Source organism: Pseudomonas fluorescens HK44, assembly GCF_000217955.3.
Classification (GTDB): Bacteria; Pseudomonadota; Gammaproteobacteria; order Pseudomonadales; family Pseudomonadaceae; genus Aquipseudomonas; species Aquipseudomonas fluorescens_AQ.
In genome coordinates this window covers 56,352-171,694 of sequence record NZ_AFOY02000023.1, presented here as the reverse complement: position 1 = coordinate 171,694, position 115,343 = coordinate 56,352, and the positions used below count along the sequence as shown (strand labels likewise).

Below are 115,343 nucleotides of genomic sequence, written 5' to 3'. Positions count from 1 at the left end.
GGCATCAGCAAGCGAGGTGATCGCAACCAGCGGCGCCTGCTTGTCCAATGTGCCCGTGTTTACCTGATGCAACTGGACCGACAGAAAGGCTGGCTGGCGGACTGGGTCCGGCAGCTATTGGCCCACCATCACTCCAACCATGTGGTCTGCGCGCTGGCCAACAAGCTGGCAAGGATCGCCTGGGCGATTGCTGGCCCACCACACTGAATTTGATGCAGGGCCAACCGCGATGAACGCCTGACCCTGCTGTCACCCGAGCACCACCCACCTGGTTTTGCGATGCTGGATAACAGATGACGTGAACGGCTAACCGGCCTGACGACAACCCTGAGCTCCCACACGGCTGAAAGGCCGTTCGAATAATTAGGATCGTTAGGCATCGATTCTCATCGAGGCGCGGGGTTGCCACCCCACACAGACGCCGGATAGATGAAAGCAAGCCAAACACGCATCAAAAACAGTATTGCAGAAAAGGGGGTAACCATAGATGTGGGAGCGAGCTTGCTCCGGGCGGCGATCCGACGATGAGGCCATAACATTCAATACCAATGTTGAATGTCAGTCCGCCATCGCGAGCAGGCTCGCTCCCCCATTGAATCGGTGTTTAACCGACTTGCGCGACCTCGCTCAACTCCTCCAGCGTCTTGCCCTGCGTCTCCATTCCGAACAACCAGACCACGCCCGCGGCAATGGCGAAACACATCGCGCCCAAGGCGAATACCCCGCCCTGCCCCGTTATCGGGAACACCAGCCCGGTGACCAATGGCCCGAGCAACGAGCCAACCCGGCCAATCGCCGAGGCAAATCCGGAACCGGTGGCTCGCGCCGAAGTGGGATAGAGCTCCGGGGTATAGGTGTAGAGCACGGCCCACATGCCGAACAGGAAGAACTGCATCAGCAGGCCCGAACTGATCAACAGGCTGACGTTGCCGCCAAACACCGCGCTCTGCCCATACAAAAACGCCATCACTCCACCACCGAGCAAGGTGATGATGCACACCGGCTTGCGCCCCCAACGCTCCACCAGCCAGGCAGCCATGAGAAAGCCGGGAATCCCGCCAAGGGAAATCAGCACGGTGTAATACACCGACTGAGTCACGGCAAACCCTGACTGTTGCAGCAATGCGCTGAGCCAGGACGTCAGGCCATAGAAGCCAAGCAAGGCAAAAAACCAGACGCTCCAGATCATCATTGTGCGTTGGCGATACAAGGGTGACCAGATTTCATTCAAGGCCGAAAGAAAGTGCCCCGGACGACTCTCGACTCTAGGCAAACGAATCGGCTCCGGCAGATCGGCGCGCCCCAGCGAGCCCCGCACCTTGTCTTCAATACGCTGCAAAACCCGGTCCGCTGCCACGTGGTGCCCGGCCTGTGCCAGCCAGCGTGGTGACTCGGGAATGAAGAAGCGGATCGCCAGGACAAACACCGCTGGCACTGCCAGCACCAGGAAGATGTCGCGCCAGCCAACCAGCGGTAACAGGAAGTAGGACACCACGCCCGCCGCGACAAAACCCAGCGGCCAGAAGCCATCCATCAACGCGATGTAGCGCCCGCGCCGTTTGGCCGGGATCAATTCGGACAACATCGATTGGGCAATCGGAAATTCCATGCCCATGCCGATCCCCAGAAGAACCCGAAACAGCGTCAACGTCTCGACGCTTTGCGCCGTAGAACAGAGGTAACTGGCGATGCCCCACAACACGATGCTCCACTGAAACACCGGTTTGCGCCCGAAGCGGTCGGCAAGCATCCCGGACAAAGACGCGCCAAGCACCATACCGAAGAAGCTCGAACTGGCCAGCAATCCGGCCTGCGCCGTGCTCAGAGCGAACTCGGCTTTGATCGACCCCAAGAGGAATGTCATCATCGCCAGGTCCATGGAGTCGAAGAAAAACGCCAGGGCGATGATGATGAAAATGATCCGGTGATAACCGCTGATGGGCAGTCGTTCCAGACGTTCTGCCGCGCTATAGCCTTGCGTTTCCATGCCGTATCCCCCATTCGATAATCCTCGAATCGAGTGTGCGGGATCGCCTGGGGTCACTATTGCTGGATACGACCCGGCCACAGCTCTGAGCGACGTCTGAAACCTCTGGCCACAGACGTCGATTTCAAGGGCTGCTAGAGCGCCATTTCCAACTCGGCCTCTTTGGCGAACTGATCGATTTCACGCTGACCGGCCGCGGTGATCTGCAGAACACGCGTGTCGCCGGGCAGATTCAACCAGCCCGACTGCATGAACAGCTGCAACACCGCCGCCCCCAGTGTGCCGCCCAGGTGCGGTCGACGCTCGCTCCAGTCAGGACAGGCGCAGACTACGCGCGAGGTGCTGTGGGCCAGGGCCTGAATGAACACGCCGTGGGTTGCCAGCCGATTGGCGCCTTTGTGGGTCACGATGACACGCTTGTCCAGCTGTTCGATCCAGCCGGCATCGAGCATTCGCTGATACAGATCGGCTGCCAGGCTTCCCCCCAGATGGTCTTCACAGAGCCTGGCCCGAAGCAATGACGAAGGCGCCGTACGCACTTTCGTCAATGGGCTGGTGCGTTTGAGCAACTCTGGAACCTTGCCTGGCAAACTGGCCAGAGTGGCGCTGGCCAGCGCTTCAACCGCCGCACCGATTTCGGGAGCCGCAAGCCGGAAAAACCGCTTGCGCCCACGCTCCTCGACTTTCAACAGTCCACCGCTGGACAAACGCCCCAGGTGCGCATTGGCCGACGACGGCGACAAGCCTGCCAGCAATGCCAACTCCTCGGATTGCCGTGCAGTACCGTCCATCAAGGCCCACATCATCGCGCTACGCTTCGGGTCTGCCAGCAACGTGGCTATCTGGCTGATGCAAGGTGCATGTTCCATGTATTCACTCCCTGTTGAATCATTTGTCTACTGCTCTGGGACATCTTGACCAGTAATGTGCTGCCGGCCAAGGCGTGAAAACCGCCAAAAGCCGGGCGGTGTAACCAACGGATGCGACGAATCTCTTCGAAAAACCCGACCGGGCTGAATAATGATCGGCACAGCGTCCAACCGCTTGGAGCGAGGCTTCGCAACTTCGCTGACAACGGTGCGACACCAGGCGGACGTTAGTATATGCGCGATGATCTTCGGTTCCTGTCCGCCGGAAGCTTTTGGAGGTGATAGTTCCTGCCAGAATTTTCCCTATTTACGTGCGACTACTCGCCCGCACCGATCATTGCTGGCCATTGAGCCGACAATTGGGCACATCGTGACTTGAGCATTTCACTCAGCAGGTTCACCGGCTTACTCAATTGAGCGCGATGGGCGCACAGCAAATTCAGCGGTGCGCGCTCGCAGTGCAGCGTCGGCATCAGCACCTTCAAGCGCCCGGCCAATACATCGCCGGCTACATCCAGCCAGGACTTGTAGGCAATTCCGGCACCGGCCACCGCCCACAGACGCACTATGTCCGCGTCATCACTGAAGCGATCACCGCTGACGGTCAGGCTCACCTCCCGTTTACCGTCATGAAAACTCCAGTGGTCGTGAACCCGGCTGCCCAGCATGTACAACAGGCAATTGTGCTGGGCCAGTTGCTCCAGCTGGCGCGGTTCGCCATGCCGTGCGAGATAGTTCGGTGCAGCACACAACACGCGACGGTTGTCCGCGGCGATCGGCAGCGCCACCAGGCTTGAGTCTTCCGGCTCCCCGTAGCGCAGGGCAATGTCCACCGGTTGGCGGAACAGATCGGCAATCCGGTCTCCCAACAGCAGGCGCACCGTCAGTTTTGGATGCTCGCGCTGGAATTCATCCAGCCACGGCAGCAGTAAATTGCGACCGAAGTCCGAAGGTGCCGACAGCTGCAATACGCCGCTGACCTGATCCTGTCCGCTGGCCAGCAAACGACGCCCTTCATCCAGATTGCCCAGTGCTGCGCGGGCATATTCAAGGAAGCCTTCGCCCTCTGCGGTCAGACGCAGGCTGCGGGTCGAACGCGCCAGCAACCGCGCGCCCAATTGCTGTTCGATCCGCTTCAACGCAGCACTGGCCACCGCCGCCGACAGGTCCATGACCCGCGCCGCCGCAGACAAGCTGCCCAGATCTGCGGCACGCACAAACAACTGCAAATCGTCGAAACGCAGCATCAACCCACCTGCATTATCAAAAAAATATTGAAAGAGACTGTTCTTTTAGCCGGTTTTATCTTCAAGAGAAATCACCAATCATCCATGCCATCGAATGATCCGTGAGAAATCCCCCATGAAAGCCATTGCCTACTACCGTTCGCTACCTATCAACGATCCAGAATCGCTGCAAGACATCGATCTGCCCGAGCCGGTTCCAGGCAAACGGGATTTGCTGGTTGAAGTCAAAGCCATCTCGGTCAATCCGGTGGACACCAAGATTCGCCAGAATGTCGCGCCTGAAGATGGCGCGGCAAAAGTGCTGGGCTGGGATGTGGCCGGCGTGGTCAAGGCGGTCGGCAGCGACGTCAGTCTGTTCAAGGCCGGTGACAAGGTTTACTACGCGGGCTCCATCGCGCGCGCAGGTGGCAACAGCGAACTGCATGTGGTGGACGAGCGCATTGTCGGCCATATGCCAACGTCCCTGAGTTTCGCCTAAGCCGCCGCGCTACCGCTGACCGCGATCACTGCGTGGGAGTTGCTGTTCGAACGCCTGCAAGTGCGCGAAGGCAAGACCGCTCAAGGCCAAAGCCTGCTGATCGTCGGCGCCGCCGGTGGTGTGGGCTCGATCCTGACTCAACTGGCCAGTCAGCTCACCGCACTGAACGTCATCGGTACTGCCTCTCGCCCGCAGACCCAAAGCTGGGTACGCGAACTGGGCGCAAACCTGGTGATCGATCACAGCCAACCGCTGAGCGAAGAACTCAAGCGCGCAGGCCACCCTCAGGTGACACACGTCGCCAGCCTGACCGAAACCGACCAGCACTTCGAACAACTGGTCGAAGCCCTCGCGCCTCAAGGCAAGCTTGCGCTGATCGATGATCCGAAGGCACTGGATGTCACCAGGCTAAAACGCAAGAGCCTGTCGTTGCACTGGGAATTCATGTACACCCGCTCGCTGTTCGAAACCGCCGACATGCTCGAACAGCACAAGCTACTGAACCGGGTGGCCGGGCTGATCGACGCAGGCACATTGAAAACCACGGTCGGCGAACACTTTGGCACGATCAACGCGGCCAACCTGCGCCGCGCCCATGCACTGCTGGAAAGCGGCACATCCAGGGGCAAGATCGTCCTCGAAGGCTTCCAGGGTTTTAGATGACGGTGTGTTCCGCTTGCTGTTTCAGAAACGACGCACACCGTCAGTCTGAGGAGTTGATCCGCGTCACAAATCCGATTTGATTCAGGTCTACAATCGAGCTTCCCGCAATGCAGTCTTTTAGGTGAGGAAGTCAGCAATGAAGATCCTGATAAAAGAATTGGCAAAATCCCAGTGGCAGGTCCGCCTGGACAACCACGCGGTGAACTTCCGCAGTGAAGCCGAAGCTCGCGCTTTTACCTCGACCCTCGAGGCTCGCTTGCACGCTCCTCATCAACTCCCCGAACGCCAGCAACGAGCAACCGGCTGACTCAAGTCACGGCTTGCGCTGCCCGGGCAACTTGCAGCCGACGGGTGAGCATCGCGACGCTCACCACTAATATTCCGCACAGGCTGATGACCATCGCCATCGGCATCGCTGTGCCGTCGTGCAGTACGCCCACCAACGCCGCCGCTCCAGCGGCAACACTGAACTGCAAGCAACCGAGCATCGCCGAAGCGCTGCCTGCGCGCGCGCCCTGTCCGCTCATGGTGCACGCCGACGCATTGGGAATGATGCAACCCAGGCTTGCGATGCAGATGAACAGCGGGATCAGCAACGGCCACAAATGCTCGGTATGCAGTGAACTGACCGCCAGCAAGGTCAAGCCTGCCGCCAGATAAATCCATACGGTGCGCGCCAGCAAGAAGGCCGGGCCGCGCTTGGAGAGCAACCGGGCATTGACCTGCGCCACCAGAATGAAGCCCGCCGCATTGGTGCCGAACAGCCAGCCAAAGTGCTCGGCCGGGACACCGTAAAGCTTGATGAACACGAAAGGCGAACCGGCGATGTAGGCAAACATCCCGGCAATCGCGATGCCACCGGTCAAGGCATGTCCGAGAAAGATCCTGTCCGACAGCAGCCGACCGTACTGGCGCAGGGCACCCGACAATGGTTGACGTGGCTGGTTGGCCGGCAAGCTTTCCGGCAGGCCCACGGCAACCGCCAGGGCTGACAATGCGCTGAACACCGTCAAGGCGATAAAGATCGATTGCCAGCCATACAGGTTGACCAGCAGACCGCCGAGCATTGGCGCAAGAATCGGGGCCAGGCCCATCACCAGCATCAGCTGGGAAAAGACTTTCGCCGAACCCACCGCGTCGCACTTGTCGCTGACCACCGCGCGGGAAATCACCATCCCGGCGCAGCCGCCCAACGCCTGAACGAAACGGGCCGCGATCAGCCACTCAAGGCTTGGCGCAAACGCACACACCAACGAGGCCAGAGTGAACAGACCGACGCCCACCAGCAATGGAATGCGTCTGCCGAAGCGATCGGCCACCGGGCCATAAGCCAACTGACCAATCGACAAGCCCAGGAAATAGGCTGCCAGGGTCAACTGGACATGTTTTTCATCAGTACCGAAAGCTGCCGCCATGGCCGGGAAGGCTGGCAGATAGAAGTCGATGGCCAGCGGCCCGAAAGCGCTCAAGGCGCCAAGAATCAGAAGGGTGCGGAGGTTCATCAGGCGTCCAGTGATACGTCAGTCGGCAGCCCCACAGTCTAGCCGCGCCTGGACGCCTTGAACATTCAGATAGGTCGCTAACTATTAAAAAGGTTCAGGCCAGCGTCACTTCATAACCTTCTTCTCTGATCAGGTTGATGACTTCTTCAGCAGACAGTTCACCGCTCTCGACGCCAACCTCCTTCGTTGCGAGGTCGACCCGAACACCGGCCGCCGGATCCTTGGCTTGCAGCGCTTGGGTAATGGCCCGCACACAGTGACCGCACGACATTCCTTGAACGTTGAATACTTGCATGAGAGAGCTCCTTTGATGAGGTTGAAGTCAGTCTTGAGCTTGCCACCGTGGCAAGGTCAAGTTCTGCTTTGATCTGCCGGGCTGGCAATCATCGCCGCGCTCGGCCAAGCTTCGCCATCAATGACTCAAAAGCAGGAGATGCAGCCATGCGCTGGTCAGCTTTCAGCCTATTCAGCATGCTCAGTCTTTTCGCCGCTGCGCCCTCGGTCAATGCCGAAGACTACGGTGTGTTGATCATTTCTCGCGAGCGCCTGGAAGTCGCGACCTCGTGCGAGATTGGCGTGTACATCCAGGATCAGTTGTCAGCGCGGTTGTTCCAGGAGCAAAGCACCTCGTTCAATTTGCCGCCGGGTAACTACTCCTTGCGGCTCAAACTGCTGCCCGGCCAGGCGCCAGGTTGCAGTGCCGGGATGCTGGCACCGGGTTCGCAGAACATCACGCTGCGGGCGGGTGACCTGTTGAAATTCCGCATTGCCATGAATCAGCAAGGCATGTACCTCAAGCCCGCCGCGCTGGGGTATTGATCCACCCGTTTTCTGTGGGAGCGTGGCTTGCCCGCGATGCAGGCAACGCGGTGGTTCAGGCCAACCGCATCATCGTTCATCGCGGGCAAGCCTTGCTCCTACATAGCGCTTGACCTTGCCCGCGTGGCAAGGTTGATCCTGTAGGTCATCTCTACAGGGAGTAAGACCGATGTCCGATTCCATCACCTTCGATCTGCCGATATCCGGCATGACCTGCGCCAGTTGCGCCGGACGTGTCGAGCGTGCGTTGAGCAAAGTTGTTGGCGCAAGCAGCGTCAGCGTCAACCTGGCCACCGAGCAAGCGCGCGTCCAGGCCCCCCGCGACAGTTTGCCAGCGCTCATGGAAGCGGTGCAGCAAGCCGGATACAGCGTGCCCGCACACAGCCTCGAATTGAGCATTGGCGGTATGACCTGCGCCTCGTGTGTCGGTCGGGTCGAACGTGCCTTGAATAAAATCGCCGGGGTGAACAGCGTCAGCGTCAACCTGGCCAACGAACGCGCGCACCTCGAGCTCCTCGGTCAGATCGATCCGCAGCTGTTGATTGATGCCGTCAGCAAGGCCGGTTACACCGCCAGCGTCTGGCAAGCCGAGCAAGCCACCGATAACGATCAGGTACAGCGTCTGCGCCGTGAGCGCTGGAGCCTGCTGCTGGCAATCGTGCTGGCCTTGCCGCTGGTGCTGCCAATGCTGGTGCAGCCGTTCGGCCTGCACTGGATGCTTGCGGCCTGGGCACAGTTTGCGTTGGCGACGCCAGTGCAATTCATCTTCGGTGCACGCTTTTATGTCGCCGCGTGGAAGGCCGTTCGCGCGGGCGCCGGCAATATGGACCTGCTGGTGGCCCTGGGTACCAGTGCCGGTTATGGCTTGAGCATTTATCTGTGGGCCACCGCCAGTGCCGGCAGCATGCCGCATCTTTATTTCGAAGCTTCGGCGGTAGTGATCGCGCTGGTGTTGCTCGGCAAATACCTCGAGAGCCGCGCCAAACGCCAGACCGCCAGCGCCATTCGCGCCCTTGAAGCCTTGCGACCGGAGCGAGCGATTCAGCTGATCGACGGCCGTGAACAGGACGTCGCCATCAGCGCGTTGCGCCTAGGCGATCTGGTGCTGGTCAAACCCGGTGAACGTTTCCCGGTGGACGGTGAAGTGATCGAAGGCCAGAGCCATGCCGACGAAGCGCTGATCAGCGGTGAAAGCCTGCCTGTGCCCAAATATCCCGGCGACAAAGTCACTGGCGGTGCGATCAACGGCGAAGGCCGGCTACTGGTTCGGACTCAAGCGCTTGGTGCGGAAACCGTGTTGGCGCGAATCATCCGTCTGGTCGAAGACGCCCAGGCCGGCAAGGCACCGATTCAAAAACTGGTGGATAAAGTCAGCCAGGTGTTCGTACCCGTCGTGCTGCTCTTAGCGCTGGCAACCTTGATCGGCTGGTGGCTGTACGGCGCACCGCTGGAAACGGCGGTGATCAATGCGGTCGCGGTACTGGTGATCGCCTGCCCTTGTGCCCTCGGCCTGGCCACACCGACCGCGATCATGGCCGGCACCGGTGTGGCCGCGCGCCATGGCATTCTGATCAAGGACGCCGAAGCGCTGGAGCGCGCCCACGAAGTCAGCGTGGTGGTGTTCGACAAGACCGGCACACTGACGTCCGGCACGCCGCGCATCGCTCACTTGAGTGCCGTCGACGGCAACGAGGCGACCCTGCTGCAACAGGCCGGCGCCCTGCAACGTGGCAGCGAGCACCCGCTGGCCAAAGCCGTACTGGACGCTTGCGCCGAGCGTGACTTGCCGGTAGCCGATGTCAGCGCCAGCCAATCACTGACCGGTCGCGGCATCGCCGGCACGCTGGAAGGTCGCCAATTGGCGCTGGGTAATCGCCGTCTGCTGGAAGAAAGCGGCTTGAACGCCGGTCCCTTGAGCGAATCCGCCAACGCCTGGGAAGCCGAGGGTCGAACCTTGTCATGGCTGATCGAACAAAGCCCCGCGCCCAAGGTGCTCGGCCTGTTCGCCTTTGGCGACACTCTCAAGCCTGGTGCGCTGCACGCCATCGAAGCGCTCAACGAGCAGCACATTGGCAGTCACCTGCTCACCGGTGACAACCGTGGCAGCGCCCGAGTAGTCGCTGAAGCGCTGGGCATCAGCAATGTTCACGCCGAAGTGCTGCCGGCCGAAAAAGCCTCGACCGTCGCGGAGCTGAAAAAGACCGGCGTCGTGGCGATGGTCGGCGACGGCATCAACGACGCTCCCGCGCTGGCGGCGGCAGATATCGGCATCGCCATGGGCGGCGGCACCGACGTGGCGATGCACGCGGCCGGAATCACCTTGATGCGCGGCGATCCTCGCCTGGTGCCGGCGGCGCTGGAAATCAGCCGCAAAACCTACGCGAAGATCCGCCAGAACCTGTTCTGGGCCTTCGTCTACAACCTGATCGGAATTCCGCTGGCAGCCTTCGGCTTGCTCAACCCGGTGATCGCCGGTGCGGCAATGGCCTTGTCCAGCGTCAGCGTGGTGAGCAATGCTTTACTGCTCAAGACCTGGAAGCCGAAAGACCTGGAGGACGTTGAATGAACATCGGCCAAGCAGCCAGACACAGCGGCCTGAGCGCCAAGATGATTCGCTATTACGAATCGATCGGCCTGCTCAAGGCAGCCCATCGCACCGACAGCGGCTACCGCATCTATGGCGATGACGACCTGCACAGCCTGGCGTTCATCAAGCGTTCGCGCGACCTCGGGTTTTCTCTGGAAGAAGTCGGCAAACTGCTGACGCTGTGGCAGGACCGCCAACGGGCCAGCGCCGACGTCAAGGCACTGGCCCGCCAGCACATCGATGAGCTGAACCAGAAAATCCGCGAGCTCGGCCAGTTACGCGACACCTTGCAGGATCTGGTGGAACATTGTCAGGGCGATCACCGCCCGGACTGCCCGATTCTCAAGGAGCTGGCGTCGGGCTGCTGCACCGAGCCATCGACTGCCTGATCTGACGCTCACAAAAAATCCGGCCGAAGCCGGATTTTTCATTCAACCGATCACTGCATCCACGGTGGAGGCGGTTCTTCGGTTTTACTCGGCGGTGCGTCGTCTGCGGCGCGAACCGCTTGCCGACGCTCCTCGTCAAGGCGCGCGGCCTCGATCTCACGCATGATGCCGCCAACGTCCGCCAACTCTTCCGGCTCGTCGAACTCACCGGTCAGCACGCTGGCCGGGTGCAGGGTGCCGGCCTCATACAGCGCCCACATTTCCTTGGCGTACCTGGTCCGCTTCAATTCCGGCGCAAAGCGCCCGAAGTACGAGGCCATGTTGCCCACGTCGCGCTCCAGCATGCTGAACGCGTGGTTGTTACCGGCAGCGTCGACTGCCTGGGGCAGGTCGATGATCACCGGGCCGGCCGGGGTCAGCAGTACGTTGAACTCGGACAGGTCACCGTGCACCAGACCGGTACACAGCATCAGCACGATCTGCGAAATCAGGAAGGCGTGGTATTCACGCGCCTGATCCGCTTCCAGCACTACGTCGTTGAGACGCGGCGCGGCATCGCCGTACTCGTCCGCCACCAGTTCCATCAGCAGCACGCCTTCCAGGAAGTCGAACGGCTTGGGCACTCGCACCCCGGCACTGGCCAAACGGAACAATGCCGCAACCTCGGCGTTCTGCCAGGCGTCTTCGGTTTCTTTACGACCGAACTTGGAACCCTTGGCCATGGCACGAGCCTGACGGCTATTACGGACCTTGCGTCCTTCCTGGTACTCGGCCGCCTGACGAAAACTTCGTTTATTCGCCTCCTTGTAAACCTTGGCGCAACGTAACTCGTTGCCGCAGCGCACCACATAAACAGCTGCTTCTTTACCACTCATGAGTGGGCGCAGCACCTCGTCAACCAGACCGTCCTCGATCAGCGGTTCAATGCGTTTTGGAGTCTTCATCAGCTTTTATTGTGGGTCCTTTATTACCAAACACGCGAATGTCATTCGTTATACGGCAATCCTCTCCCGTCGGGGAGGGGTTGCCGACCTATGAACGTTGCAGATGCACCCAATGTGCCAGATTAGTCAGGCAAACCCTATTGAACGAAGAAGATCATAGCTGAGAGTCTGCCGCACGTTGGCGACTGGATCAGAAGGCATTTGCGACAGCGTCTGAGATCAGCCAAGCCACTCTTTGTAGGATTTTCACCAATAGTCCTCAATTTCTGCCCCTGGCGGCCGAAGTCATCAAGGAGAAAGGGATTTGTCCGACAATCCGCGAGTCATCAGCACTGCGTGGGCTTAATAAGAAAAAAATCTGGAGCGCGGATGAACATCAAACAAAAATTGACGTGGGCGTTTGCAATCATCGCCTGCTTGCCGGTTGTGCTGGTCGCCACCCTGGTGGTCATGAACCTGCGCAGCGATGCCAAAGATAACTTTGTCGACGGCAGCGGTCGAGAGATCCGCCAGGTCAGCAACGCCATGCAACTATTCTTTGACGGCATCAGCCAGAACGTCAACTACCTGGCCTCCCAGCCGCTGCTCAAAAATACCGACGCCAGCCTCAAGACCTACATGAGCGCCAATGCGACGCAGATTGCGCAAGGCGAGATGGACAAGCAGGTGTTTGCCTTGCTGCAAGACCTGGGCGCCAGTCATCCTTCATACGCGTACGCCATCATCGGCACCAGTGCCGGGGGTTACGTGTCCTGGCCCGATGATCCGAAGCTGGCCAACTACGACCCGCGCCAGCGTCCCTGGTACAAGGCGGCGCAAGCCAAACCGGGCAAACCGTTTCGCACGCAAGCGTATTACTGGGCTCAGGATGACGCGACTTACGTCAGTACCGTGCGCACCCTCGACAACAAGCTCGGCACCAATGGTGGCGTGGTCAGCATCGACGTGACGCTCAAGCAGCTCACCGAGATCGTCAAACAGATCAAGCTCGGTGAAACCGGTTACCTCATGCTGATGGAAAACAACGGCACTGTGCTGGTCGACCCGAAACAGCCAGAGCACAACTTCAAAGCGCTGAGCAGCCTGGGCGACGGTTACGCACAACTGGCCAAGGCCGGCAAAGGCCTGGTCGAAGTCGAGTTGAACGGTGAGCGCTACATGGCCAACGTCTGGCCGTCGGAGCAACTGGGCTGGACTTTCATCGGCCTGATCAAGCAAACCGACGTGATGAGTTCAGCCACTGCGCTGACCTGGCTGATCGCGATCATCGCCACCGTACTGGCTGTACTCTTCGCCGTGGTCGGCGCCAGTTTCGCCAGCCTCATCGTGCGGCCGATCCGCAGCGTTGCCAGCGGTCTGGAAGGCATTGCCCAAGGTGAAGGTGACCTGACCCAGAACCTGCAGATCCGTGGCAGCGACGAAACCGCGCAACTGGCCAACTGGTTCAACCAGTTCCTTGCCGCGATTCGCAGCCTGATCCAGCACATCGGCGGCGCTGCGACCAAAATTCTTGCCAACTCGCAAAGCGCGACCCGGGTCTCCAGCGACATGGCCGACGCGGCCGGGCGCCAACGTGAAGCGGTGGACATGGTGTCCACGGCGTTCCACGAGATGGTCGCCACCGCCAACGAAGTTGCGCGTTCCTGCAGCCAGGCCGCCGAGTCGGCCGACAGCGGTCAGCGCCAGGCCCGCGAAGGTCAGCAACAGATCGATGCCGCCGTGCACAGCGTTGACAAGTTGAGCCAGGAAATCGAGCAATCGGCGCAGTCGATGCAGCAGCTGGAACGCGACAGCAATGACATTCAGTCGATCCTCGGCACCATTCGCTCCATCGCCGAGCAAACCAACCTGCTGGCGCTGAACGCCGCGATCGAAGCCGCCCGCGCTGGCGAGCAAGGTCGTGGCTTTGCGGTGGTGGCCGATGAGGTTCGCGCACTGGCCAAACGCACTGCCGATTCCACCGCGGAAATCGACGGACTGCTCGGCAACCTGGCCAAGCGCACCAGTCAGGTCACCCAGCAAATGCACGCCAGCCTTGAGGTGTCGCAACAGTCAGTCAGCCGGATCGGCGAAGCACGCAACAGTTTTGGGCAAATCCGCGAATCGGTGGACGTGATCCGCGACATGAACACCCAGATCGCCACCGCCGCTGAAGAACAGCATCAGGTCGCTGAAGACATCAACCGCCACATCAGCCAGATCCATGGCGATGCGCAGTTGGTAGCCGAACTGGCCAACTCGGCACGGCTCGACTCCCAGAGTCTGGCGGGGCTGTCGAATGAGCTGGACGGGTTGGTGCGGCGGTTCCGTACTTAATCACCTCGATCGACCCAGCAGACACTACCCCCTGTGGCGAGGGAGCTTGCTCCCGCTGGAGCGCGAAGCGGTCCCCATTCAGTCAACGCGGTCTATCAGGTAGACCGCATTTTCTGGATTACGACTGCTTCGCCCGAGCGCGGACCGGCCGGCGGGAGCAAGCTCCCTCGCCACAATTACTGTTTGAACAGCTCGCCTGGGGTAAACCCGAACAGGCTTTTGAACGCTGCAATAAACGCCGAGGTCGAGTCATAACCGCTCGACAGCGCCGCCGTAGTCACGCTGTTACCGTCTTCCAACAAGCTCAATGACGACAACAGCCGCATACGCTGGCGCCAGCTGCGGAAACTCAATCCGGTTTCACGCTGGAACAGGCGCATCAAGGTTTTCTCCGAAGTCCCCAATCGTTCGGCCCATTCATGCAACGTCACGTTCTGCTCGGGGCTTTCGATCAGCTCGTTGCACAGCGCAAGCAAACGCGGGTGACGTGGCAACGGCAGAGAGAACCCGACTTCCGGCAGGCTCGCCAACTGATCCAGCAGCACCTCGACCAGGCGTGCTTCACGACTGTCGCCCTCCGGATAGTCCACCGGCAGCAGGCAAAAACTCTTGATCAGCTCACGCGCCAGCGGCGTGACTTCCAGCACCCGGCAACGCTCGTCCGCCCAGGCACATGCCTCACGCCGCACATAGAGGCTGCGCATTTCCGCGCGCATCGAGGTCACCACCTGGTGCTCCAGATCAGCCGGAATCCAGATCCCCCACTGCGGCGGCGCAAAGAAACTGCCCTCGGCGGTGTGTACGCCGAGCACGCCGCTGATGGCATAGGAAAACTGCACCCAATCGTGGCGATGAGGTGGCGTCCACGAACCGGCGCTGAGGCTTTCCGCACGGGCATACAGCGGGCGTGGCAACGCCGTCAGGGTCGGGATGGTCCGTTCGAGGGAAACTTGTCCGTTAGCCGGCATTGATTGGCCTTATGTCGCAAGACGGGCGGAAGTCTTGACCTTAGGCTAGGTCATCCCTTCTGACAATGCCTTCGGTGCCCGTTATGCATGCCTTCAAACACCTCAAACGCGTGGTCACCGACTGGTTCCTGTGCGGGATGCTGATCGCCACGCTGCTGTCGTACGTCTTCCCGCGCTTCGGTGCGACGGGTGGCACGATGCATGCCGAGTGGGTAATCAACATCGGCGTGTTCCTGGTGTTCTTCCTGCACGGGGTCAACCTGTCGAGCGAACAGATTCGCCACGGTTTGAAAAACTGGCGCCTGCACCTCATGGTCCAGGGCTTCACCTTTCTGGTGTTCCCGCTGATCTGGCTGGTGAGCGACAAGCTGCTGGGTTCACACATTCCGTCGCTGCTGATGCTCGGGTTCCTCTACCTGTGTGCCCTGCCCTCGACCATTTCCTCTTCCGTGGCCTTGACCGGCAGCGCCGGTGGCAACGTGCCGGCGGCGATTCTCAACGCCAGCCTGTCCAGCGTGCTGGGGATTTTCCTCACGCCGTTGCTGGTGAGTTTCGTGGTGGGCAGCGGTGCCGGCGGTATCGACCTGGGCTCAACCTTGCTCGATCTCTGCGCCATGTTATTACTGCCGCTGGTATTGGGTCAGTTGCTGCGGCCGGTGTTCGGCAAGTTTTTCAGTCGCCACAAGCGCTACACCAACATCGTCGACAAACTGGTGATCCTGCTGCTGGTGTACGCGGCCTTCTGCAACTCGATGGTTTCCGGGATGTGGCAGCAACAGGGCAACACGGTGATTCTCAGTGCATTGGTCGGCAGTGCCGTGCTGCTGGCGATTATTCTGTGGATGACCACTAGCACCGCCCGCGCCCTGAAGTTCAGCCCCGCCGATGAGATCGCCGCAGTGTTCTGCGCCAGCAAAAAATCCCTGGCCGCCGGTGCACCAATGGCCGCGCTGATCTTCGGTGCCAACCCGGGACTGGGCCTGATCCTGTTGCCGATCATGATCTATCACCCGCTGCAACTGGTCGTCTGTTCGGTGATGGCCGAGCGTTATGCCAATCGCAATCGGGTATTGGCCGAGCAACAAAATGCGGCGGCCCTCAGCGCTCAATAATCGCCGTCACACCCTGACCGCCAGCGGCGCATATCGAGATCAACCCGCGGCCCTTCCCGGCGGCGTCCAGCAGCTTGGCAAGGTTGGCGACGATGCGCCCGCCGGTCGCGGCAAACGGATGCCCGGCCGCCAGTGAACTGCCTTTGACGTTGAGCCGGCTGCGGTCGATCGAGCCCAACGGGGCGTCGAGGCCGAGCCGGGTTTTGCAGTAGTCCGAGTCTTCCCAGGCTTTCAAGGTGCAGAGCACTTGCGCGGCGAAGGCTTCGTGGATTTCGTAGTAGTCGAAGTCCTGCAAGGTCAGGCCGTTGCGCGCCAGTAAACGCGGCACCGCGTAGACCGGCGCCATCAGCAATCCTTCGGCACCATTGACGAAATCCACCGCTGCCGCTTCGCCGTCGCGCAAGTAAGCGAGGATCGGCAGGCCGCGCTCTTTCGCCCACTCCTCACTGCCGAGCAGCACCAGCGACGCGCCATCGGTCAGCGGTGTCGAGTTGCCGGCGGTGAGCGTGCCTTTGCCGCTCTTGTCGAAAACCGGTTTCAACGACGCGAGTTTTTCCAGCGTCACGTCCGGGCGCAGGTTGTTGTCGCGGGTCAGGCCGAGGAATGGAGTCATCAGATCGTTCTGCCAGCCTTCGGCGTAGGCCGCGGCCATTTTCTGGTGGCTTTCCAGCGCCAGCTGATCCTGCTCGGCACGGGGAATGTTCCAGGTCTGCGCCATCAACTCGCAATGCTGCCCCATCGATAGCCCCGTACGCGGCTCGCCGTTACGCGGAAACTCGGGGATCAAATGCCGGGGGCGCACTTGCAGGAAAGTCTTGAGCTTGTCGCCGGTGCTCCTGGCGCGGTTGGCTTGCAGCAGAATCTTGCGCAAGCCGTCGCTGACACTGATCGGCGCATCGGACGTGGTGTCGACACCACCGGCAATGCCGCAGTCGATCTGCCCCAGGGCAATCTTGTTCGCCACCAACAACGCCGCTTCCAGCCCGGTGCCGCAAGCCTGCTGAATGTCGTAGGCCGGGGTGGTTGGTGACAACCGCGAGCCGAGCACACATTCGCGGGTCAAGTTGAGGTCCCGGGAAAGCTTGAGCACCGCCCCCGCCACCACTTCGCCCATGCGCAGGCCATGCAGGTTGTAGCGTTCGATCAAGCCTTCGAGCGCCGCTGTCAGCATTGCCTGGTTGCTGGCGGTGGCATACGGCCCGCTGGAACGGGCGAAAGGAATGCGATTACCGCCGATGATCGCGACGCGGCGCAGCTGAGTCATGAAAAGCTCCTATTCTGTGAAAGGCATAACCCACAAGCGTAGGCCTTATCTCGTGGGTCGAACGACTGATCGCGATTCATGGTCCACACCTTGCCCCCCACTGCCGGAGAGCCTTCCATGTCTGACCGCTATATCGACTTCGCCAATTCGGCCCTCGGCCACCGCCTGGTCGGGGCCCTTGGCCTGCCGTCGCCGGTTCGTCTGGAACGCTGGGAGGCAGGCCGCCTGAGGCCCGTCGATGGCGCGCTGTTGATAGGTGGCGGCCCGTTGTCACAGAACATCAGCGCGTTTGCCAACAAACTCACCGAGCAGATTTACAGCTACGGCCCCGAACCCTTGCCGGCCCAGGCGTGGATTCCAGGCCACGGTCCCAAACTCAAAGCCGTGGTGTTCGATGCCAGTGACCTGATGCAGACCGGTCAACTCAAGCAGCTGCGAGAGTTCTTTCAGCCGTTGATGAAAAACCTCGAGCACAGCGCCCATCTGGTGATTCTCGGGCGCGCACCGGAGACCTTGAGTGACCCGTTCGCCGCCAGTGCCCAACGTGCACTCGAAGGCTTCAGTCGCTCGCTGGCCAAGGAACTGCGCAGTGGCGGCACCTTGCAGGTGCTGTACGTCGGGGCCGGGGCTGAAGGCCAACTCGAAGGGGCGCTACGGTTTTTCCTCTCGCCAAAGAGTGCTTATGTCTCAGGACAGGTGGTGCGACTGAACGCTTGCGATACTCAGGTCCAGGACTGGACTCGCCCACTGGCGGGACGCACTGCGCTGGTCACGGGCGCGGCTCGCGGTATCGGCGCGTCGATCGCCGAAACCCTGGCCCGCGATGGTGCGCAGGTGGTGCTGCTGGATGTGCCACCGGCCAAGACCGACCTCGATGCCCTCGCCTCCCGCCTCGGCGGCCACAGCATCACCCTCGATATTTGCGCCGAAGACGCCGCCGCGCAATTGATCGGGCAATTGCCGAACGGCATCGACATTGTGGTCCATAACGCGGGCATCACCCGCGATAAAACCCTGGCCAACATGACGCCGGAATTCTGGGATGCGGTGCTCGCAGTGAACCTGAATGCACCACAAGTGTTGACCAAAGCGCTGCTCGACAGCGGTGCCCTGCACGATAACGGTCGGGTGATTCTGCTGGCGTCGATCAGCGGCATCGCCGGCAATCGCGGGCAAGCCAATTACGCCGCGAGCAAGGCCGGGCTGATCGGTCTGGCGCAGGCCTGGGCGCCACTGTTGGCAGCGCGCGGAATCAGCATCAACGCTGTCGCCCCAGGCTTTATCGAAACCCGAATGACCGCGCAGATTCCATTTACCTTGCGTGAGGCCGGGCGACGCATGAGTTCACTGGGCCAAGGCGGACTGCCGCAAGACGTTGCTGAAGCCGTGGCCTGGCTTGCCCAACCCGGCAGCGGCGCGGTCAGCGGGCAAGCGCTGCGGGTGTGTGGGCAAAGTGTATTGGGGGCCTGAAGATGGCGACGGATTGGCATTCACAAAGCACTACACCGTATTTGCCCGAGTTGTATTGGCGGGCGGCGACGCGGCGCAAGATCACCGGCACCACCCTGCCCGAGGATGGCTTTCGTTGCTGGGTCAACGTTGACCCCAAGCGCTTGGCCGCCTATCGCAAGGTGTGCGGGTATACCGAAAACGGCGTGCTGCCACCGACCTATCCTCATGTGCTGGCGTTCGCCTTGCAGATGCAATTGCTCACTGCCAGGACGTTTCCGTTTCCGCTACTGGGGCTGGTTCACCTGGCCAATCGCATCCGGATTCTGCGCCCCTTGGGCGCAGTTGCTCGAGCGCGGGTGAGCGTGCGGGTGCAGAACCTGCAACCCCACGCCAAGGGTGCGGTGTTTGAGTTGATCACCACGATTGACGACGCACTCGGGCCACTCTGGGAAGCCGAAAGCCAGATGCTCTGCAAAGGCGTGAAGCTTCCCGGCGAAGCGATTGAGCCATTGTCGGATTCGGCTCTGACCATGGACGAGGTCACCCGCTGGTGGGCGCCCAGTGAGATTGGCCGGCGCTACGCCAGGGTTTCCGGTGACTACAACCCGATTCACCTGAGCGCTGTCAGCGCCAGACTCTTCGGCTTCCCTCGGGCCATCGCCCACGGTTTGTGGATCAAGGCGCGCACGCTCGCCGCCCTGAGCGGGCATCTGCCGACGTCGAATATCGAGATTGCCGTGCAATTCAAGAAGCCGGTGCGCCTGCCCAGCGAAGTCACCTTACTGGCCAGCGTTGCCGGTTCAAGCGGTGACTTCAAGGTGATCGGCGCCGGGGATCTGGAACACATGCTCGGCACCTGGCGACCGCTTGCCTGAGGCGGTTCAGTCGCGACAAATCAGCCGCGCCTGATAAAGAACACTCCCGCCATAATCAACACCAGCCCGGCAATTTTGCCGGCGCTGACGGGTGCTTCGCGAAACCCGGCCCAGCCGAAATGATCCAGGGTCATCGCCATCCCCAGTTGCCCCGCCAGCACCAGCGCCATGAACAGCATGGCGCCGATGCGCGGCCCGGCGAAAGCCGCCGTGGTAATAAAAAATGCGCCGAGCAGACCACCGCTCCAGTGCCACCAGGTCAGGCTTTTGAGAGTCTCCAATGCCGGGGTTTCGCGCTGCATCAGGACCAACAGCAATAACGCCACCGTGCCGACAAAAAACGAAATCAGCGCGGCGGCCAGTACGCTCGACACCTGTTTGGCCAACTGGCCATTGATGCCGGCTTGCAGCGGCAAAAACGCACCCGCGACAAAAGGCAGGCAAAGCAACCACCAGACGGGGGCCGGCATGCTGTTCTCCATTGAGTGAATGAGCCGCGCAGTATACGCCGCTCTCACCGTCAGCCGCAGGAGCTGCCGAAGGCTGCGATTTTTCAGGGTTCAGAATAGCCGTCGATTGCGCGGTATTGGGGACGAAGGTACGCAGGTTGGTCGGCGCCGTCGTCAGCGAACGCAGGTGGTGGTCAAGGTGCTGGTGGGGCTGACGATGAACGCATTACGAACCGCGCTTTGAACGGCATAACTGGCCACCGTCGAGCCCGGCAGGCAGGTACCGCCGCGGCTGACCGCTTCCAGCGTGGCGTTGTCCACCACCCGTTGCAACTTGCGCTGCTCCAGATAGAGCCGGCTGCTGTCGACCACCAACAGTGCACACTACAGCGCAAGACCGAAGGTCATTGCCGCGAGCAAATCGCGCCACGTTGCCTGGCAGGGCCGCAAAATTGCAAACGGGGAGACATCGAGCACTCCTTTGCCGGCGTACCGCCGAGCGCTACCTCCGGTGGTGCAGGCAGTGTAGTCAAGGCTCGAGCGCTGCGCCGGCAACTTGCCAGCACCGATGATTCAAGTGCTTTATTTCGGTGGGTAATTGCTCAATATCCGCCCTACCGTCGCGCGAATTGCGGCGCTGCGATCAGCCGGTTGAGGCGACCTGCTGAGCAACTGCTCATCGCTGCCACGCCAGACCAGCTTGCCATCCTTGCCGTCGAGCAGGTCGATCTGAAGCGTGGCGACCTTGTAAGAGACGTTGCGGGTTTCGTTGTACATCGGTGCGCCCCAGTAGCCGTTCCAGGGGCCACCCCAACCACCACCATAGTTGGTGGTGATTTGCTGCTGGCGATCCTCGACGATCAGGTAGGTCCGCACATTGACGTCAGCCTTGGCACCGGTAGCGGCCGGGCGCAGGCCACGCTGGTCAAGTTGATCGGCAACCGCCTGGCGAATGCGTTGTTCGGTGAGGTCGCTCTTGATCCGCGGATCGTCGGGACGGTATTGCACGGCAGGCTCTTTCCAGGCCCAGCTGCGATAGGCGGCGAAGTCGCGGCTGGCATCAAAATCGTGATTGACCTGGGTCGTTTGGCAGGCGCTGAGCAACACGGCGCACACCAGTAATGAGAGATGGCGAGACATGATTTTTCTCCGGGTCCAGGCAGGGAACCTAACTAGGAGGATACGCCGCTACCGCCCTTTCTACAGCTGTTCGTAACGCATCGCCACGCTCTATTTCGTTGCCTTGGAGGCCCGTTTCAGCGCTGGCACTCCAGACCGGTTGCCCGGTGCTGGCGTCGAACAGATCCACCCGAATCACCAGCACTTGCACCTGATAGGTACGAACGACCGGCACCGTGTTGTACATCCCGTAGCCGCCATAACCGTAGTCCTCCTGGACCTGCTTCAGGCGGGTTTCCTGGTGCAGGTCGGCGCTGACCCACAGGTCCGCCGGACGATTGTCGTGCAGCGGGCGTAACCCCCGTTGATCCAGCGCATTGCTGACCGCTTCGGCGATCTGCGCCGAGTCGGCCCAGGCCGAGCCATTGGGCAACCGGCCGTTGAGCCAGGCCCAGCTTTGGTAACGGCTGTAATCACGCGGCGCGGCTGGATAGGCACTGCGATCAAAGGTGTTGGCGACGTGTGGCGGTGCCGGCGGTAACGGATTGGAGCTGGCGACATACGGATTGCTGCCCTGACAGGCACCCAGCCCCAGACACAACATGATCAATCCCAAACGGCGTTTCATGATGCTCTCCACAGAAACCACGGTTCAGACCGGGCGACAGATCCAGTGCAGGTAACGCCCCAGCCCCGCAAAACTCGGGTGACGACGGTGGGCCAGTTCCATTTCCAGCAAGTCGATCAGTTCGGCACGGGCTTGAAACTCCACCGGCATATAGTCATGAAAAACCCGCACTCCACTCTGGGTTTCGACCTGCCACAAGCCTTCCAGTTGCGTCGCCAGTTCGCGCGGATCCAGAGGCATTTGCGGGGTCAGGCTCTGCTTCTCGCCGGCCATGTCATTCTTGCGCATCTTGCGGAAATGGCCCTTGAGCAAGTTGCGGTAAATCAGCGCATCACGGTTATAGAACGCCAGCGACAGCCAGCCGTCTTTCGTCGTCAGTTGATGCAGCACCGGCAAAATCGCGTGAGGTTCGGCCAACCACTCCAGCACTGCGTGGCACAGCACCAAGTCGTAAGGTTCTGTGAGCTGACCGAGCAGCTCTTGCCACGGTGCCTGGATAAATGATGCCGTTTGCCCTGCGTCGGCGAAGCGTTGGCGGGCGCCGTCGAGCATCGGTTCGGCAGGCTCGGCCAGGGTCACCTGATGGCCGCGCTGGGCGAGCCACAATGACATGTGCCCAAGGCCTGCGCCGATATCAAGCACCCGCAACGGTCGATCCGGCAGGGTTTCGGCCAGGTCGGCCTGAAGCACCGCCAGACGGATTGCGCCTTTGGCACCGCCGTAGATTTTTTCGGCGAAACGGGTCGCCAACTGATCGAAATGACGGTCGCTCATCAGCTGAACCGCCGTTCGCTGTCAGCCAACTTGCTGCGTACTACCTGTTCCATGTCCAACCCCAGCTCGCTGCACAGCAGCAGTAGATAGAGCACGATATCGCCGACTTCCTGACCGGCATGGGCGAGTTTGTCCGCCGACAACTGGCGTGACTGGTCTTCGCTCAACCATTGGAAAATTTCCACCAGCTCAGCCATTTCGACACTGGCGGCCATGGCCAGGTTCTTCGGACTGTGAAATTGCTGCCAGTTGTTGCGGTCACGGATGCAGTGTAGGCGTTCGGTCAGTTCAACAAGGTTCATCGGGCTCTCCTGAAGGCGTATAGCTTCGGGCCGATTTTCTCAGGAAGCAAGCTGTCGCTGCGCGACAGATCGCGAGCAGGCTCCCACAGGGGATCTGCGGTGAGCACAGTACCAATGTGGGAGCGAGCCTGCTCGCGATGACGGACTAATCGACAACGTTGAACTCGACCCGTGCCGTCTGTCCACCTTCATCGAGCACGCTCAACTCAACGCGCCCGAGCTGTTCGAACGTGGCGTTGATGCTCTCCTGGTTGGCGCTGTCGCCCAGCGGCGTGCCGTTGACGAACCACCAGCGCCGACCGCTGCCGCCAAGTGCCGAGAGCTTCAGCCGCAGCAGCTCCTGACTGGCCGCCGGCCGGCGCAGTTGATCACCGTCGCGTACGCCTACAATCGACAGTGGCGAAGACGCCGCCAGCACCGGCCCCGGGCAATCCGGGTCATCGGCCGGCAAGCGCGCTTCACGGCGCTCGACGCGAGGCAGCCATGGCTCCAGCGGCGCTGGCCACAACGCGATATCCCGCGCCACGGCGCCCGGGCATTTGGCGTCGACCCGCAGCCCCTTGGCGTTGACCCAGACTTTCTCCAGCAGCCCCACACTCAGCGGTTGGTCCAAGGCCTGCAAGGTCGGTGGCGTAGTGCCGTCCAACGTCCAGGCGAAGCGCTGGCGACGGCAATTCGGATCATTGCGGCTCATCGGTTGACCCAGCGGCCAACAGATCGCCGCCGCCCCGACGTTCGGGGGCACCGGTTGCACCGGCGCGCTGATGCCGCGCTGGCTGTCGCGATTGATCAGCACGTCGTGGACTTGCAACATCAACGGCGCCGCCGAGGCCAGGCCGAATTGTCCCGGCACCGGCGTGCCGTCCGGGCGGCCGATCCAGATGCCGATCAGGTAGCGCGGCCCGACGCCAATCGCCCAGGCATCGCGAAAACCATAGCTGGTGCCGGTTTTCCAGGCCAGCACCGGGCGCTGCACCAGTTCGGCGCGCGGGTCGCGGTCGGGACGTGCCTGACCGCTGAGAATCCGCCGCACGATCCACGCCGCCCCCGGCGACAGCAGCGGCCGCTCACGCAGCTCATCATCGGGCTGCAAACGGAGGTTGGCGCTCTTGCCGCCACGGGCGAACGCGCTGTAACCGCTGACCAGATCCTCCAGCCGACTGCCGGCACCGCCGAGGATCAACGCCAGGCTCGGCTCGGCCAGCGGCGGCAAGGTCAGCGGCATGCCGCCGATGCGCATTTCGGCGGCAAAGCGTTTCGGCCCGTAAGCTTCCAGCAGCTGCACCGCCGGCAGATTCAATGAGGTCGACAGCGCGCTGCTGGCCGGCACCGGGCCGCTGAAGCCCATGGAGAAATTACCCGGCCGATAATCGCCATAACGCCTGGGCACGTCCTGCAGCAGCGATTCGGAATGAATCAGCCCGGCGTCCATCGCCATGCCGTAAAGGAAGGGTTTGAGGGTTGAGCCGGGTGAGCGCATCGCACTGATCATGTCGACATGGCCGAAGCGCCGGTCGTCATTGATATCCACCGAGCCGAGATAGGCGCGCACCGCCATGGTTTCTTCCTCGACCACCAGAATCGCCGCCGAGGTGTACTCCGGCAGGCGCGCGCGCCAGCCCAGCAGCAAGTCTTCGAGACGTCGTGCAGGTTGGCGTCAAGGGTAGTGCGAATCAGCGGCGGGCTGTCCGGGCGGTTCAAGCGCCGCGCCAGTAACGGGGCGAGGCTCGGCTCCAGGCGGGGCGCCAGCAGCAAGGGCTCTTCCAGTGCCTCGTCGACCGCCGACTGTGGCCACACCTGAAACTGTGCCAAGCGCCGCAATACCTTGTCTCGCGCCACCTGTGCACGCGCTGCGTGTCGATCCGGGCGCAAGCGGCTCGGTGCTTGCGGCAATACCGCCAGCAACGCGGCCTCGGCGTGGGTCAGGTGTTGCGGTGACTTGCCCAGATACGCCCAACTCGCCGCTGCCACACCTTGCAGCGTGCCGCCGAACGGCGCGCGATTGAGGTAAAGGTTGAGAATCTGATCCTTGGACAGGTGCCATTCCAACTGCGCGGTACGCCACAGCTGGCGCAGTTTGCCGAACAGCGTTCGCGAGTGTGGATCGAGCAGCCGCGCCACCTGCATCGACAAGGTGCTGCCGCCGGACAACACCCGTCCACCGCTGAGGTTTTGCCACGTCGCCCGCCCCAGCGCCAAGGGGTTAATGCCGGGATGCTGGTAGAACCAGCGGTCTTCGTAGGTCAGCAGCGCATCGAGGTAATAAGGCGAGACCTGCGACGTTTCCACCGGGTAGCGCCACACGCCGTTGGCATCGGCGAACCGCCACAATGGCGTTCCGTCTTCAGCCAGCACTACGCGTGCGAGGTCGTCCTTGGGCAAGGGCAAGGGCCAGATCCGGTCAGCCAGCCACAACAGCGCAACCAGAAGCAGCACGCTACCCAAAACCCAACGCAGAAGCTTGCCCAGTGGGCGCAGACGTTCAGTTACTATTCGCAAATTCAAACCACCCAACCTCTATGCTTCAAGAGCGCTCGCCAGCCCGACAAGGGCCAAAGCGCTCAGCTCTGGCACCCACTCTTTCATCAGGACGTACACATGCAGGTAGATAGCTTTTTCGAATGGCTCGGCCAGGCGCTGGGTTCGGTCATCCGGTTCATCGTCGATACGCTCAGTGGGTTGTTCAATGCCTTGACTCACGCCAGCGGCAATTTTGTCGACGGGCTGTCGCGAGCGCTGGGCATGGAGCCTTCGATCATCAGCATTCTCGTGCTGATCATCGGCTTGATGCTGCTGTACTCGGCAGTCCGCGCCTTCATGCGTGCGTCGATTATCGCAGGGGTTATCTGGCTGGTGCTGGGGTTGTGGGTGTTGAGCTGGGTTGTTCACTAACACCGAGATCCCATGTGGGAGCGAGCCCGCTCGCGATGACGGTTTCAGGCTCGACAAACAGGTTGCCTGTAAGACCGCTATCGCGAGCAGGCTCGCTCCCACAATTCAGCTTACGCTGCAGCTAATGGCCCTGAATCACCATCTCCGGCACGGTTTCGCCGACAGCTTGCCAGTTCGGCCGGTACATCGACTCCACTTGCGGTGGCGGTACGCGGTAGGTGCCGGGGGTCACGGCCCGCGCCAGGTAGAGCAAGTGCGTGGTGCCGTAGCCGTCCAGGTTCAGCGCCGCGACGTAACGGTCATCGCGAAACTCCTGATGCTTGAGGCTGGCGTTCTGCATCGAACCACGCCATTCCTTGACCTTGCTGCTGGCGTTTTCCAGGCTCGCGGCGCTTTGTGCCAGGTTCTGGTTTTCCAATTCAAGACCTGCCGGCAGCAAGTCCACCACTAACGCATCCGGTACCCGCTGCTTGGCGGCGACCGCAATGTGCACCAGCACCAGATCGCCACTGGCCAGGGCCTTGAGGTTCAACGGCTGGCCGTTCATGCCCAGGTATTCACGACGAATGCTCAGGTTCTCGCCACCGGGAACCGGCGCCTGCTGTGGATAACCGGAAATAGTCAGTTGTTGATAAACCGGCTCACTGCCTTCGTTGCGCAGCGAGAGTGGCGAGGCCAGCAATGGTCCTTGCAGCTTGAGCCCCGGCTGGTCATTGCTCAGCTCACGGGTTTCATTGCCAACGCTCAGTTGCGCCGCCCAGTTGGCTCCCGGTTTGCCCAATAAGCCTCTGCCGGCGAGGAACAGCGAGTTGCGCTCCTGGGTCGACAGGTATCGGCTGGCGGCCAGTTGATCGGACAGTTCGAACAAGCGCTCTTCGAGCTTGCCCTTGTCCAGATTGTTCTCTTCCAGCAGGGCCAGAATCAGTGCCTGATCGCGCAATGGGCTGCCGTAATCGGCCAGCCAGTCATTCGCTTTGCGTGAGGCAGCAAGCCCGGCCAGCAAAGCCTGATCGGCACGCGGCTGATCGCCCATTTTCTGCAAGGCTATCGACAGCTGTACCAGCGGCAAACCGGAGCGGGCATCGGTGCGACGTTCGAACAGGCTGCGCAGCGCGCCCAAGGGTGCCTGTTGGCTACGGGCCAACACCAGTCCGGCGTAGGCCTGCACCGCAAAACGCGTGTGCTCGGCGTTTTCGCTGTAGTTCACTTCGATCAGGTTGCGCTCTTGCAGATAGCGCAGCAGTCGTTCACTGGCCTTTTTCAGCGCCTCGGGCGGTACGCCAAAACCCTGGTCGCGAGCACGCAGCAGGAAATCAGTGACATAGGCGGTCAGCCAGAACTCTTCTTCGCCATCGGCGCCCCACAAACCGAAGCTGCCGTTGTAGCGCTGCATGCCCAGCAAGCGTTCGATGCCGAGTTCGATCTTGCGTTTGCGGTCGGCGTCCGGCTCACCTTCCAGCCCCAGGCGTTTCAGGCTCGCTGCATCGGCATAGAGCGACGGATACAGACCGCTGGTGGTTTGTTCCAGGCAGCCGTATGGGTAAGCCTTGAGTGCGCGAATCTGCTCGCCAAGGTTCAGCGGTGGTCGGCTCGACAGGCTGAGCAAGGCCTCACGCCCGGCCGGCTCGAACAGCGACAACTCGCCTTCCGGCAGGCTCCACGGCTGATCCTTGAGCACCGCGCGATAGTGCTTGAGCAGCGCCGGATACGCCGGACGCACGCCCAAGGTCCACTCGCGGGTAAACGGCGGCAGGCTCTCGCCCGGCAGATCAAGACCATTGACCAGCACCTTGACCTTGCCCTGACCGAAACCGCTGAGTGCACGCACCGGAATCCGCAATGTTGTGCGCTGGTCCTGCTTCAGTTGCACGCTTTGCGGCGACTCGTCGACCAGTGCCAATTGGCCTTCGGTGCTGAGTTGCACCTCGAGTTTCTGCGGTTTTCCCGACAGGTTCGAGAGGTCCAGCGCCAACGTCGTCTGGTCGCCACCGGCGAGGAAGCGCGGCGCCGACAGTTCGGCAATCAGCGGCGCGGCGATGACTGTTTTACCTTCGGCCATGCCATAGCGATCATCGGTCCAGGCCTGGGCCATCAAGCGCAGCTCGCCGTTGAAGTCCGGGATGTTGACGCTGACTTCGCCTTCGCCCTGCTCGTTCAAGGTCACCGGTGCGCTTTGCAAAGCAACGATGGTCACGCTGGTGTCCGGGCGTTTGCCGCCCTTGGCCAGCGCCGCGTCACCACCAAAGGCCAGACTGGCCAAACGCCCCTGGCCAGCTTCGATCAACTGCCCGTAAACGTCGAGTTGGTCGGCGCTATAGGCCTTGCGGCCAAACAGGCTGGAGTACGGATCCGGCGTCGGGTACTCGGTGATATTGAGGATGCCGACGTCCACCGCCGCCAGCAGCACATGCACCTGTTTCGGTACGCTGCCATCGGCGTTCTTCGCCTGAATCTTCACGCTCAGCGGTTGTTTCGGGCGCATTTTTTCCGGCGCCGTCAGGCTCAAGCCGAGTTTGCGCTGAGTCCGGTCCAGCGGCAGGTGCAGCACGCCGACCGCACGTTTCGGGGTGACATTGGCTTTGCGCTCGCCGGGACGAATCACCAGCGCACTGACGTACAGATCGTGGCGCGCCCACTTCGGATCAAGCTTCACCGCGAAGCTTTTGCCTTCGGCCGGCACGTCGATTTCCTGCCACCACAACGGCCCGTCGGCCGACTCCACCAGCAAATAGCCCTTGCCCGCCGCCGGCGGGGTCACGGTGATGTTGGCGGTATCGTCATCGCCATAGGCCGGCTTATCCAGCGCCAGCTTGACCTGGTCCGGACGCACCGCACCGCCTTCAGCATTGTCCTGGGCGCGGTAACCGGCCCAGAAACGCACGCTGCTGACGATGCCGGTGTGCGGGTCTTCAACTTCGACGCGATACGGGCCCCACTCCACCGGGAAGCTGATCTTTGCCGTATCGCCGGCCTTGATGCTGACCGTTTCTTCGTCGAGGTTGAGGAATTTTTCATTGAAGTGATAGCTCCAGCCATCGCTCTCAGAGTAGTTCCAGTAGTAATCGCGGCGTTCACGGATCAGCCGGACCTTGAGGTTGTCGGTCGCCAGCTTCTGGCCTGCATTGTTGGCCATCAACAGCTCGAATTCGACCGGGCCATCGCCGTTGGTTTCCTGACCATTGAACAACGCGCGCAGCCCCGGCAAGCGATCCGCCGGCCAGACCGGTTGCACCACGCGCCGAGTAATCGGCCGGCCACCGGACTCGTGCAGGCTGGCCTGGACAATCAACTGCAGCGGCGACTTGGCGGCCGCCCATTTGCTCTCCAGCGAAATCACCGCCTTGCCGTCGGCATCCAGCAGCGCTTCATCCAGTTCCAGGTCCTGGCTCAGTTCTTCTTCGGTGACCGAACCGAACTGATAACCCGGCAAGCCTTTGACCGCTTCACGCAGGGGCCGCACGTAAACCTGGCCACTCAAGCGATTGCCCGACGCCGGCGCGCCGTAGAGGTAGCGACCGTTGACGCTGATTTCAGCGGTATCGGCCGGTTTGATCGGCGTCTCGCTGCCCTTGAGTTCAAGGGCCAGGCGCTCGGGCAGGAAGTCTTCGACCAGAAACTCATAGAGCTGCGGCTTGCCGTCACCCAGGTCGAACACCAGTTGCCAGCGCCCGGTCGGCGCTTCGCCGGCCAGTTGCAGTTGATATTGATAGAGCCCAGAAGCATCGGCGTCCCAGACGAACTTGCGGCTGACCTGCGCATCCGGCCGACGTACTTCGACGCTGACCGGTTGCGGTTTGACCGCATTGCCGTCCTTGTCCCGTAGCAAGGCATTGAGCAGCACGGTTTCACCAGGCCGGTAAAGATCGCGCGGGCCAAACACGAAAAATTGCAGCGGATGGGCTTGTGGCCCGCCGATCTTGAACTCGGCCAAGTCCAGCGCTGCGCTGTTGAGACGCAACATGCTGGTCTGCTCACCCTGATGGGCCAGCAGCACTTCAGCCTTTTTCGGCAGCGGCAATTCGGCGTGGCCGCCCTTCTCGGTTTTGCCCTGACCGACCACGCGGCCATTGGCGTCGAGCAGTTCGAGGCTGACGTCGTCCAGCGCTTTGCCACCTTCCAGTGCCTGGGTGAACACATCCAGACGGTTCTGGTAACGGTGCACCGACAGGCCGATGTCACTGAGGGTGAACAAGGTTGCCGGTTGCGAGTAGCTGTAAGTGCCAGCGGCACGCATCACCGCCAGATAAACCCCCGGTTGCTGCAACGGCTTGAGGCCGGCGATCGGCAGCAGCAGGGTTTCGCGGGTGTTGCGTGCCGGGTTCAGATCGAAACGGCCGCCGTAGACCAGATCGGCCATCGGCAGCAGTTCACGCGATTCATAGCTTTGCAGGCTGCTGTTGCGACCCCATTGGGTGAGGAACGCCGGCAGCGATTCGGGTTTGATCCGGAAGAATTCGACATTGATCTTGTCGACGTTGAGCGCGATTACCGGCAAGCCTTCCGCCAGACGAGTCGGCAATAAGGTGCCACGGCTGGCAAAACCCACCGTCGGATGCAGGTCTCGGGTTTCCAGGCGGCTGACGTAATCGGCAGCCAGTTTGGCGTCGTTGACCCCCAGCAGCCCGGCGTCGACGGTCAGCACCAGTTTGCGCTGCGGCTCAAGGTGACGCAGGCGCAGCTCCATCAGGTTGTCCGAAAGTTCCCAGGCGCCATCGACCTTGCCGGTCTTGCTGTCCACCAGGTGCAGTTTGTCGGCGAATTTCTGCTGCGGGTCCAGCGGCACCGAGACACTCACTGACAGCGTGCTCGCGCCATCGAGCTGGATTTCCGAGACATCCACCACGCTCAATTCGCGACCGGCGTAACGCTGCTTCAGCACAGCGACATCCTGCACGGCCTTGGCCTTTGGCGCCGTGACTGGCGCTGCCGGCACCGGGCTGGCCGGCGCGTTGGTCGATGTCGATGAATCGCAGGCGCTGAGCAGCATCAGCGCACAGGCCAGAAACAATCCTTTGTTCAGCATGGGACACTCGTCGGCAAGAGTCTTGAAGGGGTGAACTATAGCCCAAGCGCTGGCCGGGCAGATCAGATTGACCAACAACGTGGAATTGGAATGCTGATGAGGGTGATGAGCACTCTGTGGCCAGGGAGCTTGCTCCCGCTCGAGGGCGAAGCCCTCGCAAACCCGGTGAATACAGACTGGAAAAATGGGGTGCCTAATGGGGGGCCGCTGCGCGACCCAGCGGGAGCAAGCTCCCTCGCCACAAAAAGCCTGCTTTTCACAAAAGCACTGACGCCTGGATCTGCCGCTACAATGCCCGCTCTCGAAAGGAGCCTGAATGTCTACGTTGATCACCGACTGGCGCGATCGTGCGACCCATCGTCGCGTCTGGGCGCTTGCCGCGCCGATGATTCTTTCGAACATTTCCGTGCCGCTGGTGGCGCTGGTCGACAGCACGGTGGTCGGCCACCTGCCTCACGCGCATCAGCTCGGTGCTGTCGCGGTGGGCGCCAGCCTGTACACCTTTCTGGCCTGGGCCATGGGGTTTCTGCGCATGGGTTCCACCGGGTTTGCGGCGCAGGCGGCCGGGCGCGGTGATGGTGCGGCGCTGCGGCAGATCCTGCTGCAAGGCTTGCTATTGGCGATGGGGCTGGCGCTGCTGCTCGGGATACTGGGCGTACCGCTCAGTGGCGTGGCGTTGCACTTCATGCAGCCATCGGCCGAGCTCGATCAACTGACCCGCGAGTTTTTCCACACGCGGTTGTTTGGCTTACCGGCGGCGCTGGCCAGTTATGCGCTGGTCGGCTGGTTCCTCGGCACCCAGAACGCCCGGGCACCGCTGGCGATTCTGCTGACCACCAACCTGGTGAACATCGCTCTGAACCTGTGGTTCGTCATAGGTCTGCAATGGGGCGTCGTCGGGGCGGCCCGTGCTTCAGTGATCGCCGAATGGACCGGCGCCCTGCTCGGCCTGGCCATGACCCGTCATGCCCTGCGCGCCTACCCCGGGCATATCGCCTGGGCGGCATTGGCACTGTGGCAGAGTTGGCGACCGCTGCTGGCGGTCAACCGCGATATCTTCATTCGCAGTCTGGCGCTGCAATCGGTGTTTTTCATGGTCACCGTGCAAGGCGCGCGGCTCGGCGATGCGACGGTGGCGGCCAATGCATTATTGCTCAATGGTTTGCTGTTGACCGCCCATGCCCTGGATGGCCTGGCCCACGCGGTGGAGGCTCTGTGCGGCCACGCCATCGGTGCCCATGACCGTCAGACCTTGCGTCGGTGCCTGGTGGTCGCCTGCGGCTGGTCATTGATTGCCAGCCTGGGGTTTGCGCTGCTGTTCCTCTGCGCCGGGCATCTGTTCATCGAGATGCAGACCAACATCCAGAGCGTGCGCGACACTGCATTCGTCTATTTGCCGTACCTCGCCGCACTGCCGCTGATCGCCGTCTGGAGCTACTTGCTCGACGGCCTGTTCATCGGCGCGACCCGGGCCCGGGAAATGCGCAACGGCATGCTGCTGACGGTGCTGCTGTTGCTGCCATTTGCCTGGGCACTGCAAGGGTTCGGCAACCATGGACTGTGGCTGACCTTCCTGTTGTTCATGGTGCTGCGCAGCCTGACGCTTGGGGCATTCGCCTGGAACCTGCGCAAGAACGATGGCTGGTTCACATTTCAGCGCTCGTAGCCGTTCTTCGTCGTAATTTATGAATTCAGGAACGATCGCTCTGCCAGCGGTTGCGCAGGCTGTCGAGCCGCTCTTGCTGAGTGCGCCCCGGCAGGTGCTCTTCGGGTATGGCTGACGGGTATTGCAAACGTAATCGCAACCAGCCATCGAGCACCGTGCGTTCGCTGAAACCCTGCTCGAGTCCTTCCTGCACAAAAGACCAGATCGCGCCAAAGTCATGCCCCGTCGAGCGACTCCAGTGCCACGCATGGCGCTCCAGCAGACACGCCTGCAACATGCCCTGCTGGTGAAGGCTAAGGCTGTCTTCGATGGCCAGTTCACTGACGGCCAATCGCGGATTGACCAGATGCAACCACCCCAGACTGCCGATCGCCCGGTCTGCCCAGGTCCCGCCATACCAGTACACCTTATCGATCGGCCCCAGCCAGCGGCTCAACTCGCGGGCATCGCCGGCATCAAAAAAGTAACTGGCGATAAAAGGGTTGTAGTAACTCAGCAGGCCCTTGTAATGAAACCCGAAGGTGACCGTGAGCATACGGCGAAGGTGCCCGAGCAATTGCCCGCAGGGTGCGCAACTGACCAACAGCAACCCCGGCCAGTCCGCCGGCTCGTCGTGGCAACATTGCATCAATGACGATTGCGCCGACAGCTCGATCAACTGCGGCCCCTGGTCGCGCAATGCGTGCAGGTCAGTGTTCTCGAACAATGCGTAACGCGATGCGTCGGCAAACCGGTGCTGCAGGTTCCACCCTGCCTGCGGCGAACCCGGTACATCCAGCAAAAGCCATTGCGCCGACTGGGCAGCGATCATGCCGCACCACTTTGGCCAAGCCCTGCTACCGTGCGGCAGGCACAGATCGCTTGCCGGCAATGCATGAAACTCCCCCCGCCGGGTATCAAACACAGCAACACCAAGGGCTGACTGCCCTGAACCATTGTCAACAAGTCATGGCGACCCTGGGGCGGCAAATCCTCCAGTGCCGGGAGCGCCTCCCCGACCACTGAGGGCGGGGAGGTTTCGGCAGGCAGCACGCTGTCGATGTGCAACGTCGCCCCCCGAAATATGCCGGTGATCAATGGCTGGTCCGGGTCGCCCTCGATAAAGCTCACACAGACCTCAACCCCCGCCGTCAAACCGGCAACCGACTCTGCAGACAGTTGGGGCGAGACCGGCAGCCAGCAATGGCTGGGCCGTGCCCCCTGGCCCTGATAAAGCCAATCGAACTGCACGGCGATCCGTAGCGCAGGGTCACTGCGGATTTCGTCGACCTTGACCACCCAACCACGTTGCACGCTGTTCATCCGTGGCTTCGTGCCCGGACAAAACGCTACGAACGGAGTCTCCCAGGGAATCGCATCAATGCGGTTGTGGTAGTACGGCAGATGCGCCTGGCTACCCGAATGCTCGACCCGGGTCAGCAACCACTGGTGATTCCAGTCAGCAAACGGATGGCCCGACAACGGCATCAGCATGCCGCTACGTATATTCGGCAGGTCCGTTTCACCCTCTGCGACGGATTTGGGCAATCCATCATGACCTGCCACATCGGCATGAGCACGAACCGTGAAACGCCTGACTGCAGGTGCGCAACCCAACGCATCAAAGGGTGCGCTGTCACCTGGACGCACGTTTCGTTGAGAGTCGGCAAAGATCAGGTAATGACCGTGCTTGCGGTGCTGAAAATGGTAGTGAATCCGCTCTTGCTCGCACAGGCGCTGAAGAAACGCCAAATCCGACTCACGGTACTGGGTGCAAAACTCCCGCATGGGGTAGTCGTTCCGGAGCTCGAATCGACAGTTTTTTTCGTCTATGCCGTGCTCCTTCAGTACCTGAACCAGAATCTGCGGGACTGACTGGCCGGTGAACATTCGCTGGTTGCAGCGTTGCGCCAGGCAGGCCAGCTTTGGCCCAAGGCACAGACGCCAGAGCCCCGGCAGCGCGTCGTCATGAAGCGGAGTGAGGTCATGAATCTGTCCGTGGATACCGGTGCCCGCGCCCCCAAACCCCAGGTACGCCGAGCGAAACATCAGACTGGCGATATCCAATCGCTGCTCATCGATCGGTAGATCCAGCTGAAAGGCAAAGGGCTGGCTGATGGACTCGCAACCGGTAAAGGCGACAACGACAAAGGGTTGGGGTTGACCCGCTATCTCCAGACGAAATGACGGCTCGTTGACGGGATCGAACATCGGCGTTTCTCTACAGGAGGGACGGCCGGGGATTCTCGCTGAGAGACATGGCCGAGTAGAGTGCCGAAGTACAACTTAGGAAATGACCTACGCGAAATGAAGACCACACAGCGTTGATAGTGCGCAGGCGTGGCAAATCGCTACAAAAATAAAGAAATGCCGTACCAGGCCCTCCGAAAATTCCGCACTACGCGGAGTTTTTTCTGACAGCCTGGTCACAGCGGTTCGCTACCTCAAGAAGACAGGTAAGACGAGCGAGTCAGCCCCAGGCGCAAGGCATCGAGGTACTGGGTGCGCTCGCTAGCACTGATTCGAGCACTGGCCACCTTGTCGCGGTAGTGCGTCATCAGCTCTTCCGGCGACAAGTGCACGTAACGCAACATGTCTTCAATGGTGTCGTGGGTTTCGATACCGGCGTGGTAAACGCTGCCGTCGGCATTCTGGTAGATGTTCACCGAGTCGGTGTCACCGAACAGGTTGTGCATGTCACCGAGAATTTCCTGGTAAGCGCCCACCAGGAAAATCCCCAACAGGTAGTCTTCGCCATCATTGAGCCCGTGTACCGGCAGGCTGGTTTCAATGCTCTGCTCGTCGACGTACTGCTTGATCTTGCCGTCGGAGTCGCAAGTCAGGTCTTGCAGCACGGCACGGCGCATCGGCTCTTCATCAAGACGGTGCAGCGGCAGGATCGGCAGGACCTGGCCGATGGCCCAGGTGTCCGGCAGGCTCTGGAATACCGAGAAATTGCAGATGTATTTGTCGGCCAGCTTGTCGTTGAGTTCGTCGAGCACCTGACGGTGCGAGCGTTGACGGGCTTTCAACGAGTTGTGCAGGCGACGGCAAACGGCGAAATAGCATTGCTCGGCCAGGGCTTTCTCGGCCAGGGTCAGCTTGCCATCAGCGTACTGGCTGGCCACGTCGCTCATGTAGTGGGTCGCGCGCCAGTAGGTTTCGGTGACCATCTCGATATCGGTCGGGCCGAGCAGGTCGACCAGCCATTGCACGGTTTCCGGCAGCTCATCCTTGTTCTCGATCATTGGCACGTCGTCGTTGTGTTTCTCGACGTCGGTGACCTGTACCACCAGCATGGCGTGGTGAGCCGTCAGCGAACGACCACTCTCGGAGAAGATGTTCGGATGCGGCAGGCTTTGCGCGTCGCAGAATTCCTTGAGCATGCCGACCACGACACCGGCGTAATCGTCCATGTCGTAGTTGATCGAGCTGGCGTTACGCGAGTGAGTACCGTCGTAGTCGACGCCCAGGCCACCACCCACGTCGATGTGATCCACCGGCAGGCCAAGGTTGCGCAGTTCGCCGTAGTAACGGATCGCTTCCTTGAAGCCGTGCTGGTAGTCCGCCAGGTTGGCGATCTGCGAGCCCATGTGAAAGTGCAGCAAACGAATGCCTTGATCCAGACCGGCTGTACGGAAGCGCTCGACTACCGACAGCAACTGGGCAGCAGAAAGCCCGAACTTGGACTTTTCGCCGCCAGTGTCCGCCCATTTGCTCGATGCCAGGGACGACAGGCGAACCCGCAGGCCGACTTGAGGCTTGACCTTCAGCGAGGCAGCCTCTTCGATCACCAGGCCGACTTCGGATTCTTTCTCAATCACGATGAACACGTTGTGGCCCAGCTTCTGGCCCATCAGTGCCAGACGGATGAACTCACGATCCTTGTAACCGTTGCAGACGATGGTGCCGCCCTTTGGCGCCAGGGCCAGCACGGCCAGCAGTTCCGGCTTGGAGCCGGCTTCCAGGCCGATGGACACGTTCTGGGTGGCGATGATGTTCTCGATCACCGCTTCTTGCTGGTTAACCTTGATCGGGTACAGCGCGGTGTACTTGCTCTGGTATTCCAGACGCTCGATGTTCGCGTCGAAGGCCCCGGTCAGCTGACGGACACGGTCCTGCAGGATGTCCGGGAAGCGCACCAGCAGTGGCAAGGACAGGCCGCTTTTGCGCAGCTGTGCAACTTGCTCGAACAGATCGATAGGCGAGCTGCTCGGACCGTTCGGACGAACTTCTACGCGACCGGCGTCACTGATCGCGAAATACCCGGCCCCCCAATGGCGAATCCCGTAAACACTGCGGCTGTCCGCAACTGTCCATTGGCTGCCATCGTCTTTGCGTGTGCGTCGTACGGACATCGAAGTCCCCTATAAAGAAGTCAAAGAGCGCCACCCGGGTTGAGGGCTGGCGCAGTCTAAAGTGAAAAAATGACGATTAGCCTGCAACGAGGGGATAGACCTCAGTTGCAGCGCTGAGTTTAGAAACCGGTCAGAACAGGCTCTGTGAAAACCATGGAGACGACGTTCAACCTGAATCGGATCAGGACTGCATCAAGTCGGGGTGGTTTTCACAGAGGCTGCTAGCCGCCGGATTTCTTCGCTTTGAAACCGTGTTTGATCAGCTCTGCCAAGAGTAGCTCGACATGATCGCCCTGGATTTCGATGATCCCGTCCTTCAACGCGCCACCGGTGCCGCAGCGTTTCTTCAACGCCGTGGCGAGATCCTTGAGCGCGTCTTCGGCCAGCGGCACGCCGCTGATGGTGGTCACCGTCTTGCCGCCCCGGCCCTTGCTTTCGCGGCGCACGCGCGCGATGCCGTCGCCGGCCGGGATAACGGTTTGTTTGCAGATGCAGGCTGCCACCGGCTGGCTACAGTCCGGGCAATGTCGACCTGCGTCGGTGGAAAATACCAGGCCACCAAGGGCGGCGAAGGATGCGGCTTTTTTGGCCACCGGCAATCCTCTTGGGAGGACAAAGACTGGTCGCAGCAACGTTGGCACGTGCTATCGACCGCGAAGCCCCACTCAGGCAGGGGCAGCGCTACTGGACCGGACGCCCTTAAAAATAAGGAGTGCCGGTTCAGCTTGAAAAGGTCGCGCAGTGTAACGGCAAAAAGCGCACTTGCTAAGAGCCAATCGGCGCCATTTTATAGATCTTTTGCGACGCCCTTTACAGCGTCACCTCCACGCGCGCGCAGATAGCGCTTCAACGCCGCCAGAGAGTCCGGGCAGTAAGGCTTCTGCGTGATTTCCTGCATCACCTGTTCGATGGGAATAAAGCGGGCCTGAAGCACTTCTTCCGGCTGCAGGATCAACGGCCCGTCCCAGACCGCCGAAAACGCCGAACACCACAGGCGGTTGCCGGTGTCTTCAAAGAAAAAATGATCATGGGCGGTCAGTTCGACCCCGCTGACGCCCAACTCTTCTTCCAGTTCACGGGCCGCCGATTCGGCGTAGGTTTCGGTCGCCAGCACCATGCCGCCCGCCGCCACATCCCAGAATCCCGGATAAATGGCTTTGCTGAACGTGCGCTGATGCACGCACAATTCACCGGCCGAGTTAAACAACATGATGTAAGTGCCGCGCCCGATCAGCCCGCGCTCACGCAAGTCCGAACGCACCAAAGAGCCGAGCAGGTTGTCCTGCTCGTCGACCCAGGCGATGTGTTCGGCGTCCGAGGCCGCGCGGTGCGCAGCCTCATTCAGGTTATCGACCATGACTCAGCCCTGATTGAGCAATTGACGCAAATCGATAACTGCCGCGTTGGCCCGCGAGATGTAGTTGGCCATGACCAGCGAGTGGTTGGCCAAAACCCCGAAACCGCTGCCGTTGAGGATCATCGGGCTCCAGACGGTTTCCTGGGAGGCCTCCAGTTCACGAATGATCTGACGTACGCTGACCGTCGCGTTCTTCTTCGCCAATACATCGGCGAAGTCGACTTCGATGGCGCGTAGCAAATGCGACAGTGCCCAGGCCTGACCACGCGCTTCATAGAATACGTCGTCGATTTGCAGCCAAGGGGTTTCCACCCGTTCTTCATCCAGCTGCGGCACCTGACCCGGCGCCAGGGTTTCGGTTTTCAGCGCGGTGTTCAGCTTGACCCGGCCAACACTGGCCGACAGCCGTTGCGACAGTGAACCCAAGCGGGTCGCGACATCACCCAGCCAGTTGTTCAGGTTGTCGGCACGCGCATAGAACTGGGCGTTTTTTTGCGTTGGATCGGACAGGCGAGCCTGGTAGCGGCTCAGGGAGTTGATGCCTTCCTGGTATTCCGACTCGCTGGACGGCAGCATCCAACTCTTGTTGTCAAAGTTGAAACGCGGCTCGGCCTTGGCCAGATCGGCGTCTTCAGCCGATTGCGATTGCGAACGGGCAAAGTCTTTACGCAAGGCGCGAGTCAGATCGCGGACTTGCACCAGCACGCCATATTCCCAATTTGGCATGTCGTCCAGCCACAAGCCTGGTGGAAAACGGTCATTGGAAATATAGCCACCCGGCTTGTTCAGCAAGGTACCGGCGACGGTCTTGAGGGTTTCCACCGTGGTGTAGCCAACAACCATCTGCTTGCCTTCTTTCTCGGCAGCCAGTTGTGCGCTCTGCTGAACCGGAAACAGCGCAGGTTCATGGCTCCAATACCAGCCCAGGGCGAGGGCCACCAGCAAATACAGGCTGATCAAGGTGGCCAATGCGCGGCTGAACAGCAGGCCACCTAAATAGCTGCGGGTTGCCGACTTGGGTTCGGCGGCACGTTCAGGCGCGCTGCCTGTGCGGTTCTTCCAGTCCAGCATGGCGATATCCTTTCAATCACTTGAGTTCGTCGGTTCGACCACAACGATACAACAATGTGCCTTTGACCGGCATCTGCCGTTGGGGTAATCCCGAAAAATTACAACCGGACCTGCGGCGACCGTTGCCGCTGAACTCAAACGTCCATGCTTACGCTAAACGCCGATGACCTCCATGGAAATCTGCCGCACCTCGGCTGGTGCAAAAAGATGGGCGATACCTTCGCCGTCAGTCCTTCTCTGGACAGCCTGCCCGTCCACGGTCGCGACGTAACGCTGCTGAGCCAGCGGCTCGGCCGTGACGCTGGCAACGAGGCGGAAAACCCTTGGCGATCGCGAGGCCTGGACAGGCGGGTTTTTCATCAACTCGATAATCGCCTGATCGAAAGCGCGCACCGGCATCACCCAGTCGCCGTAGTCGGCTTCAGCCCTGATTAACCACCACTCGCCACGCTCGAGCTGTTGCAGCACCTCGCTGTCGATATCAATCAGCAGGCTGGCACGCAACTCGTCCAGGCCCTCGACAGATTGCCGATCGAGCAATGCCTGGCGGACGAGATCCAGCGCTTGCTCGCAGGAGTAAGCATGCTGGCGCTCCCACGCGGACAGATAAAGCTCGCTGACCAGTTTCATGCCTGCGGCTCCCCGTTCCACTCGTCGGAGCCCATGGTCCGGCTGATTTCATGTCTCCAGTAGATGCGCCGGTAGCTGAAGTGAACCTTCTCCAACTGGGTAATGTGCGCACTACCGGGGTCCTGGCAATGGGGCATAAGCACTTCTGCGCCGATGATCACCGCGTCTTCCAGTTCCATCGTGTAGAAATGCTCCTGCGTTCCGTGAGCCGAGGTGCGATACCACTCGACACGGCACTTGCTGAGCAACTCCCCGGAACACAAAGCGATGTTGATCAGCGGCGACGACTTGTCGATCGCCTTGGTAATGATCAATGGCTTGTGCATCCGACGCCCCGCCCCCGACCCTTTAGGCACAAAAATGCCATGGCTCAGGGCCTGAATCATGATCTGGTCCTCACGGCCCAACTGATAGATGTTGCCCACTGATGCCTCGGTGAAGGCGCCTTTGCTGATGAGACCTTGTCGTTCGCCGTGGAGGGTCATAAAGGCGGGGGTTGGCATGGTGGAGCTCCTTTTTATTTGGGTTGTGGGGCGGGGAAGTGACGGGGTTCGTCGTACATGTCTTCGATTTCATCGAAGGGCGTCCAGGGTTTGGCGAGTGCGAGGGTGATGAGGTAGCGCTCTTCGGTCGGGTTTCGGTAATCCTCGAAGCGACCCACTACCAGCATGACCTGATACTTATCGTTGGCTTGCCAATAGGTTATCCCTGCGAGAATTCCTTTGCGCAGGTAGGCCCGCCATTCAGGTGTATCGACGATCGTTGGATTGTTTCGCAGTCCCTTCGCCACCCAACCTTTCTCGCGCCATTGGTCTTGCAGGTCGAGAACGACCTTAAGCGCGTCATCAATCAGGAGCGGCTCGATCTGTGGAGACATGCGAATGCCGAAAATGACATTGTCGTCAAAGTCGACAGTGAAAAAGCGCGCCGCAGGCGTGGTAAACCCGAACTGCGGGTCGACGAATCGCAATTTTGCATCGACCTTGGGAATGCCGAACCAGACGTGCCCCCGTATCTCCGAACTAAACGGGGCTGAAGAGCTCCTGCGCAAATCGTCATATGTTCCACCCATTTTCAGGACGATTTCCGGCTCATCCCAGAGAGGTTGCGTTAGCTGATGTATGGCGGCCCAAGCTACAACAGCCAGAAGCAGAAGGCCGGCGCCGCAGCGCCAGCCCAATAACCGTCGGCGCAGATTCATAGCGCGCTGCCGCCCGATGCGATCTCGTTGATCGATTGCTCCAATGCGCTACGGTTGTGATCGCTGAGCATCTGATCAAAGCGTGCCGCCGCTTGGAGCACGAATGGCATTCGTTGCTCGATGTCCGACAAATCCGCCAACGGGTTGTTGCCAAAACCGATGGTCCGTCCGTCCTTGACGCGCTGGCATTGGCTAGTCAGGGTCAACTCGATAGCCTGTGCAACGCCTGAAGGAAACCCTGTGACGTAGGAAGCGTGGTTGCCACGCAGCAAAGCCGCTAATTGGCGGTCCTGGTAAATTGTCGGCTGGAGAATGTTTTTCTGCTCATGCGACGCCAAATACTCCACGCTCTTGGCAATATCCCCTGCCTCTATCGCCTCAAAAGCCGGCAAAACTTCGGGGTATATCAGGCCGAACTGGAGCTTTTTCTGCCCCACAGGCCAAAGCACCGGAAACTTCGGATGTCCATAAATTGCTTCACGCGCTTTCAAACACTGCTTCAACTCCCCCAACCCACGCTTCGCAAAAAACTCATGCAACGGATAAACATCCAGAAACAGCGTGGTATTACCCAACGCCATCATGTCGTGCACATGCTTGAATTGCTGCTGCACCAGCGACAGATCCTCTCCTCGTGAACGGAAATCCACGGAGGGAACAGGATTGCGCGCATCGGCTTCTTTATAGTCGAGCAACGCGTCTGTCTGTTCCGCCATCTTGTCCGGCGTCAGCAATCCGAACTCGCGGCGGCTGTCTCGCAAAACCTGCCTGGTCTGACGCTCATCATTGATGCGTTCAACGCTGTCCGCCGCGTGGAGCAATCCGCAGCCGACCTGCTTTGAAGCAAACGCCGCCAGCCCCGCCCACTGGAACCGCGAGTCATGCAGCCACAATCGGGCGTAGGCAGCGTTGATCGCGCGATTGCGCTCTACCGGGTCGGCAATCAAGACACCCTCCGGTGCGACGATTTTTTCAGCTTCGCGCTGGTAGGTACGCCAGAGGCATGAGCACGTGAGGATCGGTACGTCGGTGACCAAAGTCTTGCTGCCGTAAAGCCGCACCTCTTTGCATTCACAGTCAGCGACAGACGCGCTGTTGTGGTTCAGGTGCTGATCATCGCTACGGTGTTCTTCGAAACACTGGGTCATGATGTGGACGGCTTATAGGGGAATCCCTGAACCCTAACAGCCGAAAAAACCGTCAGCCTCACACCGACGAAAAATCAGAAAACCCTGACAGATGGGCTCCGTAACTCGATCAGCCGTTTCCTTGAAATTACGCAGAAAGCGCCTGAAACACCTGCCGACCGGGCCTTTTCTGTGCAATGACGAGGCAACTCAGACCAGTCGATCAGGAACTGAATAACCTCGCTTTGCAGTTTATTGATGTACGACACTCATGCCATTGGAAAGAGGTGCTAGCATAGGGCCATCAGTCGATCTCAGCATGCACCCTAACTAGTAGCCAGGATATGACCGAGCCAGAAGACCCCAGCCGTGAGCGCCTCAAGCACCACTTTGCCCAGCGGGTAATTCATCAAGCACGTCAGATTCTTGAGATATGGCAGCGCCTGCAACGCTGTGAATGGTCAGGCACTGACCTGGCAGAGCTGAGTGAAGCAAACCTGCGCCTGCTGCGTTTCGCCGAACGCTTCGAACAACCCGAGCACACCCACCTGGCACACAGCATCGGCCAGTCGCTTGCGGCCGTCGATGCCAACCGCGGGCGCCTGAGCAGCGGGCTGATCACCGACCTCAATCGCCTGATGCAGCGCCTGTCGCGCACCGGCCTGCGGCATGGCGACCAACTCGAACAAACCTTTCTACCGCCACTGCGCAAGCCGATCTACGTGATGCTGCAAGATCACGACCGCGCCGAGCGACTGGCCAAGCAACTCGAATTTTTCGGTCTCAGCGCGCAATCGCTGGACAGCGTGGCGGCGTTTCGCTCCTCGATGGTCGAGCGGCTGCCGGCAGCGATTGTCATGGACGTCGACTTCAGCGGCCCCGGCATGGGTTTGCAATTGGCGGCTGAAGCTCAGACCGGTCTTGAGCACAAACTGCCGCTGCTGTTTTTCAGCCTGCTGGAAACCGACACCCCGACCCGCCTCGCGGCCGTACGCGCCGGCGGCCAGGAGTTTCTGACCGGCACCCTCGATGCGTCGAGCCTGCTGGAAAAGATCGAAGTGCTGACCTGCGTCGCCCAGTACGAACCTTATAAAGTGCTGATCATCGACGACTCCCGTGCCCAGGCCCTGCACACCGAGCGCCTGCTCAACAGCGCCGGGATCGTCACCCGCACCTTGATCGAGCCGATTCAGGCGATGGCCGAGCTGGCGGATTTCCAGCCCGACCTGATCATCCTCGACATGTACATGCCGACCTGCACCGGCACCGAACTGGCCAAGGTGATCCGGCACAATGACCGTTACGTCAGCGTGCCGATCATCTACTTGTCGGCCGAAGACGACCTGGACAAGCAGCTCGACGCCATGAGCGAAGGTGGCGACGACTTCCTGACCAAGCCGATCAAGCCGCGGCACCTGATCACCACCGTGCGCAACCGTGCAGCCCGGGCGCGCAACCTCAAGGCGCGAATGGTCCGTGACAGCCTGACCGGCCTCTATAACCACACCCATATTCTGCAATTGCTCGAAGACTGCAGCTTCCGCGCCCGCCGCGAGAACAAGCCATTGAGCTTTGCGATGCTCGACATTGACCACTTCAAACGGGTCAACGACAGCCACGGCCACCCCATGGGCGACCGGGTGATCAAGAGCCTGGCACTGTTTCTCAAGCAACGCCTGCGCAAGACCGACTTCATCGGCCGGTATGGCGGTGAAGAGTTCGCCATCGTGATGCCGGACACCGATATCGAATCGGCCTGTAAAGTGCTCGATGAAATCCGCCAGCGCTTTGCCGAGATCCACTACCCGGCCCAGCCGCAGGACCTCTGGTGCACGTTCAGCGCCGGCGTGGTGGACCTGCACGAAGATTCCGACAGCCTGATGATGGCCAGCCAGGCGGACGAGGCGTTGTATCGCGCCAAGAACGCCGGACGCAATCGCGTTCAAGCGGCGCGGCCATCAAGTCAAAATGCCACTTTTTCACCAAAATCCACTGACTCGGTCATAACCCTGTAACACAAACGCAATAACTTCAGGCACTTGCCATTCTGTCGTTGGTAGAACCGCGATGCGCCTGAAGTTGCTGACCAATCTCAATACCCTGCTTTTAGTTGCGGTGTGCCTCGCACTCGGCGCCACCCTATGGTGGTCGCAAAAAGCCCTGGAGCGTCCTTATCTGTTGATGGAGCGCTACCTGGGCCTGTCGCAGCACTTTGAAAATCAAGTAGCGCGCAACGTCGAAGACTACCTGGCCAACGGCGATGCCCTGCGCCTGAGCAGCGCCAGCCAGGCCATCGAGACCCTGCAAAAAGAACTCGACGAACTGCCGGTCGGCCTGGCCGACAGTGTGCGGCCGAGCCTTGCCAGCCTCGATGACTTCAGCAAGACCGACCTGTTGGCCGCCGGCAAACTGGCGGGTGATCCGCAAGCCTTGCTGCTCCAGGCCGAGCGCGAACTGGGCTCCAGCCTGGAGCAACTCAGCCAATACGCCACCAGCGCCAATACGCCTGCCGCTGCCGCCTATCTTCCACCCTTGCTCATAGCCTCGCAGCACGTGGGCAAACTCTCACTGGCCCGGGACAAACTGGTCAGCAGTGGCCGCAGCGAACTGGCGGCCGATGTCGAGCGCGAAGTCAGCAGCATCCGCACTCAGGCCGAGCTGATCGAAGCGCTGCCGCTGCTTGGCGTGACCGCCAGCCAAGAATCGAATACCGGCGATTTCTCGGCGATGATGGGCCTGGAAAACACTGAAAAAACCGTCGCCGAAGATGCCGGTACCGGTTTCAAACGTGAACTCGCCAGCCTGCTCACCCGCTACCCCGCCGAACTCGGCCGGACCCGCGAACAGATTCAGAAGCGCGCCGACCTCAGCGCCGCCACCCACCTGAAAATTGCCGCCGTGCAGCAGGCCATTGCCGGACTGGAGCCGGCGGTTCGCGCGCAACACGGGCAAATCCAGGGTGAAGTGCGGCTGATGCAGGGCGTGATGATCGGCCTGATCCTGCTGATCGCGCTGCTCATCGACACCTTGCAACGTCGCCTCGCCCGTGTGCTGACCAACCTGGCGCCAGCGCTGTCGACCTGGGCGGAAGGCGACTTCAGTCGGGACATCCAGCTCGGCGCAACCAACCGAGAGCTGCACGATATTCAAGAGTCGCTGAATCGCCTGCGCGCTTATCTGGTGGATCTGGTCGGGACGATCCGCCTGAACGCCGAACAGGTGGCTGGCAGCAGCCGGATATTAGCCGAGCTGAGCAGCAACTTGCACAGCGGCGCCGAACATCAGGCCGGCGACACCGCGCTGATCCGCGATTCGCTTGGCGAGCTGGAAGCCACCATCCAGCAAGTCGCCGACGATGCCAGTCAGGCTGCCGACGCCAGCCGTCACGCCGGTCTTGCGGTCGAGCACGGGCAAAAGGTGATTGGCTTGAGCCTCGCCGGACTGCACGCGCTGGTTGGCGAAGTCCAGGGCAATGCACAAATGATCGAGCATCTGGCCGAAGAGTCGGCCACCATCGGCGGCGTACTGACGGTGATTCGCTCGATTGCCGATCAGACCAACCTCCTCGCCCTGAACGCGGCGATTGAAGCCGCCCGCGCAGGGGAAATGGGTCGCGGTTTTGCGGTGGTCGCCGAGGAGGTTCGTTCGCTGGCGCAACGCACCGCCGGCGCCACCGCAGAAATCCAGACCTTGATTGCCGGCCTGCAACAGGCTGCGCGGCAATCGGTGGAAGGCATGCGCGCTCAGGTCGAACATGCCGAAACCACCGCCAATCAGGCACAAGCGGCTGACGGTGCACTGGATAAAATCGTCGGGGCCATCCAGACCATTGCCGACACTGCCGTGCGCATCGCCGATGTGACGGCGCAACAAAGTGGTGCTGTCAGTGAAATCCGCGATCACAGCGAGCGGATTCATCAGTTGGGTGGGGATAACCTGGTGCGTATTGGCGAAGGCCGCAGTCAGGGCGAGAATCTGCTGGTGCTGGGTGGCCAGCTGCATACCGCCGTTCAAGCCTTCCGCGTCTGACACCAACTCTGAGCGACGCTGATCTCTGTGGCGAGGGAGCTTGCTCCCGCTGGGTTGCGCAGCAACCCTGAAACCTGCCACTCGGCTGTTTCAGGCATACCTTGCTCTATGGCTTTGCGACTGCTATGCAGTCGAGCGGGAGCAAGCTCCCTCGCCACAATGGATCATCGAAACCCCTGGCTCGGCAGTCATCGGCTCCGTCCGCTATCATGCGCTCACTTCCGATACGCGAGATTGTCATGCGCCGTCTGCTCTGCCTGATGCTGTTAGTGCTGGTCCTGCCGGTGAATGCCGCCGGCCTTTTGGACAGTCGCCCCAGTTCGACCCTAGGCTCGATCAACAACAGCGCCGACTTCCTGCCCGTGCGCGAAGCCTTTCAGCTGAGTCTGGTAGAGAGCACGCCGCAATCGATCAAGCTGCGCTTTGTCGCCACTGAGGGTTACTACCTCTACCGGCATCGCTTCCAGTTCCACAGCGAGCCCGCCGACATCGGCCTGGGCGCTGCACAGTTGCCTTCGGGCGAAAAAAAGCACGATGAATACTTCGGTGACGTCGAGGTCTACCACGGGATTCTCGACGTCGACCTGCCACGCAACAGCGCCGATCAGCGGGGTTTCACGCTGGCCGTCACCTACCAGGGCTGCGCCGATAAAGGCCTGTGTTATCCACCGGAAACCGAACGCCTGAAGATCGACGGTGCAGCCATTACCTCCCCGACCAGTGTCGCGGGCTTGCGCTGGCGCGAACTGGCGCTGTTCTTCCTCGCGGGCCTTGGCCTGACGTTTACCCCTTGCGTGCTACCGATGCTGCCGATCCTCTCCGGCGTAGTGTTGCGCGGTCAGGTCGGCGGGCTACGCGGCTTTAATCTGTCGCTGGCCTACGTCCTGCCGATGGCCGCCTGTTTCGCCGTGCTCGGCGCGTTGATGGGGTTGTTCGGCGCCCAACTGAACCTTCAGGCACGCCTGCAATCTGCGTGGGTGCTGGCGCCGTTTGCCTTGTTCTTCGCGGTGTTTGCGTTAGCGATGTTCGGCGTATTCGAACTGAAATTACCCCACGTGATCAGCAGCCGCCTGGACCGCATTGCCGGTCGCACTGAAGGGGGTTCGCTGTGGGGCGCGGCGGTGCTGGGCGTGGTGTCGAGCCTGCTGGTTTCGCCGTGTGTGTCCGCGCCTCTGGCCGGTGCGTTGCTGTATATCAGCGCCAGCGGCGATGCGCTGGGCGGTGCGTTGAAGCTGTTCGTTCTGGGCCTGGGGATGGGCGCGCCATTGTTGCTGGTCGCCACCGGCGGCGCGGCCTGGCTGCCGAAAAGCGGCCCATGGCTGGTCTACGTGAAAAACGCGATTGGCGTATTGCTGCTGGGCTTGGCAATCGGCTTGCTCAGCCGGGTATTGCCCGGCCCCATCACCTTGCTGCTGATCGGCTTGCTGGCAGCCGGGGTTGGCTTGTTCCTCGGGGCGCTGGAACTTGGCTATAAACCGCCGCGAAAACGCCTCGGCCAACTGCTGGGGATGCTCCTGGTGTTTTACGGGTTGGCATGTTGGTACGGCGCCTTCAGCGGCCAGGCCGATCCGTTCAGTCCGATAAGCCAGCCAAAAGTCATTAATGCTCCTGGCATCACCCAAGCGCAAAACCCGAGTGAATGGCAAACCATCAGCACCCCGGCGGAACTCGATCGCGTGCTCGCCGAAGCAAAATCCGCCAACACCCCGCTGCTGCTCGACTGGTACGCCGACTGGTGCATCAGTTGCAAAGTCATCGAACACGAGGTGCTTAACGAGCGCAACGTCGTCGAGCGCCTTAAAGGTTATCGACTGGTTCGCTTCGACATCACCGCCAGTAACGCCGAACAGCGCGCCCTGCTCGACCGTTACAAGCTGTTCGGACCACCGGCGCTGATGTTTTTCGGCAAGGACGGCAATGAACGTGGCGATGTGCGGGTGATTGGCGAGATCAATGCAAGGGACTTCGCCGAACGTGTCGCTAAAGCGAATGACCGGATTTAATCGGTTGGTCACATATTTCGCGCAATCATCGGTCATTGTGCTGGCTATTGCAGAGAACTGGACAGTCACAAAGGCTTTGCGGCATAGTCGCCGGGTTCTGATAACTGCACACAGATAACAAGGAACAGCCAATGGCGACCCTACTGGTACTGCACGGACCCAACCTGAACCTGCTCGGCACCCGCGAACCGGGCGTCTATGGGGCAGTGACCCTGGCCGAGATCAATCAGGATCTGGAACAGCGTGCGCGCAATGCCGGCCACCATTTGCTCTACCTGCAAAGCAACGCCGAGTATGAATTGATCGACCGCATTCACGCCGCTCGCGGCGAGGGTGTGGATTTCATTTTGATCAATCCAGCAGCTTTTACGCATACAAGTGTCGCATTACGTGACGCGCTGCTGGCGGTGAGCATCCCATTCATCGAAGTGCATTTGTCTAACGTGCACAAACGCGAACCTTTCCGCCATCACTCTTACTTCTCCGACGTTGCGGTGGGAGTGATCTGCGGCCTTGGCGCCAGCGGTTATCGACTGGCCCTGGAGGCCGCACTAGAGCAGCTTGAAAGACAGGCAACGGCTTGAACAACAAGCGTTAAACGCCCCTGACCGACCCTTGGGAGTTGATGATTCATGGATATCCGTAAAGTTAAGAAACTGATCGAACTGCTGGAAGAGTCCGGCATCGACGAGCTCGAGATCAAGGAAGGCGAAGAGTCCGTACGCATCAGCCGCCATAGCAAAACCCCGGCCCAGCAGTACTACGCTCCTGCGCCAATGCACGCTCCGGCTCCGGCACCTGTCGCTGCTGCCGCGCCTGCTGCTGCCGCTGCACCGGCCGCTCCCGCTGCGCCAGTACTGAACGGCAACGTTGCCCGTTCGCCAATGGTGGGCACGTTCTATCGCAAATCTTCGCCGTCCTCGCCGTCCTTCGTTGAAGTTGGCCAGAGCGTGAAGAAAGGCGACACCCTGTGCATCGTCGAAGCCATGAAGATGATGAACCACATCGAAGCTGAAAGCAGCGGTGTGATCGAATCCATCCTCGTCGAAGACGGCCAGCCGGTTGAGTACGACCAACCGCTGTTCACCATCGTTTGAACCGCGGAGAGCCAACGATGTTGAAACCTGCGAAGTTGGAAAAAGTTCTGATCGCCAACCGCGGTGAAATCGCCCTGCGGATCCTGCGTGCCTGCAAAGAGATGGGCATCAAGACCGTCGCCGTTTACTCCAAGGCCGACAAGGAGCTGATGCACCTGGGCCTGGCAGACGAATCGGTTTGCATCGGTCCGGCATCGGCCGCGCACTCTTACCTGCACATCCCGGCGATCATTGCCGCTGCCGAAGTGACTGGCGCCACCGCCATTCACCCAGGCTATGGCTTCCTCGCGGAAAACGCCGACTTCGCCGAACAGGTGGAAAACTCCGGCTTCGCCTTCATCGGCCCGAAAGCTGAAACCATCCGCCTGATGGGCGACAAGGTTTCGGCCAAGCACGCCATGATCGCTGCCGGCGTTCCAACCGTTCCAGGTTCCGACGGCCCGCTGCCGGAAGACGAAGAAACCGCTCTGCGCATTGGTCGCGAAGTCGGTTACCCGGTGATCATCAAAGCCGCTGGCGGCGGCGGTGGTCGCGGCATGCGCGTTGTGCACAAAGAAGAAGACCTCATTTCCTCGGCAAAACTGACCCGCTCCGAAGCTGGCGCGGCGTTCGGCAACCCGATGGTCTATCTGGAAAAATTCCTGACCAACCCACGCCACGTGGAAGTTCAGGTACTTTCCGATGGCCAGGGCCACGCCATCCATCTGGGTGACCGCGATTGCTCGCTGCAACGTCGCCACCAGAAGGTTCTCGAAGAAGCGCCGGCACCGGGCATCGACGAGAAGGCTCGCCAGGAAGTCTTCGCCCGCTGCGTCAAGGCGTGCATCGACATCGGTTACCGTGGCGCAGGCACTTTCGAGTTCCTGTACGAAAACGGCAGCTTCTACTTCATCGAGATGAACACTCGTGTCCAGGTAGAGCACCCGGTTTCGGAAATGGTCACCGGCATCGACATCGTCAAGGAGATGCTCAGCATCGCCGCCGGCAACCCACTGTCGTTCACCCAGGATGACGTGGTCATCCGCGGTCACGCGCTGGAATGCCGGATCAACGCCGAAGACCCGAAAACCTTCATGCCAAGCCCAGGCACGGTCAAGCATTTCCATGCCCCGGGCGGTAACGGTGTGCGGGTTGATTCGCACCTGTACAGCGGCTACGCCGTTCCACCGAACTACGATTCGTTGATCGGCAAACTGATCACTTACGGGGCAACCCGTGAAGAAGCCATGGCGCGCATGCGCAATGCGCTGGACGAAATCGTGGTCGACGGGATCAAGACCAACATCCCGCTGCACCGCGACCTGACCCGCGACGAAGGCTTCTGCAAAGGTGGAGTCAACATCCACTACCTGGAACACAAGCTGGCGGCACAACACTAAAGCTTGATCCAGACCAACAAAGCCGCTTTCGAGCGGCTTTGTTGTATCCGGGATTACTGAATGCAGAACCCTTGTGGCGAGGGAGCTTGCTCCCGCTCGGTTGCGAAGCAGCCGCAAACCATCCAACAGTTGTGTCCCAGGTAAAACCGAGGCGCCCATTTTTGGACCGCTTCGCGCTCCAGCGGGAGCAAGCTCCCTCGCCACAGGTATATCCCTGGCAAGCCGGTCGTCTTCTGCGCCGCTCTCGCGTAAACTTGCGCGCTTCTCGCAGCCCGCTAGGCTGCACACTATATTTTTCAAAGGTGCCCGCCATGCCTTGGCTGCAAGTCCGTCTCGCCATCAGCCCAGAACAAGCCGAAACCTACGAAGACGCTTTCCTTGAAGTGGGCGCCGTATCGGTAACGTTCATGGACGCCGAAGATCAGCCGATCTTCGAGCCGGAACTGAACACCACCCCACTGTGGTCGCACACTCACCTGTTGGCCCTGTTCGAGGGCGGCACCGAAGCTGCCAGCGTGCTGGCTCACCTTGAGCTGCTGACCGGCAGCCCATTGCCCGAGCATCACTGCGAAGTCATCGAAGACCAGGACTGGGAACGCAGCTGGATGGACAACTTCCAGCCAATGCGCTTCGGCCAGCGCCTGTGGATCGTCCCGAGCTGGCACGCTGCGCCCGAGCCTGATGCAGTCAACCTGCTGCTCGATCCGGGCCTGGCGTTCGGCACCGGCACCCACCCCACCACCGCCTTGTGCCTGGAATGGCTTGATGGCCAGGACCTGAAGGACTGCCACGTACTGGACTTCGGCTGTGGCTCGGGGATCCTCGCGATTGCCGCCCTGCTGCTGGGCGCCAAGGAAGCGGTCGGCACCGACATTGACGTGCAGGCGCTGGAAGCCTCCCGCGACAACGCCGGGCGCAACAACATTGCCGAAGCGAAATTTCCGCTGTACCTGCCCCAGGATCTGCCGCAGGTGCAGGCTGACGTGCTGGTGGCCAACATTCTCGCCGGACCACTGGTTTCCCTGGCCCCGCAACTGTCCAGCCTGGTCAAGCCCGGCGGTCGCCTGGCACTGTCGGGCATCCTCGCCGAGCAAGGCCCGGAAGTCGCAGAGGCTTATGCCAAGGACTTTGAACTGGACCCGATTGCCAATCGCGATGGCTGGGTGCGCATTACCGGCCGTCGGCGCTAAAATGAGCGCCTGCATACTCCGGATGGCCGCATGACCGATAGCTTCGTCACCCAGTGCCCGCATTGCCAGACCAGTTTCCGCGTCAGCCACGCCCAATTGAGCGTGGCCCGTGGGGTGGTTCGCTGCGGCTCTTGCCTGCAAGTGTTCAATGCCGCACGGCAGTTGCTCGAACAACGCACGGGCAAGGAAGCTATCGCCCTCAAGACCCCGCCTCCGGTTGCCCCCCCCACGCAACGGGCCATCAGCCAGAAGCAGTGGACAGCCACCGAACTGGATCTGGACAGCCTCGACCTCGACGAAGAACTCGCCAAGCTCGAACAACGGGAAATCCAGCCCACCAAAGAGTTCGGCCATGAGCGCAAGCACAAGGAAGACTCGCTGAGCGCCCGCCGGGATACATCCGAAGGCGAAGAGCCGTGGTCCGACAGCCTGTTCAGTGAATCCGCCGCCGAACGCGCGCTGGCCAGCGAGCACACGCACCCACCGACCGAGAGCCACCGATCGGCAGACATCGCCGACGAGCCGGAAAAACCCTCGCGCACCGAACCCTCGCTGTCGCTCGAACTGGTCGATCTGGACGATGAGCCAGAGGCACCGCAGTTGCGCTTCGACCAACCATTCGAAACGTCGGAGTCTCCAGCGAAACACGAACGCCTGTCCGCGACCGATGACGACCTCGACGACGAAGCCCATGAGCCCGAGCCTGCACGCAAGAAGCGCACACGCAACGAATCGGCCATGCATGACGAGGTGTTGCAGGACCTGGTCGACGACCCGCTACAGCTCGACTGGCAAAAACGCCGCTCACCCTGGGGTCGCCGGTTCTTTTGGGGCCTGATGGTCCTGCTAGGCGCAGCAGCGCTTGCCGGCCAGTACATTGCCTATCATTTCGACGAACTGGCCCGTCAGGACCAATACCGCCCCTGGTTCCAGCAAGCGTGCCCGCACATCGGTTGCAGCGTGCCGTCCAAGGTCGACATCGCAAAAATCAAAAGCAGCAACCTGGTGGTGCGCAGTCACCCGGACTTCAGCGGCGCACTGGTGGTCGACGCGATCATCTACAACCGCGCGTCGTTCTCACAGCCGTTCCCGCTGCTGGAGCTACGCTTTGCCGATCTCAATGGCCACCTGATCGCCAGCCGCCGTTTCAAACCGGGCGAATACCTCAATGGCGACCTCGCGGACCTCGCAGAAATGCCACCGCAAACACCGATCCATATTGCCCTGGACATCCTCGATCCGGGCCCCAAAGCCGTGAACTACAGCCTGAGCTTCCACTCGCCCGAGTGAATCGCTTCACTCGGCACCGAGTCTCACACCGCTGACGGCCACTTTCTGACTCCCGGCGCCTCGAACCAAACTGATGGCAATAACGGAATAACTGTTCAGATTTTATCCAATTCAGCCTTTATCCAGTCATCGAGAGCGGGTATCATGCCAACCCTTTTTCGAACTCTCATGATCCGACCCCACAACAGGGAAGTCCTATGTCGGCGGTACGCATCGGCCCATATACATTGCACAATGGCTTGATTCTCGCCCCGATGGCGGGGGTCACTGACCAGCCCTTTCGTCAGCTGTGCAAACGACTGGGCGCAGGGCTTGTAGTCTCGGAAATGGTCACCAGCGACATGAGTTTGTGGAACACCCGCAAATCGCGTCTGCGCATGGTCCACGAAGGTGATCCCGAGCCACGCTCGGTACAGATCGCCGGTGGCGATGCACAGATGCTGGCGGAGGCAGCACGCGCCAACGTCGAACTGGGCGCTCAGATTATCGATATCAACATGGGATGTCCGGCCAAGAAGGTCTGCAACAAGGCCGCCGGCTCCGCGTTACTGAAAGATGAAGAACTGGTGACCGAGATCCTGCACGCCGTCGTGGCGGCGGTTGATGTGCCGGTCACGCTGAAAATCCGCACGGGCTGGGACCGGGCGAACAAGAACGGCCTGACGGTGGCGAAGATCGCCGAGCAGGCAGGCATTACAGCGCTGGCGGTGCATGGCCGGACCCGTGCCGATCTGTACACAGGTGTTGCCGAGTACGACACCATTGCCGCGATCAAGCAGGCGGTGTCGATTCCGGTCTTCGCCAATGGCGATATCGACTCGCCCGAGAAGGCCCGGCACGTGCTTGACGCGACCGGTGCCGATGGCCTGCTGATAGGCCGGGCTGCCCAGGGGCGGCCATGGATTTTTCGTGAGATCGAGCATTATCTGCGTACCGGCGAAAAACTCCCGGCACCGGAATTGATCGAGGTGGAACGTATTCTGCTTGAGCATCTGGCCGCGCTCCATGCTTTCTATGGAGATGTCATGGGCGTACGCATCGCCCGCAAGCATGTCGGCTGGTATCTCGCAACCCTGCCGGGCGCCAGGGAGTTTCGCGCCCACTTCAATCGTTTGGATGGTACGGAAACACAATGCGCCAACGTTCGGGAGTTCTTCGCCGAGCGCTACAAGAGCCTGACAGGGGACGGAGAAGGGGTGGCCGCATGACGATGATGACCGAGACTTTAGTGAGTGGAACAGCACCCGTGAGCGACAACGTAAATTTGAAACAGCACCTCAATACACCGAGCGAAGAAGGCCAGACCCTTCGCGGGAGTGTCGAGAAGGCGCTGCACAATTATTTCGCCCACCTTGAAGGCGCTGCCGTCACGGATGTGTACAACCTGGTGCTCTCCGAAGTCGAGGCTCCCCTGCTCGAAAGCGTGATGAACTACGTCAAGGGCAATCAGACCAAGGCCAGTGAGCTGCTGGGACTGAACCGTGGCACCTTGCGCAAGAAACTCAAGCAGTACGATTTGTTGTAAGCATTCAATCAAACCAGAAAGGCGCCCGCGTAAAACCGGTCGCCTTTTTTGCTGACTTCCTTTGCTTTTGATGGAAATTGAGATGACCGACCAGACCACCCGCCTGCCGATCCGCCGCGCCTTGATCAGCGTTTCCGACAAGACCGGGATCCTCGAATTCGCCAAGGAGCTCGAAGCTCTGGGCGTCGAGATCCTCTCCACCGGTGGGACATTCAAGCTGCTGCAGGACAATGGCGTAGCCGCTGTGGAAGTCGCGGATTACACCGGTTTCGCAGAAATGATGGACGGTCGGGTGAAAACCCTGCACCCGAAAATCCACGGCGGGATCCTCGGTCGTCGCGGTATCGACGACGCCATCATGAACGAGCACGGCATCAAGCCGATCGATCTGGTCGCCGTTAACCTCTACCCGTTCGAAGCCACCATCAACAAACCAGGCTGCGATCTGCCGACCGCGATCGAGAACATCGATATCGGCGGCCCGACCATGGTGCGCTCGGCCGCCAAGAACCACAAAGACGTGGCCATCGTGGTGAACGCCAGCGATTACGCCAGCGTACTGGAAAGCCTCAAGGCCGGTGGCCTGACCTACGCCCAGCGTTTCGACCTGATGCTCAAGGCCTTCGAACACACCGCTGCCTACGACGGCATGATCGCCAACTACATGGGCACCGTGAACCAGGCCGCTGAAACCCTCACCACCGAAGGTCGCAGCGAATTCCCGCGCACCTTCAACAGCCAATTCATCAAGGCTCAGGAAATGCGCTATGGCGAGAACCCGCACCAGAGCGCGGCGTTCTACGTTGAAGCCAAGCCCGCCGAAGTCGGCATCGCTACCGCGACCCAACTGCAAGGCAAAGAACTGTCGTACAACAACGTGGCCGACACCGACGCTGCGCTGGAGTGCGTGAAGAGTTTCGTCAAACCGGCCTGCGTCATCGTCAAGCACGCCAACCCGTGCGGCGTTGCCGTGAGCCCGGACGCCGAAGGCGGTATCCGTCAGGCGTACGAACTGGCTTACGCCACCGACACCGAATCGGCTTTCGGCGGCATCATCGCGTTCAACCGCGAACTGGACGCTGAAACCGCCAAAGCCATCGTCGAGCGTCAGTTCGTCGAAGTGATCATCGCCCCATCGGTCAGCGACGAAGCCCGTGCCATCGTCGCCGCCAAGGCCAACGTTCGCCTGCTGGCCTGCGGCCAATGGTCGGCTGAGCGTGCCGCCGCCTGGGACTACAAGCGCGTCAACGGCGGCTTGCTGGTACAGAGCCGCGACATCGGCATGATCGGCAGCGAAGACCTGAAGGTGGTGACCAAGCGCGCACCGACCGAGCAAGAGATCAACGACCTGATCTTCGCCTGGAAAGTCGCCAAGTACGTCAAATCCAATGCCATCGTCTACGCCAAGAACCGTCAGACCATCGGTGTCGGCGCTGGCCAGATGAGCCGCGTGAACTCTGCGCGCATCGCTGCCATCAAAGCTGAACACGCCGGCCTGCAAGTGCAAGGCGCGGTCATGGCCTCGGACGCGTTCTTCCCGTTCCGCGACGGCATCGACAACGCCGCCAAGGTCGGCATCACTGCGGTGATCCAACCGGGCGGTTCGATGCGTGACAACGAAGTGATTGCGGCCGCTGATGAAGCCGGCATCGCCATGGTATTCACCGGCATGCGCCACTTCCGTCACTAATACGACAACGGTCGCACTGACGCCGGCATCTGCTGCGTTGGAGCCCACCTCGATGATGCTCATTGCCTAGAGGCAACTCCGCTCATCGAGGTGGGCTCCGCCTTGCATCTACCGACGTCATTGCAACCTCCTACGGCGTGAAGCGCTTTAGGTTCTAAAACAGAATTAGCGTCATCCGAGGTTTTGAAATGAATGTTTTGATCATTGGCAGCGGTGGCCGTGAACACGCCCTGGCCTGGAAAGTCGCTCAGGATCCGCGCGTACAGAAAGTCTTCGTTGCCCCGGGCAACGCCGGCACTGCCATTGAAGCCAAATGCGAGAACGTCGCTATCGACGTGCTGGCCCTTGAGCAGTTGGCCGATTTTGCCGAGAAAAACGTCTCCCTGACCATCGTCGGTCCGGAAGTCCCGCTGGTTGCGGGCGTGGTCGATCTGTTCCGCCAACGTGGCCTGGACTGCTTCGGCCCAACTGCGGGCGCTGCACAGCTGGAAGGCTCCAAGGCATTCACCAAGGACTTCCTTGCTCGCCACAAGATCCCGACGGCCGACTACCAGAACTTCACCGAAATCGAGCCAGCCCTGGCTTATCTGCGTGAAAAAGGTGCGCCGATCGTGATCAAGGCCGACGGCCTGGCTGCCGGTAAAGGCGTGATCGTCGCCATGACCCTGACCGAGGCCGAAGACGCCGTACGCGACATGCTCGCCGGCAACGCTTTTGGCGACGCCGGTTCGCGCGTGGTCATCGAAGAGTTCCTCGATGGCGAGGAAGCCAGCTTCATCGTCATGGTCGACGGCAAGAACGTACTGCCGATGGCCACCAGCCAGGACCACAAACGTGTTGGCGATGCCGACACCGGCCCGAACACGGGCGGCATGGGTGCCTACTCCCCTGCCCCGGTGGTCACCAGCGAAGTTCACCAACGCGTCATGGACCTGGTGATCTGGCCAACCGTGCGTGGCATGGCCGAAGAAGGCAACGTCTACACCGGCTTCCTCTATGCTGGCTTGATGATCGACAAGGCCGGCAACCCGAAAGTCATCGAGTTCAACTGCCGTTTCGGCGACCCCGAGACCCAACCGGTGATGCTGCGCCTGCAGTCGAGCCTGGTATTGCTGGTCGAAGCGGCGCTGGCACAGGCACTGGACAAAGTCGAAGCTCAATGGGATCCACGTCCAAGCGTCGGCATCGTACTGGCTGCCGGCGGCTACCCGGGCGATTACGCCAAGGGCGCGGCCATCGAAGGTCTGGATGCCGCTGCTGCACTGGAAGGCAAAGTCTTCCACGCCGGTACCGCACTCAAGGACGGTAAGGTGGTGACCGCCGGCGGTCGGGTACTTTGCGCCACCGCCATGGGCGCAAGCGTCGATGCCGCGCAGCAGCAGGCCTATAAACTGGCCGCACAAATCAACTGGGAAGGCTGTTTCTACCGCAAGGACATTGGCTACCGCGCCATTGCCCGTGAGCGTGGCGAAAATCAGGAATAAGCTATCCATTCGGCTAGGCAGGGGCCTATGGCCCTTGCCGTACTATTCCGGCGCCGCGCATAGTTATAATCTGGCATCAATCTACGAAGGGATTTCGCCGTGCGCTGGCTCAGGATTGCCATAGGCTTCACCGTCATTCTGCTGACCCTGCTCTGCATGCTCCCGGCCCAGGCCGCGCAAGGCAGTGGCTGGGCGGTATTGCTCGACGAACAGGCAGACCTGCAACTGAGCGATATCCGCTCGGCTCGCCACACCAACCAATTCAGCCCGATCGAACTCGACCAGATCACCGCCGCCGAACCCAGTGGCGCGTTGTGGCTGCGTTTCAAGCTCAGCCCTGGCAAACACGAACAACTGCTGCGCATCTTCGCCCCCGATTTGTTGCACCTGAACCTCTACGTTCTGGATGGCGATACGCTGATCGAGCAATTGACCAGCGGCAACGAGCAACCGCAGAGCGAGCGACCGCTCCCCAGCAGCGACTTCATGTTGCCGCTGCCTCAAAGCGACAAGCCCCTCGACGTTTATCTGCGTCTGGTTTCCGAACACGAGTTGCGGCCCTATATCACCCTGCAATCGGCGGTGATGGTGGCGGCGCACCAGAACCAGACGTTGATCTACGGCCTGTTTTTTGGCTGCATCGCGATGCTGATCCTGTATAACCTCACGCGCTACGGCTATAGCCGCTCGCGAAGCAGTCTCTGGCTGGCCGCGTGCGAGGGGTTGCTGTTGCTGAGCCTGGTGCTGCTGCTGAACCTGGCGGGTCCATGGCTTCCCGACTGGCATGCCGTGCAAACACCCGGCGCCTACCTGGCGCTACTGCTGACGGCCCCTTGCGGCCTGATGTTCGCCTACCGCTTCTTTGCCCCGCTGGGCCCGCATCCATTGAACAGATTGCTGCTGGGGGACATCCTGTTCATTGTCCTGTGCAGTCTGCTGTTGCTGTTCGTCGACACCCTGCCGCTGAACATCATCACCTATGCCCTGGTGGCCCTGGCGGGCCTGAGCATGCTCTTTGTCAGCGCCTATCACTGGCAAAAGGGTTACCGGCCGGCACGCCTGTTCGTCGCCGCGATGGTGGTGTTCAACGTCGGCACGCTGATCATCCTGCCGGCGCTGCTGGGGCTGACCCTGGTTGCACCGCAAGGCCTGATCATGACCTTGATGGCCTTCATCTGCATCAGCGGCGTGCTGATGAGCATCGCCCTGAGCGAACGCCAGCGCAGCATCACCGAAGACCGCTTCAGCGTCAGCCGCGAACTGGCTGCAAGTAATGCCGAGATCAATGCCAAAGCCGAGTTCCTGGCAAAAATCAGCCACGAAATCCGCACCCCGATGAATGGCGTACTGGGCATGACCGAGCTACTGCTGGGCACCCCGCTGTCGGTTAAACAACGCGACTACGTGCAAACCATCCACAGCGCCGGCAATGAACTGCTGACGTTGATCAATGAAATCCTAGACATCTCCAAGCTCGAGTCCGGACAAATCGAACTCGACGACGTGCAGTTCGACCTCAACGCACTGATCGAAGATTGCCTGAGCATCTTCCGCGCCAAGGCCGAACAACAGAACGTCGAGCTGATCAGTTTCATCCAGCCACAGGTCCCTCGCGTGATCAGCGGTGACCCGACGCGTCTGCGCCAAACGCTGCTGAGCCTGCTGGAAAACGCTCTGAAGAAAACCGACGAAGGCGAAATCCTGATCGTCGTTGCCCTCGACGAACGCAGTCACAAACCGCGCTTGCGCATTGCCGTGCAAGACAGCGGGCAACCGATGGATGCCGAAGAACGGGAAGCCCTGCTGCATGCCGAACTGCACAGCAAGAACTTCCTTTCCGCCACACGTCTGGGTGGTAACCTGGGGCTGGTGATCGCTCGCCAATTGATTCTGCTGATGCAGGGTGAATTCGGCATCAAGAGCGGCAGCAATCAGGGCAGCACACTGTGGCTGACCTTGCCGCTGGACCCCGAGCGCCTCGAACACCCGACCTCCGATCTCGATGGCCCGCTGCAAGGCGCCCGGGTGCTGGTGGTGGACGACAATGACACCTGCCGCAAAGTCCTGGTGCAGCAATGCAGCGCCTGGGGGCTGAACGTCAGCGCCGTACCTTCCGGGAAGGAAGCCCTCGCCCTGCTGCGCACCAAGGCGCACCTGCGTGACTACTTCGACGTGGTCCTGCTCGACCAGAACATGCCCGGCATGACCGGCATGCAGCTGGCGGCGAAGATCAAGGAAGACCCGAGCCTGAATCACGACATTCTGCTGATCATGCTCACTGGCATCAGCAACGCGCCGAGCAAGGTCATCGCGCGCAATGCCGGGATCAAGCGCATCCTCGCCAAACCCGTGGCCGGCTACACCCTCAAGACCACGCTGGCGGACGAACTGAGCCAACGCAGCAAAGGCCTGGCCGTCTCGCAGCAACTGCCAAGCGGCGTGCCTGCCGCGATCATGGTGCCGAGCGATTTCCGCATTCTGGTGGCCGAAGACAACAGCATTTCAACCAAAGTGATTCGCGGCATGCTCGGCAAGCTCAACCTTCAGCCGGACACCGCCTGCAATGGTGAGGAAGCCTTGAAAGCGATGAAGGCCCAGCGCTACGACCTGGTGTTGATGGACTGCGAAATGCCAATCCTCGATGGTTTCTCCGCCACCCAGCAATTGCGTGCCTGGGAGGTCGGCAACCAGCGAACTCGCACACCGGTAGTAGCGCTGACCGCACACATCCTGGCCGAACACAAAGAACGCGCACGCCAGTCCGGCATGGATGGCCACATGGCCAAGCCCGTCGAGCTTTCACAACTGCGTGAACTGATCGAGCATTGGGTCGCACAACGTGATCAGCAGAATAATCAGTCAACGGCTCAGACGTCCTGAGCCGACAGACCCCCACAGCGCCTGATAGACTCCTCCTCGACTTCCCTCGCCAGTGAGCTTGCCCCATGCTCCCCGTGTTATTCAGCGTTTACCTGAAGATGCTGGTGCTCTATAGCCCCTTCTTCGTGTTGTCCTGCTTCATCAGCCTGACCCGCGGTTATTCGCGCAAGGAACAACGTCGACTAGCCTGGAATGTCGCCCTCGCGACCCTGGTCTCCAGCGTCCTCTTGTATTTGTTCGGGCGAGTGATTTTCAGCGTGTTCGGCATTACCGTAGACGCCTTCCGCATTGGCGCCGGCAGCGTGCTGTTCATATCCGCTTTGGGCATGGCTCAGGGCAAGTCTGCGGTCCAGACCGACAACGTGCAGCAGGACGTGACCATCGTCCCGCTGACCATTCCCCTCACTGTCGGCCCCGGCACCATCGGGGCCTTGCTGGTGATGGGCGTCAGCCAGCCGCACTGGGACGACAAACTCACCGCCATCCTCAGTATTGCCATGGCCAGCCTGACTGTCGGCGTGGTGCTGTACCTGTCCAACCGCATCGAGCGGATTCTCGGTGACCAGGGTTTGCAGATTGTCAGCCGGTTGATGGGGTTGTTTGTGTGTGCGTTGGCGGCGCAGATTATCTTTACCGGGGTCAAAGGGTATCTGGTGCCTTAGTTCGTCGTTCATCACGAGATTGCCCATCGAAAAACAAGGCCTTGTCGTTAAAGCACAAGGCCTTGCCAATGTTGATCAAACCAAACGACTCAGAGCTTCAGTTTCCTCACCAGGATCTTGTCTGAGTAAGCGCCGATTTTCTCGTGAACCCGTCCACGGTAGTTTTCAAACACCTCCCGATTGAAAGCAAAAACGCCGCCATCCGGGATGATGACCACCTCTTTGCCGAATTCACTCCAGAAAAAGAAGCCATCCTCAATCACGGTGGTGCTATAGCGCAGTCCGTACAGGCAGACGACCACGTCGCCGGAATCAAGACGTTCGCAAGGTGCACATTTGAGAATACCCGAGCCACTGTTCGCGACGTTGCCGCGAAAGAAGTTCCAGGCAAACTCGTCCAGCCTCAACGCCGCGTAAGTTTCCTCAACAAGCTGACCTAAACGTTCCACCCCCAAGCGACCGATGATGGTATGGCTGACGCTCAGCAGTTGATTGACATTCGACACCCTCAACGGCTCGGAGGGGATGATAGCTTTGAGTGTGAAACCAGCCTTCAACAACCGCCCCTGGTAATAATCGAACCAGACTTTTTTTGATACTTGCCCTGGGTATTTATCATTCGCTGCCAGTTCCGCATACAGCAAACAGTCCTGTATATCCTGTTGGTCCTGCGGGCAAACTTCGGACACAAAGGATAATAAGCAGCTACCCACCACTACAGCATCAGCAAGCACTGACATATTGAACACCCTGTTCATCTACGCTAAATAAACCAACCCTCTATTGAAAGCCTCTTTCGACTTTACTAGCCTGCAATCTTTTTAAACAGATCATCACCGAACTGGTTAATGTAGCTATAAACCTGCTGACGCTTTCGATCAAACGCACGTTTATTAAACTTTCTAATGCCTGCCGCTTGAAAAAGGTGAAGCCCCTCTGTCTTGAAAGTAAAAAACAGAAATTCGCCATCGTAGTCTTTACTGAACACATCCAGGCCGCCCATGACCATTGCCATACCACCACCAGGGGCAACGATACAAGGAACTGCTTTGAAGCTGACAACCGAACTTTCCTTGCTTCCGGCGTCCACGATTTTCAGCGCTGCCTTATCGCCCTTGAGCTTGTCAAAGCCCGACGCTACCAGGCTCAATACATTTCCAGAGCCCGCACTGATGACGGTCTCAAGCACTTGCAGCAATGCTTCGTTCATGGTCAGCGTCAGCTTTTGGGAGTCATACTTCTTATACGTGTAGCTTTCTGTGACCCAGCCAATCGCCGACAAGGCTTCGTTATAAGCCATGTATCGCTGTTCTTGCGAGGTTTCGACAGGCAGTTTTCTGACGACGGCTTCGGCAAAAGCCTGGCTATCCAATGCATCCTGCTTATCATCTTCGCTAAGCCGCTCCTCAAATACCACAAGGGATGGACCGACGACCGACGCATCAATTCCCTGCGCAGCACCATTCAGCGAAAAACTGCCGCTCTTGGCAAACATCCTGAGTCGGGGACGCGCGGAAACTTCAGCTAACTGAGCCTCGATTTGCTCAAAGTATTTATCCTGCACCGCCTCAGAGAAAGGGGCATTCGCAACATTAATTATTTCGCTTTCCATATAAATATCCTTAGTAAATATTCGCCGCTCCATGCGACAAAAACAAAACTAAGGCACTCGACTTCAATCGTCAAACGCATTCACAGAAGCAACTTATTCCAATAGTTACCAACCCCATACAGCTCCAACAGCAAGCCATAGCCAGAGCACATGAAAGTGCGCTATTTATTAGCGGCGTTAGTTGTGAAAACCACTGTTAAAACGCAAGCGACCTCGGCGTGAGGTCGCAGTTATTCAGGAGACCGGCTTGGTTGAATACCAGCGTGGCGTATAAACCCACTCACCACCTTCAGCGCGCGGGAACACGCAGGTGGTGGATGAACCGATCAGCACCATGGTCCGCATATCCACCTGATCAGGCGTTAATGCACCGAGGGTCGTGACCCGCAGCGTCTGGCCCGGACGACCGATATCCCGCCCCAGCACCACGGGCGTTTCGGGCGTGCGATGCTGGGCGACGATTTCCAGCGCACGGCCCAATTGCCATGGCCGCGAACGCGAGATCGGGTTGTAGAAGGCCAGGGCCAGGTCAGCCTCTGCCGCGAGGTCCAGACGCTTCTCGATGATCGTCCAGGGTTTCAGGTTGTCCGACAGCGACATCACGCAGAAGTCATGCCCCAAGGGTGCGCCCGCTTGAGCGGCGGTCGCCAATGAAGCCGAGACACCCGGCAGGATTTCCAGATCGACGCTGTGCCAGCTCGTATCGGTAGATTCGTGCAGCGCTTCGAGCACCGCCGCTGCCATGGCAAATACGCCTGGGTCGCCGGATGAGACGACCACCACTGAACGCCCTTGCGCGGCCAGTTCGAATGCGTGACGCGCGCGCTGCATCTCCTCGCGGTTGTCGGTGCAGTGCAACACTTGATCGGCGCGGAACGGCCCGGCCATGCGCACGTAGGTTTCATAGCCGAGCACGTCGTTGGCACGCGTCAGTTGCGCCTTGACTGCCGGCACCATCAGTTCCGCAGCGCCAGGGCCCAGACCGATCACGGCCAAGCGGCCACGAGGACGACCAATCTGCAACGGGTCAAGCGGTTGCTCAGCCATTGCAATGGTGATTCCGTTAACGTCACAGACGCTGACCGGCTCTGCGAGCGCATTGCGCGCCAGTTCACCGAGACTCCCGGCAGCCGCCGTAAAGCGCAGTGGCACACCCAGCTCCAGCGCCACTTCACGCAACGCCGGGCTCGCCATCTGCTGATCGCTGGCCAACACGCAGGCGACCGATTGCACAGCCATTTTCGCCTGATGCAAGGCATCGCGTATCGCATTCGATAAATCTGCACTGTCAGCGCTCACCGCGACCAGAACGTTTTGCGGGTAGATCCGCAATTCATTGGCCGCAGGCGCGCGTTCGGCGCTACCAATATGAATCGCCAGATGCGCTTGCGGATCCTGCGGCAACTGCGCTTGATCCAGCCACGGGGCGGCGCCTTCGATACGTACGCTCTCACCGGCCAGCAAATCCGAAACAAAGCGCTTGCCCAGCTCCAGATCACCCAACGCATAGCCACTCGGCGGATTGAGCAAACACGTGCCAAAACGCAACTCACCGCTGGTGGTGATGGCCGCAGCCACGCCCAAACCGTCAGCTATCTCGCGGGCCAGCACGTTCACCCCGCCCAGCCCGCCCAGCAACGGCACGACCGCGCTGCCATCCTCGGCGACGGCCAGCACCGGCGGCTCAGCGCCTTTTTCCAGGAGCAATGGCGCCAGCGTGCGAATGACGATGCCGGCGGCGCACAAGGCAATGATCGGCGTGTCGTGTTGATAGAGCTGACGCAGAGTCGCGCCAAACTCGTGATAAACGCGGTCCGCGCCGTCGACCCGTTCGGCCAGGCCGTGGATCAAGGCGCCGGGGTACAGCTGTTGGATCTTGCGCGCGGTCGCGAGGCTGCCATTGCCAAGAATGACAATCGCCGGAACTGGACGAGTCATCAGCCTTGCCACCTTTCGCCGGGAACGATGATCAACGAAAAATACGGCGAGGACATCGGTTCGACCTGATCCAGCGGCACGATCTTCTGATTGGCCATGGTGGCGCGCTCAACATACAGCGCACGCTCTGCCAGACCGAGTTCTTCCAGCACCTGACGCACCTTGGGAAAGTTACGTCCCAACTTCATCACCACCGCCGCGTCGGCATCGGCCAAACGACGCTTGAGTTCTTCGTGCGGCAGCACCCCGGACAACACCGACAGGCTCTGATTGCGATACACCAGCGGCGCACCGAGCACCGAGGCGCCGCCGAGCATCGAGCAGACGCCCGGCACCACTTCAGCCTCGTAACGTTCGGCCAGACGATCATGCAAATACATGTAAGAGCCGTAGAAGAACGGATCGCCTTCGCAAATCACCGCCACGTCACGCCCGGCATCCAGATGCACGGCGAGCTGTTCGCCGGCCGCATCGTAGAAGTCGCTGATCACTTGCTCATAGGAAAGCGGCGCTGCCAAGGTCTCGGTGGTCACCGGGTAGACCAGCGGCAGCAGCGTCTGGGCGTCCTGCAAATGCGCTTCGATGATGCCGAACGCATTGCCTTTTTTACCCTTGGCGACGAAGTACGCCACCACCGGCGACTCGCGCAACAGGCGCAAGGCTTTGACCGTAATCAGCTCCGGATCACCAGGCCCCACGCCAAGGCCGATCAAACGTCCAGGTTGCTGCATCATTCAATCTCCGTGGCGAGGGCATTGACCGCTGCGGCGGCCATGGCGCTGCCGCCCAACCGACCCTGCATGATCACAAACGGCACGCCACGGCTGTCCGCCGCGAGCATCGCCTTGGACTCGGCGGCACCGACGAAGCCCACCGGGAAGCCGAGAATCAGCGCCGGTTTTGGCGCGCCGGCATCGAGCATTTCCAGCAAGTAGAACAGTGCGGTCGGGGCGTTGCCGATCACCACCACGCTGCCTTCCAGGTGCGGACGCCACAGCTCCAGCGCAGCGGCCGAACGGGTGTTGCCGAGCTCGCGGGCCAGGTCCGGAACACTCTCGTCACGCAAGGTGCAAATCACCGGATTGTTCGCCGGCAAGCGCGCACGGGTCACGCCTTCGCAGACCATCCGCGCATCACACAGGATCGCTGCACCGGCGGCCAACGCATCGCGTCCGGCCTTGCCCGCGCCTTCGGAAAATTGCAGACCGTCGATCGCATCGACCATGCCGCAGGCGTGAATCACCCGCACCGCGAGTTTTTCCAGATCGGCCGGAATCCGGTCAAGGTTGGCCTCGGCGCGAATGATCGCGAAGGAGTTGCGATAGATCTCCTGACCGTCGCGGATGTAATCAAGCATCAAGTGGGCTCCGTGGGCGGGCATCAAGCACTGCGCCGGCCGCTTCAATAGTGAGGTTGCGTGCTTGCAGGGCGCCGAAACCCGGCTGCCCTGCATCGCGAAAATAGAGGTCGTAATGACCGGGGCTGACTGCCAGCAAGGTGACCGGCGCGATGTGCGCGGCGGCGCACGAACGTGGGCAGCCGGACAGGTGAACGTGAACTCGCTCGCCGCGACTTTGCAGCTGTGTGGACAATTGCAGGGCATCACCCTTTGTATCTGCCAGACCTTTGCCGCACCCGGCGGATCCTGTGCAGGCGACCAGATGGGTCAAGGCTTGATCGGCACTCAGCAGAAAACCCAGGGCCTGCATTCCCTCACTGAGCGCTGGGGCATCCTGCCGGCGAATGTTCGGCAGCAGCAGGCTTTGCCAAGGGGTCAACCGCAGGCTGCCATCACCGAACGTCTCGGCCAGACGCGCCGCGCCTTTGAGCATCGAAGCATCCAGCCGTCCCAGAGGCGGGACAGCGCCGACATGGACCCGGCCTTCCTGGCGCTGTGGATAAGTACCGATGTGCAACCCCGGGCGCGACTCGGGACGCTGCCAGTCACTGATCGGGGTCAGCGGCACCCGCTCGGCCAAGGCCTGCACTACCGACGCCAGCGAACGCTCGGCCAGCAGATGCCGCATGCGAGTCTGATCCGACCGCGCCAGATCGAGAAACAGCTCCAGCACCGCCACCACCAAGGCGTGACCATCGTCGCGCAACACTGCCCCTGCCGGTGTATCCGCGGGGCAACCCGCCAGACCGAACGCCAGCCATTGCGCGCCATCGCGTTCAACCGCGCTCAACCAGAGGTCATGAGGATGTTCGAGCATCGCCAACGCCTCGCCACCATCCAGCTGCACGGCAAACTTGGCCGACAGTTGGTAAAAACGTTCGTGACTTTGCAGGGTGGCGAGGATCTGCTCGGCCAGCGGGCGCGTATCGAACAACATCTGTCGATCAATACCGGCAGATGGGCTGAGCATCAGGTTACGCACATCATCGCCAGCCGCCGTCTTGGGGCCCAACCCGGCGGCCAGCAGGCTGTCGATCAATGACCGGTGCTCGCTACCGATCCCGCGAATTTGCAGGTTGGCGCGGTTGGTCGCTTCGATCACCCCACCGGCATAACGCTCGGCAGCCTCGGCCACGGCCACCGCCTGGCCTGCACTGATCGACCCGCCATTCAACTTGATCCGGCAGATGCCACCGTCCGATGCCTGGACGATACGCAGCAACCCCGGACAGGCCGAGGGGCGTAAGGCGGTGTGCAGCTGACGTTCGTTCAAGGGGGCGACCGGCTAAGAGGTAGAAGCACTTCGCGAGCGAAGGCGCGGTATTATGCCTGCTTTGTCTGACGGCATGAAAAGCCTGCCCGTCGGAACATCAGGATTGAGGAATATAAATGGCCCCTTGGCTGACAGTAGTGGGAATCAGTGAAGACGGCTTCAAGGGCCTGGGCAAGAACGCTCGACGCGCACTGCTGAGTGCCTCGCGGATTCTCGGTGGCCAACGACAACTGGATCTGTTGCCCGTGTGCATCCGTGGCGAACGACAGCTCTGGCCGAGTCCGTTTTCCCTTGAGCCAGTGCTGACGCAACGCGGTGAGCCCGTCTGTGTTCTGGCCAGCGGCGATCCGATGCTGTTTGGTGTCGGCGCCAGTCTGGCGCGGCAAGTGCCGAGCGATGAAATGCTGATTCTCCCCGCGCCGTCCTCCTGCTCTCTCGCTGCGGCCCGAATGGGCTGGCCGTTGCAAGACGTTGTCACGCTGTCGGTGGTTGCCCGACCGGTCGCGGCGCTGAACGCTCAGTTGTTCAGCGGCGTTCGTTTGCTGGTATTGAGCAATGACCGACACAGCCCCGCCACAATTGCCACGCTGCTGCGTGAACGCGGTTTCGGGCCGAGCCGGATGACCGTGCTCGAACACCTGGGCGGCGAGAGCGAACGACGCGTTGACGGCATCGCCAGCAACTGGACCGAGCCGGTCGTCGCCGACCTCAACCTGATTGCCATCGAGTGCCTCGCCGCCCCTGATGCGCCGCGTTTGTCGCGCCTGGCCGGCTTGCCGGATGCAGCCTTCAAGCACGACGGCCAACTGACCAAACGCGATGTCCGCGCCATCACCCTCGCCCGTCTGGCGCCAGTGCCCGGTGAACTGTTGTGGGATGTTGGCGCCGGCAGCGGCTCGATCGGCATCGAGTGGATGCGTGCACACCCGAGTTGCCGCACATTGGCCATTGAGGCCGATGCTGGCCGCCAGCAACTGATCGAACACAACCGCGATGCCCTCGGCGTGCCCGGCTTGCAACTGATTCGTGGCAGCGCGCCGCAGGCGTTGGCCGGTCTTGAGCGGCCTGATGCGATCTTCATCGGCGGCGGCGTCACCCGCGACGGCGTGCTCGACACCTGCTGGGCGCAGCTCAAACCCGGCGGTCGGCTGGTTGCCAACGCGGTTACCCTGCAAAGCGAAATGACCTTGATGGCCTGGCGCGAACAACACGGCGGCGAGCTGACGCGCATTCATATCGCTCAGGCGCAGCCGCTGGGAGAGTTCGACACCTGGCGCCAGGCGTTGCCGATCACCTTGCTGGACGTGGTTAAACCCTTCGATGCGTGACGAAACCGCCGAACACCCCGCCCCCCTGCGCAGCGGCCTGACTACCGGCAGCTGCGCCACCGCCACCAGCCTCGCCGCCGCACGCCTGCTGCTCGGCGCGGTGACTAGCGATGCGGTGGAGATTGTGCTGCCCAAAGGCAAAAAGGTGCAGATGCGCCTGGAGTTTTGTCGCCTGACTGCCGACGGTGCCGAAGCCGGAACGATCAAGGATGCCGGCGACGACCCGGACGTGACCCACGGTGCATTGCTTTACAGTCAGGTGCGCTTGATCAGCGAACCCGGCATTCGTTTCAGCGCCGGCAAAGGCGTCGGCACCGTCACGCGTCCGGGGCTGGTACTGAGTGTCGGTGAGCCGGCGATCAATCCGGTGCCACGCAAGATGATCACCGACCACCTGCTACTGCTCGCGCAAGAGTTCAGCTACGGCGGCGGTTTTGAGGTGACGGTCAATGTCGAGAACGGCGAGGCCCTGGCGCTGAAAACCATGAACCCGCGATTGGGCATTCTTGGCGGGTTGTCGATCCTCGGCACCAGCGGCATCGTTCGGCCATTTTCCTGCGCGGCGTACATTGCCTCGATCCATCAGGGCATCGACGTCGCCAAAACCAACGGTTACCTGCACATCGCCGCCTGCACCGGCAACGCCAGCGAAGACACCATGCGCCGGGTCTACGACCTGCCGGAAATCGCCCTGATCGAAATGGGCGACTTCGTCGGTGCAGTGCTCAAACATCTGCGCAAAGTGCCTGTGGATAAACTGAGCATTTGCGGCGGCTTCGGCAAGATCAGCAAACTCGCCGCCGGACATATGGATTTGCACAGTCGCCATTCCAGCATCGACCTGCCGCAACTGGCCGAATGGGCCGCGGACATTGGTGCAGACGCAGCATTGCAGCAAGGCATCCGCGAGGCCAATACCAGCCAGCAAGCCCTGGCGATGGCCAGCGCCGCCGGTATCGCCCTCGGCGATGCGGTGTGTCGGCACGCGCTGGATTTCGCCCGCAGCGTAGTGCCCAGACAGGTTCAGGTCGAAGTGTTTGCCATCGATCGCCAGGGTGGCATCGTCGGTCATGCCGGAGCTTTTCAATGAAACGTCTGTTGCTGCTTGGCGGCGTCACCGAAGCCTTGGCGATTGCCCGAACCCTCGGCCCGCAACATATCTACAGCCTGGCAGGCGTGGGTCGGGTGCCGACCGACCTGAACTGTCAGGTGCGGGTCGGTGGCTATGGCGGCGCTGAAGGCCTGACGCAGTTCATCAAGGATCAGGGCATCGATCTGTTGCTCGACGCCACCCACCCCTACGCCGCGCAAATCAGCCGGAACGCCGCCACCGCCGCGCAACAAAGCGGCATCCCGTGCTGGGCGCTGCGCCGCCCGGCGTGGCAAGCGCAGGCCGGGGATGACTGGCGCGAAGTCAGCGACTGGGCCGAACTGATCGAAGCACTGAAACCGTTCAAGCGTCCACTGTTCACCCTGGGCCGCGAACCGTTGCAGCACCTGGATGAAATCCCGCCCGAGCAGTTCTGGACCTTGCGCGCGCTGGAGGTTTATCCCGGCAACGAGCGCTGTGAAGTGATCGGTGCACGCGGACCGTTTTTCATCGAAGACGAACGCGCGCTGTTCGAACGCCGGCAGATCGATGTGCTGATCAGCAAAAACAGCGGCAGCAGCGCCACCGAACCCAAGCTTGAAGTGGCCCGCGAACGCGGGGTGCCGGTGTTGATCCTCAAGCGGCCGGAGTTGCCGGGGGTTGAGCGGGAGTTCTTGACGCTCGACGAAACACTTGAGGCGTTGGCAGCGTTCACTCGATGAGGCAGGATCACTTGCTTGCATGAACAGTAACCTATTTGTTACCTTCAAGGCCGCCTGTGATCACACTCGAAGAATACCTTCAGGACAATGATACGAGCCCGTTCGGGCGCTGGTTCTCCACCTTGGACGCACAGGCGGCACGCAAGGTGTCCAACGCTCTGGTGCGGCTGGAGATCGGCAATACGTCAAACATCAAATGGTTCGACGGTCTCGGCGAATACCGTATCAATTGGGGCCCGGGATACAGAATCTATTTGGTGCAGGAGGGTAAGCGCCTCATCATCCTGTTTGGAGGAGGCGATAAGTCCACCCAGAAAAAGGATATCAAACAGGCTAAAACACTCGTTGCCGAATTTCGGACCCGGAAAAAAACTGAACGGAACATGAGGTAACGCAATGGCTCTCACCCGAAGTTACAAGCATACGATTGCCGAGCGCGCCCAGCGTGACCCCGAGTTCGCCCAGGCGTTATTGGATGAGGCTGCTACTCTGTTCCTCAATGGAGAACCGGAAATCGCTCGGATCATTCTTCGCGATCTGGTCAACGCCACCGTAGGTTTCGAAGAGCTGGCAAAGGAAACGTCAAAACCCAGCAAAAGCCTGCATCGAATGTTGTCTGCCAAGGGCAACCCAAGCATGGATAACCTGGCGGCAATATTTGCAGTCATTCGAACGACGCTCGGCGTAGATATAAAAGTGCATGCCGTACCTGCTCACTGACAGGAATGAATCGAAAGCCGCTGCGACACCACACCGCACGGCGGTTTTTTACTTATCGTCCCCGATCAGGCTAAATACCCGGCTTGATCATCCACCCAACCGGATATGCCCCATGTCCCGACAACGGCTAGCATTTGCCTGGATCGCCTGCTTCGCAGTGCTGTTCAATATGCTCGCCATGCCGATGTCCGGCGCGATGGCCAAGGCGGCCAGTCAGTCGCCGGCCGAGCAATTGTTGTGGGGCAGTTTCTGCTCGTCCAGCGGGACGAAAATGGTGGCGACTTCTCTGGGCAAACTTGAACAAAAAGCCCCTTCAAACGACGATCATTCAAATATGCAGCATTGCTGGTGCTGCTCTGGCTCGGCGCCTTTGATGGCGTTGCCAGGCCATGTTCCGCAGCTGTATTTCGCGCGTTTCGAGGCCAATCGAAGCCGACCTGCGCCGACCCTTGACCTGCCCACACCACGCCAGCAATGGCCCAGCCTCAATCCCCGAGCCTCTCCTCTGGTCTGATTACCCTCGCAATTGATCTGCGTGTCTAATCGTTCTGGAGAACTGCCATGTTGAAGAAACTCATCGTTCTGGCCGCCCTGCTGCTGCCCGCGTGCTTTGCCAATGCCCACGAATACAAAGCCGGAGAACTGGAAATCGCACACCCTTGGTCGCAAGAGCTACCGCTCAACGCGCCAACGGTTGCTGCCTATTTCGTGATTCACAACAACGGCAAAATCGCCGATCGCCTGCTCAGCGTTGCTTCGCCGATCGCAGGCATTGCCGAGCTGCACGAGCATGTGATGCAAGGTGATTTGATGAAAATGCAGCAAGTGCCGAGCGTCGAGATTCCGGCGGGCGGCGACATCACGTTCGCACCGATGGCCTGGCACGTGATGCTGTTGGAACTCAAAGACCGCAGCCTGCTCCGCGACGGCAAGCGCTTCCCGCTGACCCTGCATTTCGAAAAGTCCGGCGACGTGACCGTTGAGGTCGCCGTACAGAAACAACCACCCGCCGGCACCGAAGAGCACAAGCACGCCCAGTAATCACAGCCTGAAAAACCTGTGAACGCACGGCGCTCGCTCAGCGTCAGGCGATCAGTGCCGCGTAACACCTCGTTGAAGGTTGCACGCGGTAGCTGGATCAGCCTGTTCGCCATGTTGATGATCTTTATCGGCCCACTGATTTCTCAGTCGATGCCGATGGATCAACGCATGCCGATGCCTATGAACATGTCGATGGACATGAGCATGGACATGTCGGCGAACGCCCACCCCGAGCAAAACGCGCAAGCGACTACCGAACACTGCGCACCCAAACCCGATCACCATGCGCTCTGGGAAAAGTGCGGCTATTGCAGCCTGCTCTTCAACTGCCCGGCGCTGCCCGGCAACCTGTCGTTCGCGGCCTTCGACACACCTTCCGCCCACAGCTTCATCAGCCCCTCCCCCCGCCTGGGCCATGCCCGGCAAACCGTCTTCCCCGGCGCCCGCACCCGCGCCCCGCCCATCGTCGCGTAAACACCCCCCTACTCATACGGCCGACTGTAGAGAACGACAGCCGATGGCTGCTGGCCGTGTTGTTGACGACTGATTGACGGAACCTTTATGTCCAGGTTTTCTGCTGACACACGCTTGAGCGCTGCTCAGGCATTTTTCGCCCTGAACGCGCCACGCGCTCGTTTCAAACAGGCCACTGCCGTTCTGTGCGGTGCCCTGTTTTCCCCGCTGGCCTGCGCGGCCGAGCAACCGATAGACCACAGCCAGCACACTGAAGAGCTGAGCCCGACGGTAATCACTGCCATCGCCCCCAGTTCGCCGCTGACTATCGTCACCAACCCCAAAGACCCGCGCCAACCAGTGCCGGCCAGCGACGGTGGTGATTACCTGAAGACCATTCCCGGCTTCGCGCTGGTCCGCAACGGCGGCACCAACGGCGATCCGGTGCTGCGCGGCATGTTCGGCTCAAGGCTGAACATTCTCACCAACGGCGGCATGATCCTCGGTGCCTGCCCTGGCCGGATGGACGCCCCAACCTCCTACATTTCACCGGAAACCTACGACAAGCTGACCGTGATCAAAGGCCCGCAAACCGTACTCTGGGGACCTGGCGCCTCTGCCGGCACCATCCTGTTCGACCGCGAGCCGGAAAGCTTCGGCGAGCTGGGCACCCGGGTGAACGCCAGCCTGCTGGCCGGCTCCAACGGGCGTTTCGACAAACTTGTCGACGCCGCTGCCGGTGGCCCACAGGGTTACATCCGGGTGATCGGCAACACCGCTCACGCCGATGACTACCGCGACGGCAACAACGACACCGTGCCGTCGCGCTACGACAAATGGAACGGCGATGTCGCCCTGGGCTGGACGCCGGATGCCGACACGCTGCTGGAACTGACCGTCGGCAAGGGCGACGGCGAGGCACGTTCCGCCGGCCGTGGCATGGACGGTTCGCAGTTCAAGCGCGAAAGCCTGGGCCTGCGTTTCGAGAAGTCGAACCTTGGCGAGGTGCTGGATAAGCTCGAAGCGCAGGTCTACTACAACTACGCCGACCACGTGATGGACAACTACACCCTGCGCACGCCATCCGGCACCGGGATGATGGCCGGGCCCATGGCCTCCAACGTCGACCGCCGCACCCTCGGTGCACGGATCAAGGCCACCTGGCGCTGGGCCGATGTGCAGTTGATCAGCGGTATCGATGCGCAAACCAACGAACACCGTCAGCGCGCCGCCATGGGCATCGACACCTATAAGGACGTGCCGCGTAACAAGGATGCGGACTTCCATAACTACGGCGTTTTCAGTGAGCTGACCTGGTACGCCGCCGACCGTGATCGTCTGATCAGCGGTGCGCGACTGGACCGTGCTTCGGCCAGGGATTTTCGCCAGACCATTGGCTCCGGGATGATGAGCCGACCCAACCCGACCGCCGACAAGAGCCGTGCCGATACCTTGCCGAGCGGTTTCGTGCGCTATGAACATGACCTGGCGGACAGCCCGACCACGCTCTACGCCGGTCTGGGCCACGCTGAACGCTTTCCGGATTACTGGGAGCTATTCTCGCCAAAATCCGGCCCGGTCGGTTCGCTCAACGCCTTCGATTCGATCAAGCCTGAGAAAACCACTCAGCTCGATGTCGGCCTGCAATACAAAACCCACGACTTCGAAGCCTGGGTCTCGGGTTATGTCGGCGAAGTGCACGACTATATCCTGTTCGATTACACCCCCGGCATGATGGGCATGACCTCACGGGCCGAAAACATCAACGCGCGAATCATGGGCGGCGAACTCGGCGCAGCCTACAACCTCACCTCCCATTGGAAAGCCGATGCGACCCTGGCCTACGCCTGGGGCAAAGACACCACCCACGACACGGCACTGGCGCAAATGCCACCGCTGGATGCACGTTTCGGCCTGACCTACAGCGAAGACAACTGGAGCGCGGGCGCCTTGTGGCGAGTGGTCGCGGCGCAGAACCGCATCGAGCAGAACAAAGGCAACGTGGTCGGCAAGGATTTCGGCACGAGCCCGGGTTTCGGCGTGTTCTCGCTCAACGGCGCCTACCGGATCGACAAGCACTGGAAGGTCAGTACCGGCGTCGACAACCTGTTTGGCAAGGCGTACGCCGAGCACTTGAACCTGGCCGGCAACGCCGGGTTCGGCTACCCGGCCAATGACCCGCAAGCGATCAACGAACCAGGGCGCACGTTCTGGACCAAGGTCGATATGAGCTTCTAAAGGCATCGCGAGCAGGCTCGCACACAGGATCGCTGCAGAATCTGTGGGAGCGAGCCCGCTCGCGATCGGTTGCGCAGCGACCGCAAACAAACAACAAAGATCCACGCCAAGCGGAGCACCTGATGAACCAACCCAAACCGAATTTCTACAACCTGGCCTGGCGCTGGCATTTCTATGCCGGGCTGTTCGTTGCGCCATTCATGGTGATGCTGGCCTTGACTGGCATCGTTTACCTGTTCAAACCGCAACTGGACCCACTGATGTACGGCAGCCTGCTCACTGTGCCGGCCGGCCATCACCCCGTCAGTGCCGACGAGTTGCTGCGCCGTGTCAAAGAGGCTTATCCACAGGGCCAGATCAAGCAGTACCTGCCACCGGTCAATGCCGAGCGCAGTGCGCAGTTTGTCGTTAAAAATGCCGGCAGCGAGCTCAATGTCTTTATCGATCCGTATCACGCCGACGTCCTCGGCGAGCAGGACGCGAAGAAAAACCTGCAAGCCATCGCCCGGGCCATTCACGGCGAGTTGATGATCGGCACTGTCGGTGATCGGCTGGTCGAACTCGCGGCTGGCTGGGGCGTGGTGCTGGTGGTGTCCGGGATGTTCCTGTGGTGGCCACGCGGTAAAACCGGTGCGGGAATCGTGTGGCCACGGTTCAGCAGTCGCGGACGAGTGCTCTGGCGTGACCTGCACGCCGTGAGCGGATTCTGGGGCGCGGCGTTTCTGCTGGCGATGCTGCTCAGCGGCATGACCTGGACCGGTTTCTGGGGCAAGCAATACGCCGAGGTCTGGAACCGCTTCCCGGCGGCCATGTGGGATAACGTGCCCAAATCCGACCAAGAGGCCCGCAGCCTGAACACCGCTACCCGTCAAACCGTGCCCTGGGCCATGGAAAACACGCCGATGCCAATGTCTGGCGACCATGCCGAACACATGAGCCACAACGGTGGCAGCACTGCCCCGGCGGCGCCGACCATCAGCCTGCAAGACGTGCAGGACATCGCCGTTCAACGCAAGGTCGAGCCGGGTTACAGCATCACCTTCCCGACCACCGCCAGCGGCGTGTTTACCATCGCGGTGTTCGCCGACGACCCGCGCAACGACGCCACCCTGCATGTCGACCAGTACCGCGGTGAAGTGCTGGCCGATGTGCGCTGGCAGCATTACGGCAACGTCGCCCGCGCCACGGAAATGGGCGTGATGCTGCACGAAGGCAAGCTGTTCGGGCCGTTCAACCAGATTGCCGTGTTGCTGATCTGCCTGATGATCCTGCTCAGCGCCGTCAGCGGTGTGGTGATCTGGTGGAAGCGCCGTCCACAGGGCAAGCTCGGTGTTCCGCCGTTACGCCATGACCTGCCGACCTGGAAAACCGGGGTGGTGATCATCCTCGCATTGGCGGTGATATTCCCGTTGGTGGGTGCTTCGCTGATCGCGGTGTGGCTGCTGGACCGCGTGCTGTTGTCGCGCTTGAACCGTCAGCCTGAATCAGCCTCATCTTCATCCTGAATACAGCGGGAGACATGAAGAGGCGCCGAAGACTCTACAATGCCGGCCCACGTCGGGTCGTCAGTGAGCGGACACCTGCTGCTCCAAGGTGGCGCATCACAACGCACCAGCGCGCCAGACACGTCCCTTCATGGTGCGCCGCTTACCGGCGCAACCGCTCTAACACGACATTTCCTTGCCTTTCTCCGACCGGGCACAGCCCTTGCTAAAGACCCTTCAGTAGTCCGCATCTGCCAACCAAGAAAACTCATAAGTTCATGGAGATCGCACAATGAAGCGTCGCAGTTTGATCAAGGCTTTCACACTATCGGCATCGATTGCCGCGATGGGCATGACCTGGACTGTCCAGGCCGCCGAGACCATCAAGGTCGGGATTCTGCATTCGTTGTCCGGGACCATGGCGATCTCCGAAACCTCGCTCAAAGACATGGCGCTGATGACCATCGACGAGATCAACGCCAAGGGCGGGGTCAACGGCAAGATGCTCGAACCGGTGGTGGTCGACCCGGCGTCGAACTGGCCGCTGTTCGCGGAAAAGGGCCGGCAGTTGCTGACCCAGGACAAGGTCGCGGTGGTGTTCGGCTGCTGGACCTCGGTGTCGCGTAAATCGGTATTGCCGGTGTTCGAAGAGCTCAACGGCCTGCTGTTCTACCCGGTGCAGTACGAAGGCGAAGAGATGTCGCCGAACGTTTTCTACACCGGCGCCGCGCCGAACCAGCAGGCGATCCCGGCGGTGGAATACCTGATGAGCGAAGAAGGCGGCAGCGCCAAGCGCTACTTCCTGCTCGGCACCGACTACGTCTACCCGCGCACCACCAACAAGATCCTGCGCTCGTTCCTGCACTCCAAAGGCGTGGCTGACAAGGACATCGAAGAGGTCTACACGCCGTTTGGTCACAGCGACTATCAGACCATCGTCGCCAACATCAAAAAATTCTCGGCGGGCGGCAAGACGGCGGTCATTTCCACGGTCAACGGCGACTCCAATGTGCCGTTCTATAAAGAACTGGCCAACCAGGGCCTGAAAGCCACCGACGTTCCGGTCGTGGCCTTCTCGGTGGGCGAAGAAGAACTGCGCGGCATCGACACCAAACCGCTGGTGGGCAACCTCGCCGCGTGGAACTACTTCGAGTCGGTGGAAAACCCGGTGAACCAGAAGTTCGTCGCCGACTGGAAAGCCTACGCCAAAAAACACAACCTGCCGGGCGCCGACAAAGCGGTGACCAATGACCCGATGGAAGCCACCTACGTGGGCATCCACATGTGGGCGCAGGCCGCCGAAAAAGCCAAGTCCACCGATGTCGACAAGGTCCGCGAAGCGTTGGCCGGCCAGACCTTCGCCGCGCCGTCGGGCTACACCCTGACCCTGGACAAGACCAACCACCACCTGCACAAACCGGTGATGATCGGCGAGATCCAGGCCAACGGTCAGTTCAACGTGGTCTGGCAGACCGAAGGCCCGATCCGCGCCCAGCCGTGGAGTCCGTTCATACCGGGTAACGACAAGAAGCCGGAGTATGCGGTGAAGAGCAACTAAGCAGCAGGAACAAGCCTCCTACAAAACCCTGTAGGAGCAAAGCTTGCTCGCGATGGCGGTTCGTCAGACACACCGCCATCGCGAGCAAGCATTGCTCCTACGGGGTCAGCCGTCGCCTTTCAGGACGTAGCCATGTCCCTTTATCGCCTGTTTCTCGCTATCGCTTTTGTACTATCGCCGATGGTCGCCCATGCCGGGGACGCCGAAGACTTCGTCGCGGCCAATCCGGTGCAGCAAGCCAGGCTGTTGGAAACCTGGGCCGCGCAACCCGACCCGGCCCGCATAGAACTGATCAACGCCCTGCAACAAGGCCAGTTGACCGTCGATGGCGAAGCCAAAACCCTGCGCCTGAATAATCGCCTGCGGGGCTTGATCGACACCGCGCTGGCCAGCCACCAACTGCTCGCCGCTGACGCCAAAGTGCGTTTGAGTGCCGCGCAGCAACTGCAAAAAAGCGCCAAACCTGCGCAGCTCGCATTCCTCGACCGGCAACTGGCTGGCGAAAAAGACCCAAGCGTTCACGCCGCCCTGAGCCTGGCCCTGGCCAATCTGCAACTGGTGGACGCCGACCCCGCCGTGCGCCTCGCCGCAGTGCGCCTTCTCGGTGAAACCGGCGACCCGCTGGCCCGCACCCGCCTCGAAGGTTTGCTCGAATCCGGCGTCGAAGACGATGCCTCAGTGCACACGGCTGCCGAAACCAGTCTGGCGCAAGTCAAACGCAAACTGCTGGTCGGCGAATTGCTCGGTCAGGCCTTCAGCGGCATGTCGCTTGGCTCGATCCTGCTGTTGGCGGCCCTCGGTTTGGCGATCACTTTCGGCCTGCTTGGGGTGATCAACATGGCCCACGGCGAGATGCTGATGCTCGGTGCCTACTCCACGTATGGGGTGCAGTTGCTGTTCCAGCGCTTCGCCCCGCAAGCGATCGAGTTCTATCCGCTGATCGCTTTGCCGGTGGCGTTTTTCGTCACCGCTGGCATCGGTATGGCGCTGGAGCGCACGGTGATTCGCCACCTCTACGGGCGGCCACTGGAAACCCTGCTCGCCACTTGGGGCATCAGCCTGATGCTGATTCAGCTGGTGCGTTTGTTGTTCGGCGCACAGAACGTCGAAGTGGCGAACCCGGCCTGGCTCTCGGGCGGGATTCAGGTACTGCCTAATCTGGTGCTGCCATACAACCGCATCGTGATCATCGCGTTCGCGCTGTGTGTGGTGGTGCTGACCTGGCTGCTGCTGAACAAGACCCGCCTCGGCTTGAACGTGCGCGCGGTCACCCAGAACCGCAACATGGCCGCCTGCTGCGGCGTGCCCACCGGGCGTGTCGACATGCTCGCCTTTGGCCTCGGTTCGGGCATTGCCGGCCTTGGCGGCGTGGCCCTGAGTCAGGTCGGCAACGTCGGCCCGGACCTTGGTCAGAGCTACATCATCGACTCGTTTCTGGTGGTGGTGCTCGGCGGCGTTGGCCAACTGGCCGGCAGCGTGCTCGCCGCCTTCGGCCTGGGGATTGCCAACAAGATTCTTGAACCGCAAATCGGCGCCGTACTCGGCAAGATCCTGATCCTCGCGCTGATCATTCTGTTCATTCAGAAACGCCCGCAAGGACTCTTCGCACTCAAAGGACGGGTGATCGACTGATGAACCAGCCCCTGATGCTCACGGCCACGCAAAAGGCCGGCCCCAAAGTCACGATCGCAGTGGGCGCAGTGATTCTCGCACTGCTGCTGGTGCTGCCGCTGCTGTCATTGCTGCCTGCCGACAGTGCGTTTCACGTCTCGGCCTACACACTGACACTGGTGGGCAAAATTCTCTGCTACGCCATCGTCGCCCTGGCCCTGGACCTGGTCTGGGGTTACGCCGGTCTTCTGTCCCTGGGCCATGGCCTGTTCTTCGCCCTCGGCGGCTATGCCATGGGCATGTACCTGATGCGCCAGGCGTCGGGCGATGGCCTGCCGGCGTTCATGACCTTCCTCTCATGGACCGAATTGCCGTGGTACTGGACCGGCACCAGCAGCTTTATCTGGGCCATGTGCCTGGTGGTGCTGGCGCCGGGTTTGCTGGCGCTGGTGTTCGGTTTCTTCGCCTTCCGCTCGCGGATCAAGGGCGTGTACTTCTCGATCATGACCCAGGCCCTGACTTTCGCCGGGATGCTGCTGTTCTTCCGCAATGAGACCGGGTTTGGCGGCAACAACGGTTTCACCAATTTCCGCACGATCCTGGGGTTCGGCATCACTGAACCGGGCACGCGCGCGGTGTTGTTTGTCGCCACCGTGCTATTGCTGGTGGCCAGCCTGTTCATCGGCTGGCGCCTGGCGCAAAGCAAGTTCGGCCGGGTATTGACTGCCCTGCGTGACGCAGAAAACCGCTTGATGTTCTGCGGCTACGACCCACGCGGTTTCAAGCTGTTTGTCTGGGTCTTGAGCGCGGTGCTGTGTGGTCTGGCCGGTGCGCTGTACGTACCGCAAGTGGGGATCATCAACCCCAGTGAAATGTCACCGACCAACTCCATCGAAGCCGCCGTGTGGGTCGCGCTCGGCGGGCGCGGCACGTTGATCGGGCCGCTGCTCGGCGCGGGCGTGGTCAATGGCATGAAGAGCTGGTTCACCGTGGCCTTTCCCGAATACTGGCTGTTCTTCCTCGGCGCGCTGTTCATCATCGTGACCTTGTACCTGCCCAAAGGCGTGATCGGTTTGCTGAAAAAAAGAGGTGAACAATGAGAATCACTCCAACAGCCGAGTTCATGCTTGAACCGGTCTTTTTTCCACCGGAGCCCAACAAGGACGCCGGCAGCAGCCGCGACGCCATCGGTCTGGGGCAACGTGTCGGCCCAGGCCTGAACACCCTTCACGGCACTATCCTCACACTTGAAGACATCAGCGTCAGCTTCGATGGTTTCAAGGCACTCAACGCGCTGAACCTGTACATCGGCGTCGGCGAACTGCGCTGCATCATCGGCCCCAACGGCGCCGGCAAAACCACGCTGATGGACGTGATTACCGGCAAGACCCGGCCCAGTCACGGCAAGGCCTGGTTCGGTGAAACCCTGGACCTGACACGGATGAGTGAAGTGCAGATCGCCCAGTCCGGGATCGGCCGCAAGTTCCAGAAGCCGACGGTGTTCGAAGCCTTGAGCGTGTTTGAAAACCTTGAACTGGCGCAGAAAACCGACAAGTCGGTGTGGGCCAGTCTGCGGGCTCGTCTGAGTGGTGAACAAAAAGATCGCATCTGCGAGGTGCTGGAGACCATTCGCCTGACCAGCTCGGTCAATCGCCCTGCCGGTCTGCTGTCCCACGGGCAGAAGCAGTTTCTGGAAATCGGCATGTTGCTGATGCAGGACCCGCAACTGCTGCTGCTCGATGAACCGGTGGCGGGCATGACCGATGCCGAAACCGAATTCACCGCCGAGCTGTTCAAGAGCCTGGCCGGCAAGCATTCGTTGATGGTGGTGGAGCACGACATGGGCTTCGTCGGCTCGATTGCCGACCACGTCACGGTGTTGCATCAAGGTAGCGTGCTGGCCGAAGGGTCTCTTGCGCAGGTTCAGGATAACGAGCGGGTGATCGAGGTGTATCTCGGTAGGTAATTTGTCCTCGTAGGAGCAAGGCTTGCCCGCGATAAGGTCCGCAGGACCTTCAATACGATCTGAGATTTTACGACTGCTTCGCAGCCGATCGCGGGCAAGCCTTGCTCCTACAGGGGGCTGTGTGAACCACAAGGAAATTGAACATGCTGCAAGTCGACAAGCTGCACCAGTACTACGGCGGTAGTCACATTCTGCGGGGCCTGAGCTTTGAGGTGAAGGTCGGTGAAGTCACCTGCCTGCTCGGGCGCAACGGTGTCGGCAAGACCACCTTGCTCAAATGCCTGATGGGGCTGTTACCAGCCAAAGAAGGCGCGGTGAATTGGGAAGGCAATCCGATCACCTCGTTCAAGCCGCATCAACGGGTTCATGCCGGCATTGCCTACGTGCCGCAAGGCCGGGAGATTTTCGCGCGGCTGACGGTGGAAGAAAACCTGCTGATGGGGCTCTCTCGCTTCCCGGGCTCCGAGGCCAGGGAAGTCCCGGCGTTCATCTACGAGCTGTTCCCGGTACTGCTGCAAATGAAGCAACGCCGCGGTGGCGATTTGTCGGGCGGCCAGCAACAACAATTGGCCATCGGTCGCGCACTGGCCAGTCGGCCACGCTTGCTGATCCTCGACGAGCCTACCGAAGGCATTCAGCCGTCGGTGATCAAGGAGATTGGCGCAGTAATCAAAAAGCTCGCCGCACGAGGTGACATGGCGATCCTGCTGGTCGAGCAGTTCTACGACTTCGCCGCCGAGCTGGCCGATCAGTACCTGGTGATGTCCCGGGGCGAGATCGTCCAGCAAGGCCGCGGAGAAAATATGGAAGCCGAGGGTGTGCGCGGGCGGGTTACGATCTAGTCTGTAGCGTCCTGACGATAAATAAAATATATGACTGTCCTTGCGCCCATTTCAAACACTGCAGCACTGTTCACCCCCAGCTGGCACGCCGAGCTGGAGCTCGGTTACGCCCGCTTCGGCGACAGCACGCGCCCGGTCCAGCGCCGCCACAAAGGCCCGCTGCGGGTGCAAAAACACCTGTACGCCGAAGGCCCCGAGGTGTGCCAGCACATCATCGTCCACCCGCCCGGCGGCATTGCCGGTGGTGATCGGCTGGACATTACGGCGTGCGTCGGCACCGACGCCTGGGCACAGCTGACCAGCCCAGGCGCTGCCAAGTGGTATCGCGCCGCCGGGCCAGCCTGTCAGCGGCTCGATTTGAACGTCGCCGCTGGTGCCACGCTGGAGTGGCTGCCGCAAGAAACCATCGTGTTCAGCGCCGCTCAGGCTGAGCTCAGCACCTCGATTGAACTGCAAGGTGACGCGCGGCTGTTCTATTGGGACGTGGTGGCACTGGGTCGCCCGGCCAGCGGCGAACGCTTCGAGCGCGGGCACTTTCAGTCACAGCTGGAAATCCGCCGCGACGGCCAGTTGCTCTGGCACGAACGCCAGCGCATTGTCGGGGACGACGGTTTGCTTGATTCGCCAATAGGGCTGGATGGCCAGCCGGTGTTTGCAACGTTGCTGGTGACGGGGGAAATCGACAGCGATTTACTGGAGACCTGCCGCTCGTTGCCCAATGACGTGCGCGGGGATCTGACGCAGTTGCCGGGGCTGTTAGTCGCCCGTTGCCTGGCCAGTGAAGCCCTGCTGGCGCGAGGCTGGTTGATTGATTTGTGGCGTTTGCTCAGACCGGCCCTGCTCGGCCGCGAAGCAGTCCCCCCCAGAATCTGGAGCACCTGAATTGTTTTTCTGTGGGAGCGAGCTTGCTCGCGATAGCGATCCAGCAGCCAGCATCTGTATTGAAGGTGATGGCCTCATCTTCGGATCGCCGCCCGGAGCCGGCTCGCTCCCACAGGGGATTTGTATTCACAAATCCAACACCTTTTAACTGCCGATCATGGATTTCTACGATGGACCTGACCCCACGCGAAAAAGACAAGCTGCTGATCTTCACCGCCGGCCTGGTCGCCGAGCGGCGTTTGGCGCGCGGCGTGAAACTCAACTACCCGGAAGCGATGGCCTATATTTCCGCAGCGCTGCTCGAAGGCGCACGTGACGGCCAGACGGTCGCCGAACTGATGCACTACGGCACCACGCTGCTGAACCGCGAGCAAGTGATGGAAGGCATCCCGGAAATGATCCCGGAGATCCAGGTCGAGGCGACCTTTCCCGACGGCACCAAACTGGTCACCGTCCACCAACCCATCGTTTGAGGCTGCGCCATGACTTATCACATTCGTGATGCCGTGCATGCCGATCTGCCGGCGATCCGCGACATCTACAACGACGCGGTCCTCAATACGACCGCGATCTGGAACGAACAGGCCGTGGACCTCGCTAACCGCCAGGCCTGGTTCAGCACCCGGCAATCCCAGGGCTATCCTGTTCTGGTGATTGTCGACGCCGACAACAGCGTGCTCGGTTATGCCTCGTTCGGCGACTGGCGGCCATTCGACGGTTTCCGTCACACCGTCGAACATTCGGTGTACGTGCGTAGCGATCAGCGCGGCAATGGCCTCGGCCCACAGCTAATGGACGTGTTGATCGAACGCGCCAGGGACTGCAACAAACACGTGATGGTCGCCGCCATCGAAAGCGGTAACGCTGCCTCGATTCGCCTGCACGATCGGGTCGGTTTCACCACCACCGGGCACATGCCGCAAGTCGGTACCAAGTTCGGCCGTTGGCTCGACCTGACCTTCATGCAGTTGATCCTCAATCCGGGCGCGGAGCCGCCTGTCGCCAACAAGGAGTGATACCTCATGAACACTGCCCAACTGCGACGCGTGAACACCGAAAGTTTTGCGCACTACCGTCAGGGCTTGATCGACTTGCTGTTTGACGCCGTGCAGCACGGCGCCTCGATCGGCTTCATGGCCGACCTTGATGATGCCCAGGCCCGCGCCTACATCAACAGTGTCCAGGCCGGGCTTGAGGACGGCAGTCTGTTGCTGTGGGTAGTGGTTCACGATGAAAAGGTCCTGGCCAGCGTGCAACTGGCCCTGTGCCAGAAAGCCAACGGCCGCAATCGCGCCGAAGTGCAAAAGCTGCAGGTGCGCCATGACACGCGGCGACGCGGCCTGGCTCAACAACTGATGAATGCGCTGGAGCTTGCTGCGCACCAGCACAAACGTGGCCTGCTATACCTCGACACTGAAGCCGGCTCCGCGGCCGAAGCGTTCTATCAGTCCCTGGGCTACACCCGTGTCGGTGAATTGCCCAACTACTGCCAAAGCCCGGACGGTCGCTACACCCCGACCGCCATCTACTACAAGACCCTGGGACAACCCGAATGATTCCTGGCGAATATCAGATCAAGCAAGGCGACATCGAGCTCAACGCCGGCCGTCGCACCCTGAGCCTGACCGTGGCCAACAGCGGCGACCGGCCGATTCAGGTCGGTTCGCACTACCACTTTTTCGAAACCAACGACGCCCTGACGTTCGACCGTGCCGCCAGCCGTGGCATGCGCCTGAACATCCCGGCCGGCACCGCCGTGCGCTTCGAACCGGGGCAGAGCCGCGAGGTCGAGCTGGTGGACCTGGCCGGACATCGCCGGGTGTTCGGGTTTGCCGGCAGGATCATGGGCGACCTCGACTGAATCTGATCCCTGTGGCGAGGGGGCTTGCCCCCGTTCGAGTGCGAAGCGCTCGCACTCCGTGCTGACACGTTCGGTCTGGCACACCGCGATTGCAGGTTTTACGACCGCTACGCGGCCGGACGGGGCGGTGCGGCGTTCCGACAAGCCCCCTCGCCACAATAAATTTGTGCAAGGAACTGAAATGAAGATTTCCCGTCAAGCCTACGCCGACATGTTCGGCCCTACCGTCGGTGACAAGGTCCGCCTGGCCGACACCGAGCTGTGGATCGAAGTCGAAAAAGACTTCACCACCTACGGTGAAGAAGTGAAGTTCGGCGGCGGCAAAGTGATCCGCGATGGCCAGGGTCAGAGCCAGTTACTGGCCTGTGATGTGGTCGACACGCTGATCACCAACGCGCTGATCATCGACCATTGGGGCATCGTCAAAGCCGACGTCGGCCTCAAGGATGGGCGCATTGCGGCCATCGGCAAGGCCGGTAACCCGGACGTCCAGCCGAATGTAACCATCGCGGTCGGCGCCAGCACCGAAGTGATCGCCGGTGAAGGCATGATCCTCACCGCGGGCGGCGTCGACACGCACATCCACTTCATCTGCCCGCAGCAGATCGAAGAAGCATTGATGAGCGGCGTCACCACCATGATCGGCGGCGGCACGGGACCGGCGACGGGCACCAACGCCACCACCTGCACCTCCGGCCCATGGCATTTGGCGCGGATGCTTCAAGCGGTGGATGCGTTCCCGATGAACATCGGCCTCACCGGCAAGGGCAACGCCAGCCTGCCAGAGCCGCTGATCGAACAGGTCAAGGCCGGTGCTATCGGCCTCAAGCTGCACGAGGATTGGGGCACTACGCCGGCGAGCATCGACAACTGTCTGAACGTCGCCGACCAGTTCGACGTACAGGTGGCGATCCACACCGACACCCTCAACGAATCCGGGTTCGTCGAAACCACCCTCGCCGCGTTCAAGGGCCGGACCATTCACACCTACCACACCGAAGGAGCCGGTGGCGGCCACGCGCCGGACATCATCAAGGCCTGCGGTTTCGCCAATGTACTGCCGAGCTCGACCAACCCGACCCGGCCGTTCACCCGCAACACCATCGACGAACACCTCGACATGCTGATGGTCTGCCATCACCTGGACCCGAGCATCGCCGAAGACGTGGCCTTCGCCGAAAGCCGTATCCGCCGCGAGACGATTGCAGCCGAAGACATCCTTCACGACCTCGGCGCGTTCTCGATGATCAGTTCCGACAGCCAGGCCATGGGCCGCGTCGGTGAAGTCATCACCCGCACCTGGCAGACCGCCGACAAGATGAAAAAGCAGCGTGGCCCGCTGGCAGGTGATGGCCAGGGCAACGACAACTTCCGTGTCAAACGCTACATCGCCAAGTACACCATCAACCCGGCCATCACTCACGGCATCAGCCACGAAGTGGGCTCGATCGAAGTCGGTAAATGGGCTGACCTGGTGCTCTGGCGCCCGGCGTTTTTCGGGGTCAAACCGACGCTGATCCTCAAGGGTGGCGCGATTGCTGCCAGCCTGATGGGTGACGCCAACGCTTCGATTCCGACGCCGCAACCGGTGCACTACCGCCCGATGTTCGCCAGTTATGGTGGCTCGCTGCATGCCACCAGCCTGACGTTCATCAGCCAGGCGGCGCAGGATGCGGGCCTTCCCGAAGCGCTAGGGCTGAAAAAGAAAATCGCCGTGGTCAAAGGTTGCCGCGAGGTGCAGAAAACCGACCTGATCCACAACGACTATCTGCCTAACATCGATGTCGATCCGCAGACCTATCAGGTCAAGGCCGACGGCGTGCTGCTGTGGTGTGAACCCGCTGATGTATTGCCGATGGCGCAGCGGTATTTCCTGTTTTGAGATTCATACACGCATAAAAACCCGGCACGAAGGTCGTCAGTCTTCGTGCCGGGATGACAGCCTGTGCTGTGATCAGTTTGGTGGTTCGACAGTGAAGGGAATTTCAACCCGTTGCAGTTTTGCCCGATCCATTGCCTGCTGAGTCAATATCTTGAGCAACGCCTTCATCTCGGCGTCTATCAAACTCAGCTCGGCGGCATACTCCTCTTCAGTCATGATCCGCCCCGGAGCAAACTCGCTTTCCTGTTTGCCCAACTCTGCGGCGAGCACTCGAATGTCCTCCTTCAGCCGGGCTTTTTCCTCAAGTGACAGGGTGGGTTCAGTCGTCCTTCTCTCCAGCGCCGTGTAGAACTCCGTGGTCGCATCGATTCGGCGCCTGAAGGCTTTGAAAGCACTCCGATTGGAACCCTGGACATAAGACTCCCAGAATGGCTGCTCGATGATCGAATCGCAGAGTAGATCCCCCTCCTCCAGACTGAGCACACGCCGATAGGCACTTTCGATCATCTGGGGAGTGACACCGGAGTGCGTTCGAAACTGCAGGTCACGTGACTGCCAGGGGAGATCCAGTCGACCGGCCAGGTCCGTCATGTAGGCCAGATGGGTCTCGACCTCATCAATGGACCCCGTGTACTGGCCAGTTTCCGGATCGAAAACCCTGAATGTCTCATTGTTCTCCAGTCGCTCGGCAATGTTCTTATGGGCGATCCGGCTCAACTCATCGAGCCGCGATTTGCCTCTGGCCAACAGCACCAGCTCGGCCTCTATCAGGCTCGGGTTGGCAAGCCCATAGGCTTCATGAATCAGCACTTCAACGCCCATCGCATTGAACAGCTGCGCGCCGGCATCGACGCAATTGGTGGGCTCTTTCGCCAGGACAAAAAGATTCTTGCGCAGTTCGCTGTCTTTGGACATGGCCTCCAGCATTCGCCAGAGCTTGCTCGTCATGTCCACTCTGAATGCCGGATCGTTTTTGAAGTGGGCGGACTCGGTGAGTTTCCTGATCTGGTTGAAAAAAGGCACCGAACCGAACTCATCTTCGACGGCATTCCAGGTCGGCTGCCGGGCGACCCATTCAGGTCGCGTCATGCCCTCTTCCCAGTCAAGACTGTCACGCACGCCGCGAGGTGGATAAGGACGATCGGGGTCCAGGCCGACGGATCGAATATAGTGCCTGAGCGTCTGGAGATTGAATTCCGGCAACCACTGTCGCTCACGGTTCAAGAGCGTGCGAGCCATCAGCTCTGCCTGGACGGAGCCTGGCGCAACCAGAGGAATGTAGGTGATTACGTTGCGCTGCATATCCAGGTAAAAATGCCGGAACCGGGGCTGGGAGAACAGACCGTCGGGCCAGGTGCGAATGCCGGTATCAGCCAGGTACAACGAATGTAGATTGCGCATATGGCCGATATCAGGAACTCGCCCCAAAGGGTTCCCCTGCAAGTCCAGGGTCTGAAGCCGGGTAAGGTTTCTGAGGTCGGCCACCGATTGCCCATCCAGCACGATTCGATTCCCGCGCAAGGTCAACTCCATCAGCCCTCGCATATGACCGATGACGTGAGGAAGCCGTGTAAGTGGGTTGTTATCGAGGTTCAACGATCGAAGCCGCGGGAAGTGATCGAGAAAAGAAACCTGTGCATCGATCAACTCGGTTCGGTTCAAGTTGAGTCGGGTGACATGGTTGAAGTTGCCTTCCAGGGCCGGCATGGTCCCCAGATGGCGCCCCAGCGGAACATGTTCAAGGTCGAGTACCACGCCATGCAGATTCCCGAATGAATCCACATCCCGCTGGCCGATTCGCTGCCAGGATTCCCTGATCGCTTTGTACAACGCGTTTCTGGACTGCCATTCAGCGATGCCGGCAGCACTGAACCCGAAGGCCTCGGTAGGCGACTTCAACCAGCGTTGAAAATTGGTGTTTAGCCGATTGAATTCTGCTTCGAGCGCGCTCGCCCGCTCTTCCACGCTACTGTCGCTGCCGCCGCCCTCCAGATAGACCTGGGCCTCGGCCTCTGTCCAGCCGGGGCGAATGCTGCGGACCCGTTCTTGCGGTGTCAGTCTTGCGGGTAACTGGCGGACACCTTGAATGATGCCCTGCATGCCACCACGCAGTTTCATCGTGGCGGGGTCATATGCCGGCTTGCGGATCGGGTTATCCGCCAGAAGTGAGCTGAGGGTGTCCCGTGGCAGCGGCGCTTTTTGAATAGCTTGTCTCAACTGCACACCTTGATTGATCTCATACCCCAACGCGTTTCTTTCAGCATCAGGCAAGGCATGCAGCACGGATGCATAAAGGTTATCGGGCCCATGCAGGTGATTATCTTCGTCATCGCGTGCCTGGTATTGGCCGTCCTCGCTGACCAGGACTTTGCGCACGGAGGCATCTGCCGGGCCGACGCTGTCGCGCAACGGCCCATCGAATGAAGCATCACGGATTTCGATCCGAACGTTCTCGGACCAGTTCGGCAAAATCTGCAATGAATGCAGCGCCAGCCGTTCAGTATCCACATTGTCCACGGAGTCGAGGAAAAGGCCTTCGTAGGCGCGTGCTACACGCAACTCCCGCAAGGCCACGAGCACACGCTCTCTGAGTTGCAAGGGTATGCGCGATGGCTCCGTTATTTTGAGTAGGCCTTCGGCATCGACACTGGCCAGCAACTCCCGGGCAACTGAGGTGGGTAGCCCGCTAAAAGCGTCTTGAAGCACCAGCACTTGAGGATTGCTTGTATGCTGCTGCCGAAGGTTTAGCGTATCGAACAGACCTGCGCGACGCGTGTCAGCGTGCATGGCAAGCCTGCTTTTCAAGGCCTCGATACGGATTTGTTTATCTGTGGAGATCCGCTGCCCGAGCAGCTCGCGGATCTCTGTCTCGTCAGCGAAACTCACGGCGAGCTCTGGAAGCTTCCCTGCGCGGATCTCTGCGTGGGATATCTTCAGTGTGTTGGCCGGTGATGCGTCGATGTTGCCATACTTGATCGAACGCCCCCGATGTTCGGGCCCTTCAAATACCTCGATAGCTTTTTGTGTTGGCCATCCCCGCAACTCCGTCAGCAAACGTGGCACCTGCTCGACAAAAGCGTGCGGAACCTCATCGGCCAAAATCTGCTCGGGCAACTTCTGCACATCAACCCACGCATTGAAGCGCTCGATCGCATCGGTCATCAGCGCTGGTGGCGGTTCGCTCACAATATGCAGTCTGCGCAGTACGTCTTCGTCCACACCACTGGCAATACGAATCTGCTCCAGCGTGGCATCGGAGAAACCTCGACCGACGGCCCATGCGACGCATGAGTGCGGTTTTGTCCCACTCAATGGGTGGTCCAGCTCGGTTTTCCAGGCACCGCACCGTTGTGCGCAAGTTTCGGCTGATAAGCCTCCGGCCGATTCGGGTGCCGCAGGCGTGGGCTGGCCAGTGTGTGGATCCTCACTGACGACGAAATACCTATTCTCGTGCTTCAGGATGTCTTTTTCGCTGTGTCGATACAGGCCCTGCTCGCTCGGCTTTGCCTCTTTTGGCAAGATCATGTCATGCGCGTAGGGCGTCAGGTCCGCATTCCAGAGGCGGGTCTTGCCGTCAGGGAGCTCAACCTGTTTCAACTGGTCGATAAAGGACGATGGTTTGACAGGCGCCGGCGCACCGCCCGGCAACACATGCCCGGCAGCCATGATTGCCAACTGGGCGAAATTGATCATGACGCCAGTGAGATGGGCAGCGGCCTCTTCCTTGTCCCCTTTGCTCCACTCTTCAATCCCTTCCATGGTTTCGAACAGCATCTGCCCGACCATGACGGCCAGCACCGCCTCTCCAAGACCCGGGACCAACACGGCACCAAAGCTGAACACGTTCCAGCCGATGTCCAGGTAGCTGGTCAGCCGCCGCCAGCGCGTAGCGCTGTCTTCATCGTCGGTCGGCACGGCGATCTGTCGCGCATCCGCAATCGCTTTGTCCCTCCGCCACCGACCAAGCTGCAGCCAGAGATCGCCTGAAATGACATTGGTAATGGGCTCCGCGTCGGGGTTCTCGACCGCGGTCTCTCGCCACCACGGGCCCATGTCCAACGGTTCGCGCTGCTTCCATGTAAAGGTGGTGAACCGCTCCCGGACCCGGCTGAAGAATTTGCCCTGGTCTTTTTGCGCCACGAACCGACTGAAAAACCGTTGATAGTCCGAGGTGCGCAACTGGCTCGTCAGCGCCTTCATGAAGTCGGTGAACGAGGCATATTCCTTGAGCGGATGATCGGGGTCGTCGGGAACATAAGCGATCAGCGTTCCCTCCAGACGACTTTGCTCATGGATATCCTCGCGGCGAAACATTTCCTCGACCATAGCGCTGGGACCGTTGGCAAAAAACGCCTTGAGCAACGTGAATTGCTCAAACTCCTGCCCCGGTAGAAGCATCAGCCGACGCGACCACTCCATCATCGTTCGCTGATGTTCCGGAACCAGGCTGTCAAAGGTTGTTTTGATTGTCGACGGATCAGCCACTGCACTGAACAGCACAATACCGGTCAGCTTGAACCCCATGAGTGACAGCCGATGACAGTGCAAGGGGCGATTGCCCAGCTGTATGTTTTGCTGGCCATCGCGCACCTGTTGCAACTTTCCATACACATCGAAAGCTATGTCTTTCTTCAAATAGGCAATGAGCGCCGACTCGTTGAAAGCGGCTCTTTCACTGGCAATGGACTGTCGCTCAAGTATCGCCCTGGCCTTGGCATCTACAGGCCTCAGCAACGCCGTGATGTGTTGTTGATACTGCGCTCCGATGTCCAGGGTCCGACACAGGGCTGCAAACTTCTCGACGGTCAGTTCATGACGCCGGGGAGCGCCTTCGGCGTCCGTAGTAAAGACACCAGAACCATCGCGAAATGCCCCCGCCAGAGTTTCAGGTTCTTCGAAGTTATGCAGGGCGGCTTCCAGCAGTGTGGAGTGCCTGAGTCGACTGGCATTCGTATCGATCGTACCAAACCCCAGCTTGGCGGGAACATAAAGCCGCAGTGACGTCGCCTTGACATCCAGTTCCAGGTTCAACTGCTGTTTCAGCGCCGCGACCAGCAGCGGCTCGGCAAATTCATTGATGTCCTTTTGTAATTCCCCCAGCGTCTTGTCCAGCGTGTCCTGCAAGCGCCAGCGTTCATTAATGAGTTCTTTCAGGTATTGGCGATCGATACGGCGTGCGTTGATGTACCACTCGGGCAAGACTGGTTTCAGATCAGTTATCGATGCAAGCGTCGAAATCGATGCGTCTTTCAATAGCGTCGCAAGGCTGCCCGCTAAATAATCCCGATGTATAGCGGCATTATTGCCAGCGGCCGTCGGCGACATTTCTGGTAGTTCATTCATATTCGCAACTGTCCCTGTGCGTTCATAAGAACCACCAGCTTATTCAATCCGCCCGATAACAAAAGATTAAATAACTGCTGTAAAACCAGAATAAACACCCAACAACATTCAACTTCAGAACCTGAAAAACAATTAAATACCACCCTGACAACCACCGTGGCTGATCCTGCTCGTCAACGGTGGTTCTGACCCGGTCTTAAAGGCGCTAAAATGCGAGACAGTCAAGCGCTTACTGCGTGGAGCCTTCGACCATGCGTCTATCCGAATTCATCGTGACTCACGTCGACCGCATCGTCGATGAATGGGAGCAGTTCGCCCGAACCATAGCCCCCGACCCTGACTCCATGGACCGGACGCTCCTGCGCGACCACGCCACATCGATCCTGCTGGCCGCTTCCCGCGACATGAAGACCGCCCAGACCGCCCGCGAACAAGCGGCCAAGGCCAGGGGCGAAGGCCCGGAAAAAACCCCAGGCCTGGACAAGGCAGCCGCCAGCCATGGCGAGCTTCGGCATAACGTGGGGTTTGATCTGGTGCAGATGACCTCTGAGTTCCGCCACTTGCGGGCCAGCGTGATTCGCTTGTGGGTCAACAGCCTGGAGTCGCCGGACGTGGCGTACTTGCAGGACATGATCCGTTTCAACGAAGCCATCGACGAAGCCCTGGCCGAGTCCACCGCAGCGTACGCCGAGCAGGTCAATCGCTCACGGGACATCTTCCTGGCCATTCTGGGCCATGATCTGCGCACCCCCTTGCAGGCAGTGAACATGTCCACCGAAATGTTGCTACGCAAGGCCAAACTGGACACTGACGCCCAGACCTATGTGACAAGCATCAAGACCAGTGCCCGGCACATGGCGGCGATGGTCAGCGACTTGCTGGAGCTGGTGCGCAGCCGACTGGGCAGCAGCCTGCCGATCGAACCGGCACCGATGGACCTGGCCGCGGCCGCAAAAGCTGCGCTGGACGAAGCCGGCGCCGGACAGCCGGGCTGCAATCCACAACTGATCGTCGAAGGCGACGCCCATGGCATCTGGGACCGCGCGCGCCTCGGCCAACTGCTGCAAAACCTCGTCGGTAATGCCTTGCAACACGGTGCCAATCACCGTCCGGTAACCCTGAGCATCATGGGCGAAAAAGATCAGGTGACCCTGACCATGCACAACCATGGCGAGCCGATTCCCGCCGAGGCACTGCCGACGATATTCGACCCACTGGTGCGCAGCGCCAGCGAAGACCTCACCGGCCCGTCCACCAGCCTTGGGTTGGGCTTGTTCATCGTCAAACAAGTGGTGGATGCGCATCAGGGTACGATCGAAGTCAGTTCCAGCGAGGCCGAGGGCACGACCTTCAGCGTGGTGTTGCCGAGGGTGTCGCGGGTGGTTTTGTAGATGCGGGCAACGATGTTTAACGGAGTGGCTTAAGCCGGGAATTGTCCGACGCGTTTTGACGGTTGCAGGTGGGAAGGTCGATCACTAACCTCCAAGGGTCGCTGCCCATGCAGCGATCGGGCCTGGAAACCCGCAGAGCAACACGGCGTAACTGCGCGCCACATGACATACTGCGGTGCGTTTTTTTGCGCCAACAGTTCACTGTTATGGCGGCTGTGTGCGGGAGACCTTCGGGTCTGCCGGGTTTGCCGTTTTGCCTCGGTTTTCCAGCCCGCTCACAGCTGCCACCCTTTCGCCTGGAAACGAATGTGGCAGCTCCAGCCAAATAAACGGAGCGTCACCATGCACAAAGTCACCCCCAATCCCCCTGAAACCCCAAGCACCTCGCCCTACGCCACCGCTGACTCAAAAAAACTCCACGACGCCGCCGAGCGGGCGCTGGATCATTACCTCAAACCGCCCTTCCCCCAAGCCAAACTGCCCGATAAACGTCCGTCCAACATTTTTGCGGTGATCCCCGATCTGGACAACGAAACCCTGCTGGCTCACGCCTCGGAAACCCTGGCGGCGGTCAATGTGATGGCCAGCGACCTGGCGTTCGAACTAGAAGGCACGCGCCGACATGTGGCGTTGGCGATTCAGCAGATGATTTCGTTGGGGTTGTTGTAGGTGGATCGGGCGCTGGACAATCTTGATCCGCCCGAATCGCTGTAAGGCTGCATTGTGGCGAGGGAGCTTGCTCCCGCTGGAGCGCGAAGCGGTCCCAATACTGGCAGTGAGGATATTTCTGAAGGTTCTCATTCGTCGGTTTTGGGGCCGCTGCGCAGCCCAGCGGGAGCAAGCTCCCTCGCCACAGGTTGAGTGTTCATCCCTGTGCTACTCCACCACCAACCGCCCCAGCCGCTGCCTGAGCATGCGGTTTTCGGTGCGCAGCTGCTGCACTTCTTCGAGCAGGTCCAGCGCCAAGGCGACGCCTTCCCATTCCAGCTCAAGGTCTCGGTGCAACTTGGCGGCACGCTTGGCGACCGCCAGTTCATAGTCGTTGAAACGCCAATCCTTGGGCTGCGCGCCCTGAGGTTCGAGGATGCCGTGTTCGACGATTTCGATCACGTAGACGTCCGACAAATCGGTCGCCTCACAGAATTCTGCCATGTCCAGTTGAACGATCAGGGGGTTACTCATGATTGGCTACTCCTTCTCTTGACTCAAAAATGCTCCCGCGGATTAAAAGCGGCTTTCTTCGCCAGCTCCTGCCACAACGCTTTGACGTCATCGTCGGTATGTTTGGGCATCACCGCCTTGAGCTGCACGAACAGATAACCGCGTTGCCCGGCCTTGTTCAGCAGGCCGTGGCCTTTGGCACGCATGCGCTGGCCGTTCTGGCTGCCGGCTGGAACTTTCAGGTTGATCTTGCCGGTCAGGGTCGGCACCGCGACTTCCGCGCCCAGCGCCAATTCCCACGGGGCCAGCGGCAAGGTGATGATCAGGTTTTCACCTTCAACGTCGTATTTGGGGTGTGGCGCAAAACGAATGGTCAGGTACAGGTCGCCATTGGCGCCGCCACCGACACCCGGTGCGCCCTGGCCCTTGAGCCGAATGCGCTCACCATCGGTGACACCCGCCGGAATTTTCACGTTCAGGCTTTTGCTGGTATTGCTGACGTGCTGGCCGGCAGCGTTGTACTGCGGCACCTGGAAGCTGACCTTCTTCGATTCGGTCGACAGGGTTTCTTCCAGAAATACCGGTAATTCCATTTCCACGTCTTGCCCTCGACGACCGGCACTGCGGCCAGATTGTCCACCCCCGAAACCCGGGCCACGGTTACCAAAAATCGAACTGAAGAAGTCCGAAAAGTCGCCACTGTCCTGAGCACCGCCAAAGCCTCCCGCACCACCACGCCGCTGCCAACCCGGCGGGCCCTGGAACGGTTGGCCGTGCTGTCCGTATTTGCGCAAGTCGTCGTATTCAGCGCGCTTGTCGGCGCTTTTCAGCGCCTCATAGGCTTCCGAGACATCCTTGAACTTTGACTCGGCGTCCTTTTCCTTGCTGACGTCGGGGTGGTATTTGCGCGCCAGCTTGCGATAGGCGGCCTTGATCGCCTTATCGTCAGCGGTCGGCTCCACACCGAGAATCTTGTAATAGTCTTTGAAGTCCATCGAGGGAATCACCATCCGTTATCGATATCGCGCAGCCAGACACAGCATGCACTGATTGGCTGTCACAGGCCTGACCGATCTCAACAATATGATCGGGCAGCACATCAGAAGTTTATCGGCAGCCGGGGCGGATCAGTTGATCACCGAGTGGCTGCCACGCCATGTCCGTAAGTTTGGGGAACAAGGATAGTCTTTCAAGTGAGCGATGACCTTGAATTTAGCGGATAGTCGGCCTTCGATTCTGTGTCACTCTGACATACACTGCGCGGCCGTTTTTTAACCGGAACTCGAAAGACATGAAAAACGCATCTGCGGCCCGTGCCTGCGGTATCGACTTCGGCACGTCCAACTCCACTGTCGGCTGGCTGCGCCCTGGCATGGAAACGCTGATCGCGCTGGAGGACGACAAGATCACCCTGCCGTCGGTGGTCTTCTTCAACATGGAAGAACGCCGTCCGGTGTACGGCCGGCTGGCGCTGCACGAGTATCTGGAAGGCTATGAAGGCCGCTTGATGCGCTCGCTCAAAAGCCTGCTGGGCTCCAAGCTGATCAAGCACGACACCAGCGTTCTGGGCACGGCAATGCCGTTCAAGGACCTGCTCGGGCTGTTCATCGGCCAGCTGAAGAAGCGTGCCGAGACCGCCGCCGGTCGAGAATTCGAAGAAGTGGTGCTGGGGCGTCCGGTATTTTTCGTCGATGACGATGAAATGGCCGACCAGGAAGCCGAAAACACCCTGGTGGACGTAGCCCGCGCCATCGGTTTCAAGGACGTCTCGTTCCAGTACGAACCGATTGCCGCAGCGTTCGACTATGAGTCGACCATCGAAAAGGAAGAGCTGGTGCTGATCGTCGACATCGGCGGGGGTACGTCGGACTTCTCCCTGGTGCGCCTGTCGCCTGAGCGACGCGGCCACGACAACCGTCACGACGACATCCTCGCCACCGGCGGCGTGCACATCGGCGGGACCGATTTCGACAAGCAACTGAGCCTGCAGGGCCTGATGCCGCTGTTCGGCTACGGCAGCCGGATGAAAAGTGGCGCCTACATGCCCACCAGCCACCACATGAACCTGGCGACCTGGCACACCATCAACTCGGTGTACTCGCAGAAGTCGACCCTGGCGCTGGGAAGCATGCGTTACGACATCGAAGACACCGGCGGTATCGATCGCCTGTTCAAGCTGATCGACCAGCGCGCCGGGCACTGGCTGGCGATGGAAGTGGAGGAAACCAAGATCCAGCTGACCCACGCTGACAGTCGCCACGTGCCGCTGGACCGGATCGAGCCGGGTTTGAGCGTGGAACTGAGCCGGGCGCTGTTCGAGTCGGCCATCGACAACCTGCTGGAGCGGGTGCGCAACAGCGTGACCCAATTGCTCAACGACGCCAATGTGCGCGTCGATCAGGTGGATACGGTGTTCTTCACCGGGGGTTCGAGCGGGATTCCGGCGCTGCGTAACAGCGTGTCGGCAATGCTGCCTAACGCGCAGCATGTAGAAGGGAACATCTTCGGCAGCATCGGCAGCGGATTGGCGATCGAGGCCATGAAGCGTTACGGCACTCTGGCCTGACGCAACCCCTGTGGCGAGGGAGCTTGCTCCCGCTGGACTGCGTAGCAGTCCCCTCTTTTTCGGGATAAGGGGCCGCTTCGCGGCCCAGCGGGAGCAAGCTCCCTCGCCACAAGTAGATCAACTCAGGATCAAACCATCCCGACCAGCTTCAACTCGCTCTTCAGGTACGCGTAATAAATCGGCCCCGCCACCACCCCCGGCAGGCCGAATGCGGCTTCGAACACCAGCATTGCCAGCAGCAACTCCCAGGACTTGGCACTGATCTGCCCGCCGACGATCCGCGCGTTGAGGAAGTATTCCAGCTTGTGGATAAAGATCAGATAACCCAGCGCCGCCACCGCGACCCAGATCGACAACGATAAGCCGACGATGGTGATCAGCGTGTTGGACATCAGGTTGCCGATCACCGGCAGCAAGCCCAGCAGGAAGGTCAGCACGATCAGGGTTTTGGTCAACGGCAGCTTGATCCCGAACAGCGGCAGGAGCACCGCCAGGAAGATCCCGGTAAAAAAAGTGTTGAGCAGGGAAATCTTGATCTGGGCAAAGACGATATTGCGAAACGCTTGAACCAGCAGGTGCAAACGGTCGAACAGTGCCGCCGCCAGGGGTTTGCGTTGGGTCAGGTCAGGGATGCGCTGCAAGGCGATGATCGCTCCCAGCACCATGCCGATCAGCAACGTGACGAACATGTGCGCAGCGTCTTTGCCGACCAGTTGCAGGTCGCTCAGGTGCTTGCTCAACCATTCGCCAATGGCCACACGAAACTCGGCGGCGCTGGCCGGCAGATAAGCATCGATGAACGGAGGCAACTGACCGCGAGCCTTGTCGACCACCAGCATGAACTTGTCCAGGGAAGCCCCCGGGTTTTCCGCTTCGTGCAGCAGAAAACTGATAGCACCGGCAAAAATCAGCGCCAGTACGCTGACCACCAGCGTGCCGAGCAAGGCCACGGCCAGCCAGCGTGCGCGCCGCCCTTCGATCAGTCGTTGCAGCTGAGGGGTGAGCATGTTGACCAGCTCGAATACCAGCAACCCGGCAAGCAGACTGGGCAACAGCCGCAGTGGTATCACCAGCAGTAGCCCACCAAAAATGATCACCCAACTGACCAACAGCAACACGTGACGCTGAGAAAACGTTGGCATACAGCCTCAAAACAAACGGCGTTAAAGGATTGGCAGTCTGCCAGCCTTCGGGCATTGAAGCGAGCGGATGACTTCACCGCTGTAGGAGCAAAGCTTGCTCGCGATGAACGATGACGCGATCTGTCAGTTCCACCGCGGTGCCCCAATCGCGGGCAAGCCTTGCTCCTACAGAGGGGCACGGGGGGGCGCAGCTTATTTCTTCTTCAGGCAATCGCTCATGAAGGTTTTGCGCGCATCACCTTTAAGCGCCTGCGCGGTCGCGGTGGCGTTGCAGGTTTTCATCTTCTCTTGTTGAGGGGTCATGGGTTTGGCCGCTTCTGCTGCCGGCGCGGCTTTGAGGCAGGTACTCATGAAGGCTTTGCGCTCATCACCCTTGAGGGCTTTCGCGGTGGCGTCGGCATTGCAGGTGGCCATTTTGTTCTGCTGAGCTGTGGCGGCAAAGCCCTGGGAACAGAGCAGCAGACCAATCATCAACAAAGGGATACGCAGCATCTTCATGGAGTTTTCTCCTTGTTACCGCGCCGATGGGCGCGGCCTCGAACGGAGTGTAGACAAATGCCGTTACACCTTCACCTTTCAACTTTGCCGACCCGCAAAAAAGCCGAGAGCGAGTTATCCGCGACTCGCTCCCGGCTCGAACAACGCTGCAAGAATGGCCGTTAACGGGACGAGATCGCTTTGTAGTAGCCCTCAAACGTCTCGATGCGATTCTCGATAATCGAGGCGCTGTGTCGCTCGAAAGAAACCGCTCGCTCATCAGGCGCTACATAGGTAGCGCCTAGCTCTTTCAATGAAGTCCATTGGGCATAACCACCTTTCTGATGCAGCTTGGCAATTTTTATCGCCCTGAGCGTCGAATCATCCGAGCCTCGAGCCGGAATAACGGCAGGGCCAGAAGGTGCATCGTCGATAAACGCATACTCGGCGACGGCAGGGCCGGGCTTCAGGGTCAGTACCGGTTCAGGATCAAACGTGAAGTAACCCTCGCGGGTCAGATGGGCACTGGGAAACTCTGGCCAGGAATCGGCAGCGACCAGTTGCTCCGGGTGGCTCAAGTCACCAATGACAACATACTGATGGTCAAAGTTGGTGGCTTTGACAATGTGTATTTCAGATGTCCGGGGCTGGTTCGCGAGGATCGAGAACGTCACTTTCGAATTCTCCGAACAGTTCCCACCCTTGATGTTGATAGCGGCCTGTGCAGCTTCAGCAGTGGTGAGCTCGGCCGTAGGCAAACCGCTAGCCAAGTCGATTTTTCGGAGATTTTTCAGTGCAGCGATAGCCGATCCGCCCTTTTCCCAGATGCTCGGTAGTTGGTTGCCGGACAAAGGGAGAAGCTCCTTGGCGCGGGTGATCGCACGCTGCGCCATGTTCAAATCGGCCATGGTCTGCGACGAGACTTCAATGACCTTCTCGGCTGCGGTCATATGCTCACCCAGCATCTCCACGTAGCTATGCAAATCAGCCAGCGTGCCCGACGGGGCGTTGCCTGCTTTCGCTGCGAGGGCCAGCGATTCATATTGATCCTTACGTTCTGTTCTCTTCAGGTAACGAGCAGTCATTCCCAGCTCCCGCTGCGAATCCGACAAGGGCGTTGGTTCACCGTCCATGAACATGTTGTTCAGTAGTTCGGTGAATTGCTCAGGGGACAGCAATTTTTTCAGCTCGGGCAACAGTTCGACACTCTGGCGCATTGTTGCGGTCACCAAAGGGCTGTCGACTGCATCGTGAAACGCCCACTGGAGATAATTCAGGTCCAGTACCGACAGGTTCTCGTGTATTAATTTCAACCCATTCAAATAGTCGTTTTTTACCGACGGCAAAGGCTCAGAAGAATAGGCCCGCTCGACAAGGTCTTTAAAAACCTCCTGGATATTCAGCGACTCTGACGCCACACCCTCCCCATCAGATGCACCTCCACGCAGACGAAGCAAGGTGGGATTGAAAGCCGGTGGTATCGGGACCGGGAACTGCGCAAGTATCGTGGACAACCTGTCAGGCCTTACTGCATGGTCACGTACGGCCTGCTTCAGTGTCTGAACGTCACTCCTGCGAATATTCAAACCGTTCAGTTCGGCATCCGGGAGTGCCTGCAAGATCGAGGAGTAGAGGTCAGTCTCTGCGTGCAAGGCATTACCTTGATCATCGTAAGCCTGGAAGCTGCCATCTACGCGCGAGACTATCGTGCGTTTAAGCTTGGCGTCGTCTGTGCCGATACTGTCCAACACCCCGCCTTCGTACTCGAACAGCCTGACTTGAATGGACACATCCGAGGGCCAGCCCGGCAGGTTCTCAAGCGAATGCAGCACCAGCGTTTCGGTATCGAAGCTTTCGACCGACGCCAGGTAAAGCCCCTCATAAGCACGAGCAACCCTCACTTCTTCACGCGCATAGAGCGCCAGCCCCTTGAGTCGCGATGGCAAGCGCCCTTGGGCGACTATTTGCAGTTCCTCGGGTGTGGCGACCGCCAGCAACTCTTGCGCAACAGCGCCAGGCAGACCCGGCATTTCGGACTGAACGGCTTGTACCTGAGCACTCCAGCGCAACTCGTGCTCCAGGTAACGAGCATTGAACATGAAGTTTCGCTTGGCGCTGGCACGCCGTGCGATGTCCGCCCGCAGGATTTTTGCATGAGCCCCCGTAGTCGTGACCGACGCGCCTAACTCAACTTCCATCAATGTTTTTGTTTCACCTTCATCAAGGTGCGAAAGCAAGGTTGCAATAAGGTCGCCATCGTTCAGGTGGTCCTCGTTTATCCGCACAGGTGCAGAATCGTTGGAGCCTGTCTGCCAAATGACGCTTCCATCGCGCGCGACAAGTTGCAGTGGCTTTTCTCCGGGCCACACTCCATCCAGCAGTTGCAGCTGTGTGCGTATATCGGCCTTCAAGTAGTGCTGTGGTTGTTCACTGCTGATCTGATCGATGAACGTCTGAATATCCCGATCAATCCTGAATCGCGTAGCGGTATCGCTCAATAAGGGCAATGGAGGCTCATTGTCGATGTACATCCGGCGCATCGCGTCGACATGGGTGCGGCTGACCGTGCGGATGTCGTCGAACGAATCGGTCAAACCGTCAAGCGGCTGCCCCATCCGCGTCATCAACGTTTGCTCATCCCACGACTGAGGCTGTTCGCCTTCGATCACGAATGCCCCCGCCCCGTTACTCTCGACCACAGGTTGATAGGCATCCGGCCGGGTTGGATGCTGCACCCGGTGCTTGCCGGTTTGCGGGTCTTTTTTGAGTTCGAAGTGAGACGTATCGAGGCGCAGGATCGGCTTGCCGTCGTGCTGATGCAGCCACAATTCGTCGGGCTTTGAATCTGCGGCCAGAACCAGTGCCTTTTGCTGGTAAGGCTCAAGATTCTGCCCCCACAGACGTTGTTTGCCAGTGGGCAGGGTGACCGGTTTTGCCCCTTCGATAAACGGTGACAACCTGGAGAACGCCAGGTTGCCAATCTTGATGCCGCCGGCAAACGCTGCCAGTTGAACCACGCTTTCGGTGAAGCCGATCAGTTGTTCAGCGGCCTCCAGATACAATCCTTCAGACAGATCGAGTACACCTTCAACAACTTCACTGACCAACTGATAAGCCGTATAGGCCAGCATCAATTCACCCAGAAAAGGCACGAAGGGAGTCACCACCAATAACGCGACATTGAAGATGTCCAAGAGCATTTTTTGCAGATTTTCAATCCACGCCCAACGTTCCGTACGGTCGGCATCGGCAGTGGAAATGACCAGTGCCCGAGCGTCGTTGAGAATTTTGTTTTGCTGCTGCTGATAGAGATAAACCCACAGGTCGCCATTGAAACGGGTCTCGGTGTCGTTCTCGAACCGCACGACGCCATAGTGCAGACGTGGGTTTTCCACAGCTGTTTCGCGCCATACGGGCAGATCGACGCCCCATTCCTTCTCGTGCTGGGTGATCTGCACCAGTTGTCCATTGAGCGCGGCAAAAAAGTGCCCACGTTGCCGATGGTCGACAAAGCGACTGAAGAATTGCTGATAACTGAACCCGGACGAAGGTTGTGCAGAGGTCGACTTCTGGCCGGTGTCGCGTAATTGGCGAGTCAATTCGCGGCTAAACTCGACGAGTGACGGATACTCTTTCAATGGATGCTCGGGATCGTGCGGCACATAGACAATGATTCGCCTGTTTCCGTCGACGGGGGCATCGAGATCGGGGGCGATGAGCACGATGCCTTTCACAAGCGTGTCGAGCATCGTCAGGTGGTAGTAACGAACCGCAATACCGTCCAGGGTCAGACCTTTAAGTCCCTTGATCATGCCCTGTACAACGAGATAAGCCTCAGCCCCAATGTCTTTTTTCAAGAGCGCCATTTGCAGGGCGATTTTCAGCGCGGCCTGCTGACTTTTTATGACTTTGTGCTGCAACACCCCACGGGCCAGACCATCGGTGGGGCGCAAGTAGTTTTCCAGATAGTGTTTGTACCTTGCACCAATATCCAACTCCCGACACAACGCCGTGAATTGTTCAATGGACATATTATTTCGTATTTTCTTTATCTCAAAGTGTCCCTGCGCATCAGGTCGAGAGATAAATTCCGACCCCGACAGAAACACTTCCGAACGTGAGAAGTTGTGCAGCGCAGCATCCAGTAAGGAAACGGTGCGACTGACGGCACCACCATCAATATTTTGAACCCACGGAGATAACTTCACCGGAGAGTACAACTTCAGGAACGTTTCCCTGACATCGTCTTCAATTCCGTACTTTTCCTTTAACGACTGTCGTAGCAAAGGTTCGGCAAATGAATAGACGTCTTGCAAATCCATCAACATCTTGTCGACATCGTTCTGCGAGGACCAACTTGCCTCCATGGCATGCGCCACACTGAGGTGTTCGGCTCTGGAGGCGCTTTTGATCCATTCTGGAATACCTGGCTCCCCCACTTTCAAAGTACGAATCCTTTGCGGCGTCGCCTTGGTCAGCCAGGCTGGAATAGCTTTTTTTATAAACTCGTGATGAACACTCATTTCAGTAACTGGAGCAGTCGCTGCACTTTCTTTTACCGACGAAACCATCTGAAACTACCTGAGCAATTATTTAAATAAACAGCCTCCATTTTTAAAAAAACAGTGGCGCCGCAAAGTTAAAAGCGTACAACGCTCAGCGATCCGTTAATGGAGTGCAAGTCTGATTAGACCGTAAGATATTTCTTACTGAACGCCCATAAAACCAGACAACCAACGGCCTATTCAACGTGTCATGAAACCGTTCAAAAAACGTTGTATCGGCGACAATGCTCGGGCGTACAACCGTCGCGGCCTGATAAATCGTTGACGATCGCCCCCATCGGCAGCGCCTACTAGACAGAACCCCGACTTCGGCCGATGATTTGCCCGGTAAAACCACTTAACGAGAGAACCGCCCATGAGCAAACACAAGCGGCCCAACAAGGCCAAATCCATTGTCGCCCAGCCACTGTTCCGCAGCCGTCAGGAACAACCCGGCAAGGGCAAAGGCAGCTACCGCCGCGAAGCCTTCCAGTCTAAAAGCTGGGAGGCTTCTTACTTTCTGGCGGCATGAAGTTTCAACATCACCTCGCTCCCCCTCGGCATGATAAGGTCTGCACCTGATTCGTTTTATCTGGACCCGTGCATGCCCCTTTGTCTTTCCCGTCGTTGGCACCTGCGCCAACTGATTGCTGCCTCCAGCCTTGTCTTGCTTGTCGCCTGCGCGGAAAAACCTACCGCTGCCGACGCGCAACCGCTTCAAACCGCACCCGCCGTGACCACACCGGCCATCATTCCTCCGGTAGTTCCGACTGGCGACAATCTCGACATCCAGCCGACCCAGACCTTCGAGGAATGGCAAGCCGGTTTTCGCAAGGATGCCCTCGCCGCCGGTATCCGCCCGGATGTGTTCGACCGCGCCTTTGCCGGCGTCACGCCGGACATGAGCGTGATCCGCGCCGACCGCAGCCAACCGGAGTTCACCCGCCCGGTGTGGGAGTACCTCGATGGCGCGCTTTCCGCCGCGCGCGTGCGCAAAGGCCAGGCCTTACTCAGCCAGTACGCCGAGACCTTGAACACCATCGAGCAGCGTTATGGTGTTGATCGCCAGGCACTCGTGGCGGTCTGGGGCATGGAAAGTAACTTTGGCAGTTTCCAGGGCGACAAATCGGTGATCCGCTCGCTGGCGACCCTGGCCTACGAAGGCCGGCGCCCGGACTTTGCTCACGCCCAATTGCTGGCCGCTCTACAGATTCTGCAGCAGGGAGATATCACCCCCGAGAAGATGCTCGGTTCCTGGGCCGGCGCCATGGGCCAGACCCAGTTCATTCCGACGACCTACCTCACCCATGCGGTCGATTTTGACGGCACCGGTCACCGCGATATCTGGGGCAGCCCGACCGATGCATTGGCCTCCACCGCCCATTACCTGCAAAGCTCCGGCTGGCAGAAAGGCCAGCCTTGGGGCTTCGAAGTGCAACTGGCGAGTGGTTTCGACTATTCGCTGGCTGACGGTGCGATTCGTAAAAGCGTCTCCGAGTGGATGCAAATGGGCATCAAACTGCCCAACGGCGGCGTCGTTCCACCCGGTTCCGAACAACTGTCAGCCGCCCTGCTGCTGCCCGCCGGTTATCGCGGCCCGGCGTTCCTGATTCTCGACAACTTCCGCGCGGTCCTCAAATACAACAACTCGTCGTCCTACGCATTGGCAGTGAACCTGTTGTCTGAACGCTTTAACGGAACGGGCCTGATCAACGGCGAATGGCCGAAGGACGACCTGCCCCTGAGTCGTTCCGAGCGCATCGAACTGCAGAATTTGCTGAGCGCCAGCAACTACGACGCAGGGAACGCCGATGGCATCATCGGCGCCAACACCCGCAAGGCCATACGCAGCGCCCAGCAGTCGTTTGGCTGGCCGGCAGACGGTTACCCGACGCACAAGTTGCTGGAAGGTTTGCGTAACCGCTGAGGCTTGGCCTCAATCCGTGGCGAGGGAGCTTGCTCCCGCTGAGGTGCGAAGCGCCTCCAAATCGAATGCGTTCGTCGGTTATACGACTGCTACGCAGCCGAGCGGGAGCAAGCTCCCTCGCCACGGATCAGGCTGTTACTTGATCACCACATCCTGCTCCAGCCACAACGCCTTGCTCCCCGCATCCAGCCTCACCAACGCCCCCATGGGCAGCGTCAGGTTCGGGTCGCAATGGCCGCTGCGCCAACCGGCAAGCACCGGAATCCGCAATGGTTCGAAGGTTTGCTTGAGCAACTGCGCCAATGCATCGCTGTCCACGCCGGCCACATCCCCGACCAGCACCCCGCGCAGCGTGCTCAGCTTGCCGGCCAGGCGCAGATGGGTCAGCAACCGGTCGATGCGATACAACGGCTCGTTGACGTCCTCGATGAACAGAATGATCCCGTCGGTATCGATTTCGAAAGGCGTGCCCAGGGTCGCGGCAATCATCGACAGATTACCGCCCAGCAAACGCCCACGAGCGATGCCTGGCTCGATCATGCTCAACGGGTAGGCCACCGGGTGCGCCAAAGGGCTCCCGGCGCTCACCTGGCCTCTGAGCAGGCTGAACAGCGAAGACTCGGTAGGTTGTTGCTTGTTCCCCAGCAGGTCAGCGTTGAGCATCGGCCCGTGAAAGGTCACGAACCCCGCATAACGGCTGATGGCCAGGTGCAGCGCCGTAATGTCGCTATAGCCGACAAACGGCTTGGCATTGCGCCGCAGCAACTCGAAGTCGATCCGGTCCAGCAGGCGTGGGCTGCCATAGCCACCACGCAGGCAGAGAATCGCATCAATGGCCGGATCGCCAAACGCCTCATGCAGATCCTTCAGGCGAACGTCGTCACTGCCGGCCAGGTAGCCGTCTTTCTCCAGGACACCCGGAAAAATCCGCAGCGAATACCCGCGTGCACGCATCCATTGAAAAGCCTTTTCGGTATCCAGTGCCGCCGGGCCTGCCGGCGCAATCACACCGATCAGCCCTTCAGCGGGTAACGCCGGGACTGGAGCATGCTCAGAAATAACGAGGGTCGAGCGAGTGGTCATCCGTGATTCTCCCTGTGTGAATGCTTCAGCACACAGTAGTCAGGAACGGGGACAAACAGAAGAGGTTCAGTCGTCCCGCAGGGTCCAGGAAAAAACTGAGTGTGACGTGGTACCGAGTCAACCTTTGAACAAAAATGCCCGCAAGGCATATGCCTTGCGGGCATCGTGGATCAGGACGACATCAATTCGGCCTTGACCAGTTTCGCCTGCTCGTCGGCGTGGTACGAGGAACGTACCAGCGGGCCGGAGGCGACGTTCTTGAAGCCCATCTTGTAACCTTCCTCGGCGAACCAGGCGAAGGTATCCGGGTGCACGAAGCGCTGCACCGGCAAGTGGCTGCGGGACGGTTGCAGGTACTGGCCCAGAGTCAGCATGTCGATGTCGTGTTCGCGCATGCGCTTCATGACGTCGATGACTTCTTCGTCGGTTTCGCCCAACCCCAGCATCAGGCCGGACTTGGTCGGAATGTGCGGCATCATCTGCTTGAATTTTTGCAGCAGGGTCAGCGACCACTGGTAGTCCGAACCCGGACGCGCAGCCTTGTACAGGCGCGGCACGGTTTCCAGGTTGTGGTTGAACACATCCGGCGGCTCAGCGGCGGTAATGGCCAGCGCCACGTCCATCCGGCCACGGTAGTCCGGGACCAGGGTTTCCAGTTGCACGTTCGGCGACAGTTTGCGGATTTCGCGGATGCAGTCGGCGAAGTGCTGGGCACCACCGTCGCGCAGGTCATCGCGGTCTACCGAGGTGATCACCACGTACTTCAGTTTCAGGTCGGCGATGGCGATGGCCAGGCTTTCCGGTTCGTTGACGTCCAGCGGCTTCGGACGACCGTGGCCAACGTCGCAGAACGGGCAGCGACGGGTGCAGATGTCGCCCATGATCATGAAGGTCGCGGTGCCACCGGAGAAGCACTCTCCGAGGTTCGGGCAGGAGGCCTCTTCGCAGACACTGTGCAGTTTGTGTTTGCGCAGCAGGGCCTTGATGCGGTCGACTTCCGGGGAAACCGGGATGCGTACGCGAATCCAGTCAGGCTTTTTCGGCAATTCGGTGGTTGGAATGATCTTCACCGGGATACGCGCAACCTTTTCGGCGCCGCGCAGCTTTACGCCAGCTTCCACTTTGGCTCGCGGGGCCGGGCGCTCGGTAACATCCAGCGTCGGGATCATGGTTTGCACAGCGTCTTGCGCAGTAGTCATATCAGTCGATTCCGCCCGTTAGGGTCGTCTGCTCAGCATAGTCGAGGTGTTTGACGAGCTGCGCACGCAGCCGGGCACTTACCTCGGCAAATTCAATCGGCCCGGTGTGATCGCGCAGCTGGGTCATGGCCAGCCCGGCGTATCCACAGGGGTTAATCCGGCGAAACGGCTCCAGGTCCATATCCACGTTCAGGGCCAGGCCATGAAAGGAGCAACCGTGGCGGATCCGCAGACCCAGAGAAGCAATTTTTGCACCGTTGACGTAGACGCCCGGTGCATCGGCCTTGGCCACGGCGGTGACGCCATAGCTGGCCAGCAGTTCGATCAGGCACTGTTCCATCCGGCTGACCAGGTCGCGCACGCCGAAACCCAGCTTGCGCACATCCAGCAGCAGATACGCCACCAACTGACCCGGGCCGTGGTAAGTCACTTGACCGCCACGATCGACCTGCACCACCGGAATATCGCCGGGAAGCAGCAGATGCTCAGCCTTGCCGGCCTGCCCCTGGGTAAAAACCGGTGGGTGCTCGACCAGCCAGATCTCGTCGGCGCGGTCGCTGCCGCGCTCGTTGGTAAACCGTTGCATGGCATGCCAGACCGGCTCGTAAGCCATTTGGCCGAGCTCGCGAAAGCCCAGAAGTTCGGACATCACAACACCATGTGCACGAAACCGGTAGCCCGCAACTCGCTGTTGATGTCATACAGCTGTTCTTGACCGGTAGCGATGATGTGCAACTGGATGGTCGTGTACTTGCCATTGGTACTCTGGCGCTCGGCCAGGGTCTTGTGGTCGACGGTGGCGTGCTTCTCAAGGATCGCGATGATCTTGTCCTTGAAGCCCACACCGGTATCGCCGATTACTTTGATCGGGTAATCCGCGCAGGGGAATTCGATCTTTGGCGCATTTACTTCGGTGTCTGTCATGGCGTAACGGCCTCGTAAGCCGTGGCAACGGACATGACCCCGCTCCGGATTGGAACGGGGCCATGCAGGTCCACACTAATTCAGTTGAACAAGCCGTAGAAGAATAGACGGATGCTATCCCACATGCGGCGGAAGATACCACCTTGGTCGACCGCGTCCAGAGCAATCAGATCAGCGCTGTGCACGACCTTGTCGTCCAGTTTCACTTCGACTTTACCAATCACGTCGCCCTTGGCGATCGGCGCGACCAGTTGCGGGTTCATGGTCATGCTGGCGGCGAGCTTTTTAAGCTGGCCTTTTGGCAGGGTCATGGTCAGGTCTTCAGCCAGGCCGGCTTTGACCTGGTTGGTGGTGCCCTTCCAGACTGGAGCCTGAGCCAGCTCGGCGCCTTTCTGATAGAAGGTCTGGGTTTCGAAGAAGCGGAAACCGTAGGTCAAAAGCTTCTGGGTTTCAGCGGCGCGAGCGCTTTCGCTGTTGGTGCCGAATACCACGGCGATCAGACGCATGCCGTCACGTACTGCCGAGGACACCATGCAATAGCCGGCTTCTTCAGTGTGACCGGTTTTCAGACCGTCAACGGTCTTGTCACGCCACAGCAGCAGGTTGCGGTTGGGTTGCTTGATGCCGTTCCAGAAGAACTCTTTCTGCGAGTAGATCGCATAGTGAGCCGGGTCTTCGTGGATGATCGCACGCGCCAGAATGGCCATGTCGTGAGCCGTGGAATAGTGCTCAGGGTTTGGCAGACCGGTCGGGTTCATGAAGTGACTGTTGCTCATGCCCAGGTCGGCAACGGTCTTGTTCATGAGGTCGGCGAACGCGTCTTCGCTGCCGGCGATGTGCTCGGAAAGCGCGACGCTGGCGTCGTTGCCCGACTGGATGATGATGCCGTGCAGCAGATCGCTCACCGTGACCTGCGAGCCAACCTTGATGAACATCCGCGAACCGCCGGTGCGCCAGGCATTTTCGCTGACGGTAACCGGATCGTTTTCACCGATCTGGCCGCGACGGATTTCCAGGGTCGCAATGTACGCTGTCATCAGCTTGGTCAGGCTGGCTGGCGGCAGACGCTGGTCACCGTTGTTCTCGACCAGCACGTTGCCGCTGCTGGCGTCCATGAGCACATAGGATTTAGCCGCCAGTTGTGGTGGCGACGGCATCATCTCGACCGCAAAGGCGGCGGGCGAGAGGAGCAGCGGGACTAGCAGGCACAGGCGTTTGGCAAAGGTGGTGATGTTCATCCGTCTCTCGAAATCGCTAATGGAAACTGCCCTATGGGCAAAACTAATCAGACAACCTGCTTGGCTCTCTACGAAAACTGCCTGCGCGTCGACCAGACTGCGTTGAAAACAGGCTCGCAATGCTCATTTAGGTCCCTAAACTCCGCTTGCTCGCCTGTTTTCGCCTTGCCTGATCGTCGCTCGGCGAGTTTTCGCACGGAGCCGACTACTGCGGGTTGTCGCGTGTTCAGTTGTTCACTCTCTAACCCTTGCCGGGCTTTTATTGTTCAACGAGCCAACAACTCAGGTTCACCCCCCAAACCGCAAGTGAACCTTGAATCAGGAATTACTTATTCAGCCGTCACCAGGCTCGGAGAGCCGAGATTGGCCAGGCGCACGCTGTTTTGCACTTGCGCGATTTCACCCTGCGAGCCGATTGGCCCCAGGCGAACCCGATGCAGTGTCTGTTGGTTGCGCACGATAGAACTGATGAACACCGGAGCGCTCACCATCCCGCTCAACTTCGATCTCAGGAGTTCTGCAGCGTCCGGGTTGGCGAACGCGCCCACCTGCAGATACTGGCCAGAGGCTGGTACAGAAGCGTTTTTTTTTGCATCGACCTGCACCGGCACAACGGCCGCGGCATGTTGCTGCGGCGGTGGCGTCCATTGCTCGATGGTGCCGGCCGAAGCGGTAATCACCGGCGCGCTATTTTGCGCGACTTGCGGCTCGTTGAGCATCAACGGCGCGGGTCGGCCTTTTGCCGCCCACCACTCTTGCGGGTCGATGCCTTCAACCTTGACCCGCGCAGTGCCAATCTCGGCATACCCGAGTTTCTTGGCCGCGGCGTAGGACAAGTCGATGATGCGGTCCGAATAGAACGGCCCACGGTCGTTGACCCGCAGGATCACGCTCTTGTTGTTGTCCAGGTTGGTCACCCGAACGTAGCTGGGCAACGGCAGGGTCTTGTGTGCGGCACTCATGCCGTACAGGTCATACACTTCGCCGTTGGCGGTGTTCTGCCCATGAAACTTGGTGCCGTACCAGGACGCCGTGCCCGAAGCGACATAGCGCTTGGACTCGGCCAGCGGAAAGTAGGTCTTGCCCAGCACGGTATACGGATTGGCCTTGTACGGGCCGGTGTGCAGGGTCGGCGTGGCGTCGGGAATGCGCGAAATATCCACATCCCACCACGGCGCGCCGTCTTTGTGGGCACGGTTGATATCCAGGCCTGGCGTCGCGCGTACGGCGGTCGTGTATTTTTGTTGCGGTGCACGGCTGGTCGAACAGCTGACCACGAGCAACGACAACGCGGCGAAAGCCACCAGCTTCAGGGGGTTGCGGATTGGCGATGCCAGCATTACTTGACGCCCCGTGCTTGGACCAGCATTTCAGACAACTGATGTACAGCCATGGCGTACATCACGCTGCGGTTATAACGCGTAATCGCGTAAAAATTATTCAGACCCATCCAGTATTCAGGGCCATTGTCACCTTCCAGCCGGAAAGCGGTGACCGGCATATCATCGCGCAGCGCATCATGACTCGACCAGCCCAACGCCCGCAACTCCCCGACGGTTTTCGTCGGCTCGATGCCGGTGGTCAAGCCGCCGTCGACCTGATCGCCGCGCACATCGGCCCGGCTGACCACCGGCTCGCCAGCCACCCAGCCGTGACGCTTGAAATAGCTGGCAACGCTGCCGATGGCATCATCCGGATTGGTCCAGATATTGATGTGGCCATCACCGTCAAAATCCACCGCATAGGCGCGGAAACTGCTCGGCATGAACTGCGGCAAGCCCATGGCGCCGGCGTACGAGCCTTTAAGCGTGAGCGGATCGACCTGCTCTTCGCGGGCCAGCAGCAGGAACTCACGCAATTCCTTACGAAAAAACTCAGCACGTGGAGGGTAGTCGAAACTGAGGGTCGACAAGGCGTCGATCACCCGATAATTGCCGGTATTTCGGCCGAAAAAGGTTTCAACACCTATGATCGAAACAATAACTTGCGCCGGCACGCCGTATTCCTGCTCCGCGCGAGCCAGCGCCGCTTCGTGCTGACGCCAGAAGTCCACGCCCCGGGCGATCCGCGCATCGGTCAGGAACATCGGGCGATATTCCTTCCATTGCTTGACCCGCTCGGCCGGTCGGGAGATTGCGTCGAGAATCGCTTGTTTGCGCTCGGCTTCGCGGAACACGCCCATCAGCTGTTCACCGGCAAAACCATAGTCGCGGGTCATTTCACCGACGAATTCGGCCACTTGGGGCGAGCCTTCATAATCGCCGGCCAGCGCCTCCTGCGCTGCACCAAGGATGCTTACCAGGCCGACCCACGGAGCGCATCGAGTCACCCAGCCACGCATTACTTGCATTGAAATCTTCACCTTATTCAAACCTGTGCGATCCACTTACGATGGGTATGGATCGACATCAAAACCCCAAACGCTGACAGCAACGTCACCAGCGAAGTTCCGCCGTAGCTAATGAACGGCAACGGCACCCCCACCACCGGCAACAGGCCACTGACCATACCGATGTTGACGAAAACATAAACAAAAAACGTCATGGTCAGGCTGCCGGCCAGCAATTTGCCGAACAGTGTCTGCGCCTGGGCGGTAATCACCAGCCCACGACCAATCAACAGCAGGTAAATCAGCAGCAAGGCGCAAATGCCCACCAGGCCGAACTCTTCGCCCATCACCGCGATGATGAAGTCGGTGTGGCTTTCCGGCAGAAAGTCCAGGTGCGACTGAGTGCCCAGCAGCCAGCCTTTGCCAAACACGCCGCCGGAACCGATGGCAGCCTTGGACTGAATGATGTTCCAGCCAGTGCCGAGCGGATCGCTCTCCGGGTCGAGGAAGGTCAGGATTCGCTGCTTCTGGTAGTCGTGCATGATGAAGAACCACATGCCGACAGCCACTGGCACGGTCGCCGCAACCACGCTGAGGATCCAGCGCCAGCGCAGGCCGCCCATGAACAGCACGAAAGCACCGCCCGCGAGGATCAGCAGCGACGTGCCAAGGTCCGGCTGGCGCACGATCAAGATGAACGGCAACCCGATCAGGAACAGGCTGACCCCGACATGCTTGAGCTGCGGCGGCAACGTGCGCTTGGACAAGTACCAGGCAATCGTCGCCGGCATCAGGATCTTCATGAATTCCGAGGGCTGGAAGCGAATCACCCCGGGAATGTTGATCCAGCGCGTCGCGCCCATGGCGTTATGGCCCATCACGTCCACCACCACCAGCAAGATCACCCCGAGCACATAGCCCAGTGGGACCCAACGTGCCATGAAGCGCGGTTCGAACTGGGCGATGACGATCATCGACACCAGGCCGATGCCAAACGACGTCGCTTGTTTGGCCAGCAGGTCCCAGCTCTTGCCACTGGCCGAATACAGCACGAACAGGCTGCCGGCCGCGAGAATCAGCAGCAGGATCAGCAAGGGGCCGTCGATGTGCAGGCGTTGCAACAGCGTCGCGCGGCGACGCATCACATCCTCACTGGAGAGGATGCGATCAAAATTACTCTTCACGGGCCGTAGCCTCCGCGCTGATAGGGCTGTCGTACTCGGGCTTGAGTCGGCCATCCGGGCCCAGGAGCCAGGCATCCATGACTTGCCGCACCACTGGCGCCGCGACACCGGAGCCGGACTCACCGTTCTCGACCATCACCGCCACGGTGATTTTCGGGTTGTCGGCCGGCGCAAAGCCGACGAACAAGGCGTGGTCGCGGTGGCGTTCCTGAACCTTGGAGCGGTCGTACTTCTCGCCCTGCTTGATCGCGACCACCTGGGCGGTACCCGACTTGCCGGCGATCCGGTATTGCGAGCCGATCGCCGCTTTACGCGCAGTGCCGCGAGCACCGTGCATCACTTGCTGCATGCCATGGTTGACCTTGGTCCAGTCCGACGGATCACGCAAAACGATGTCCGGCATCGGGTTCGGGTCCTGCGGCTTCTGGCCTTCGATGGTTTTCGCCAGGTGCGGACGGTTCCACTTGCCCTTGTTGGCGACCAGCGCCGTGGCCTGGGCCAACTGCAACGGGGTGGACTGCATGTAGCCCTGGCCGATCCCCAGAATCAGCGTTTCCCCCGGGAACCACGCCTGGCGTCGGGTCGCGCGTTTCCATTCGCGGGACGGCATCAGCCCCGGCGACTCTTCGAACATGTCCAGCGAGACCTTCTGGCCGATACCGAACTTGCCCATGTACGCCGACAACCGATCGATCCCCAGCTTGTGCGCCAGGTCGTAGAAGTAGGTGTCGTTGGAACGCATGATCGCCGTGTCCAGATCCACATAGCCGTCACCGGTGCGGTTCCAGTTACGGTATTTGTGATCGTAGTTGGGCAGCATGTAGTAACCCGGATCGAAAACCCGGGTCGAGGCTGTCACGACGCCAGAGTCCAGCCCGGCAATCGCCACGGCCGGCTTGATGGTCGAACCCGGAGGGTACAGGCCGCGCAGCACACGGTTGAACAGTGGCCGGTCGATCGAGTCACGCAACTCGGCGTAGGACTTGAAGCTGATGCCGGTCACGAACAGATTCGGGTCAAAACTCGGCTGACTGACCATTGCCAGCACTTCGCCAGTGTTCGGGTCCAGCGCCACCACCGCACCACGGCGTCCGCCCAATGCGGCTTCCGCAGCTTCCTGCAGTTTGATGTCCAGGCTCAGGACGATGTCCTTGCCGGGGATCGGATCGGTACGCTTGAGCACCCGCAACACGCGGCCACGGGCGTTGGTCTCGACTTCTTCATAACCGACCTGACCATGCAATTCCGGCTCGTAGAAGCGCTCGATGCCGGTTTTGCCAATTTGATGGGTGCCGCTGTAACTCACCGGGTCCAGAGACTTGAGCTCTTTTTCGTTGATCCGCCCCATGTAACCGACCGAGTGCGCAAAGTGCGCGCCCTGCGGATAATGACGCACCAGTTGCGCCACCACTTCGACGCCCGGCAGGCGGAACTGATTCACCGCGATCCGGGCGATTTGCTCTTCCGTCAGCTCGAACAGGATCGGCACCGGCTCAAACGGCCGGCGCCCCTGCTTCATGCGTTTTTCGAAGACCGCCCGGTCTTCAGGCGTCAGTTGCAGCACTTCAACGATCACATCGAGCACTTGCTTCCAGTCACCCGAACGCTCGCGGGTCATGCTCAGACTGAAGCTGGGCCGGTTATCAGCCACCACCACG

At 60.2% G+C, this 115,343-nt stretch carries 94 protein-coding genes and 6 pseudogenes (2 of these 100 cut by a window edge); 53 read left to right on the top strand and 47 right to left on the bottom strand.

Going from position 1 to position 115,343, the window contains the following annotated elements; all coding sequences use genetic code 11:
- Window positions 1-241 (top strand): annotated as a pseudogene (locus HK44_RS26580) (IS110 family transposase); it begins 785 nt to the left of the window's first position.
- Between the two features lie 363 nt (window positions 242-604).
- Here the strand turns inward: HK44_RS26580 and HK44_RS26575 are convergent.
- From HK44_RS26575 to HK44_RS26565, 3 genes are all read right to left on the bottom strand, one after another.
- Window positions 605-1,987, bottom strand: a complete 1,383-nt coding sequence (locus HK44_RS26575) for an MFS transporter (protein WP_019693717.1) — start codon at window positions 1,985-1,987, stop codon at window positions 605-607.
- 134 nt (window positions 1,988-2,121) lie between these two features.
- Entirely contained in the window at window positions 2,122-2,856 is a 735-nt protein-coding gene (locus HK44_RS26570) for an ArsR/SmtB family transcription factor (RefSeq protein WP_019693718.1), read from the bottom strand.
- A gap of 317 nt (window positions 2,857-3,173) precedes the next feature.
- Complete coding sequence (locus HK44_RS26565) at window positions 3,174-4,103, bottom strand: LysR family transcriptional regulator (protein WP_019693719.1); 930 nt, start codon at window positions 4,101-4,103, stop codon at window positions 3,174-3,176.
- A gap of 115 nt (window positions 4,104-4,218) precedes the next feature.
- On the opposite strand from HK44_RS26565, the pseudogene HK44_RS26560 reads away from it, so the two are divergent.
- Window positions 4,219-5,244: pseudogene (locus tag HK44_RS26560) on the top strand (zinc-binding alcohol dehydrogenase family protein).
- 136 nt (window positions 5,245-5,380) lie between these two features.
- The gene (locus tag HK44_RS26555; protein ID WP_019693720.1) at window positions 5,381-5,551 is read left to right on the top strand and encodes a hypothetical protein; all 171 of its coding nucleotides are present in this window, start codon (window positions 5,381-5,383) and stop codon (window positions 5,549-5,551) included.
- A gap of 1 nt (window position 5,552) precedes the next feature.
- Here HK44_RS26555 and HK44_RS26550 read toward each other — a convergent pair whose 3' ends face one another.
- Both HK44_RS26550 and HK44_RS26545 read right to left on the bottom strand, forming a co-directional pair.
- Complete coding sequence (locus tag HK44_RS26550; RefSeq protein ID WP_019693721.1) at window positions 5,553-6,746, bottom strand: multidrug effflux MFS transporter; 1,194 nt, start codon at window positions 6,744-6,746, stop codon at window positions 5,553-5,555.
- Window positions 6,747-6,840: 94 nt separating this feature from the next.
- Window positions 6,841-7,041 carry a heavy-metal-associated domain-containing protein gene (locus HK44_RS26545; RefSeq protein WP_019693722.1) on the bottom strand — a complete coding sequence of 67 codons (201 nt, stop codon included), beginning with the start codon at window positions 7,039-7,041 and terminating at the stop codon, window positions 6,841-6,843.
- Window positions 7,042-7,187: 146 nt separating this feature from the next.
- Here HK44_RS26545 and HK44_RS26540 point away from each other — a divergent pair, with 146 nt between their 5' ends.
- From HK44_RS26540 to cueR, 3 genes are all read left to right on the top strand, one after another.
- Entirely contained in the window at window positions 7,188-7,565 is a 378-nt protein-coding gene (locus tag HK44_RS26540; protein ID WP_019693723.1) for a hypothetical protein, read from the top strand.
- A 169-nt stretch (window positions 7,566-7,734) separates the two neighbouring features.
- A complete protein-coding gene (locus HK44_RS26535; RefSeq protein WP_019693724.1) occupies window positions 7,735-10,131 on the top strand; it encodes a heavy metal translocating P-type ATPase in 2,397 nt (798 codons plus the stop codon).
- Window positions 10,128-10,541 (top strand): Cu(I)-responsive transcriptional regulator, encoded by a 414-nt coding sequence (cueR, locus tag HK44_RS26530; protein WP_019693725.1) that lies wholly within the window; start codon window positions 10,128-10,130, stop codon window positions 10,539-10,541. Before HK44_RS26535 ends, cueR begins: the two co-directional genes overlap by 4 nt.
- Before the next feature lie 50 nt (window positions 10,542-10,591).
- On the opposite strand, the gene HK44_RS26525 is transcribed toward cueR, so the two are convergent.
- Window positions 10,592-11,485: a PA4780 family RIO1-like protein kinase gene (locus HK44_RS26525; protein ID WP_019693726.1), complete on the bottom strand. Its 894-nt coding sequence runs from the start codon at window positions 11,483-11,485 to the stop codon at window positions 10,592-10,594.
- A gap of 369 nt (window positions 11,486-11,854) precedes the next feature.
- On the opposite strand from HK44_RS26525, the pseudogene HK44_RS30745 reads away from it, so the two are divergent.
- Both HK44_RS30745 and HK44_RS30740 read left to right on the top strand, forming a co-directional pair.
- Window positions 11,855-12,943: pseudogene (locus HK44_RS30745) on the top strand (cache domain-containing protein); the annotation flags it as partial.
- A 90-nt stretch (window positions 12,944-13,033) separates the two neighbouring features.
- Entirely contained in the window at window positions 13,034-13,801 is a 768-nt protein-coding gene (locus tag HK44_RS30740; RefSeq protein WP_371917654.1) for a methyl-accepting chemotaxis protein, read from the top strand.
- A gap of 176 nt (window positions 13,802-13,977) precedes the next feature.
- Here the strand turns inward: HK44_RS30740 and HK44_RS26515 are convergent, their stop codons facing one another.
- Window positions 13,978-14,769 carry an AraC family transcriptional regulator gene (locus HK44_RS26515; RefSeq protein WP_019693728.1) on the bottom strand — a complete coding sequence of 264 codons (792 nt, stop codon included), beginning with the start codon at window positions 14,767-14,769 and terminating at the stop codon, window positions 13,978-13,980.
- A gap of 83 nt (window positions 14,770-14,852) precedes the next feature.
- Here HK44_RS26515 and HK44_RS26510 point away from each other — a divergent pair, with 83 nt between their 5' ends.
- Entirely contained in the window at window positions 14,853-15,881 is a 1,029-nt protein-coding gene (locus HK44_RS26510; RefSeq protein ID WP_019693729.1) for a bile acid:sodium symporter family protein, read from the top strand.
- Here HK44_RS26510 and HK44_RS26505 read toward each other — a convergent pair.
- On the bottom strand, window positions 15,868-17,145 hold the full coding sequence (locus HK44_RS26505) for an acetyl-CoA C-acetyltransferase (protein WP_019693730.1): 1,278 nt from the start codon (window positions 17,143-17,145) through the stop codon (window positions 15,868-15,870). The genes HK44_RS26510 and HK44_RS26505 overlap by 14 nt on opposite strands.
- A gap of 117 nt (window positions 17,146-17,262) precedes the next feature.
- On the opposite strand from HK44_RS26505, the gene HK44_RS26500 reads away from it, so the two are divergent.
- Both HK44_RS26500 and HK44_RS26495 read left to right on the top strand, forming a co-directional pair.
- A complete protein-coding gene (locus HK44_RS26500) occupies window positions 17,263-18,615 on the top strand; it encodes a 3-oxoacyl-ACP reductase (RefSeq protein ID WP_019693731.1) in 1,353 nt (450 codons plus the stop codon).
- Between the two features lie 2 nt (window positions 18,616-18,617).
- Window positions 18,618-19,472 carry a MaoC family dehydratase gene (locus HK44_RS26495; protein WP_024265186.1) on the top strand — a complete coding sequence of 285 codons (855 nt, stop codon included), beginning with the start codon at window positions 18,618-18,620 and terminating at the stop codon, window positions 19,470-19,472.
- Window positions 19,473-19,492: 20 nt separating this feature from the next.
- Here the strand turns inward: HK44_RS26495 and HK44_RS26490 are convergent, their stop codons facing one another.
- The 7 genes and pseudogenes from HK44_RS26490 to pbpC form a co-directional block, all read right to left on the bottom strand.
- Window positions 19,493-19,942, bottom strand: a complete 450-nt coding sequence (locus tag HK44_RS26490) for a DMT family transporter (RefSeq protein ID WP_019693733.1) — start codon at window positions 19,940-19,942, stop codon at window positions 19,493-19,495.
- Between the two features lie 94 nt (window positions 19,943-20,036).
- Window positions 20,037-20,391 (bottom strand): annotated as a pseudogene (locus tag HK44_RS30240) (pilus assembly protein TadG-related protein); the annotation flags it as partial.
- A 112-nt stretch (window positions 20,392-20,503) separates the two neighbouring features.
- Window positions 20,504-21,061 carry a DUF4136 domain-containing protein gene (locus HK44_RS26480; RefSeq protein WP_019693735.1) on the bottom strand — a complete coding sequence of 186 codons (558 nt, stop codon included), beginning with the start codon at window positions 21,059-21,061 and terminating at the stop codon, window positions 20,504-20,506.
- A 28-nt stretch (window positions 21,062-21,089) separates the two neighbouring features.
- Window positions 21,090-21,668 (bottom strand): DUF4136 domain-containing protein, encoded by a 579-nt coding sequence (locus HK44_RS26475; protein ID WP_019693736.1) that lies wholly within the window; start codon window positions 21,666-21,668, stop codon window positions 21,090-21,092.
- A 24-nt stretch (window positions 21,669-21,692) separates the two neighbouring features.
- Window positions 21,693-22,442 carry a methyltransferase domain-containing protein gene (locus HK44_RS26470; protein ID WP_019693737.1) on the bottom strand — a complete coding sequence of 250 codons (750 nt, stop codon included), beginning with the start codon at window positions 22,440-22,442 and terminating at the stop codon, window positions 21,693-21,695.
- Window positions 22,442-22,744: a MazG-like family protein gene (locus tag HK44_RS26465; protein WP_019693738.1), complete on the bottom strand. Its 303-nt coding sequence runs from the start codon at window positions 22,742-22,744 to the stop codon at window positions 22,442-22,444. Before HK44_RS26465 ends, HK44_RS26470 begins: the two co-directional genes overlap by 1 nt.
- Before the next feature lie 145 nt (window positions 22,745-22,889).
- Window positions 22,890-25,180: pseudogene (gene pbpC, locus HK44_RS26460) on the bottom strand (peptidoglycan glycosyltransferase PbpC).
- A 162-nt stretch (window positions 25,181-25,342) separates the two neighbouring features.
- On the opposite strand from pbpC, the gene HK44_RS26455 reads away from it, so the two are divergent.
- The gene (locus tag HK44_RS26455; protein ID WP_019693739.1) at window positions 25,343-25,636 is read left to right on the top strand and encodes a hypothetical protein; all 294 of its coding nucleotides are present in this window, start codon (window positions 25,343-25,345) and stop codon (window positions 25,634-25,636) included.
- A 121-nt stretch (window positions 25,637-25,757) separates the two neighbouring features.
- Here the strand turns inward: HK44_RS26455 and HK44_RS26450 are convergent, their stop codons facing one another.
- On the bottom strand, window positions 25,758-30,659 hold the full coding sequence (locus HK44_RS26450; protein ID WP_019693740.1) for an alpha-2-macroglobulin family protein: 4,902 nt from the start codon (window positions 30,657-30,659) through the stop codon (window positions 25,758-25,760).
- A gap of 316 nt (window positions 30,660-30,975) precedes the next feature.
- On the opposite strand from HK44_RS26450, the gene HK44_RS26445 reads away from it, so the two are divergent.
- Window positions 30,976-32,325: an MATE family efflux transporter gene (locus tag HK44_RS26445; RefSeq protein WP_019693741.1), complete on the top strand. Its 1,350-nt coding sequence runs from the start codon at window positions 30,976-30,978 to the stop codon at window positions 32,323-32,325.
- 25 nt (window positions 32,326-32,350) lie between these two features.
- On the opposite strand, the gene HK44_RS26440 is transcribed toward HK44_RS26445, so the two are convergent.
- The 10 genes from HK44_RS26440 to HK44_RS26395 form a co-directional block, all read right to left on the bottom strand.
- A complete protein-coding gene (locus tag HK44_RS26440; protein ID WP_019693742.1) occupies window positions 32,351-33,136 on the bottom strand; it encodes a DUF4123 domain-containing protein in 786 nt (261 codons plus the stop codon).
- Window positions 33,133-34,515: a contractile injection system protein, VgrG/Pvc8 family gene (locus HK44_RS26435; protein WP_019693743.1), complete on the bottom strand. Its 1,383-nt coding sequence runs from the start codon at window positions 34,513-34,515 to the stop codon at window positions 33,133-33,135. The genes HK44_RS26440 and HK44_RS26435 overlap by 4 nt, the downstream gene beginning before the upstream one ends.
- Before the next feature lie 233 nt (window positions 34,516-34,748).
- Window positions 34,749-36,662 carry an arginine decarboxylase gene (gene speA, locus HK44_RS26430; protein ID WP_019693744.1) on the bottom strand — a complete coding sequence of 638 codons (1,914 nt, stop codon included), beginning with the start codon at window positions 36,660-36,662 and terminating at the stop codon, window positions 34,749-34,751.
- Window positions 36,663-36,883: 221 nt separating this feature from the next.
- Window positions 36,884-37,255 (bottom strand): translation initiation factor Sui1, encoded by a 372-nt coding sequence (locus tag HK44_RS26425; RefSeq protein ID WP_019693745.1) that lies wholly within the window; start codon window positions 37,253-37,255, stop codon window positions 36,884-36,886.
- A 194-nt stretch (window positions 37,256-37,449) separates the two neighbouring features.
- Entirely contained in the window at window positions 37,450-38,019 is a 570-nt protein-coding gene (locus HK44_RS26420; protein WP_019693746.1) for an NUDIX hydrolase, read from the bottom strand.
- A gap of 3 nt (window positions 38,020-38,022) precedes the next feature.
- Entirely contained in the window at window positions 38,023-39,090 is a 1,068-nt protein-coding gene (locus tag HK44_RS26415; RefSeq protein WP_019693747.1) for a DUF2333 family protein, read from the bottom strand.
- A 153-nt stretch (window positions 39,091-39,243) separates the two neighbouring features.
- Window positions 39,244-39,720, bottom strand: a complete 477-nt coding sequence (locus HK44_RS26410; RefSeq protein WP_019693748.1) for a hypothetical protein — start codon at window positions 39,718-39,720, stop codon at window positions 39,244-39,246.
- Window positions 39,717-40,223: an Hcp family type VI secretion system effector gene (locus HK44_RS26405; RefSeq protein ID WP_019693749.1), complete on the bottom strand. Its 507-nt coding sequence runs from the start codon at window positions 40,221-40,223 to the stop codon at window positions 39,717-39,719. The genes HK44_RS26410 and HK44_RS26405 overlap by 4 nt, the downstream gene beginning before the upstream one ends.
- 14 nt (window positions 40,224-40,237) lie before the next feature.
- On the bottom strand, window positions 40,238-40,921 hold the full coding sequence (locus tag HK44_RS26400) for a hypothetical protein (protein ID WP_019693750.1): 684 nt from the start codon (window positions 40,919-40,921) through the stop codon (window positions 40,238-40,240).
- Complete coding sequence (locus HK44_RS26395) at window positions 40,918-42,069, bottom strand: DUF2515 family protein (RefSeq protein WP_019693751.1); 1,152 nt, start codon at window positions 42,067-42,069, stop codon at window positions 40,918-40,920. Before HK44_RS26395 ends, HK44_RS26400 begins: the two co-directional genes overlap by 4 nt.
- 323 nt (window positions 42,070-42,392) lie before the next feature.
- Between HK44_RS26395 and HK44_RS26390 the strand changes: the two genes are divergently transcribed.
- The 14 genes from HK44_RS26390 (at window position 42,393) to HK44_RS26325 (ending at window position 61,277) form a co-directional block, all read left to right on the top strand.
- On the top strand, window positions 42,393-44,063 hold the full coding sequence (locus HK44_RS26390) for a response regulator (RefSeq protein WP_019693752.1): 1,671 nt from the start codon (window positions 42,393-42,395) through the stop codon (window positions 44,061-44,063).
- 52 nt (window positions 44,064-44,115) lie between these two features.
- On the top strand, window positions 44,116-46,077 hold the full coding sequence (locus HK44_RS26385) for a methyl-accepting chemotaxis protein (protein WP_019693753.1): 1,962 nt from the start codon (window positions 44,116-44,118) through the stop codon (window positions 46,075-46,077).
- A 239-nt stretch (window positions 46,078-46,316) separates the two neighbouring features.
- Entirely contained in the window at window positions 46,317-48,080 is a 1,764-nt protein-coding gene (locus HK44_RS26380; RefSeq protein WP_019693754.1) for a protein-disulfide reductase DsbD, read from the top strand.
- A 131-nt stretch (window positions 48,081-48,211) separates the two neighbouring features.
- Window positions 48,212-48,664 (top strand): type II 3-dehydroquinate dehydratase, encoded by a 453-nt coding sequence (gene aroQ / locus HK44_RS26375; RefSeq protein WP_019693755.1) that lies wholly within the window; start codon window positions 48,212-48,214, stop codon window positions 48,662-48,664.
- 48 nt (window positions 48,665-48,712) lie between these two features.
- Window positions 48,713-49,177, top strand: a complete 465-nt coding sequence (gene accB / locus HK44_RS26370) for an acetyl-CoA carboxylase biotin carboxyl carrier protein (protein WP_019693756.1) — start codon at window positions 48,713-48,715, stop codon at window positions 49,175-49,177.
- Window positions 49,178-49,194: 17 nt separating this feature from the next.
- Window positions 49,195-50,556, top strand: coding sequence for an acetyl-CoA carboxylase biotin carboxylase subunit (accC, locus tag HK44_RS26365; RefSeq protein WP_019693757.1), 1,362 nt, complete (start codon window positions 49,195-49,197; stop codon window positions 50,554-50,556).
- Between the two features lie 311 nt (window positions 50,557-50,867).
- A complete protein-coding gene (gene prmA, locus HK44_RS26360) occupies window positions 50,868-51,746 on the top strand; it encodes a 50S ribosomal protein L11 methyltransferase (protein ID WP_019693758.1) in 879 nt (292 codons plus the stop codon).
- Window positions 51,747-51,776: 30 nt separating this feature from the next.
- On the top strand, window positions 51,777-53,036 hold the full coding sequence (locus tag HK44_RS26355) for a DUF3426 domain-containing protein (RefSeq protein ID WP_019693759.1): 1,260 nt from the start codon (window positions 51,777-51,779) through the stop codon (window positions 53,034-53,036).
- A gap of 197 nt (window positions 53,037-53,233) precedes the next feature.
- Window positions 53,234-54,244, top strand: coding sequence for a tRNA dihydrouridine synthase DusB (gene dusB / locus HK44_RS26350; protein ID WP_019693760.1), 1,011 nt, complete (start codon window positions 53,234-53,236; stop codon window positions 54,242-54,244).
- Window positions 54,241-54,561, top strand: coding sequence for a DNA-binding transcriptional regulator Fis (fis, locus tag HK44_RS26345; RefSeq protein WP_007921650.1), 321 nt, complete (start codon window positions 54,241-54,243; stop codon window positions 54,559-54,561). Before dusB ends, fis begins: the two co-directional genes overlap by 4 nt.
- 82 nt (window positions 54,562-54,643) lie before the next feature.
- Window positions 54,644-56,251: a bifunctional phosphoribosylaminoimidazolecarboxamide formyltransferase/IMP cyclohydrolase gene (gene purH / locus HK44_RS26340; RefSeq protein WP_019693761.1), complete on the top strand. Its 1,608-nt coding sequence runs from the start codon at window positions 54,644-54,646 to the stop codon at window positions 56,249-56,251.
- Window positions 56,252-56,439: 188 nt separating this feature from the next.
- Window positions 56,440-57,735, top strand: a complete 1,296-nt coding sequence (gene purD / locus HK44_RS26335) for a phosphoribosylamine--glycine ligase (RefSeq protein ID WP_019693762.1) — start codon at window positions 56,440-56,442, stop codon at window positions 57,733-57,735.
- A 99-nt stretch (window positions 57,736-57,834) separates the two neighbouring features.
- Window positions 57,835-60,615 carry a hybrid sensor histidine kinase/response regulator gene (locus tag HK44_RS26330; RefSeq protein ID WP_019693763.1) on the top strand — a complete coding sequence of 927 codons (2,781 nt, stop codon included), beginning with the start codon at window positions 57,835-57,837 and terminating at the stop codon, window positions 60,613-60,615.
- A 65-nt stretch (window positions 60,616-60,680) separates the two neighbouring features.
- The gene (locus tag HK44_RS26325) at window positions 60,681-61,277 is read left to right on the top strand and encodes a MarC family protein (RefSeq protein WP_019693764.1); all 597 of its coding nucleotides are present in this window, start codon (window positions 60,681-60,683) and stop codon (window positions 61,275-61,277) included.
- An 89-nt stretch (window positions 61,278-61,366) separates the two neighbouring features.
- On the opposite strand, the gene HK44_RS26320 is transcribed toward HK44_RS26325, so the two are convergent.
- From HK44_RS26320 to cobG, 6 genes are all read right to left on the bottom strand, one after another.
- Window positions 61,367-62,017 carry a hypothetical protein gene (locus HK44_RS26320; protein ID WP_031319716.1) on the bottom strand — a complete coding sequence of 217 codons (651 nt, stop codon included), beginning with the start codon at window positions 62,015-62,017 and terminating at the stop codon, window positions 61,367-61,369.
- A 65-nt stretch (window positions 62,018-62,082) separates the two neighbouring features.
- The gene (locus HK44_RS26315) at window positions 62,083-62,889 is read right to left on the bottom strand and encodes a hypothetical protein (protein WP_019693766.1); all 807 of its coding nucleotides are present in this window, start codon (window positions 62,887-62,889) and stop codon (window positions 62,083-62,085) included.
- A 234-nt stretch (window positions 62,890-63,123) separates the two neighbouring features.
- Complete coding sequence (gene cobJ / locus HK44_RS26310) at window positions 63,124-64,827, bottom strand: precorrin-3B C(17)-methyltransferase (RefSeq protein WP_019693767.1); 1,704 nt, start codon at window positions 64,825-64,827, stop codon at window positions 63,124-63,126.
- On the bottom strand, window positions 64,827-65,558 hold the full coding sequence (locus tag HK44_RS26305) for a precorrin-2 C(20)-methyltransferase (protein ID WP_024265183.1): 732 nt from the start codon (window positions 65,556-65,558) through the stop codon (window positions 64,827-64,829). The genes cobJ and HK44_RS26305 overlap by 1 nt, the downstream gene beginning before the upstream one ends.
- On the bottom strand, window positions 65,558-66,184 hold the full coding sequence (locus HK44_RS26300; RefSeq protein ID WP_019693769.1) for a precorrin-8X methylmutase: 627 nt from the start codon (window positions 66,182-66,184) through the stop codon (window positions 65,558-65,560). The genes HK44_RS26305 and HK44_RS26300 overlap by 1 nt, the downstream gene beginning before the upstream one ends.
- Window positions 66,177-67,499: a precorrin-3B synthase gene (gene cobG / locus HK44_RS26295; RefSeq protein WP_019693770.1), complete on the bottom strand. Its 1,323-nt coding sequence runs from the start codon at window positions 67,497-67,499 to the stop codon at window positions 66,177-66,179. Before cobG ends, HK44_RS26300 begins: the two co-directional genes overlap by 8 nt.
- Window positions 67,500-67,615: 116 nt before the next feature.
- Between cobG and HK44_RS26290 the strand changes: the two genes are divergently transcribed.
- The 21 genes from HK44_RS26290 (at window position 67,616) to ureC (ending at window position 87,177) form a co-directional block, all read left to right on the top strand.
- Window positions 67,616-68,827 carry a bifunctional cobalt-precorrin-7 (C(5))-methyltransferase/cobalt-precorrin-6B (C(15))-methyltransferase gene (locus HK44_RS26290; RefSeq protein WP_019693771.1) on the top strand — a complete coding sequence of 404 codons (1,212 nt, stop codon included), beginning with the start codon at window positions 67,616-67,618 and terminating at the stop codon, window positions 68,825-68,827.
- Complete coding sequence (locus HK44_RS26285; protein ID WP_019693772.1) at window positions 68,820-69,917, top strand: cobalt-precorrin-5B (C(1))-methyltransferase; 1,098 nt, start codon at window positions 68,820-68,822, stop codon at window positions 69,915-69,917. The genes HK44_RS26290 and HK44_RS26285 overlap by 8 nt, the downstream gene beginning before the upstream one ends.
- Window positions 69,914-70,639: a cobalt-precorrin-6A reductase gene (locus HK44_RS26280; protein WP_019693773.1), complete on the top strand. Its 726-nt coding sequence runs from the start codon at window positions 69,914-69,916 to the stop codon at window positions 70,637-70,639. Before HK44_RS26285 ends, HK44_RS26280 begins: the two co-directional genes overlap by 4 nt.
- Before the next feature lie 56 nt (window positions 70,640-70,695).
- Window positions 70,696-71,031: a type II toxin-antitoxin system RelE/ParE family toxin gene (locus tag HK44_RS26275; RefSeq protein WP_019693774.1), complete on the top strand. Its 336-nt coding sequence runs from the start codon at window positions 70,696-70,698 to the stop codon at window positions 71,029-71,031.
- Window positions 71,032-71,035: 4 nt separating this feature from the next.
- On the top strand, window positions 71,036-71,359 hold the full coding sequence (locus tag HK44_RS26270) for a DNA-binding protein (RefSeq protein ID WP_019693775.1): 324 nt from the start codon (window positions 71,036-71,038) through the stop codon (window positions 71,357-71,359).
- Between the two features lie 112 nt (window positions 71,360-71,471).
- Window positions 71,472-71,873 (top strand): DUF2946 domain-containing protein, encoded by a 402-nt coding sequence (locus HK44_RS26265; protein WP_019693776.1) that lies wholly within the window; start codon window positions 71,472-71,474, stop codon window positions 71,871-71,873.
- A 47-nt stretch (window positions 71,874-71,920) separates the two neighbouring features.
- Window positions 71,921-72,400 (top strand): copper chaperone PCu(A)C, encoded by a 480-nt coding sequence (locus tag HK44_RS26260; protein ID WP_019693777.1) that lies wholly within the window; start codon window positions 71,921-71,923, stop codon window positions 72,398-72,400.
- Between the two features lie 54 nt (window positions 72,401-72,454).
- Entirely contained in the window at window positions 72,455-72,874 is a 420-nt protein-coding gene (locus tag HK44_RS26255; RefSeq protein WP_019693778.1) for a DUF2946 domain-containing protein, read from the top strand.
- An 87-nt stretch (window positions 72,875-72,961) separates the two neighbouring features.
- A complete protein-coding gene (locus HK44_RS26250; protein ID WP_019693779.1) occupies window positions 72,962-75,091 on the top strand; it encodes a TonB-dependent copper receptor in 2,130 nt (709 codons plus the stop codon).
- Window positions 75,092-75,213: 122 nt separating this feature from the next.
- Window positions 75,214-76,596: a PepSY-associated TM helix domain-containing protein gene (locus HK44_RS26245; RefSeq protein ID WP_019693780.1), complete on the top strand. Its 1,383-nt coding sequence runs from the start codon at window positions 75,214-75,216 to the stop codon at window positions 76,594-76,596.
- A gap of 271 nt (window positions 76,597-76,867) precedes the next feature.
- Window positions 76,868-78,133, top strand: a complete 1,266-nt coding sequence (urtA, locus tag HK44_RS26240; RefSeq protein ID WP_019693781.1) for an urea ABC transporter substrate-binding protein — start codon at window positions 76,868-76,870, stop codon at window positions 78,131-78,133.
- A 132-nt stretch (window positions 78,134-78,265) separates the two neighbouring features.
- Entirely contained in the window at window positions 78,266-79,765 is a 1,500-nt protein-coding gene (urtB, locus tag HK44_RS26235; RefSeq protein WP_019693782.1) for an urea ABC transporter permease subunit UrtB, read from the top strand.
- Window positions 79,765-80,844: an urea ABC transporter permease subunit UrtC gene (gene urtC / locus HK44_RS26230; protein WP_019693783.1), complete on the top strand. Its 1,080-nt coding sequence runs from the start codon at window positions 79,765-79,767 to the stop codon at window positions 80,842-80,844. The genes urtB and urtC overlap by 1 nt, the downstream gene beginning before the upstream one ends.
- Window positions 80,841-81,710, top strand: a complete 870-nt coding sequence (urtD, locus tag HK44_RS26225; RefSeq protein ID WP_019693784.1) for an urea ABC transporter ATP-binding protein UrtD — start codon at window positions 80,841-80,843, stop codon at window positions 81,708-81,710. Before urtC ends, urtD begins: the two co-directional genes overlap by 4 nt.
- Window positions 81,711-81,853: 143 nt before the next feature.
- The gene (urtE, locus tag HK44_RS26220; protein WP_019693785.1) at window positions 81,854-82,552 is read left to right on the top strand and encodes an urea ABC transporter ATP-binding subunit UrtE; all 699 of its coding nucleotides are present in this window, start codon (window positions 81,854-81,856) and stop codon (window positions 82,550-82,552) included.
- 30 nt (window positions 82,553-82,582) lie between these two features.
- Complete coding sequence (locus HK44_RS26215) at window positions 82,583-83,434, top strand: urease accessory protein UreD (RefSeq protein ID WP_019693786.1); 852 nt, start codon at window positions 82,583-82,585, stop codon at window positions 83,432-83,434.
- A 170-nt stretch (window positions 83,435-83,604) separates the two neighbouring features.
- The gene (gene ureA / locus HK44_RS26210) at window positions 83,605-83,907 is read left to right on the top strand and encodes an urease subunit gamma (protein ID WP_019693787.1); all 303 of its coding nucleotides are present in this window, start codon (window positions 83,605-83,607) and stop codon (window positions 83,905-83,907) included.
- Window positions 83,908-83,916: 9 nt separating this feature from the next.
- Window positions 83,917-84,450 (top strand): GNAT family N-acetyltransferase, encoded by a 534-nt coding sequence (locus HK44_RS26205; protein WP_019693788.1) that lies wholly within the window; start codon window positions 83,917-83,919, stop codon window positions 84,448-84,450.
- Window positions 84,451-84,456: 6 nt separating this feature from the next.
- On the top strand, window positions 84,457-84,990 hold the full coding sequence (locus HK44_RS26200) for a GNAT family N-acetyltransferase (protein ID WP_019693789.1): 534 nt from the start codon (window positions 84,457-84,459) through the stop codon (window positions 84,988-84,990).
- On the top strand, window positions 84,987-85,295 hold the full coding sequence (locus HK44_RS26195; RefSeq protein ID WP_019693790.1) for an urease subunit beta: 309 nt from the start codon (window positions 84,987-84,989) through the stop codon (window positions 85,293-85,295). Before HK44_RS26200 ends, HK44_RS26195 begins: the two co-directional genes overlap by 4 nt.
- Window positions 85,296-85,476: 181 nt before the next feature.
- The gene (gene ureC / locus HK44_RS26190; RefSeq protein ID WP_019693791.1) at window positions 85,477-87,177 is read left to right on the top strand and encodes an urease subunit alpha; all 1,701 of its coding nucleotides are present in this window, start codon (window positions 85,477-85,479) and stop codon (window positions 87,175-87,177) included.
- Window positions 87,178-87,249: 72 nt separating this feature from the next.
- Here the strand turns inward: ureC and HK44_RS26185 are convergent.
- Window positions 87,250-92,502 (bottom strand): annotated as a pseudogene (locus HK44_RS26185) (dermonecrotic toxin domain-containing protein).
- A 269-nt stretch (window positions 92,503-92,771) separates the two neighbouring features.
- Between HK44_RS26185 and HK44_RS26180 the strand changes: the two are divergent.
- Complete coding sequence (locus HK44_RS26180) at window positions 92,772-93,911, top strand: sensor histidine kinase (RefSeq protein ID WP_019693793.1); 1,140 nt, start codon at window positions 92,772-92,774, stop codon at window positions 93,909-93,911.
- 342 nt (window positions 93,912-94,253) lie between these two features.
- Entirely contained in the window at window positions 94,254-94,580 is a 327-nt protein-coding gene (locus HK44_RS26175) for a DUF6124 family protein (protein ID WP_019693794.1), read from the top strand.
- A gap of 207 nt (window positions 94,581-94,787) precedes the next feature.
- Here the strand turns inward: HK44_RS26175 and HK44_RS26170 are convergent, their stop codons facing one another.
- Window positions 94,788-95,093 (bottom strand): chaperone modulator CbpM, encoded by a 306-nt coding sequence (locus HK44_RS26170; protein WP_019693795.1) that lies wholly within the window; start codon window positions 95,091-95,093, stop codon window positions 94,788-94,790.
- A 23-nt stretch (window positions 95,094-95,116) separates the two neighbouring features.
- On the bottom strand, window positions 95,117-96,067 hold the full coding sequence (locus HK44_RS26165) for a DnaJ C-terminal domain-containing protein (RefSeq protein WP_019693796.1): 951 nt from the start codon (window positions 96,065-96,067) through the stop codon (window positions 95,117-95,119).
- 296 nt (window positions 96,068-96,363) lie between these two features.
- Here HK44_RS26165 and HK44_RS26160 point away from each other — a divergent pair, with 296 nt between their 5' ends.
- On the top strand, window positions 96,364-97,638 hold the full coding sequence (locus tag HK44_RS26160) for an Hsp70 family protein (RefSeq protein WP_019693797.1): 1,275 nt from the start codon (window positions 96,364-96,366) through the stop codon (window positions 97,636-97,638).
- Between the two features lie 128 nt (window positions 97,639-97,766).
- On the opposite strand, the gene HK44_RS26155 is transcribed toward HK44_RS26160, so the two are convergent.
- The 3 genes from HK44_RS26155 to HK44_RS26145 all read right to left on the bottom strand — a co-directional run bounded on the left by HK44_RS26155 (window position 97,767) and on the right by HK44_RS26145 (window position 103,828).
- Window positions 97,767-98,780: an AI-2E family transporter gene (locus tag HK44_RS26155; protein WP_019693798.1), complete on the bottom strand. Its 1,014-nt coding sequence runs from the start codon at window positions 98,778-98,780 to the stop codon at window positions 97,767-97,769.
- A gap of 192 nt (window positions 98,781-98,972) precedes the next feature.
- The gene (locus HK44_RS26150) at window positions 98,973-99,278 is read right to left on the bottom strand and encodes a PsiF family protein (RefSeq protein ID WP_019693799.1); all 306 of its coding nucleotides are present in this window, start codon (window positions 99,276-99,278) and stop codon (window positions 98,973-98,975) included.
- A 161-nt stretch (window positions 99,279-99,439) separates the two neighbouring features.
- Window positions 99,440-103,828, bottom strand: a complete 4,389-nt coding sequence (locus HK44_RS26145; protein ID WP_031319713.1) for a dermonecrotic toxin domain-containing protein — start codon at window positions 103,826-103,828, stop codon at window positions 99,440-99,442.
- A gap of 349 nt (window positions 103,829-104,177) precedes the next feature.
- Here HK44_RS26145 and arfA point away from each other — a divergent pair, with 349 nt between their 5' ends.
- Complete coding sequence (gene arfA / locus HK44_RS26140) at window positions 104,178-104,333, top strand: alternative ribosome rescue factor ArfA (RefSeq protein ID WP_019693801.1); 156 nt, start codon at window positions 104,178-104,180, stop codon at window positions 104,331-104,333.
- 72 nt (window positions 104,334-104,405) lie between these two features.
- Window positions 104,406-105,728: a lytic murein transglycosylase gene (locus tag HK44_RS26135; RefSeq protein ID WP_019693802.1), complete on the top strand. Its 1,323-nt coding sequence runs from the start codon at window positions 104,406-104,408 to the stop codon at window positions 105,726-105,728.
- Between the two features lie 135 nt (window positions 105,729-105,863).
- On the opposite strand, the gene HK44_RS26130 is transcribed toward HK44_RS26135, so the two are convergent.
- The 9 genes from HK44_RS26130 to mrdA all read right to left on the bottom strand — a co-directional run.
- The gene (locus HK44_RS26130; protein WP_019693803.1) at window positions 105,864-106,811 is read right to left on the bottom strand and encodes a S66 peptidase family protein; all 948 of its coding nucleotides are present in this window, start codon (window positions 106,809-106,811) and stop codon (window positions 105,864-105,866) included.
- Between the two features lie 170 nt (window positions 106,812-106,981).
- Window positions 106,982-107,980: a lipoyl synthase gene (gene lipA, locus HK44_RS26125; protein ID WP_162174778.1), complete on the bottom strand. Its 999-nt coding sequence runs from the start codon at window positions 107,978-107,980 to the stop codon at window positions 106,982-106,984.
- 31 nt (window positions 107,981-108,011) lie between these two features.
- Window positions 108,012-108,659 carry a lipoyl(octanoyl) transferase LipB gene (gene lipB, locus HK44_RS26120; protein ID WP_019693805.1) on the bottom strand — a complete coding sequence of 216 codons (648 nt, stop codon included), beginning with the start codon at window positions 108,657-108,659 and terminating at the stop codon, window positions 108,012-108,014.
- Window positions 108,659-108,934, bottom strand: coding sequence for a DUF493 domain-containing protein (locus HK44_RS26115; protein WP_017340995.1), 276 nt, complete (start codon window positions 108,932-108,934; stop codon window positions 108,659-108,661). Before HK44_RS26115 ends, lipB begins: the two co-directional genes overlap by 1 nt.
- An 80-nt stretch (window positions 108,935-109,014) precedes the next feature.
- Window positions 109,015-110,172, bottom strand: coding sequence for a D-alanyl-D-alanine carboxypeptidase family protein (locus HK44_RS26110; RefSeq protein WP_019693806.1), 1,158 nt, complete (start codon window positions 110,170-110,172; stop codon window positions 109,015-109,017).
- 329 nt (window positions 110,173-110,501) lie between these two features.
- Window positions 110,502-111,512 (bottom strand): septal ring lytic transglycosylase RlpA family protein, encoded by a 1,011-nt coding sequence (locus HK44_RS26105; RefSeq protein WP_019693807.1) that lies wholly within the window; start codon window positions 111,510-111,512, stop codon window positions 110,502-110,504.
- Entirely contained in the window at window positions 111,512-112,522 is a 1,011-nt protein-coding gene (gene mltB / locus HK44_RS26100) for a lytic murein transglycosylase B (RefSeq protein WP_019693808.1), read from the bottom strand. The genes HK44_RS26105 and mltB overlap by 1 nt, the downstream gene beginning before the upstream one ends.
- A 17-nt stretch (window positions 112,523-112,539) precedes the next feature.
- Window positions 112,540-113,643, bottom strand: a complete 1,104-nt coding sequence (rodA, locus tag HK44_RS26095; protein WP_024265179.1) for a rod shape-determining protein RodA — start codon at window positions 113,641-113,643, stop codon at window positions 112,540-112,542.
- Between the two features lie 31 nt (window positions 113,644-113,674).
- Window positions 113,675-115,343 carry the 3' portion of a penicillin-binding protein 2 gene (mrdA, locus tag HK44_RS26090; protein WP_019693810.1) on the bottom strand. 227 nt of this gene lie beyond the right edge of the window, so only the last 1,669 of its 1,896 coding nucleotides appear in the window; the start codon falls outside the window, past its right edge; its stop codon occupies window positions 113,675-113,677.

Bases quoted from the DNA above. Each gene is read 5' to 3' on its own strand.
- HK44_RS26205 (WP_019693788.1), top strand. From the start codon at position 83,917: ATGACTTATCACATTCGTGATGCCGTGCATGCCGATCTGCCGGCGATC.
- HK44_RS26565 (WP_019693719.1), bottom strand. From the start codon at position 4,103: ATGCTGCGTTTCGACGATTTGCAGTTGTTTGTGCGTGCCGCAGATCTG.
- HK44_RS26455 (WP_019693739.1), top strand. From the start codon at position 25,343: ATGCAGGTAGATAGCTTTTTCGAATGGCTCGGCCAGGCGCTGGGTTCG.
- HK44_RS26305 (WP_024265183.1), bottom strand. From the start codon at position 65,558: ATGCAGCAACCTGGACGTTTGATCGGCCTTGGCGTGGGGCCTGGTGAT.
- ureA (WP_019693787.1), top strand. From the start codon at position 83,605: ATGGACCTGACCCCACGCGAAAAAGACAAGCTGCTGATCTTCACCGCC.
- HK44_RS26555 (WP_019693720.1), top strand. From the start codon at position 5,381: ATGAAGATCCTGATAAAAGAATTGGCAAAATCCCAGTGGCAGGTCCGC.
- arfA (WP_019693801.1), top strand. From the start codon at position 104,178: ATGAGCAAACACAAGCGGCCCAACAAGGCCAAATCCATTGTCGCCCAG.
- urtE (WP_019693785.1), top strand. From the start codon at position 81,854: ATGCTGCAAGTCGACAAGCTGCACCAGTACTACGGCGGTAGTCACATT.
- accB (WP_019693756.1), top strand. From the start codon at position 48,713: ATGGATATCCGTAAAGTTAAGAAACTGATCGAACTGCTGGAAGAGTCC.
- HK44_RS26165 (WP_019693796.1), bottom strand. From the start codon at position 96,067: ATGGACTTCAAAGACTATTACAAGATTCTCGGTGTGGAGCCGACCGCT.
- HK44_RS26420 (WP_019693746.1), bottom strand. From the start codon at position 38,019: ATGGTCGATAACCTGAATGAGGCTGCGCACCGCGCGGCCTCGGACGCC.
- mltB (WP_019693808.1), bottom strand. From the start codon at position 112,522: ATGCAAGTAATGCGTGGCTGGGTGACTCGATGCGCTCCGTGGGTCGGC.
- HK44_RS26320 (WP_031319716.1), bottom strand. From the start codon at position 62,017: ATGTCAGTGCTTGCTGATGCTGTAGTGGTGGGTAGCTGCTTATTATCC.
- HK44_RS26515 (WP_019693728.1), bottom strand. From the start codon at position 14,769: ATGCCGGCTAACGGACAAGTTTCCCTCGAACGGACCATCCCGACCCTG.
- HK44_RS26510 (WP_019693729.1), top strand. From the start codon at position 14,853: ATGCATGCCTTCAAACACCTCAAACGCGTGGTCACCGACTGGTTCCTG.
- lipA (WP_162174778.1), bottom strand. From the start codon at position 107,980: ATGATCCCGACGCTGGATGTTACCGAGCGCCCGGCCCCGCGAGCCAAA.
- ureC (WP_019693791.1), top strand. From the start codon at position 85,477: ATGAAGATTTCCCGTCAAGCCTACGCCGACATGTTCGGCCCTACCGTC.
- HK44_RS26290 (WP_019693771.1), top strand. From the start codon at position 67,616: ATGGCCCCTTGGCTGACAGTAGTGGGAATCAGTGAAGACGGCTTCAAG.
- HK44_RS26160 (WP_019693797.1), top strand. From the start codon at position 96,364: ATGAAAAACGCATCTGCGGCCCGTGCCTGCGGTATCGACTTCGGCACG.
- cobJ (WP_019693767.1), bottom strand. From the start codon at position 64,827: ATGACTCGTCCAGTTCCGGCGATTGTCATTCTTGGCAATGGCAGCCTC.
- prmA (WP_019693758.1), top strand. From the start codon at position 50,868: ATGCCTTGGCTGCAAGTCCGTCTCGCCATCAGCCCAGAACAAGCCGAA.
- HK44_RS26415 (WP_019693747.1), bottom strand. From the start codon at position 39,090: ATGCTGGACTGGAAGAACCGCACAGGCAGCGCGCCTGAACGTGCCGCC.
- HK44_RS26395 (WP_019693751.1), bottom strand. From the start codon at position 42,069: ATGACCCAGTGTTTCGAAGAACACCGTAGCGATGATCAGCACCTGAAC.
- purD (WP_019693762.1), top strand. From the start codon at position 56,440: ATGAATGTTTTGATCATTGGCAGCGGTGGCCGTGAACACGCCCTGGCC.
- HK44_RS26575 (WP_019693717.1), bottom strand. From the start codon at position 1,987: ATGGAAACGCAAGGCTATAGCGCGGCAGAACGTCTGGAACGACTGCCC.
- HK44_RS26385 (WP_019693753.1), top strand. From the start codon at position 44,116: ATGCGCCTGAAGTTGCTGACCAATCTCAATACCCTGCTTTTAGTTGCG.
- HK44_RS26270 (WP_019693775.1), top strand. From the start codon at position 71,036: ATGGCTCTCACCCGAAGTTACAAGCATACGATTGCCGAGCGCGCCCAG.
- urtA (WP_019693781.1), top strand. From the start codon at position 76,868: ATGAAGCGTCGCAGTTTGATCAAGGCTTTCACACTATCGGCATCGATT.
- HK44_RS26180 (WP_019693793.1), top strand. From the start codon at position 92,772: ATGCGTCTATCCGAATTCATCGTGACTCACGTCGACCGCATCGTCGAT.
- HK44_RS26260 (WP_019693777.1), top strand. From the start codon at position 71,921: ATGTTGAAGAAACTCATCGTTCTGGCCGCCCTGCTGCTGCCCGCGTGC.
- HK44_RS26355 (WP_019693759.1), top strand. From the start codon at position 51,777: ATGACCGATAGCTTCGTCACCCAGTGCCCGCATTGCCAGACCAGTTTC.
- urtB (WP_019693782.1), top strand. From the start codon at position 78,266: ATGTCCCTTTATCGCCTGTTTCTCGCTATCGCTTTTGTACTATCGCCG.
- HK44_RS26390 (WP_019693752.1), top strand. From the start codon at position 42,393: ATGACCGAGCCAGAAGACCCCAGCCGTGAGCGCCTCAAGCACCACTTT.
- HK44_RS26200 (WP_019693789.1), top strand. From the start codon at position 84,457: ATGAACACTGCCCAACTGCGACGCGTGAACACCGAAAGTTTTGCGCAC.
- HK44_RS26280 (WP_019693773.1), top strand. From the start codon at position 69,914: ATGAAACGTCTGTTGCTGCTTGGCGGCGTCACCGAAGCCTTGGCGATT.
- urtD (WP_019693784.1), top strand. From the start codon at position 80,841: ATGAGAATCACTCCAACAGCCGAGTTCATGCTTGAACCGGTCTTTTTT.
- cueR (WP_019693725.1), top strand. From the start codon at position 10,128: ATGAACATCGGCCAAGCAGCCAGACACAGCGGCCTGAGCGCCAAGATG.
- HK44_RS26175 (WP_019693794.1), top strand. From the start codon at position 94,254: ATGCACAAAGTCACCCCCAATCCCCCTGAAACCCCAAGCACCTCGCCC.
- HK44_RS26155 (WP_019693798.1), bottom strand. From the start codon at position 98,780: ATGCCAACGTTTTCTCAGCGTCACGTGTTGCTGTTGGTCAGTTGGGTG.
- HK44_RS26500 (WP_019693731.1), top strand. From the start codon at position 17,263: ATGTCTGACCGCTATATCGACTTCGCCAATTCGGCCCTCGGCCACCGC.
- urtC (WP_019693783.1), top strand. From the start codon at position 79,765: ATGAACCAGCCCCTGATGCTCACGGCCACGCAAAAGGCCGGCCCCAAA.
- HK44_RS26475 (WP_019693736.1), bottom strand. From the start codon at position 21,668: ATGAAACGCCGTTTGGGATTGATCATGTTGTGTCTGGGGCTGGGTGCC.
- HK44_RS26545 (WP_019693722.1), bottom strand. From the start codon at position 7,041: ATGCAAGTATTCAACGTTCAAGGAATGTCGTGCGGTCACTGTGTGCGG.
- HK44_RS26405 (WP_019693749.1), bottom strand. From the start codon at position 40,223: ATGCCAACCCCCGCCTTTATGACCCTCCACGGCGAACGACAAGGTCTC.
- HK44_RS26450 (WP_019693740.1), bottom strand. From the start codon at position 30,659: ATGCTGAACAAAGGATTGTTTCTGGCCTGTGCGCTGATGCTGCTCAGC.
- HK44_RS26400 (WP_019693750.1), bottom strand. From the start codon at position 40,921: ATGAATCTGCGCCGACGGTTATTGGGCTGGCGCTGCGGCGCCGGCCTT.
- HK44_RS26550 (WP_019693721.1), bottom strand. From the start codon at position 6,746: ATGAACCTCCGCACCCTTCTGATTCTTGGCGCCTTGAGCGCTTTCGGG.
- purH (WP_019693761.1), top strand. From the start codon at position 54,644: ATGACCGACCAGACCACCCGCCTGCCGATCCGCCGCGCCTTGATCAGC.
- HK44_RS26535 (WP_019693724.1), top strand. From the start codon at position 7,735: ATGTCCGATTCCATCACCTTCGATCTGCCGATATCCGGCATGACCTGC.
- HK44_RS26490 (WP_019693733.1), bottom strand. From the start codon at position 19,942: ATGCCGGCCCCCGTCTGGTGGTTGCTTTGCCTGCCTTTTGTCGCGGGT.
- fis (WP_007921650.1), top strand. From the start codon at position 54,241: ATGACGATGATGACCGAGACTTTAGTGAGTGGAACAGCACCCGTGAGC.
- HK44_RS26110 (WP_019693806.1), bottom strand. From the start codon at position 110,172: ATGAACATCACCACCTTTGCCAAACGCCTGTGCCTGCTAGTCCCGCTG.
- lipB (WP_019693805.1), bottom strand. From the start codon at position 108,659: ATGTCCGAACTTCTGGGCTTTCGCGAGCTCGGCCAAATGGCTTACGAG.
- HK44_RS26465 (WP_019693738.1), bottom strand. From the start codon at position 22,744: ATGAACCTTGTTGAACTGACCGAACGCCTACACTGCATCCGTGACCGC.
- HK44_RS26525 (WP_019693726.1), bottom strand. From the start codon at position 11,485: ATGAAGACTCCAAAACGCATTGAACCGCTGATCGAGGACGGTCTGGTT.
- rodA (WP_024265179.1), bottom strand. From the start codon at position 113,643: ATGCGTCGCCGCGCGACGCTGTTGCAACGCCTGCACATCGACGGCCCC.
- HK44_RS26495 (WP_024265186.1), top strand. From the start codon at position 18,618: ATGGCGACGGATTGGCATTCACAAAGCACTACACCGTATTTGCCCGAG.
- HK44_RS26285 (WP_019693772.1), top strand. From the start codon at position 68,820: ATGCGTGACGAAACCGCCGAACACCCCGCCCCCCTGCGCAGCGGCCTG.
- HK44_RS26170 (WP_019693795.1), bottom strand. From the start codon at position 95,093: ATGAGTAACCCCCTGATCGTTCAACTGGACATGGCAGAATTCTGTGAG.
- HK44_RS26435 (WP_019693743.1), bottom strand. From the start codon at position 34,515: ATGTTCGATCCCGTCAACGAGCCGTCATTTCGTCTGGAGATAGCGGGT.
- HK44_RS26570 (WP_019693718.1), bottom strand. From the start codon at position 2,856: ATGGAACATGCACCTTGCATCAGCCAGATAGCCACGTTGCTGGCAGAC.
- HK44_RS26410 (WP_019693748.1), bottom strand. From the start codon at position 39,720: ATGAAACTGGTCAGCGAGCTTTATCTGTCCGCGTGGGAGCGCCAGCAT.
- HK44_RS26245 (WP_019693780.1), top strand. From the start codon at position 75,214: ATGAACCAACCCAAACCGAATTTCTACAACCTGGCCTGGCGCTGGCAT.
- HK44_RS26540 (WP_019693723.1), top strand. From the start codon at position 7,188: ATGCGCTGGTCAGCTTTCAGCCTATTCAGCATGCTCAGTCTTTTCGCC.
- HK44_RS26115 (WP_017340995.1), bottom strand. From the start codon at position 108,934: ATGACAGACACCGAAGTAAATGCGCCAAAGATCGAATTCCCCTGCGCG.
- HK44_RS26300 (WP_019693769.1), bottom strand. From the start codon at position 66,184: ATGCTTGATTACATCCGCGACGGTCAGGAGATCTATCGCAACTCCTTC.
- aroQ (WP_019693755.1), top strand. From the start codon at position 48,212: ATGGCGACCCTACTGGTACTGCACGGACCCAACCTGAACCTGCTCGGC.
- HK44_RS26265 (WP_019693776.1), top strand. From the start codon at position 71,472: ATGTCCCGACAACGGCTAGCATTTGCCTGGATCGCCTGCTTCGCAGTG.
- dusB (WP_019693760.1), top strand. From the start codon at position 53,234: ATGTCGGCGGTACGCATCGGCCCATATACATTGCACAATGGCTTGATT.
- HK44_RS26250 (WP_019693779.1), top strand. From the start codon at position 72,962: ATGTCCAGGTTTTCTGCTGACACACGCTTGAGCGCTGCTCAGGCATTT.
- HK44_RS26195 (WP_019693790.1), top strand. From the start codon at position 84,987: ATGATTCCTGGCGAATATCAGATCAAGCAAGGCGACATCGAGCTCAAC.
- HK44_RS26380 (WP_019693754.1), top strand. From the start codon at position 46,317: ATGCGCCGTCTGCTCTGCCTGATGCTGTTAGTGCTGGTCCTGCCGGTG.
- HK44_RS26445 (WP_019693741.1), top strand. From the start codon at position 30,976: ATGTCTACGTTGATCACCGACTGGCGCGATCGTGCGACCCATCGTCGC.
- HK44_RS26480 (WP_019693735.1), bottom strand. From the start codon at position 21,061: ATGTCTCGCCATCTCTCATTACTGGTGTGCGCCGTGTTGCTCAGCGCC.
- HK44_RS26215 (WP_019693786.1), top strand. From the start codon at position 82,583: ATGACTGTCCTTGCGCCCATTTCAAACACTGCAGCACTGTTCACCCCC.
- HK44_RS26315 (WP_019693766.1), bottom strand. From the start codon at position 62,889: ATGGAAAGCGAAATAATTAATGTTGCGAATGCCCCTTTCTCTGAGGCG.
- HK44_RS26130 (WP_019693803.1), bottom strand. From the start codon at position 106,811: ATGACCACTCGCTCGACCCTCGTTATTTCTGAGCATGCTCCAGTCCCG.
- speA (WP_019693744.1), bottom strand. From the start codon at position 36,662: ATGTCCGTACGACGCACACGCAAAGACGATGGCAGCCAATGGACAGTT.
- HK44_RS26470 (WP_019693737.1), bottom strand. From the start codon at position 22,442: ATGAGCGACCGTCATTTCGATCAGTTGGCGACCCGTTTCGCCGAAAAA.
- HK44_RS26145 (WP_031319713.1), bottom strand. From the start codon at position 103,828: ATGGTTTCGTCGGTAAAAGAAAGTGCAGCGACTGCTCCAGTTACTGAA.
- HK44_RS26150 (WP_019693799.1), bottom strand. From the start codon at position 99,278: ATGAAGATGCTGCGTATCCCTTTGTTGATGATTGGTCTGCTGCTCTGT.
- accC (WP_019693757.1), top strand. From the start codon at position 49,195: ATGTTGAAACCTGCGAAGTTGGAAAAAGTTCTGATCGCCAACCGCGGT.
- HK44_RS26135 (WP_019693802.1), top strand. From the start codon at position 104,406: ATGCCCCTTTGTCTTTCCCGTCGTTGGCACCTGCGCCAACTGATTGCT.
- HK44_RS26325 (WP_019693764.1), top strand. From the start codon at position 60,681: ATGCTCCCCGTGTTATTCAGCGTTTACCTGAAGATGCTGGTGCTCTAT.
- HK44_RS26505 (WP_019693730.1), bottom strand. From the start codon at position 17,145: ATGACTCAGCTGCGCCGCGTCGCGATCATCGGCGGTAATCGCATTCCT.
- HK44_RS26440 (WP_019693742.1), bottom strand. From the start codon at position 33,136: ATGATCGCTGCCCAGTCGGCGCAATGGCTTTTGCTGGATGTACCGGGT.
- HK44_RS26105 (WP_019693807.1), bottom strand. From the start codon at position 111,512: ATGCTGGCATCGCCAATCCGCAACCCCCTGAAGCTGGTGGCTTTCGCC.
- HK44_RS30740 (WP_371917654.1), top strand. From the start codon at position 13,034: ATGGCCGACGCGGCCGGGCGCCAACGTGAAGCGGTGGACATGGTGTCC.